This window comes from Acidocella sp. KAb 2-4, assembly GCF_020567705.1.
Lineage (GTDB): Bacteria > Pseudomonadota > Alphaproteobacteria > Acetobacterales > Acetobacteraceae > Acidocella.
This window is the reverse complement of record NZ_JAJDJU010000007.1, coordinates 1-113,764: the sequence shown is the minus strand read 5'-3', so window position 1 is coordinate 113,764 and position 113,764 is coordinate 1. Positions and strand designations below refer to the sequence as shown.

General features: G+C 66.5%; 104 protein-coding genes, 2 tRNA genes and 1 other annotated feature (1 of these 107 cut by a window edge). Of the genes, 53 read left to right on the top strand and 53 right to left on the bottom strand.

Annotated elements, in window-relative coordinates:
- Positions 1-937, top strand: partial view of a recombinase RecA gene (recA, locus tag LI953_RS06960; protein WP_227075344.1) — the 3' portion only. It extends 101 nt beyond the left edge of the window; only the last 937 of its 1,038 coding nucleotides appear in the window; its start codon lies off the left edge, out of view; the stop codon is at positions 935-937.
- A 116-nt stretch (positions 938-1,053) separates the two neighbouring features.
- Entirely contained in the window at positions 1,054-3,690 is a 2,637-nt protein-coding gene (gene alaS / locus LI953_RS06955) for an alanine--tRNA ligase (RefSeq protein ID WP_227075321.1), read from the top strand.
- Here alaS and LI953_RS06950 read toward each other — a convergent pair.
- The 4 genes from LI953_RS06950 to LI953_RS06935 form a co-directional block, all read right to left on the bottom strand.
- Positions 3,687-4,628 (bottom strand): glycosyltransferase, encoded by a 942-nt coding sequence (locus tag LI953_RS06950; protein ID WP_227075320.1) that lies wholly within the window; start codon positions 4,626-4,628, stop codon positions 3,687-3,689. The genes alaS and LI953_RS06950 overlap by 4 nt on opposite strands.
- 10 nt (positions 4,629-4,638) lie before the next feature.
- Entirely contained in the window at positions 4,639-6,042 is a 1,404-nt protein-coding gene (locus tag LI953_RS06945; RefSeq protein WP_227075319.1) for a DUF2142 domain-containing protein, read from the bottom strand.
- 133 nt (positions 6,043-6,175) lie between these two features.
- Complete coding sequence (serA, locus tag LI953_RS06940) at positions 6,176-7,762, bottom strand: phosphoglycerate dehydrogenase (RefSeq protein WP_227075318.1); 1,587 nt, start codon at positions 7,760-7,762, stop codon at positions 6,176-6,178.
- Between the two features lie 145 nt (positions 7,763-7,907).
- Positions 7,908-9,080, bottom strand: coding sequence for a phosphoserine transaminase (locus LI953_RS06935; RefSeq protein WP_227075317.1), 1,173 nt, complete (start codon positions 9,078-9,080; stop codon positions 7,908-7,910).
- A 116-nt stretch (positions 9,081-9,196) separates the two neighbouring features.
- On the opposite strand from LI953_RS06935, the gene LI953_RS06930 reads away from it, so the two are divergent.
- Both LI953_RS06930 and LI953_RS06925 read left to right on the top strand, forming a co-directional pair.
- Positions 9,197-9,652, top strand: coding sequence for an Lrp/AsnC family transcriptional regulator (locus LI953_RS06930; protein ID WP_227075316.1), 456 nt, complete (start codon positions 9,197-9,199; stop codon positions 9,650-9,652).
- Between the two features lie 130 nt (positions 9,653-9,782).
- Positions 9,783-10,187, top strand: a complete 405-nt coding sequence (locus tag LI953_RS06925) for a hypothetical protein (RefSeq protein WP_227075315.1) — start codon at positions 9,783-9,785, stop codon at positions 10,185-10,187.
- A 74-nt stretch (positions 10,188-10,261) separates the two neighbouring features.
- Here LI953_RS06925 and LI953_RS06920 read toward each other — a convergent pair whose 3' ends face one another.
- The gene (locus LI953_RS06920; RefSeq protein ID WP_227075314.1) at positions 10,262-11,272 is read right to left on the bottom strand and encodes an NAD(P)/FAD-dependent oxidoreductase; all 1,011 of its coding nucleotides are present in this window, start codon (positions 11,270-11,272) and stop codon (positions 10,262-10,264) included.
- A gap of 58 nt (positions 11,273-11,330) precedes the next feature.
- Between LI953_RS06920 and tsaE the strand changes: the two genes are divergently transcribed.
- The 5 genes from tsaE to LI953_RS06895 are packed head-to-tail and all read left to right on the top strand — an operon-like array spanning position 11,331 to position 18,859.
- Positions 11,331-11,768 (top strand): tRNA (adenosine(37)-N6)-threonylcarbamoyltransferase complex ATPase subunit type 1 TsaE, encoded by a 438-nt coding sequence (tsaE, locus tag LI953_RS06915; RefSeq protein ID WP_227075313.1) that lies wholly within the window; start codon positions 11,331-11,333, stop codon positions 11,766-11,768.
- A gap of 24 nt (positions 11,769-11,792) precedes the next feature.
- Positions 11,793-14,681 (top strand): double-strand break repair protein AddB, encoded by a 2,889-nt coding sequence (gene addB / locus LI953_RS06910; protein WP_227075312.1) that lies wholly within the window; start codon positions 11,793-11,795, stop codon positions 14,679-14,681.
- Positions 14,678-18,088 (top strand): double-strand break repair helicase AddA, encoded by a 3,411-nt coding sequence (addA, locus tag LI953_RS06905; protein ID WP_227075311.1) that lies wholly within the window; start codon positions 14,678-14,680, stop codon positions 18,086-18,088. The genes addB and addA overlap by 4 nt, the downstream gene beginning before the upstream one ends.
- A gap of 55 nt (positions 18,089-18,143) precedes the next feature.
- Entirely contained in the window at positions 18,144-18,461 is a 318-nt protein-coding gene (gene trxA, locus LI953_RS06900) for a thioredoxin (protein WP_227075310.1), read from the top strand.
- Between the two features lie 2 nt (positions 18,462-18,463).
- Positions 18,464-18,859, top strand: a complete 396-nt coding sequence (locus LI953_RS06895) for an acyl-CoA thioesterase (RefSeq protein ID WP_227075309.1) — start codon at positions 18,464-18,466, stop codon at positions 18,857-18,859.
- Here LI953_RS06895 and LI953_RS06890 read toward each other — a convergent pair.
- A complete protein-coding gene (locus tag LI953_RS06890) occupies positions 18,856-19,869 on the bottom strand; it encodes an alpha/beta fold hydrolase (protein WP_227075308.1) in 1,014 nt (337 codons plus the stop codon). The two genes, LI953_RS06895 and LI953_RS06890, sit on opposite strands and share 4 nt — an antisense overlap.
- A 15-nt stretch (positions 19,870-19,884) precedes the next feature.
- Here LI953_RS06890 and LI953_RS06885 point away from each other — a divergent pair, with 15 nt between their 5' ends.
- The 5 genes from LI953_RS06885 to trpA all read left to right on the top strand — a co-directional run bounded on the left by LI953_RS06885 (position 19,885) and on the right by trpA (position 26,484).
- Positions 19,885-20,079: a zinc-finger domain-containing protein gene (locus tag LI953_RS06885; RefSeq protein ID WP_227075307.1), complete on the top strand. Its 195-nt coding sequence runs from the start codon at positions 19,885-19,887 to the stop codon at positions 20,077-20,079.
- The gene (gene polA / locus LI953_RS06880; protein ID WP_227075306.1) at positions 20,076-22,778 is read left to right on the top strand and encodes a DNA polymerase I; all 2,703 of its coding nucleotides are present in this window, start codon (positions 20,076-20,078) and stop codon (positions 22,776-22,778) included. Before LI953_RS06885 ends, polA begins: the two co-directional genes overlap by 4 nt.
- Positions 22,779-22,896: 118 nt before the next feature.
- The gene (locus LI953_RS06875; RefSeq protein ID WP_227075305.1) at positions 22,897-24,375 is read left to right on the top strand and encodes an NADP-dependent isocitrate dehydrogenase; all 1,479 of its coding nucleotides are present in this window, start codon (positions 22,897-22,899) and stop codon (positions 24,373-24,375) included.
- A 94-nt stretch (positions 24,376-24,469) separates the two neighbouring features.
- The gene (gene trpB, locus LI953_RS06870; RefSeq protein WP_227075304.1) at positions 24,470-25,687 is read left to right on the top strand and encodes a tryptophan synthase subunit beta; all 1,218 of its coding nucleotides are present in this window, start codon (positions 24,470-24,472) and stop codon (positions 25,685-25,687) included.
- Positions 25,684-26,484: a tryptophan synthase subunit alpha gene (gene trpA, locus LI953_RS06865; protein ID WP_227075303.1), complete on the top strand. Its 801-nt coding sequence runs from the start codon at positions 25,684-25,686 to the stop codon at positions 26,482-26,484. Before trpB ends, trpA begins: the two co-directional genes overlap by 4 nt.
- 51 nt (positions 26,485-26,535) lie before the next feature.
- On the opposite strand, the gene LI953_RS06860 is transcribed toward trpA, so the two are convergent.
- Positions 26,536-27,006 carry a hypothetical protein gene (locus LI953_RS06860; RefSeq protein WP_227075302.1) on the bottom strand — a complete coding sequence of 157 codons (471 nt, stop codon included), beginning with the start codon at positions 27,004-27,006 and terminating at the stop codon, positions 26,536-26,538.
- A 42-nt stretch (positions 27,007-27,048) separates the two neighbouring features.
- Complete coding sequence (gene cysQ, locus LI953_RS06855) at positions 27,049-27,804, bottom strand: 3'(2'),5'-bisphosphate nucleotidase CysQ (protein ID WP_227075301.1); 756 nt, start codon at positions 27,802-27,804, stop codon at positions 27,049-27,051.
- An 85-nt stretch (positions 27,805-27,889) separates the two neighbouring features.
- Between cysQ and LI953_RS06850 the strand changes: the two genes are divergently transcribed.
- Positions 27,890-29,386: a leucyl aminopeptidase gene (locus LI953_RS06850; protein WP_227075300.1), complete on the top strand. Its 1,497-nt coding sequence runs from the start codon at positions 27,890-27,892 to the stop codon at positions 29,384-29,386.
- Positions 29,387-29,419: 33 nt separating this feature from the next.
- Here LI953_RS06850 and LI953_RS06845 read toward each other — a convergent pair whose 3' ends face one another.
- On the bottom strand, positions 29,420-29,653 hold the full coding sequence (locus LI953_RS06845) for a hypothetical protein (RefSeq protein ID WP_227075299.1): 234 nt from the start codon (positions 29,651-29,653) through the stop codon (positions 29,420-29,422).
- A gap of 194 nt (positions 29,654-29,847) precedes the next feature.
- On the opposite strand from LI953_RS06845, the gene LI953_RS06840 reads away from it, so the two are divergent.
- Together LI953_RS06840 and LI953_RS06835 are read left to right on the top strand one after the other, a co-directional pair.
- Positions 29,848-30,489: a helix-turn-helix transcriptional regulator gene (locus LI953_RS06840; protein ID WP_227075298.1), complete on the top strand. Its 642-nt coding sequence runs from the start codon at positions 29,848-29,850 to the stop codon at positions 30,487-30,489.
- A gap of 126 nt (positions 30,490-30,615) precedes the next feature.
- Complete coding sequence (locus tag LI953_RS06835; RefSeq protein WP_227075297.1) at positions 30,616-31,533, top strand: protoglobin domain-containing protein; 918 nt, start codon at positions 30,616-30,618, stop codon at positions 31,531-31,533.
- Positions 31,534-31,592: 59 nt separating this feature from the next.
- Here LI953_RS06835 and LI953_RS06830 read toward each other — a convergent pair.
- Positions 31,593-31,667, bottom strand: a tRNA-Val gene (locus LI953_RS06830).
- Positions 31,668-31,714: 47 nt separating this feature from the next.
- Here LI953_RS06830 and LI953_RS06825 point away from each other — a divergent pair.
- From LI953_RS06825 to LI953_RS06820, 3 genes are all read left to right on the top strand, one after another.
- The gene (locus LI953_RS06825) at positions 31,715-33,055 is read left to right on the top strand and encodes a chloride channel protein (RefSeq protein WP_227075296.1); all 1,341 of its coding nucleotides are present in this window, start codon (positions 31,715-31,717) and stop codon (positions 33,053-33,055) included.
- Positions 33,056-33,128: 73 nt separating this feature from the next.
- Positions 33,129-33,257 carry a hypothetical protein gene (locus LI953_RS15420; protein WP_255643089.1) on the top strand — a complete coding sequence of 43 codons (129 nt, stop codon included), beginning with the start codon at positions 33,129-33,131 and terminating at the stop codon, positions 33,255-33,257.
- 112 nt (positions 33,258-33,369) lie between these two features.
- Entirely contained in the window at positions 33,370-34,563 is a 1,194-nt protein-coding gene (locus LI953_RS06820) for a rhamnan synthesis F family protein (RefSeq protein WP_227075295.1), read from the top strand.
- Between the two features lie 161 nt (positions 34,564-34,724).
- On the opposite strand, the gene LI953_RS06815 is transcribed toward LI953_RS06820, so the two are convergent.
- The 6 genes from LI953_RS06815 to def are packed head-to-tail and all read right to left on the bottom strand — an operon-like array spanning position 34,725 to position 43,195.
- Positions 34,725-35,336, bottom strand: coding sequence for a CatB-related O-acetyltransferase (locus tag LI953_RS06815; protein WP_227075294.1), 612 nt, complete (start codon positions 35,334-35,336; stop codon positions 34,725-34,727).
- A 1-nt stretch (position 35,337) separates the two neighbouring features.
- Entirely contained in the window at positions 35,338-37,557 is a 2,220-nt protein-coding gene (locus tag LI953_RS06810) for a prolyl oligopeptidase family serine peptidase (protein WP_227075293.1), read from the bottom strand.
- Between the two features lie 9 nt (positions 37,558-37,566).
- Complete coding sequence (gene dnaE, locus LI953_RS06805; RefSeq protein ID WP_227075292.1) at positions 37,567-40,977, bottom strand: DNA polymerase III subunit alpha; 3,411 nt, start codon at positions 40,975-40,977, stop codon at positions 37,567-37,569.
- A 24-nt stretch (positions 40,978-41,001) separates the two neighbouring features.
- Positions 41,002-41,763 carry a tRNA pseudouridine(38-40) synthase TruA gene (truA, locus tag LI953_RS06800; protein WP_227075291.1) on the bottom strand — a complete coding sequence of 254 codons (762 nt, stop codon included), beginning with the start codon at positions 41,761-41,763 and terminating at the stop codon, positions 41,002-41,004.
- On the bottom strand, positions 41,760-42,665 hold the full coding sequence (gene fmt / locus LI953_RS06795) for a methionyl-tRNA formyltransferase (RefSeq protein WP_227075290.1): 906 nt from the start codon (positions 42,663-42,665) through the stop codon (positions 41,760-41,762). Before fmt ends, truA begins: the two co-directional genes overlap by 4 nt.
- Entirely contained in the window at positions 42,662-43,195 is a 534-nt protein-coding gene (gene def / locus LI953_RS06790) for a peptide deformylase (RefSeq protein WP_227075289.1), read from the bottom strand. Before def ends, fmt begins: the two co-directional genes overlap by 4 nt.
- 135 nt (positions 43,196-43,330) lie before the next feature.
- Here def and LI953_RS06785 point away from each other — a divergent pair, with 135 nt between their 5' ends.
- From LI953_RS06785 to LI953_RS06745, 9 genes are all read left to right on the top strand, one after another.
- Positions 43,331-43,801: an Hsp20 family protein gene (locus LI953_RS06785; RefSeq protein ID WP_227075288.1), complete on the top strand. Its 471-nt coding sequence runs from the start codon at positions 43,331-43,333 to the stop codon at positions 43,799-43,801.
- Between the two features lie 78 nt (positions 43,802-43,879).
- Positions 43,880-44,134, top strand: a complete 255-nt coding sequence (locus LI953_RS06780; RefSeq protein ID WP_227075287.1) for a DUF1150 family protein — start codon at positions 43,880-43,882, stop codon at positions 44,132-44,134.
- A 61-nt stretch (positions 44,135-44,195) separates the two neighbouring features.
- Complete coding sequence (locus LI953_RS06775; protein ID WP_227075286.1) at positions 44,196-44,948, top strand: Stf0 family sulfotransferase; 753 nt, start codon at positions 44,196-44,198, stop codon at positions 44,946-44,948.
- Between the two features lie 50 nt (positions 44,949-44,998).
- Positions 44,999-45,646 carry an ATP phosphoribosyltransferase gene (gene hisG / locus LI953_RS06770; RefSeq protein ID WP_227075285.1) on the top strand — a complete coding sequence of 216 codons (648 nt, stop codon included), beginning with the start codon at positions 44,999-45,001 and terminating at the stop codon, positions 45,644-45,646.
- Entirely contained in the window at positions 45,643-46,932 is a 1,290-nt protein-coding gene (gene hisD / locus LI953_RS06765; RefSeq protein WP_227075284.1) for a histidinol dehydrogenase, read from the top strand. The genes hisG and hisD overlap by 4 nt, the downstream gene beginning before the upstream one ends.
- 73 nt (positions 46,933-47,005) lie before the next feature.
- The gene (gene infA / locus LI953_RS06760; protein WP_370635769.1) at positions 47,006-47,209 is read left to right on the top strand and encodes a translation initiation factor IF-1; all 204 of its coding nucleotides are present in this window, start codon (positions 47,006-47,008) and stop codon (positions 47,207-47,209) included.
- 26 nt (positions 47,210-47,235) lie between these two features.
- The gene (locus LI953_RS06755) at positions 47,236-47,760 is read left to right on the top strand and encodes a nucleoside triphosphate pyrophosphatase (protein ID WP_255643095.1); all 525 of its coding nucleotides are present in this window, start codon (positions 47,236-47,238) and stop codon (positions 47,758-47,760) included.
- The gene (locus tag LI953_RS06750) at positions 47,757-48,608 is read left to right on the top strand and encodes a ribonuclease E/G (protein ID WP_227075283.1); all 852 of its coding nucleotides are present in this window, start codon (positions 47,757-47,759) and stop codon (positions 48,606-48,608) included. Before LI953_RS06755 ends, LI953_RS06750 begins: the two co-directional genes overlap by 4 nt.
- Entirely contained in the window at positions 48,605-48,775 is a 171-nt protein-coding gene (locus LI953_RS06745) for a DNA gyrase inhibitor YacG (protein ID WP_227075282.1), read from the top strand. Before LI953_RS06750 ends, LI953_RS06745 begins: the two co-directional genes overlap by 4 nt.
- On the opposite strand, the gene LI953_RS06740 is transcribed toward LI953_RS06745, so the two are convergent.
- The 6 genes from LI953_RS06740 to LI953_RS06715 form a co-directional block, all read right to left on the bottom strand.
- Positions 48,772-49,653 (bottom strand): DMT family transporter, encoded by an 882-nt coding sequence (locus tag LI953_RS06740; protein WP_227075281.1) that lies wholly within the window; start codon positions 49,651-49,653, stop codon positions 48,772-48,774. The genes LI953_RS06745 and LI953_RS06740 overlap by 4 nt on opposite strands.
- 94 nt (positions 49,654-49,747) lie before the next feature.
- Positions 49,748-50,953, bottom strand: coding sequence for a phosphoglycerate kinase (locus LI953_RS06735; protein ID WP_227075280.1), 1,206 nt, complete (start codon positions 50,951-50,953; stop codon positions 49,748-49,750).
- A complete protein-coding gene (gap, locus tag LI953_RS06730; RefSeq protein WP_227075279.1) occupies positions 50,950-51,963 on the bottom strand; it encodes a type I glyceraldehyde-3-phosphate dehydrogenase in 1,014 nt (337 codons plus the stop codon). The genes LI953_RS06735 and gap overlap by 4 nt, the downstream gene beginning before the upstream one ends.
- A 37-nt stretch (positions 51,964-52,000) precedes the next feature.
- A complete protein-coding gene (tkt, locus tag LI953_RS06725; RefSeq protein ID WP_227075278.1) occupies positions 52,001-54,043 on the bottom strand; it encodes a transketolase in 2,043 nt (680 codons plus the stop codon).
- Positions 54,044-54,162: 119 nt separating this feature from the next.
- Positions 54,163-54,573 carry a group II truncated hemoglobin gene (locus LI953_RS06720; protein WP_227075277.1) on the bottom strand — a complete coding sequence of 137 codons (411 nt, stop codon included), beginning with the start codon at positions 54,571-54,573 and terminating at the stop codon, positions 54,163-54,165.
- A 140-nt stretch (positions 54,574-54,713) separates the two neighbouring features.
- Positions 54,714-56,033 (bottom strand): ammonium transporter, encoded by a 1,320-nt coding sequence (locus LI953_RS06715; RefSeq protein WP_227075276.1) that lies wholly within the window; start codon positions 56,031-56,033, stop codon positions 54,714-54,716.
- A gap of 279 nt (positions 56,034-56,312) precedes the next feature.
- On the opposite strand from LI953_RS06715, the gene LI953_RS06710 reads away from it, so the two are divergent.
- Positions 56,313-57,497 carry a UbiH/UbiF/VisC/COQ6 family ubiquinone biosynthesis hydroxylase gene (locus LI953_RS06710; protein WP_227075275.1) on the top strand — a complete coding sequence of 395 codons (1,185 nt, stop codon included), beginning with the start codon at positions 56,313-56,315 and terminating at the stop codon, positions 57,495-57,497.
- Position 57,498: 1 nt separating this feature from the next.
- On the opposite strand, the gene LI953_RS06705 is transcribed toward LI953_RS06710, so the two are convergent.
- Complete coding sequence (locus LI953_RS06705) at positions 57,499-59,295, bottom strand: transglycosylase domain-containing protein (RefSeq protein ID WP_227075274.1); 1,797 nt, start codon at positions 59,293-59,295, stop codon at positions 57,499-57,501.
- An 82-nt stretch (positions 59,296-59,377) separates the two neighbouring features.
- Between LI953_RS06705 and LI953_RS06700 the strand changes: the two genes are divergently transcribed.
- Positions 59,378-59,464: transfer RNA gene (locus LI953_RS06700), tRNA-Leu, on the top strand.
- 59 nt (positions 59,465-59,523) lie between these two features.
- Here LI953_RS06700 and LI953_RS06695 read toward each other — a convergent pair.
- Together LI953_RS06695 and LI953_RS06690 are read right to left on the bottom strand one after the other, a co-directional pair.
- Complete coding sequence (locus LI953_RS06695; protein WP_227075273.1) at positions 59,524-60,102, bottom strand: HutD family protein; 579 nt, start codon at positions 60,100-60,102, stop codon at positions 59,524-59,526.
- Positions 60,103-60,250: 148 nt separating this feature from the next.
- Complete coding sequence (locus LI953_RS06690) at positions 60,251-61,075, bottom strand: formate/nitrite transporter family protein (protein WP_227075272.1); 825 nt, start codon at positions 61,073-61,075, stop codon at positions 60,251-60,253.
- Positions 61,076-61,357: 282 nt separating this feature from the next.
- Here LI953_RS06690 and LI953_RS06685 point away from each other — a divergent pair, with 282 nt between their 5' ends.
- The 11 genes from LI953_RS06685 (at position 61,358) to LI953_RS06635 (ending at position 72,247) form a co-directional block, all read left to right on the top strand.
- On the top strand, positions 61,358-61,840 hold the full coding sequence (locus LI953_RS06685) for a formate dehydrogenase subunit gamma (protein WP_227075271.1): 483 nt from the start codon (positions 61,358-61,360) through the stop codon (positions 61,838-61,840).
- On the top strand, positions 61,840-63,357 hold the full coding sequence (locus LI953_RS06680; protein WP_227075342.1) for an NADH-ubiquinone oxidoreductase-F iron-sulfur binding region domain-containing protein: 1,518 nt from the start codon (positions 61,840-61,842) through the stop codon (positions 63,355-63,357). Before LI953_RS06685 ends, LI953_RS06680 begins: the two co-directional genes overlap by 1 nt.
- 10 nt (positions 63,358-63,367) lie before the next feature.
- Complete coding sequence (gene fdhF, locus LI953_RS06675; RefSeq protein WP_227075270.1) at positions 63,368-66,202, top strand: formate dehydrogenase subunit alpha; 2,835 nt, start codon at positions 63,368-63,370, stop codon at positions 66,200-66,202.
- On the top strand, positions 66,199-67,026 hold the full coding sequence (gene fdhD / locus LI953_RS06670; protein ID WP_227075269.1) for a formate dehydrogenase accessory sulfurtransferase FdhD: 828 nt from the start codon (positions 66,199-66,201) through the stop codon (positions 67,024-67,026). The genes fdhF and fdhD overlap by 4 nt, the downstream gene beginning before the upstream one ends.
- A complete protein-coding gene (locus tag LI953_RS06665; protein ID WP_227075268.1) occupies positions 67,016-67,249 on the top strand; it encodes a formate dehydrogenase subunit delta in 234 nt (77 codons plus the stop codon). The genes fdhD and LI953_RS06665 overlap by 11 nt, the downstream gene beginning before the upstream one ends.
- A gap of 79 nt (positions 67,250-67,328) precedes the next feature.
- Positions 67,329-68,156 carry an NAD-dependent protein deacetylase gene (locus tag LI953_RS06660; RefSeq protein ID WP_227075267.1) on the top strand — a complete coding sequence of 276 codons (828 nt, stop codon included), beginning with the start codon at positions 67,329-67,331 and terminating at the stop codon, positions 68,154-68,156.
- A 65-nt stretch (positions 68,157-68,221) separates the two neighbouring features.
- Complete coding sequence (locus tag LI953_RS06655; protein ID WP_227075266.1) at positions 68,222-69,091, top strand: NAD(P)-dependent oxidoreductase; 870 nt, start codon at positions 68,222-68,224, stop codon at positions 69,089-69,091.
- Positions 69,092-69,147: 56 nt separating this feature from the next.
- Positions 69,148-69,723, top strand: coding sequence for a class I SAM-dependent methyltransferase (locus tag LI953_RS06650; RefSeq protein WP_227075265.1), 576 nt, complete (start codon positions 69,148-69,150; stop codon positions 69,721-69,723).
- Between the two features lie 17 nt (positions 69,724-69,740).
- A complete protein-coding gene (locus LI953_RS06645) occupies positions 69,741-70,475 on the top strand; it encodes an SDR family NAD(P)-dependent oxidoreductase (protein ID WP_227075264.1) in 735 nt (244 codons plus the stop codon).
- A gap of 1 nt (position 70,476) precedes the next feature.
- Positions 70,477-71,565: an FAD-dependent oxidoreductase gene (locus LI953_RS06640; protein ID WP_227075263.1), complete on the top strand. Its 1,089-nt coding sequence runs from the start codon at positions 70,477-70,479 to the stop codon at positions 71,563-71,565.
- 1 nt (position 71,566) lies between these two features.
- On the top strand, positions 71,567-72,247 hold the full coding sequence (locus LI953_RS06635; RefSeq protein WP_227075262.1) for a cupin domain-containing protein: 681 nt from the start codon (positions 71,567-71,569) through the stop codon (positions 72,245-72,247).
- Positions 72,248-72,282: 35 nt separating this feature from the next.
- Here the strand turns inward: LI953_RS06635 and LI953_RS06630 are convergent, their stop codons facing one another.
- The 7 genes from LI953_RS06630 to LI953_RS06600 all read right to left on the bottom strand — a co-directional run bounded on the left by LI953_RS06630 (position 72,283) and on the right by LI953_RS06600 (position 78,096).
- Complete coding sequence (locus LI953_RS06630; RefSeq protein ID WP_227075261.1) at positions 72,283-72,864, bottom strand: DUF2202 domain-containing protein; 582 nt, start codon at positions 72,862-72,864, stop codon at positions 72,283-72,285.
- Between the two features lie 263 nt (positions 72,865-73,127).
- Positions 73,128-73,778, bottom strand: coding sequence for a peroxiredoxin (locus LI953_RS06625; protein ID WP_227075260.1), 651 nt, complete (start codon positions 73,776-73,778; stop codon positions 73,128-73,130).
- A gap of 121 nt (positions 73,779-73,899) precedes the next feature.
- Entirely contained in the window at positions 73,900-74,640 is a 741-nt protein-coding gene (locus LI953_RS06620; protein WP_227075259.1) for an SDR family NAD(P)-dependent oxidoreductase, read from the bottom strand.
- Positions 74,641-74,642: 2 nt separating this feature from the next.
- The gene (locus LI953_RS06615) at positions 74,643-75,311 is read right to left on the bottom strand and encodes a GntR family transcriptional regulator (protein WP_227075258.1); all 669 of its coding nucleotides are present in this window, start codon (positions 75,309-75,311) and stop codon (positions 74,643-74,645) included.
- Positions 75,304-76,500, bottom strand: a complete 1,197-nt coding sequence (locus tag LI953_RS06610; RefSeq protein WP_227075257.1) for an aspartate aminotransferase family protein — start codon at positions 76,498-76,500, stop codon at positions 75,304-75,306. The genes LI953_RS06615 and LI953_RS06610 overlap by 8 nt, the downstream gene beginning before the upstream one ends.
- The gene (locus LI953_RS06605) at positions 76,485-77,456 is read right to left on the bottom strand and encodes a phosphotransferase (RefSeq protein ID WP_227075256.1); all 972 of its coding nucleotides are present in this window, start codon (positions 77,454-77,456) and stop codon (positions 76,485-76,487) included. Before LI953_RS06605 ends, LI953_RS06610 begins: the two co-directional genes overlap by 16 nt.
- A 79-nt stretch (positions 77,457-77,535) precedes the next feature.
- Positions 77,536-78,096: a HyaD/HybD family hydrogenase maturation endopeptidase gene (locus tag LI953_RS06600; protein ID WP_227075255.1), complete on the bottom strand. Its 561-nt coding sequence runs from the start codon at positions 78,094-78,096 to the stop codon at positions 77,536-77,538.
- A 483-nt stretch (positions 78,097-78,579) separates the two neighbouring features.
- Here LI953_RS06600 and LI953_RS06595 point away from each other — a divergent pair, with 483 nt between their 5' ends.
- Positions 78,580-80,097, top strand: a complete 1,518-nt coding sequence (locus LI953_RS06595; protein WP_227075254.1) for an acetyl-CoA hydrolase/transferase family protein — start codon at positions 78,580-78,582, stop codon at positions 80,095-80,097.
- Here the strand turns inward: LI953_RS06595 and LI953_RS06590 are convergent.
- From LI953_RS06590 to adh, 6 genes are all read right to left on the bottom strand, one after another.
- Complete coding sequence (locus LI953_RS06590) at positions 80,061-81,536, bottom strand: AAA family ATPase (protein WP_227075253.1); 1,476 nt, start codon at positions 81,534-81,536, stop codon at positions 80,061-80,063. The genes LI953_RS06595 and LI953_RS06590 overlap by 37 nt on opposite strands.
- On the bottom strand, positions 81,529-83,367 hold the full coding sequence (gene ftsH, locus LI953_RS06585; RefSeq protein ID WP_227075252.1) for an ATP-dependent zinc metalloprotease FtsH: 1,839 nt from the start codon (positions 83,365-83,367) through the stop codon (positions 81,529-81,531). Before ftsH ends, LI953_RS06590 begins: the two co-directional genes overlap by 8 nt.
- Positions 83,368-83,402: 35 nt before the next feature.
- Entirely contained in the window at positions 83,403-83,885 is a 483-nt protein-coding gene (locus LI953_RS06580) for a CBS domain-containing protein (protein WP_227075251.1), read from the bottom strand.
- 99 nt (positions 83,886-83,984) lie between these two features.
- The gene (locus LI953_RS06575) at positions 83,985-84,401 is read right to left on the bottom strand and encodes a c-type cytochrome (RefSeq protein WP_227075250.1); all 417 of its coding nucleotides are present in this window, start codon (positions 84,399-84,401) and stop codon (positions 83,985-83,987) included.
- A 110-nt stretch (positions 84,402-84,511) separates the two neighbouring features.
- The gene (locus LI953_RS06570) at positions 84,512-84,898 is read right to left on the bottom strand and encodes a DUF779 domain-containing protein (protein WP_227075249.1); all 387 of its coding nucleotides are present in this window, start codon (positions 84,896-84,898) and stop codon (positions 84,512-84,514) included.
- Positions 84,879-86,411: an aldehyde dehydrogenase gene (gene adh / locus LI953_RS06565; protein WP_227075248.1), complete on the bottom strand. Its 1,533-nt coding sequence runs from the start codon at positions 86,409-86,411 to the stop codon at positions 84,879-84,881. Before adh ends, LI953_RS06570 begins: the two co-directional genes overlap by 20 nt.
- Positions 86,412-86,717: 306 nt before the next feature.
- Between adh and LI953_RS06560 the strand changes: the two genes are divergently transcribed.
- A complete protein-coding gene (locus tag LI953_RS06560) occupies positions 86,718-88,616 on the top strand; it encodes a sigma-54-dependent Fis family transcriptional regulator (RefSeq protein WP_227075247.1) in 1,899 nt (632 codons plus the stop codon).
- 232 nt (positions 88,617-88,848) lie between these two features.
- On the opposite strand, the gene hemN is transcribed toward LI953_RS06560, so the two are convergent.
- From hemN to LI953_RS06540, 4 genes are all read right to left on the bottom strand, one after another.
- Entirely contained in the window at positions 88,849-90,225 is a 1,377-nt protein-coding gene (gene hemN, locus LI953_RS06555; RefSeq protein ID WP_227075246.1) for an oxygen-independent coproporphyrinogen III oxidase, read from the bottom strand.
- A 33-nt stretch (positions 90,226-90,258) separates the two neighbouring features.
- Positions 90,259-91,173 carry a cysteine synthase A gene (gene cysK / locus LI953_RS06550; protein ID WP_227075245.1) on the bottom strand — a complete coding sequence of 305 codons (915 nt, stop codon included), beginning with the start codon at positions 91,171-91,173 and terminating at the stop codon, positions 90,259-90,261.
- A gap of 73 nt (positions 91,174-91,246) precedes the next feature.
- Positions 91,247-91,651, bottom strand: a complete 405-nt coding sequence (locus LI953_RS06545) for a DUF934 domain-containing protein (RefSeq protein ID WP_227075244.1) — start codon at positions 91,649-91,651, stop codon at positions 91,247-91,249.
- Positions 91,638-93,632: a DUF2849 domain-containing protein gene (locus LI953_RS06540; RefSeq protein ID WP_227075243.1), complete on the bottom strand. Its 1,995-nt coding sequence runs from the start codon at positions 93,630-93,632 to the stop codon at positions 91,638-91,640. Before LI953_RS06540 ends, LI953_RS06545 begins: the two co-directional genes overlap by 14 nt.
- Before the next feature lie 282 nt (positions 93,633-93,914).
- Between LI953_RS06540 and LI953_RS06535 the strand changes: the two genes are divergently transcribed.
- Genes LI953_RS06535 through epsC form a run of 3 tightly spaced genes read left to right on the top strand, consistent with a single transcriptional unit; the run spans position 93,915 to position 95,770 of the window.
- Entirely contained in the window at positions 93,915-94,340 is a 426-nt protein-coding gene (locus LI953_RS06535) for a YeeE/YedE family protein (protein ID WP_227075242.1), read from the top strand.
- The gene (locus tag LI953_RS06530) at positions 94,337-94,798 is read left to right on the top strand and encodes a DUF6691 family protein (protein ID WP_227075241.1); all 462 of its coding nucleotides are present in this window, start codon (positions 94,337-94,339) and stop codon (positions 94,796-94,798) included. The genes LI953_RS06535 and LI953_RS06530 overlap by 4 nt, the downstream gene beginning before the upstream one ends.
- A gap of 36 nt (positions 94,799-94,834) precedes the next feature.
- A complete protein-coding gene (gene epsC, locus LI953_RS06525) occupies positions 94,835-95,770 on the top strand; it encodes a serine O-acetyltransferase EpsC (protein ID WP_227075240.1) in 936 nt (311 codons plus the stop codon).
- Between the two features lie 6 nt (positions 95,771-95,776).
- Here epsC and LI953_RS06520 read toward each other — a convergent pair whose 3' ends face one another.
- Positions 95,777-96,124, bottom strand: coding sequence for a DUF3592 domain-containing protein (locus LI953_RS06520; RefSeq protein WP_227075239.1), 348 nt, complete (start codon positions 96,122-96,124; stop codon positions 95,777-95,779).
- Between the two features lie 276 nt (positions 96,125-96,400).
- On the opposite strand from LI953_RS06520, the gene LI953_RS06515 reads away from it, so the two are divergent.
- Positions 96,401-98,398: an elongation factor G gene (locus LI953_RS06515; protein WP_227075238.1), complete on the top strand. Its 1,998-nt coding sequence runs from the start codon at positions 96,401-96,403 to the stop codon at positions 98,396-98,398.
- Between the two features lie 13 nt (positions 98,399-98,411).
- Here LI953_RS06515 and LI953_RS06510 read toward each other — a convergent pair whose 3' ends face one another.
- A complete protein-coding gene (locus tag LI953_RS06510; RefSeq protein WP_227075237.1) occupies positions 98,412-99,521 on the bottom strand; it encodes a TDT family transporter in 1,110 nt (369 codons plus the stop codon).
- Positions 99,522-99,620: 99 nt separating this feature from the next.
- Here LI953_RS06510 and LI953_RS06505 point away from each other — a divergent pair, with 99 nt between their 5' ends.
- The 3 genes from LI953_RS06505 (at position 99,621) to LI953_RS06495 (ending at position 102,827) form a co-directional block, all read left to right on the top strand.
- Entirely contained in the window at positions 99,621-100,520 is a 900-nt protein-coding gene (locus LI953_RS06505; protein ID WP_227075236.1) for a LysR substrate-binding domain-containing protein, read from the top strand.
- Positions 100,521-100,559: 39 nt separating this feature from the next.
- Entirely contained in the window at positions 100,560-101,483 is a 924-nt protein-coding gene (locus tag LI953_RS06500; protein WP_227075235.1) for a LysR family transcriptional regulator, read from the top strand.
- A 129-nt stretch (positions 101,484-101,612) separates the two neighbouring features.
- The gene (locus tag LI953_RS06495; RefSeq protein ID WP_227075234.1) at positions 101,613-102,827 is read left to right on the top strand and encodes an FAD-dependent monooxygenase; all 1,215 of its coding nucleotides are present in this window, start codon (positions 101,613-101,615) and stop codon (positions 102,825-102,827) included.
- Between the two features lie 471 nt (positions 102,828-103,298).
- Positions 103,299-103,377, top strand: a sequence feature (AL1L pseudoknot).
- Positions 103,378-103,409: 32 nt separating this feature from the next.
- On the opposite strand, the gene LI953_RS06490 is transcribed toward LI953_RS06495, so the two are convergent.
- Both LI953_RS06490 and LI953_RS06485 read right to left on the bottom strand, forming a co-directional pair.
- Positions 103,410-104,558: an acyl-CoA dehydrogenase family protein gene (locus LI953_RS06490; RefSeq protein WP_227075233.1), complete on the bottom strand. Its 1,149-nt coding sequence runs from the start codon at positions 104,556-104,558 to the stop codon at positions 103,410-103,412.
- Complete coding sequence (locus tag LI953_RS06485; protein WP_227075232.1) at positions 104,555-105,769, bottom strand: CaiB/BaiF CoA-transferase family protein; 1,215 nt, start codon at positions 105,767-105,769, stop codon at positions 104,555-104,557. The genes LI953_RS06490 and LI953_RS06485 overlap by 4 nt, the downstream gene beginning before the upstream one ends.
- A 117-nt stretch (positions 105,770-105,886) precedes the next feature.
- Here LI953_RS06485 and LI953_RS06480 point away from each other — a divergent pair, with 117 nt between their 5' ends.
- Complete coding sequence (locus LI953_RS06480; protein ID WP_227075231.1) at positions 105,887-106,786, top strand: LysR family transcriptional regulator; 900 nt, start codon at positions 105,887-105,889, stop codon at positions 106,784-106,786.
- A 429-nt stretch (positions 106,787-107,215) separates the two neighbouring features.
- On the opposite strand, the gene LI953_RS06475 is transcribed toward LI953_RS06480, so the two are convergent.
- The 6 genes from LI953_RS06475 to LI953_RS06450 all read right to left on the bottom strand — a co-directional run bounded on the left by LI953_RS06475 (position 107,216) and on the right by LI953_RS06450 (position 112,454).
- Positions 107,216-107,992, bottom strand: coding sequence for a creatininase (locus tag LI953_RS06475; protein WP_227075230.1), 777 nt, complete (start codon positions 107,990-107,992; stop codon positions 107,216-107,218).
- 31 nt (positions 107,993-108,023) lie between these two features.
- Positions 108,024-108,782 (bottom strand): SDR family NAD(P)-dependent oxidoreductase, encoded by a 759-nt coding sequence (locus LI953_RS06470; protein ID WP_227075229.1) that lies wholly within the window; start codon positions 108,780-108,782, stop codon positions 108,024-108,026.
- Positions 108,779-110,227 carry an APC family permease gene (locus LI953_RS06465; RefSeq protein WP_227075228.1) on the bottom strand — a complete coding sequence of 483 codons (1,449 nt, stop codon included), beginning with the start codon at positions 110,225-110,227 and terminating at the stop codon, positions 108,779-108,781. Before LI953_RS06465 ends, LI953_RS06470 begins: the two co-directional genes overlap by 4 nt.
- Before the next feature lie 42 nt (positions 110,228-110,269).
- A complete protein-coding gene (locus LI953_RS06460) occupies positions 110,270-111,106 on the bottom strand; it encodes an SDR family NAD(P)-dependent oxidoreductase (protein WP_227075227.1) in 837 nt (278 codons plus the stop codon).
- Positions 111,093-112,067 carry an agmatinase gene (gene speB / locus LI953_RS06455; protein ID WP_227075226.1) on the bottom strand — a complete coding sequence of 325 codons (975 nt, stop codon included), beginning with the start codon at positions 112,065-112,067 and terminating at the stop codon, positions 111,093-111,095. Before speB ends, LI953_RS06460 begins: the two co-directional genes overlap by 14 nt.
- A 195-nt stretch (positions 112,068-112,262) precedes the next feature.
- Positions 112,263-112,454: a hypothetical protein gene (locus tag LI953_RS06450; RefSeq protein WP_227075225.1), complete on the bottom strand. Its 192-nt coding sequence runs from the start codon at positions 112,452-112,454 to the stop codon at positions 112,263-112,265.
- 114 nt (positions 112,455-112,568) lie between these two features.
- On the opposite strand from LI953_RS06450, the gene LI953_RS06445 reads away from it, so the two are divergent.
- Positions 112,569-113,504, top strand: a complete 936-nt coding sequence (locus LI953_RS06445) for a LysR family transcriptional regulator (RefSeq protein ID WP_227075224.1) — start codon at positions 112,569-112,571, stop codon at positions 113,502-113,504.
- Here the strand turns inward: LI953_RS06445 and LI953_RS06440 are convergent.
- Positions 113,460-113,764 (bottom strand): hypothetical protein (locus tag LI953_RS06440; protein WP_227075223.1); only part of this gene is annotated, 305 nt, incomplete at its 5' end. The two genes, LI953_RS06445 and LI953_RS06440, sit on opposite strands and share 45 nt — an antisense overlap.

The window sequence follows — 113,764 nt, the reverse complement described above, 5'->3', positions numbered from 1 at the left end:
CATTGAGGTCATCCCCTCCGGCTCGCTCGGGCTCGACCTCGCGCTCGGCATTGGCGGCCTGCCCCGCGGGCGCGTGGTCGAGATTTACGGCCCCGAATCGTCGGGCAAGACCACCCTCGCCTTGCATGCCATCGCCGAGGCGCAGAAGCGCGGCGGCGTCTGCGCCTTCATCGACGCCGAGCACGCGCTCGACCCCGTCTATGCCAAGAAGCTCGGGGTGGATATCGACAATCTGCTGATCTCCCAGCCCGACACTGGCGAGCAGGGGCTGGAGATTGCCGACACCCTGGTCCGTTCCGGCTCCATCGACGTACTGGTGATCGACTCCGTCGCCGCCCTGGTGCCCCGCGCCGAACTGGAAGGCGAGATGGGCGATTCCCATGTCGGCCTGCATGCCCGCCTAATGAGCCAGGCCCTGCGCAAGATCACCGGCTCGGTGGCTCGCTCCAACACCATGCTGATCTTCCTCAACCAGATCCGCCTGAAGATCGGCGTGATGTTCGGCAACCCCGAGACCACCACCGGCGGCAACGCGCTCAAATTCTACGCCTCCGTGCGCATGGAAATCCGCCGCACCGGCTCCATCAAGGAGCGTGACGAGGTCACCGGCAACCATACCCGCATCAAGGTGGTGAAAAACAAGCTGGCCCCGCCCTTCCGCCAAGTCGAGTTCGACATCATGTTCGGCGAGGGCATCTCCAAGGCCGGCGAGCTGATCGATCTCGGCGTCAAGGCCGGGGTGGTGGAGAAATCCGGCGCCTGGTTCTCTTACGACAGCCAGCGCATCGGCCAGGGGCGCGAGAACGCCAAGCAGTTCCTGCGCGACAACCCGAAAGTGGCCGATTCCATCGAGAAGAAGATCCGCGAGCAATCCGCCGCCATCGCCGAGGCGCTCATGGCCGATGACAGCGGCGACGACAGCGGCAGCGACGACTAAGCCCCGAACCGCCCCGGCCCCCGTGCCGGGGTTTTTCGTTTTTTCTCCCCGCCGCGCGCGAATCGCCGTCCAGCCCGGACTTGGCGAAAACCCTGCGGCCTTGTAATCCAGGCCCCATGGTCACCAGCAACGATATCCGCGCCACCTTCCTCAATTATTTCGCCCGCAACGGGCACCAGATCGTGCCGAGCGCGCCCCTCGTGCCGCGCAACGACCCGACCCTGCTGTTCACCAATGCCGGCATGGTCCCGTTCAAGAGCGTGTTCACCGGCCAGGAGAAGCGCCCCTATGTGCGCGCCACCTCGGCCCAGAAATGCGTGCGCGCCGGCGGCAAGCATAACGATCTCGACAATGTGGGCTACACCGCCCGCCACCACACCTTCTTCGAGATGCTGGGGAATTTCTCCTTCGGCGATTATTTCAAGGAACAGGCGATCCTCCACGCCTGGACGCTGCTGACCAAGGATTTCGGCCTGCCGCCGGAGAAGCTGCTGGTCACGGTGTACCACACCGACGACGAGGCCGCTGGGCTGTGGCAGAAGATCGCGGGCCTGCCCGAACAGAAGATCATCCACATCCCCACCGACGATAATTTCTGGCGTATGGGCGATACCGGCCCCTGCGGCCCCTGCTCCGAGATTTTCTACGACCATGGCGAGCGCATCCCCGGCGGCCCGCCCGGCAGCCCGGACGAAGACGGCGACCGCTTCATCGAGATCTGGAACCTCGTGTTCATGCAATACGAGGAAGGCCCACCCGGCACGCGCACCCCGCTGCCGCGCCCCTCGATCGACACCGGCATGGGGCTGGAGCGTTTCGCCGCCATCCTGCAAGGCAAGCACGATAATTACGATACCGACACGCTACGCGCCCTGATCCTGGCCTCCGCCGAGGCCACCGGCCAGGACCCGGACGGCGCCTTCCGCGTCAGCCACCGCGTGGTGGCCGACCATCTGCGCTCCTCCGCCTTCCTGATGGCCGATGGCGTGCTGCCCTCCAATGAGGGCCGCGGCTACGTGCTGCGCCGCATCATGCGCCGCGCCATGCGCCACGCGCACATGATGGGCGCCAAGGAGCCGCTGATGCACCGCCTGGTGCCCGCCCTCACCCGCCAGATGGGCCAGGCCTATCCCGAGCTGAACCAGGCCGAGGCGCTCATCATCGAGACGCTGAACCTCGAGGAAAACCGCTTCCGCTCGCTGCTTGACCGCGGCATTTCGCTGCTGCGCGACGAGTCCGAGGGCATCCCCGCGGGCGGCGCCCTGCCGGGTGAAGTCGCCTTCAAGCTCTACGACACCTATGGCTTCCCGCTCGACCTCACCCAGGACGCGCTGCGCGAACAGGGCAAGACCGTGGACGTGGCCGGGTTCGACGCCGCGATGGCCGAGCAGAAAGCCCGCGCCCGCGCCGCCTGGGCCGGCTCCGGCGAGGCCGCGACCGAGGCCGTGTGGTTCGAGCTGGAGCAGAAGCTCGGGCCGACCGAGTTCCTCGGCTACTCCACCGAAGCCGCCGAGGGCACCATCACCGCCCTGGTCGTCGATGGCCAGCCCGCCGATGAGGCGCTGCTGGAAAAAGACGTCTACCTGCTGCTGAATCAGACGCCGTTCTACGCCGAAAGCGGCGGCCAGGTGGGCGATACCGGCTACATCACCGGGCCCGATAACCTACGCATTCGCATCACCGACACGCAGAAAAAACTCGGCGGGCTGTTCGTGCATGTCGGCGTGGTCGAGGCCGGCACCGCCCGCGTCGGCCAGCCCGTGCTGGCCGAAATCGATCACGGGCGCCGCACCCGCATCCGCGCGCACCACTCGGCCACGCATCTGCTGCACGAGGCGCTGCGCCGCACCCTGGGCGGCCATGTCACCCAGAAGGGCTCGCTAAATAGCCCGGACCGGCTGCGCTTCGACATCTCCCAGCCCCGCCCGGTCACGGCCGATGAACTGGCGGCGGTGGAGCGCGACGTGAACGCCCGCATCCGCGAAAACACCGAAGTCACCACGCGGCTGATGACGCCCGAGGAGGCCGTGAAACTCGGCGCCATGGCCCTGTTCGGCGAGAAATACGGCGATGAGGTGCGCGTCGTCTCCATGGGCTATCCACAGGAGGACAAAGCCGCCTGGACCATCGAGCTGTGCGGCGGCACCCATGTCTCCCGCACCGGCGATATCGGGCTGTTCCGCATCGTCTCCGAGGGCGCGGTCGCGGCCGGGGTGCGCCGGATCGAGGCCCTCGCCGGCGCCGCCGCCGTCGCCGCCATCGAGGATGAATCCCGCCTGCTGGCCGAAGCCGCCGCCGCGCTGAAAGCCCAGCCCGCCGAGCTGCCCGCGCGCATCACGGCGCTGCAGGAAGACAAGAAGCGCCTGGAGCGCCAGGTGGCCGAGCTGCAAAAGAAGCTGGTGCTGGCCACCGCCACCGAATTCGAGGACGTGGCCGGGGTCAGGGCGATCCTGCGCAATGTCGGCGAGGTGTCCGCCAAGGAGCTGCGCCCCATCGCCACCGATCTGCTCAAGGGGCTGGGCACGGGCGTGGTCACGCTTGTCTCCACCGCCGAGGGCAAGGCCGCCATCGTCGTCGCGGTGTCCGACGATCTGCCGCACAGCGCGGTGGAGCTGGTGCGCGCCGCGGCGGCGGCCGTGGGCGGCCAGGGCGGCGGCGGCAATAAGGCCGTGGCCCAGGCCGGCGGCCCCAACGCCGCGCAGGCGGCCGAGGCGCTGAGAGCGGTCCGCGCCGGAATCGAGGCCGGGGCTTAACCCCCCGGCCAGCGCGGAATGACGAGATAGGCCAGACGCTTGGCCTCTTTGCGCCCGCGCGCCACGGAGTCGAGGATCAACCCGCAGGTGAAGCTGAGCATGGCGATCAGGATGATCCCCGTGGCCAGCACGGCAGTCGGCAGGCGCGGCACCAGTCCCGTATGCAGATACGTCGCCACCACCGGCACGCCGAGCCCAATGCCGAGCGCAAGCAGCAGCATGCCCGCCGCCGTGAAGAATTGCAGCGGCCGCTCCTCCTTCACCAGCGCCACGATGGTGCGCAGGATGCGCAAACCGTCTGAATAGGTGCGCAGCTTCGAGGCGGAGCCCGGCGGCCGCTCGCGATACGCCACCGGAATTTCGGCCAGCGGCATCATCAGGTCCAGCGCGTGGATGGTGAATTCGGTCTCGGTCTCAAAGCCGGAGGCCAGAGCCGGGAAGGTCTTCACGAACCGGCGCGAGAATACCCGGTAGCCGGAGAGCATATCCTGCACACGGTCGCCAAATACGGCATGCACCAGCCCGGAGAGCACGCGGTTGCCCAGCCGATGGCCACGGCGATAAGCGCCAATCGCCCCCTGCCCGGCCTGCTCCACGCGCCGCCCATTCACCATGTCGAGCTGCTCATCCAGCAGGCGCCGCACCATCTCCGGCGCCACCGCGGCGTCATAGGTGCCATCGCCATCCACCAGCACATAGGCGTCAGCTTCGATATCGGCGAACATCCGCCGCACGACATGCCCCTTGCCTTGCAAAATCTCGCGCCGCACCGCCGCCCCGGCCGCCGCCGCCGCCGCCGCCGTGCCATCGCGTGAATTATTGTCGTAAACAAAAATCTCCGCCCCCGGCAGCGCGGCGCGGAAATCCCGCACCACCGCGCCGATGGCAACTTCCTCATTGAAACAGGGGATCAGAACGGCAATGCGCGGGGGGATCATAGCGCTCGGCTCAATGCATGTAGTAGGTTTGGAGCAGGCGCATCGGGATATAGCCGATGTCAAACAGCCCGAGCAGCACCACCGGCACGGCCGGCAGCAGCGGCGCCAGACGCAGGCGCGGCATCAGGCTCGGCACCGCCACGGCGAGAAACGGGATGAAGGGGAGCAGATACCGCCCCTGAATGCCATCGATGTAATCGATCCCGACATTGCTCCAGTCGAGATAAAAGGTCAGCATGATCAGCCAGGCATTCACGGCAATCAGCCCGACGACCCAGAGCAGGCGCGCCGCCTGCTGCCGGGCGGCATAAGCCACCGGGCGGCCGCTACACAGCAGCCCCGCCACCGCCCCCCCAATGGCCACGGACCAAAGCACGTAATATCCAACCGGCATGGAGATTTGCAGCAAGCCGAGAACCCCCACCATTTCTCCCAGCCACACCACCCCCCAAAGCCCCAGCGTATGCCACGGCAGGGTGAACAGGCGCTGGGGCTGCGCCAGCAGGATCTGTAGATTCGCCGCCGCATCGGTGTGGTCGAGCAGAGTCGAATGATCCCCGGCGAAGAGCGGGCCGGCGTAATATGGCGGCTTGTAAAACGGCACCACGATGAAGGCCGAAATCAGCGCGGCCCAGAGCAGCACTGGCAGCGCCGCCAGTGCCACGTTGCGCAACCGCGTGAGCAGGCCGGGCGGCGAGAGCGGCAACAAAAATAGCGCCAGCAGCGGCAAATAAGGCGGCTTGGCCATCAGCGCCAGCGTCAGCGCCACCAAGCCGAGGGCGCGGTATCCCGCCGTCTCGCGGGTCAGCGCCGCGCCGGCGACCGCCGCCAGCGCGATCAGCACACCATCCTGATTCACCGTTCCGGCCAGAAACAGACTCATCGGCATGAGCAGCACGGCCAGCAGCAGCGCCTCGCCATAGGCGGCGACACGCAAGGCCAGCAGCCCCAGCGCCAGATACGCCGCCGCCATGCCAAACCGCGCCAGCATGATGCAGAAAAACGGCCTGCCCCCGGCAAACAGCTCTCCGGCCGCCAAGCCGAGCGCGGCGGGCACATAGGTTGCCGGAAAATAGGTGACAGTATTGGGGATATTGACAAAGACGCGCTGGGGCTGCGGCGGCTGGGCCAGCATGGCCTGAAAATCCTGCTCCGTCACCACCGGACGCCCGTCAACCGGCGTCGTCACGCCAAATGACGCGGCGATGAGGCTCTGATTGACGCGCACGCCGGCGAGCAATTTCGTGCCGCTTATATCCGGGTCTGGCTCCTGCGCGCGCGCGCCCAGCACGGCGCCGTGCAGCAGCCCTTCGGCGCGCGCCACATGCGTCGGCTCGTCCGGACTCTGCCCCGGCGGGGTCAGCAGAGCCGTCAACACCAAAACCGGCAAGGCGCACAAAACAAACAGCGCCATAACGGCGGATTTGCCGCTATAGCGCTGCAGGCTTCCAACCAAATTAAACATTAACTCACCGATCCCGCAGCCTCTTGCCGCTGGCTCTAGCCCGTGCGCGGCAGTCGCAGCAAGACCGGAGAATTACGAAACCTCAGAACGCCAGCGTCGTCGCCTGCATCACCAGCGGCAGGCCGCGCACCTGGTTCAGCACCTCGTCCGGCGTCGGGCCATCGGTGGAGACGAGGCAGATCGCATCCTCGCCCTCGGCGGCGCGGCCGAGGTGGAAGGTGGCGATGTTCACGCCCGCCTCGGCCAGCAGCATGCCAAAGCGGCCGATGAAGCCCGGTTTGTCCTTATTGGTCACATACAGCATGTGCGGAGCGAAATCCGCCTCCACCTTGATGCCCTTGATCTCAACCAGGCGCGGGCGGCCATTGCCGATCAGCGAGCCGGCCACGGCGCGGGTCGATTTCTCGGTGGTCACGGTGATCCGCACCAGCGTCTGGTAGTCGCCGATATGGTCGTTCGAGCCTTCCGCCACCTCGATGCCATGATCGCGCGCCAGCATCGGGGCGTTGACCATGTTCACGCCCTCCATCACCGGGCCGAGCAGCCCGGCCAAGGCGGCGGCGTTCAGCGGCCGGTGGTTGAGCGGCGCGGCCACGCCCTCATACTCGATCAGCACCTGCTTGATTACGCCATCCTGCGCGCGGGTGAGCTGCCCGGCAAAGGCGCCCAGCAGGCGGCACAGTTCCATATAGGGGCGCAGGCGCGGCGCCTCCTCGGCCGACACGCTCGGCATGTTGAGCGCGTTCACCACCGAGCCGGTGAGCAGGAAGTCGGAGATCTGCTCGGCCACCTGCAGCGCCACGTTCTCCTGCGCCTCGTTGGTGGAGGCGCCGAGATGCGGCGTGCACACCACGTTCTCCAGCTCGAAAAGCGGGTTCTCCTTGGCCGGCTCGACCTCGAACACGTCCAGCGCCGCCCCGGCGACATGGCCGGCTTTCAGCGCGTCATACAGCGCCGCCTCGTCCACCAGCCCGCCGCGCGCGCAGTTGATGATGCGCACGCCCTTCTTCGTCTTGGCGATCGCCTCGCGCGAGATGATGTTGCGGGTGGCCTCGATCAGCGGCGTGTGCAGGGTGATGAAATCGGCCTTGGCCAGCACCGTGTCCAGCTCCGCCTTCTCCACGCCGAGCTGCACGGCGCGGCCCTCGGTGAGATACGGGTCATAGGCCAGCACCTTCATCTTCAGCCCCACCGCGCGGTCGGCCACGATGGAGCCGATATTGCCGCAGCCGATCAGGCCGAGGGTCTTGCCGGTGACCTCCACGCCCATGAAGCGGTTCTTCTCCCACTTGCCGGCCTTGGTCGAGGCGGTGGCCTCCGGCAGCTGGCGGGCGAGCGCGAACATCATGGCGATGGCGTGCTCGGCGGTGGTGATGGCGTTGCCATTCGGGGTGTTCATCACCACCACGCCGCGCGAGGTGGCCGATTTCACATCCACATTGTCCACGCCGATACCGGCGCGGCCGACCACTTTGAGGTTGGTGGCCACATCCAGCACTTCCTTCGTCACCTTGGTGGCGGAACGGATGGCGAGGCCGTCATACTGCCCGATGATCTCGCGCAGCTCGGCCGGGGTGAGGCCGGTCTTCACGTCCACCTCGACACCGCGCTCCTTGAAAATTTCAATCGCGGCCGGGGACAGCTTATCGGAAATGAGAACTTTGACCATGTGAGGAATTTCCCTGGGTTTCACGCCGCTTTTGCAAATAGCGGCACCAAAAACGTGGCTCGGGCGGGGCCTGGGGCGTTTGCGCGCAAAAACCCCAGGCGAAAGGCACGAAAGTCTTCGCTTTTTTTCTACGAAAAAGAAGCGATCAGAACTCGTTCGCCACCGTGTCGATGGCGTAGTCGATCCAGGGCAGCAGCGCCGTGATATTCGCGGTCTCCACGGTGGCGCCGCCCCAAATGCGCAGGCCCGGCGGCGCGTCGCGATACGCCCCGGCATCCAGCGCCACATTCTCTTTCTCCAGCAGGCTGGCGACGGCCTTGGCCGCCTTGGCCTGCGCCTCGGCATCCAGCTTGGTGAACCACGGCGCGGCAATAGCCAGGCAGATCGAGGTGTTGGAGCGCGTCTGCGGCGTCTCGGCCAGGAAGCGCACGCGCTCATTGCCCTCAACCCAATCGGCCACGGCCTTGAGGTTGGCGTTGGAGCGCGCGATCAGCCCCTTGAGCCCGCCCACCGACTCCGCCCAGCGCAGCCCGTCCAGCGCGTCTTCCACGCAAAGCATCGACGGCGTGTTGATCGTCTCGCCGACGAAAATGCCTTCGCTCAGCTTGCCGCCCGAGGTCAGGCGGAAAATCTTCGGCAGCGGCCAGGCCGGCTTGTAGGTGAGCAGCCGCTCCACCGCGCGCGGGCTGAGCGCCAGCATGCCATGCGCGCCCTCGCCGCCCAGCACCTTCTGCCAGGACCACGTGACCACATCCAGCTTCTCCCATGGCAGCTCCATGGCGAAGGCGGCGGAGGTGCTGTCCGCGATCACCAGCCCCTCGCGTTCGGCGGGGATGAAATCGCCATTGGGGAAGCGCACGCCCGAGGTGGTGCCGTTCCAGGCCAGCACCACGTCGTGGCTGAAATCGATCTGGGTGACATCGGGGAGCTGCCCGTAAGCGACCTTGATGACGCGGGCATCGGCCAGCTTGAGCTGCTTGACCACATCGGTCGCCCAGGCTTCGGAGAAGGATTCATGCGCCAGCACGTCCACCGGGCGCGCGCCCAGCAGCGACCACAGCGCCATCTCCACCGCCCCGGTGTCGGAGGCCGGCACGATGCCCAGCCGCCAATCGGCGGGCATGCCCAAGATCTCCTTGGAGCGGGTGATAACCTCGGCCAGCTTCGCCTTCGGCCCCTTGGCGCGGTGGCTGCGGCCCAGCATCGCGCATTCGAGCGCGGCCAGGGTGAAGCCTGGGCGCTTGGCGCACGGGCCGGACGAGAAATTCGGATTTTGGGGACGAACCGCAGGCTTGGCGGTTGAAGAAAATTCTGCCATGAAACCTCTCCCTTGCAGAAGAAAAGCGCCCCGGTGGGGGGGCGTGACCCAGGAAGCCGTCTAGCCCAGTTCCGCCGCCGCCGCAATACTCATTCCGCAGCCAAGCCGAGACAATCATGCCCGACCTCGACAATATCGACCGCGCCATCCTCCGCCTGCTGGCGGCCGACGCCTCGCTCTCGCTCAACGACATCGCCGACAAGGTGGGGCTGACCGCCACCCCCTGCTGGAAGCGCATCAAGCGCATGGAGGAGCTCGGCATCATCAAGGGCCGCATCGCGGTGCTGGATGCCGACAAGCTCGGCCTGCCGGTCTCGGTCTTCGTGTCGGTGGAAACCTCCGACCATTCCGCCGAATGGCTGGCCCGCTTCGCCCAGGCCATCGCGCAGACGCCCGAAATCGTCGGCGCCTGGCGGATGAGCGGCGATGTCGATTATCTGCTGCATGTGGTGGTGCCCGACATCGCGGCCTATGATTCGTTCTACCGCAAGCTCATCGCGGCGGTGCCGCTGCGCAATGTTTCCTCGCGCTTCGCCATGGAGCGGATGAAGGACGGCGCCCTGCCGATCTGATCCGGGCGGCGCCGTCCATGATCCAGATCAAAACTTTCGGCGCCTGATTGTTCTCCCGCCCGTGGCTGTGTAACGTTTCCCAAATCGCCGCCGCGGCGGCGTCCCTTGTTCCGTCAGGAGTGTTTCGACCATGACCGATCTCGCCGCCGTGATCAGCAAAGCCGTCACGACCGTCCCCGAGTGCCTGGCCGCCGGCGTCGTCGATGTCGCATCGGGCCTGCTGCTCGACATCAAGACGGTAGATTCCCACCCCAGCGCGGTGATCGACCTGCTGGCCGCCGCCACCTCCGATCTGTTCCAGGGCCCCAACGTCACCGCCATCGAGACCATGTTCAAGAAATCCCGCGGGGTGGACAGTGTGGAGCATTATTTCGAAGAGATCTTCATCACCAGCAAAAACCTGCTGCACGTCTTCCTGCGCGGGCGGCGCAACGCCGATTACGTGATCTGCTTCGTCTGCCGCAAAACGGTGAATCTCGGCATGGCGCTGACCAAGGCGCGAGCCTGCGCGCCAGAAATCGAAATGGCGATCTGAACCCGCCAGCCCGCAAAAAAGCCGCTCAGTGAGCGGCTTTTTTTCATATTAACCAGATTGCGGTTAATGCCCGCTCAGCCGGGCACGCCCTTGGTGGTGGAATACTCGAAATGCAGCGCCTTGTCCGGGTTCACGAGCCCGTAAATGGCGTGCGCCGCCATCGCGCCCTCGGCGAAGCCCTGCAAAATCAGCTTCAGCTTGCCCGGATAGGTGGCGATATCGCCCACCGCGAACACGCCGGGCAGCGAGGTCTGCATGGTCGCCGGGGTCACGCTCACATGGTGCTGGGTCAGCTCCAGCCCCCATTCCGCGATCGGCCCCAGCTCCATCGCCAGCCCGAAGAAGGGCAGCAGCACATCGGCCGCCAGCTTGCGGGTGTTGCCGTCGAGATCCGCGACCTCCACCGCCGCCAGCGCCCCGCTTTGCCCGTGCAGCGCATGCAGCTGATAGGGGATCACCATCTCCACCTTGCCCTCGGCGGCGAACTGGTCGAGCTGCGCGGTGCTCTCGGGCGCGGCGCGGAATTTCGGGCGCCGGTGCACCACGGCGATATGCGCGGCCACGCCCTGCAACGCCAGCGCCCAATCCACCGCCGAGTCGCCGCCGCCGGCGATGACCACGCGCTTGCCGCGCAGATCCTCACGCCGCTTCACATAATAGCGCACCGCGCCGCTGGCCTCGAAGGCCGAGAGCCCCTCCAGTGGCGGCCGGTTCGGCCCGAACGCCCCGGCTCCCGCGGCCAGGATCACCGCCTTGGCCCGCACAATATCCCCGGCGCTGGTGGTGAGCGTGAAAGCGCCCGGCCCGCCGCTTAAGCCGGTTACTTGCCGCCCGAGCAGCTTGGCGCAGTCAAACGGCGCGATCTGCCGCTCCAGCTGCGCGATCAGCGCCGCGCCCTCGATGCTGGGATGCGCCGGAATGTCGTAGATCGGCTTCTCGGGATACAGTGCCACGCACTGCCCGCCGAGCTCGTCCAGCGCGTCGATCAGCACGCAGGACATTTTCAGCATCCCGCATTCAAACACCGAGAACATGCCGGCCGGGCCGGCGCCTATGATCGCGACATCGGTAGAAATCTGTTCCATGCGGCTGCTTTGGCGCAGCGCCCTTCCACAATCAAGCGCGGGCGGGCAAAACAGGGGCATGCGACTCCGCCTGCCCGATGATGACGCGACCCAGGATCTCGGCCGCCGGCTGGCGGCGAAGGCCCAGCCCGGCGACGTTTTGCTGCTCGAAGGCCCGCTCGGCGCCGGCAAATCGACGCTGGCGCGCGCCTTCATCCGCGCCCTGCTGCACGCCCCGCGCCTAACCGTGCCGAGCCCCACCTTCACCCTGGTGCAGAGCTACACCGCGCCTTCGGGGGTGGAGATCTGGCATTACGATCTGTGGCGGCTGGACGGCCCGGCCGGGCTGGAGGAGCTGGGCTGGGACGAGGCGCAGGACGGCATCGTGCTGGTGGAATGGCCGGACCGGCTGGGTGACCTCACCCCGCCCCACGCGCTGCATCTGCGCCTGAGCCATGACGGCGCGGGGCGGCTGGCGGAATTGCGCGGAGAGGCACGGTGGCTCGATGGTCTCTAGCGCGCCATGGCCCGGAGGCCGCGTATGAAGCTCGGCGCCTTCGCCCCACAGGCGCCCTTCCTGCCCGCGCTCGCCCGGCTGTGGCTGGAGTCGGACAAGGCCGCGCATGAGGGGCTGATCATCCTGCCCAGCCGCCGCGCCGCCCAGGCTCTGGCCGGGGCGTTTCTCGAGGCCAATGGCGGCCAGGCGCTGCTGCTGCCGCGCATCATCGCGCTCGGCAATATCGACGAGGCCGGGCTGCTGCTGACCACCGGCTTCAGCCTGCCCCCGGCGATTCCGGCGGCGCAGCGCCAGGCGCATCTGGCCCGGCTGATCCTGGCCATGAACGGCGAGGCCGGAGCGCCGCAACGGCTCGGCGCCGCCTGGGCGCTGGCGGCGGAGCTGGCCGCGCTGCTCGACGAAGCCGACCATGCCGAGACCGACCTCGCCGCCACCCTGCCCAATGTGGTGGCCGCGGAACTGGCCGAGCATTGGCAGAAGACGCTGCAATTCCTGAGCATCGTCACCCATGCCTGGCCCGCGCATCTGGCCGCGAACGGGCTGCTCAACCCCGCCGCGCGGCTGGTGAAGCTGATCGACGCCCAGGCCGCCGCCTGGCGCGCCGCGCCGCCCGCGCACCGGGTCTGGATGGTCGCCGCCGAAGGCACCCCGGCCATTGCCCGCATGGCCGGGGTGGTCGCCAGCCTGCCGCAAGGGCTGCTAATCCTGCCCGGCTTCGACCCGGGCCTGGACGACAAAGCCTGGGACGCCCTGGATGACAGCCACGCCCAAGGCGGCATCGCCCGGCTGCTGGCGCAGATCGGCGCCCGGCGCGAGGAAGTGCGCCCCCTGCCCGCCCCGCGAGGCGTTGTGCCCGCAGGGCGCGGCGCCGTGCTCTCCCGCGCCCTGCTGCCCGCCGCCGCGCTATCCGCCTGGCAGGATGACGCGGCCCTCGACATCACCGGGCTGGCGCGGCTGGAAACGCCGGACGAGGCGCAGAACGCCACCGCCATCGCCATGATCCTTCGCGGGGCGCTGGATACGCCCGGCACCACGGCGGCGCTCATCACCCCGGATCGTGGGCTGGCGGCGCGGGTGGCGGCGGCGCTGCACCGCTTCGGCATCACCGCCGATGACAGCGCGGGCGAGCCGCTCGCCCAAACCCCGCCCGCCGCCTTCCTGCGCCTGCTCGCCCGCGCCGCCGCCGCCGAATACGCGCCGCTGCCGCTGCTCGCCTTGCTCAAGCATCCGCTCGCCGCCGGGGGGCTGGCGCCGCAGGAGTTCCGCGCCCAGGCGCGCCGGCTGGAGCTGCGCGCCTTGCGCGGGCCGCGTCCGGGGCCGGGCTTCGACGGGCTGAAATTCCGGCTGAAGGAGTCGCGGCAGGCGGAGCGGGATTTCCTCGACCGGCTGGAGTTGCGGCTGGCGCCCCTGGCCCTGCCCGCGGCGCTGCCCCCCGCCGAGGCGCTGCGCCGGCTGCTCGCCGCCGCCGAGGCCCTGGCCGCCACCAACGAGGCCGAGGGCGCGGCGGCGCTGTGGTCGGGCGAGGCCGGGCTGGCGCTCTCCGAGCGGCTGCTGGAGGTGCTGGGCGCGCTGGAGGGCCTGCCGGACATCCATCCCGCCGAACTGGCCGAATTGCTAGACGAGCTGCTGCACGGCCCGGTGGTGCGCCGCCCCCGCGCCAAGGACGGGCATCCGCGCATCGCCATCTGGGGTATTCAGGAGGCCGCGCTGCAACAGGTGGACGTGGCGGTGCTGGGCGGGCTGGTGGAGGGCGTCTGGCCCGCCCCGGCCGAGCCCGGCCCCTGGCTCTCGCGCCCCATGCGCAAGCTGGCCGGGCTGCCCTCGCCGGAGCAGAAAATCGGCCAGGCGGCGCATCAATTCTTCGCGCTGGCCAGCGCCTGCCGCGAGGTGGTGCTGGCCGCGCCGCTGCGGCGCGAACGCGCTCCGGCCGTGCCCGCGCGCTGGCTCACCCGGCTGGAGGCGATGCTGTCCGGGGCGAAGCTGGCCCTGCCCCGGCACGGCGCCGCCTCCTGGGCCGCGCAGCTCGACCTGCCCGCGCGCCGCGAGCGCCGCCCCAAGCCGCGCCCCGCCCCGCCCGCCGCGGCGCGACCAAAACGGCTCTCGGTCACCGAGATCGCCACGCTGATGGCCGACCCCTACGCGATTTATTGCCGCAAGGTGCTGGGCATCGCGGAGCTGGACGCGCTGGACGAGGAAAGCGACCAGAGCCTGTTCGGCGAGATCGTGCATGCCGGGCTGGCGGAATTTTTCGCCGACAAGCACGCCGCCAACCGCCCTGACGCAACCGCCACGCTGACCACGGCGCTGCTCACCGCCATGCGCCAGCAGCGCCCGCGCGCGGCGCTGGAGCAATGGTGGGCGGCGCGGCTGGAGCGGATCGCGGAGTGGGTGATCCGGGAGGAACAGCGCCGCCGCAAGGAGCACGGCACGCCGCTGGCCCTGGCGCATGAGGTGAAGGGCGAGCTGGCCCTGCCGGGCGGCTTCACCCTGGTTGGCCGCGCCGACCGCATCGAGCGCGCCGCCGGTGGCGGGGTGAGCCTGATCGATTACAAGACCGGCACCGTGCCCAGCGCCAAGGCGGTGAAATCCGGCGCCGCGCCGCAATTGCCGCTGGAGGCGGTGATGGCCGAGGCCGGGGCGTTCGGCGCTGAGTTCCATGGCGACGTGGCCGAAATGAGCTATCTCAAACTCTCCGGCCGGGCCGCGCCGGGCGAGGAGACGCGGCCGTTCAGGAGCAAGGCCGAGCTGGACGAGGCGGTGGACCAGGCCGCCGCGGCGCTGCCCGAGCTGTTCGCCCGCTATGCGCGGGCCGAGATGCCGTATCTCGCCGCGCCGCACCCGGCGCGGGAGACCCCCTATGACGCCTATGCCGGCATCTCCCGCCGCGCGGAATGGGAGGGCGAGCCGGAATGAGCGCCATTGTCATCGCCAACGCCCAGCAGCTTCAGGCCTCCGACCCGGCGGTATCGGCCTTCGTCGCCGCCTCGGCGGGCTCGGGCAAGACCAAGCTGCTCACCGACCGGCTGTTGCGCCTGATGCTGGCCGGCACCGCGCCGGAGAAGATTTTGTGCCTCACCTACACCAAGGCGGCGGCGGCGGAGATGCGCATCCGCCTGAACAAGCGCCTGGGCGAATGGGTGGTGAAGGAGGACGCGGCGTTGCGCGCCGATCTCGCCGCGCTCAACGTGCCCGCCAGCGCCGCCACGCTGGCCCTGGCGCGCCAGCTTTTCGCCCAGGTGCTGGACCTGCCGGGCGGGATGCGGATCGAGACGATCCACGCCTTCTGCCAGTCGCTGCTGCGGCGCTTTCCGCTGGAGGCCGGGCTGTCGCCGCATTTCGAGGTGGCGGATGACGAGCAGGCGACGCGGCGGCTGCGCGAGGCGCGCGAGGCGGCGCTGGCCGACCCCGGCGCGCGCGAGGCGGTGCGGGCGCTGGCGGCCCAAACCAATGAGCAGGATTTCGCGGAACTGACGCAGCAATTCGTGCTGGAAGCGCCGGTGGCCCTGCTCAATGGCGGCATCGGCCTGGACCAGTTGGCGGCGCAGCAGCGCGGCGCGCTGGGGGCGGGCGAGCTGAGCGAGGCGGAACTGCTGGCGGCGGCGGTGAATATCCCGCGCGAGGCCGAATTACGCGAGATCCTCCAGGCCATCGCCGAACGCGGCAACGCGACCGGGGTGAAAAACGCCTATCCGCTGCTGGATTGGCTGGCCCTGCCCCCCGAAGCCCGCGCCGCGCACTGGGATGACTGGGCGCACGGGTTTCTCACCGAGGGCAAGCCGCGTACCTTCAAGGGCTATTGCGGCGCGAAGCTGAAAACCGAGGAGGACGACTACAAGGCCGCGCTGCTGCGCGAGGCCTCCCGCATCCTGGCCGCGCTGGAGGCGCTGAAGGCGGCGCGGCTGGCGGCGCTCAACGCGCATCTGGCGCGGCTGCTGCTGCCGATCGCGGCCAGCGAGCGCGGGGAGAAGCTGCTCGCCTCGCAGCTCAGCTATGGCGACTTGATCAGCCACACCGAAAAACTGCTGATCGACCCCGGCGCCGCCTGGGTGCTGTATAAGCTCGATGGCGGGCTGGAGCATCTGTTGCTCGACGAGGTGCAGGACACCGCGCCCGAGCAATGGGAAATCGCCACCGCCCTGGCCGGGGAGTTCTTCGCGGGGGAGGGCGCGCGCGAGGCCAGCCGCAGCATCTTCGCGGTGGGCGACGCCAAGCAGTCGATCTTCTCCTTCCAGGGCGCCGATCTGCGCAGCTTCGGCAAATACCGGGAGCGCTTCAAAGCCAAGGCGGTCGGCGCCGGGCGCCGCTGGCTCGATGGCGAACTCTCCGTCTCGTTCCGCTCCACCGCGCCGGTGCTGGCGCTCACCGACGCCGTGTTCGCCGCCGGGCCGGCGCGCGCTGGCGTGGTGGCGCCGGGCGAGACGCTGAAACATGAGGTGAGCCGCGCCGGCCAGGCCGGGCGGGTGCTGCTCTGGCCGCTGGCGCAAGCGCGCGAGGCGGGGGAACTGCCCGCCTGGGGCCTGGCCGAGGATTACGCCAGCGCCGATTCGGCCCGCGCGGTGCTGGCGCGCGACATCGCCGCCTGGGTGGCCGAGCGGCTGCGCCAGCCCCTGCCCTCGCGCCACCGCCGCGCGCGGCCCGGCGATTTTCTGATCCTGGTGCGCCGGCGCGACGCGCTGGTCGGGGCGGTGACGGCGGCGCTGAAAGCGCGGGGCATTCCCGTCGCCGGGCTGGACCGCATGGTGCTGACGGCGCAGCAGCCGGTGAGCGACCTGCTGGCGCTGTGCGACGCGCTGCTGCTGCCCGATGACGACCTCGCCTTCGGGCAATTCCTGGCCTCGCCGCTGGGTGGGCTGAGCGACGCGGCGCTGATGGAGCTCGCCCTGGGCCGGGGCGCCAAGAAGCTGGTGGAGGCGCTCTATTCCCGCGCCGGAGAACGCGAGGATTGGGCGGCGGCGAAGAGCTTCTTCGAGGCGCTGCGGGCCAAGGCCGATTTCCTGCCGCCTTACGCGCTGCTGGCCGAGGCGCTGGGGCCACTCGGCGGACGGGCGAAGCTGCTGCGGCGGCTGGGGGCGGAGGCGGCGGAGCCGATCGACGAATTCCTGGCCGAGGCCCTGGCCTTCGCTGGGCGCGAGCCGGGCTCGCTGCAAATGTTCACCGCCGCGCTGCGCCAGACCAGCGCCACCATCAAGCGCGAGACCGAGGCCGGGGGCGACGAGGTGCGGATCATGACCGTGCATGGCGCCAAGGGGTTGCAGGCGCCGATCGTGATCCTGCCCGACACGGCGGCGATGCCGGACCATGACCGCACGCTGTTCTGGCTGGATGTGCCGCAGGAAAACGCGCAGGTGCCGGTATTCTGCCCGCGCAGCGACGCGCGCTCAGAGGCGGTGGCGCGCGCGGCGGAGGCGAATAAGGAGGCGGCGCGGCAGGAATATAACCGCCTGCTCTATGTCGCCCTCACCCGCGCCGAGGATGAGCTGCTGGTCTGCGGCGCCGAGGGCAAGAAGGGCCTGCCGGAGCATTGCTGGTATGAGGCGGTGCGCGAGGGCTTCGCCCGGCTGCCCGCGCGCGATGAAAACGGCGTGCAGGTTTATGATTGCGAGCAGAGCGCCCCGCCGGACCGCGCCGAGCTTCATGTGGCCGCGCAGCCCGCCGCCCTGCCCGGCTGGCTCTCCGGCGCGCCAGGCTGGCAGGCCGCGCCCCCGCCCAAGGAGGCGGCGAAACCCGAGCGCATCGTGCCCAGCCGCGGCGTGGACGAGGCGGCAAAACGCGCCATCGCCGCCAGCCCGCTCGGCACCGGGCTCGCCGCCGCGCGGGCGGCGCGGATGGTGGCGATGGAACGCGGCACGGCGATCCACGCGCTATTGCAGCATTTGCCCGATCTGCCCGCCGCCCAACGCCCGGAAACGGCGGCGGCGTATCTGGCCGCGCAGCCGGGCCTGGCGGATGAATCGGAGAAGATCTCCGCCGCGGTGCTGGCGATCCTGTCCAACCCCACCCTGGCGCCGCTCTTCGGGCCGGAATCGCGAGCCGAGGTGCCGCTGGCGGGGGTGGTGAATGGCCGCGAGATCGGCGGCATGGTGGACCGGCTGGCGCTGACGCCGGGGGAGATCTGGCTGGCCGATTACAAGACCGACCGCGCCCCGCCCGCCAGCCCGGCCGGGATTCCGCCCCAATACCTCACCCAGCTCGCCGCCTACCGCGCCATCCTGCGCGACATCCATCCCGGCCGGGCGGTGCGGGCCGTGTTGATCTGGACGCAGAGCGCGACCGCGATGGATGTGCCCGGCGCGACGCTGGATGGCGCCGCCCCGGCTTGATCGGCGGGCGGTTCGCCGCCATGTTACCGGCCATCGCAGTTTTATTGGGTGAACCATGAGCAAAGCCGTTACCGACGCGACCTTCGAAACCGATGTGCTGAAATCCGGCACCCCCGTGCTGGTCGATTTCTGGGCCGAGTGGTGCGGGCCGTGCCGGTCCATCGCGCCGTCGCTGGAGGATTTGTCCAAGGAGTTCGAGGGCAAGCTCGAAGTGGTGAAGGTGAATATCGACGAAAACCCGATGACGCCGAGCGCCTTCGGCGTGCGCGGCATCCCGACGCTGATCATCTTCAAGGACGGCAAGCCCGCCGCCACCCAGGTTGGCGCCGCGCCGAAATCGGTGCTCAAGGCGTTCATCGAAAAGCACCTCTGAGCATGACGGAAACCGTAGCGGAACGCCCGCCTGAGGGCATTCCGATGGTGCGCGTCATCGCCATGCCCGCCGACACCAATGTCAATGGCGACATTTTTGGCGGTTGGCTGATGAGTCAGATGGACCTCGCCGCCGGGAATCTCGCCTCGCGCGTCTCCGGCGGGCGCTGTGTCACCGTGTCGGCGGACGCGATGAGCTTCATCCGCCCGGTGAAGGTGGGCGACGAGGTGAGCGTGTATTGCGAGCTGCTCGCCACCGGCCGCACCTCGATGAAGATCGCCGTGGAGGCCTGGCGCCGCGCCCGCGTGGGCGGCGAGGAATACCGCGTGACCAAGGCGACCTTCACCTTCGTCGCCATCGACGAGCAGGGCAAGCCGCGCCCAGTGCACGCGCCTTAATCGGCCAGAAACACCGTGGCGGCGCTTGGCGCCGATGATGGCAGGCCGCGCCCCTCGATATAGGCCAGGATATCGGCGCTCGGGGTGGCGCGCTCCAGGTCGCGCGGGAGCAGGTGGTAATCCGGCGGGTAGTAGGCGAGCGTCACCGGCGCGGCGGGCGGAATCGCCTGCCAGCAGCGCCGCATCGCCGCTTTCGGGATCAGCTCGTCATGCCCGCCATAGAGGATGAGCGCGGGCTGGCGGAAGGCGGCGCAGGCATCCTGCGCCCACCCCATCAGCCGCACCAGCCCGGCGATATTGTCGAGCCGTGAGGCATGGATGGTGAGCGGGTCTTCGCCAAAGGCGATCAGCGCGGCCATGTTGTCCGAGGCGCGCACCCGCACCGCCTGCCCGGTGAGGCGCTTGCCTGGCGCGACATACGCCGCCACGCGCAGCACCTCGCGGTAAAACGGGTTCATCGCCGGGCCGCCCCACACCGCCGGGGCGGAGAGGATATAGCCATCCACCGGCGGCGGGTTGGGTTCCGCCCCCAGCAGCAGCCCGACCGCGCCGCCCATGCTCTCGCCCATGACGAACAATTTCACCCCCGGATATTGCGCGCGCAGCTGCACGGCCTCGGCCCGCGCCTCATCCACCAGAGTTTCCGTGCCGGGCCAATGGCCGCGATTGGGGGCGGCACCGAAGCCGGATTGGTCGGGCGCGTAAAGCGCGATGCCGTGCGGCGCCAGATAGGCCGCGAGCATCGCCCAACCGTCGCGGCTGTCGGTATAGCCATGCAATGCGAGAATAACGGCCTTGACCTGCCCCGACGCTGGGTAGAGCCGGTACGGCAGGCGCGCGCCGTCGGGCAGGGCGAAAACACCGCTGGTGACGATGGGATGGCCGGGCGTGGCCCGGGGCACGCCAAAGGGCGGCGAGGCGCAGGCCACGAGCAGGGCCAGCAGCGGCAGCGCCCGCGCCGGTTTGGGCAATGCGCGGAATGCCGTTATGATGCGCGCGAGTTTGACCAAACGAGGCAAGAGACGATGAGCGTGCAGACAGACGCGGTGAACGCGACCGAGATCATTCATGTGAAAACCCCCGCGATCTCCTGCGATGGCGGCGGCGGGCCGCTTGGTCATCCGCGTATTTACCTGCGAATCACCGGCAAGCAAATCGCCTGCCCGTATTGCTCGCGCATTTACGTGCTGGATGAGGGCGCGGCGGACGACAGCCATTGAGGCTCGTTCTCGTCGACGGCTCGGGCTTCATCTTCCGGGCCTTCCACGCCCTGCCGGACATGACGCGCCCCGATGGCGTGCATGTGAACGCGGTGTTCGGCTTCTGCAACATGCTGGCGCGGTTGCTCAAGGAGCATTCCGGCACGCATATCGCCGTGGTGTTCGATGCCGGACGGCACACCTTCCGCAACCGGATTTATGGCGAGTACAAGGCCCACCGGCCGCCGCCGCCGCCCGAGCTGGTGCCGCAATTCGCGCTGATCCGCGAGGCGACACGCGCCTTTGGCGTACCGGCGGTGGAGCTGGCCGATTGGGAAGCGGATGATCTGATCGCCGCCTATGCCAAGGCCGCCACCGAGGCCGGGGGCGAGGCGGTGATCGTGTCCTCCGATAAGGACCTGATGCAGCTGCTGCGCCCGGGGGTGAGCATGCTCGACCCGATGAAGAACACACCGATCGGCCTGGCCGAGGTGGAGGCAAAATTCGGCGTGGCGCCGGAGAAGGTGGTCGAGGTGCAGGCCCTGATCGGCGATCCGGTGGATAACGTGCCGGGCGTGCCGGGCATCGGGCCGAAGGGCGCGGCGGCGCTGATCAACGAATATGGCTCGCTGGAGCAGGTGCTGGACGCCGCCCCCGCGATGAAGCCGAGCAAGCGGCGCGAGGCGCTGCTGGAACACGCCGCAGCGGCGCGGCTCTCGCGTGAGTTGGTGGTGCTGCGCGACGACGCCCCCCTGCCCGCGCCGGTGGAGAGCTTCGCGGTACAGCCCTGGGACCCGGCGGTGCTGCGCGAATTCCTGGTGCAGAATAATTTCCGCAGCCTGCGCCACCGGCTGGGGCTGGAGGGCGAGGCGCAGGAAGAAGCGCCGCCGCCGGTGAGCGCCGCCGCCTTCGGGCCCTATGCCGCCATCACCACCCGCGCGGCGCTGGAGGCGCTGGTGGCGCAGGCACGGGCCTCCGGGCTGCTGGCGCTGGCGGTGCAAACGGCCACGCCCGGCGCGCTGCATGGCGATCTGGTCGGGCTGGGCCTCGCCACCGGGGCCGGCGAGGCGGCCTATCTGCCGCTGGCGCATGAGCTGATTCTGGGCGACGCGCCGCATCTATCGCTGGACGAGGCCAAGGCGCTGCTGGCGCCGCTGCTGGCCGAGCCGGGCGTGCTGAAGATTTTCCACGACGCCAAGCAGGGGCTGGAGGTGCTGCGCGGCGCCGGGCTGGCCGAGGTGGCGCCGCTGGATGACGTGATGCTCGTCTCCTACGCCCAGGATGCCGGGAATTTCGCGCATGACGCCGCCACGCTGGCGCGCGTGCATCTCAACCACACCGCCACCGAGGCCGAGTCGGCCACGGGCAGCGGGCGGGCGCGCGTGTCCTTCGCTGCGGCGAAGCTGGACCAGGCCACCGCCTACGCGGCGGAAGCGGCGGATGTGGCGCTGCGGCTATGGCAGGCGCTGAAGCCGATGCTGCGCGCTCATAAATCGCTGGCGCTGTATGAGCTGGTGGAGAAAAAGCTGATCGCCGTGCTGGCCGATATGGAGGCGCATGGCGTGATGGTGGACCGGGCCGATCTCGCCGCCATGTCCACCGAGTTCGAGGGCCGCATGGCGCAGATCGAGGCGGAGATCCACCGCCTCGCCGGGCAGGATTTCAATGTCGGCAGCCCCAAGCAGCTGGGTGAGATCCTGTTCGAGACGATGGGCCTGCCCGGCGGCAAAAAGGGCAAGACCGGCGCCTGGGGCACGGATTCCTCGGTGCTGGAGGGACTGGCCGAGCAGGGCGTGGAGATCGCGCAGCGTGTGATGGATTGGCGCCAGCTCGCCAAGCTCAAGAGCACCTATGCCGACGCGCTGATCGGGCAGATCGACCCGCGCACCGGGCGCGTGCATACCAGCTTCCAGATGGCGGCGACGACCACCGGGCGGCTCTCCTCCACCGACCCGAATCTGCAGAACATCCCGATCCGCACGCAAGAGGGGGCGCGGATCCGCAAGGCCTTCATCGCCGCGCCGGGGCACAGCCTGATCTCGGCCGATTACTCGCAGATCGAGCTGCGCCTGCTCGCGCATGTGGCCGATATCCCGGCGCTGAAGGAGAGCTTCGCCAAGGGCGAGGACATCCATGCCCGCACCGCCTCCGAGGTGTTCGGCGTGCCGATGGAGGGGATGGACGCGCTCACCCGGCGCCGCGCCAAGGCGATCAATTTCGGCATCATCTACGGCATTTCCGCCTTCGGGCTGGGACGCCAGCTCGGCATCGCGCCCGGGGAGGCGCGCGCCTATATCGACGCCTATTTCCAGCGCTACCCGGAAATCCGCGCCTATATGGAGGCAGCGAAGGAGCAGGCGCGCACGCATGGCTATGTGCTCACCCCGTTCGGGCGGCGTTGCTGGGTGCCCAAGATCAAGGACAAAATCCCGAGCCTGCGCGCCTATGCCGAGCGCCAGGCGATCAACGCGCCGCTGCAAGGCGGGGGCGCGGATATCATCAAACGCGCGATGGTGAAGCTGCCCAGCGCGCTGCGCGCGGCAGGGCTGAAGGCAAGGCTGATCTTGCAGGTGCATGACGAATTGCTGTTCGAGGCGCCGGATGACGAGGCCGAGGCGGCGGCGGCGCTGGCGCGCCAAGTGATGCAAAACGCGGCGGAACTCTCGGTGCCGCTGGTGGTGGAGACGGGGACCGGCAAGAACTGGGGCAAGGCGCATTGAGCCGCGCCGCCCGCGCAAGGGGCGCTGAAAACCCATGGCCGGTTTGAGCATGCCGTATATCCGGTAACGCAACCGCGGGTTATAAGGCCGCGGTTTTAACAGAGCAGGACATCACACCATGAATGCCAGCGCCGCGCATACCCCGAAAACCAAAGTCACAGCTTTGCCGGGGGACGGCATCGGCCCCGAGGTGATGGCCGCCACCATCCGCATCCTGGACGCCGCGGGCGCGCCGATCGAGTGGGAATATGCCGAGGCTGGCGGCAAGGCGTTTGAGCGCGGCGTGGTCACCGGCGTGCCGCGCGAGACGCTGGACAGCATCGCCCGCAACAAGCTGGCGCTGAAATCGCCGCTGGAAACCCCGATCGGCTATGGCGGCAAATCCGCCAACGTCACGCTGCGCAAATATTTCGAGCTTTACGCCAATATCCGCCCGGTGCGCGAACTGCCGGGCATCCAGACCCCGTTCTCGGGCCGCGGCATCGACATGGTGATCGTGCGCGAGAACGTGGAGGACGTGTATGCCGGCATCGAGCATATGCAGACCACCACCGTCGCCCAGTGCCTGAAGCTGATGACGGCGCCGGGCTGCGAGCGCATCATCCGCGCCGCCTACGCCCTGGCCGAGGCCGAGGGGCGCAAGGGCGTAACCGTGGCGCACAAGGCGAACATCATGAAGCTCACCGAGGGCATGATGAAGCGCATGGGCGAAAAGGTGGCGCCCGAGTTCCCGAGCGTCAAGCCGGGCAACATCATCATCGATAACTGCGCGCATCAGCTGGTGATCAAGCCGGAGGCGTTCGATGTGATCGTGACCTCCAACATGAACGGCGACATCATCTCCGACCTCGCGGCGGGCCTCGTCGGCGGGCTGGGCATCGCGCCCTCCTCCAACCTCGGCGACAATGCCGCCATGTTCGAGGCCGTGCATGGCTCCGCCCCGGACATCGCGGGCAAGGGCCTCGCCAACCCGACCGCGCTGCTCAGCGCCGCCATCATGCTGCTGCGCCATATCGGCGCGTTCGACGTGGCGGCGAAGGTGGAGCAGGCGCTGTTCGTGACCCTGGCGGAGGGCCGCAACCTGACCGGCGACCTCGCCCCGCGCGGCCATGGCGTGGGCACCGACGCCTTCACCGACCAGGTGATCGCCAATCTGGGCCGCATTTCGCACATGCCCTCGCGCGACTACAAGAAGCTGGAGCTGAAGACCTGGCCGAAGCTGACCGCGCATCTGGAGCCGAACACCCGCGAGCTGGTCGGCATCGATGTGTTCATCGAGACCGGCCTCTCGTCCGAGGAGCTGGGCAAGCAGCTGGAAGAGCTGTCGCAATACAGCATGTTCACGCTCACCGGCATCGCTAATCGCGGCGTGACCGTGTACCCGGCGACCGGCGGCGAGACCTTCCTGGTCGACCATTTCTCCTGCCGCTTCATGTTCAAGACGCCTATCCCGCTGACCGGCAACACCTCCGAGGGGCAGCCCGAGATCAGCTATCTGGTGCAGCGCATCGGCGCCAAGTTCCCGTGGATGCATATCGAGAAGCTGCAGCGCTTCGACGGCAAGGACGCCTTTGAACGCCCGCAAGGCGAAGGCTAACGCCAGACACCACCCGGGACGGCCCCGCCGCCCCGGGTTTTTTCTGCCCCTCACCGGCCTTTATCCGGCGCGGCGCTTGGGCTAAAGCCGGACAATGAACACGGCACTCCCCAACACATTGCGCAACGGCCCGGATGGGCGCGGACGATTTGGCGAATTCGGCGGGCGGTTCGTCGCGGAAACGCTGATGCCGCTGATCCTGGAACTGGAAGCGGCGTATGAGGCCGCGAAGGCCGATCCGTCCTTCCAGGCCGAACTCGACTATTACCTCAAGCATTACGTGGGGCGGCCGAGCGCGATGTGGCACGCCGAGCGGCTGAGCCGCGAGCTGGGCGGCGCCAAAATCTATTTCAAGCGCGACGAGCTGAACCATACCGGCGCGCACAAGATCAATAATTGCCTGGGCCAGATCCTGCTGGCCAAGCGCATGGGCAAGACCCGCATCATCGCCGAGACCGGCGCCGGCCAGCATGGCGTGGCCACCGCTACGGTGTGCGCTTTGTTTGGCCTGCCCTGCACGGTTTACATGGGCGCGGTGGATGTGGAGCGGCAGAAGCCCAACGTGTTCCGCATGAAGCTGCTGGGCGCCGAGGTGGTGCCGGTGAGCAGCGGCGCGGCCACGCTGAAGGACGCGATGAACGACGCCATGCGCGATTGGGTGGCGAATGTGCGTGACACCTTCTACATCATCGGCACCGCCGCCGGCCCGCACCCCTACCCGGCGATGGTCCGCGATTTCCAATGCGTGATCGGCGAGGAGGCCAAGGCGCAGATGCTGGAGGCCGAGGGCCGGCTGCCGGATGTGGCGGTGGCGGCGATCGGCGGCGGCTCCAACGCGATCGGCCTGTTCCACCCGTTCCTCGACGACAAATCCGTGCGCCTGATCGGCGTGGAAGCCGCCGGCAAGGGGCTGGAGACCAGCGAGCACGCGGCCAGCCTGAGCAAGGGCCGCCCCGGCGTGCTGCATGGCAACCGCACCTATCTGCTGCAGGATGATGACGGCCAGATCCTGGAGGCGCACTCGATCTCCGCCGGGCTGGATTATCCGGGCATCGGGCCGGAGCATTCCTGGCTGCACGAGATCGGCCGCGTGGAATATGTGGCCGCGACCGATAAGGAGGCGCTGGACGCCTTCCAGCTCTGCACGCGCACCGAGGGCATCATTCCGGCGCTGGAGCCGAGCCACGCGCTCGCCCATGTCAGCAAGATCGCGCCGCAAATGGGCAAGGATGAGATCATCCTGATGAATCTCTGCGGGCGTGGGGACAAGGACATTTTCGCCGTGGCGAAGCATCTGGGGGTGGAGCTGTGAGCCGCATTGCGACCGTGTTCGCCGCGCTGAAGGCCGAAGGCCGGGCGGCGCTAATCCCCTTCGTCGAGGCCTATGACCCGAGCCGCGAAACCTCGCTGACGCTGCTGCACGGCATGGCCGCGAACGGGGCGGACATCATCGAGATCGGCATGCCCTTCACCGACCCGATGGCGGATGGCCCCACCATCCAGGCCGCCGGGCGGCGCGGGCTGCTGGCCGGGGCGACGCTGCGCGGCACGCTCGGGCTAGTCGAGGAATTCCGCCGCGAGAACAACCATACGCCGCTGGTGCTGATGGGGTATCTCAACCCGATCCTCTCCTATGGCGTGGCGGCGTTCTGCGCCGATGCGGCGCGGCTGGGGGTGGATGGGCTGATCGTGGTCGATCTGCCGACCGAGGAGGCTGACCTGCTGCTGCCCGACGCCAGCAAGAACGGGCTGGACGTGATCCGCCTGGTGGCGCCGACCACCAGCGACGCGCGCCTGCCGCTGGTGCTCGCCGGCTCCTCGGGCTTTGTTTATTACGTCAGCATTACCGGCATCACTGGTACGCGCACGGCCTCCGCCGCCGATCTGGCGCGCGACATTCCGCGCATCCGCGCCGCCACCGATCTGCCGATCGCCGTGGGGTTTGGCGTGCGCACGCCTGAGCAAGCGGCGGTGGTTGCCCAGCACGCGGATGGCGCGATCGTCGCCTCGGCGCTGATCGAGACGCTGGTGCGCGAGAATGTGGACGCCGTGCTGCGCGACGTGAAGGCGCTGGCTGAGGGTGTGCACGGGGCGCGGCAGGCGGCGTAACGCCCATAAAAAACCACCGCCCCTTAGAGTGGGGCGGTGGCTATTTGCGGCTTAGAAGCTGTGCTGCCAGGGCTGCTGGCCGTTATCGTTGCCGTTATTGCCATCATGCGGCGGCGGGGGCTGGTTATCCTGCTGCGGATGCCAGCCGCCGCCCTGTTGCTGCTGCTGCTGACGCTGCCAGCCGCCATCTTGCTGCTGCTGACGCTGCCAGTTGCCGTCCTGCGGCCGGGGCGGCGGCGGCTCGCCGCCATAACCTTGCCCCTGGTGTTGCCAACCACCCTCTTGCTGTGGCGGGGGCGGCGGGGGCTGATGATCGTGCCAGCCGCCCGGGCCGTGATCACCGTCCTCATCGTGGTGATCGCCGTCACCACCGCCAATGAACACACCGCCGCCATAAACCGGCGGCGGCGGGGCGTAATAACCGCCATCGCCATAATAACCACTACCGTAATAACCGCCTTCGTAGGTGCATCCCGCGAGGGCCAAGCCAAAAACAAAGGGAACAGCCAGGAGCTTTTTCATAGCGTTACGTTCCTCCCCCACCATGGCGGCATTACGGCGAGATTAGCGCAATCCCCAGGCAAAGAAATCAGGATTCTTCCAGCCTGGCTTGCCGTAGCGCAGGGGCTGCCCGGCGCGCGTGAGCACGGCACCGCCCGCGGCCTCCAGCACGGCCTGGGGGGCGGCGGTGTCCCACTCCATGGTGCGGCCCAGGCGGGGGTAGAAATCGGCCACGCCCTCGGCCAGGCGCAGGAATTTGAGCGCCGAGCCGATATTGGTGAGATGCGCGACCTGGTATTGCGCCAGGAATTCCGCGAGGCGGGGGTCGTCGGCATAATGGCGCGAGGCGAACACGGTCAGCCCCTCGGGCGGGGCGCGGCGGGCGGCGATGCGCGCCTCCGCCCCGGCGCGGCGGCGCCAGGCCCCCTGCCCCACCAGCCCGAAATGCACCTCGCCCAGCGCCGGCGAGGCGACCGCGCCCAGCACCGGCGCGCCCCCATCGATCAGCCCGATATTCACCGCGAACTCATCCCGCCCGGCGGCGAATTCGCGGGTGCCGTCCAGCGGGTCCACCAACCAATAACGGGCGCTCGGGGCGGTGACGCGCCCGGCGGCTACCTCCTCCTCCGCGATCACCGGGATCTCGGGCGCGGCCGCGCGCAGCCCGGCCACGATCAGCGCTTCGGCGCGGGTGTCGGCCACCGTCACCGGCGTCGCATCGGCCTTGGCATCCACGGCGAAGCCCGCCGCCCGCACCGCCATGATCACGGCGGCCGCTTCTTCCACCAGCCGCACGGCCAGATTCATCAATTCGCGCATGGCTCACCTGTAGCCCCGCCCCCGGCTCTGGCCAAGCCGCGCCGGTTTGTTATGGTCGGCGCAGATCACCACAGAGGGACACGCAATGCTGGAAATCTCGTTCGCGAAGCCGGAACTGCCGAAATCGGGCGTGCTGGTGCTGCCGCTGGCCGAGGGCGCGGCCCCCGCCGGCCATGCCGCGGCGCTGGACAAGGCGCTGGATGGCGGGCTGGCGCGCGCGCTGGAGGCGGCGGAGTTCAAGGGCAAAAAGGGCAGCCAGGCGGCGCTGCTCGCGCCCAAGGGCTATAAGCGCGTGCTGGTGCTGGGCACCGGCAAGCCGGGCGCGGCGCGCATGGCCGAGGCGCTGGGCGGGGCGATCGCCGCGGCGCTGACGCGCGAGAGCGAGGCGGCGGTGCTGGCCGAGGATTTCACGCCGGACCAGGCGGCGCAGATCGGCTTCGGCGCCCGGCTGCGCGCGTACCGGTTCGACAAATACCGCACCACGCAGAAGGAAGACGAAAAGCTCAAGCTGCGCCATCTCACCATCCTCACCCCCGAGCCGCGCAAGGCCGAAGCCGCGTATAAGCAGCTCGCCGCCGTGGCGCAGGGCGTGGAGCTGACCCGCGATCTGGTGAGCGAACCGGCCAACACGCTGTATCCGGCGGAATTCGCCGAGCGCATCGAGGAACTGAAGAAGCTGGGCCTGAAGGTGGAGGTGTTCGACGAGGACGAGCTGAAGAAGCTCGGCTTCGGCTCCATGCTGGCCGTGGCCCAGGGCAGCGCCCGCCCGGCGCGCATGGCGGTGCTGCAATGGCTCGGCGCCCCTGGCCATGAGGACAGCAAGAAGACACGCAAGCCCAAGGAGCCGCTGGTGTTCGTCGGCAAGGGCGTGACCTTCGACACGGGCGGTATCTCGCTGAAGCCCGCCGCGGGGATGGAGGACATGAAATGGGACATGGCCGGGGCGGGCGCCGTGGTCGGGCTGATGGCCGCGCTGGCCGCGCGCAAGGCGAAGCTGGACGTGGTCGGGCTGGTCGGGCTGGTGGAGAATATGCCCTCGGGCAGCGCCACCCGGCCGGGCGATGTGGTGAAGAGCTATTCCGGCCAAACCATCGAGATCATCAACACCGACGCCGAGGGGCGGCTGGTGCTGGCGGATGTGCTGCATTACGCGCAGTCGCGCTTCGCGCCCAAGGCGATGATCGACCTCGCCACGCTGACCGGGGCGATCATCGTCGGGCTCGGGCATGAATATGCCGGGCTGTTCAGTAATGACGACGATCTGGCCGCCAAGCTGGCCGCCGCCGGGGCGGCGGTGGACGAGAAGCTCTGGCGCATGCCGCTGGCCGCCCCCGGCGAGAGCTACGACAAGGAGCTGGCCTCGGCGATCGCGGATGTGAAGAATGTCGGCGGCGGGCGCGCGGGCGGCTCGATCACCGCCGCGCAATTCCTGCAACGCTTCGTCAATGGCAAACCCTGGGCGCATCTGGATATCGCGGGCATGGCCTGGGCCAGCAAGGACTCCGCCGTGGCCCCGAAGGGCGCCACCGGCTTCGGCGTGCGCCTGCTCGACCGCTTCGTGCACGACAATTTCGAGGCCTGAGCGCCCACCGGGCAGGCCCGCGCGGCCTGCCCCCTACGCCAAGGGTACCAGGGCGATCCGCCGCCCCTGCCCGGCGACGCTGACGATGCGCCCGCCGTCGCTGCCGGTAAGCATCACCATATCGCCCTCGCACAACAAATCCGCCGCATCGGCGAAATAACCCGCCTCGGCCGTGCGGCTGAAATTGTCATTCCCGGCCTTGTAATGCCACAGCGTGAAGCCGTTGGCATAAGCAAGCACCGAGAGGTTACGCAGCGAGAAGGCCATGCAGTCTTTCCTTTTCAGAAAACTTAAGGTTGTGTTAATGCGAGGCTTATATTCCTATAGCCGGAACGAAACAAGAACTTTTTGCCCGCCAATCCCATTTTTCGGGTAAAATTTCGGACAAGATTCCTATTTCGCCTTTAACGCCTTAACCAAACCCGTTAAGGGTTTGAGCTTACGGCATTGGCGGCAAAGGCATGCGGCACGACGATATCTGGCGCGCGATCGATACGCTGGCGGCGGAGCATGGGCTCTCGCCTTCGGGCCTCGCGCGCAAGGCCGGGCTGGACCCGACCAGCTTCAACCTCTCCAAGCGGCGCACCGCCGACGGCAAGCTGCGCTGGCCCTCGACCGAGAGCCTGGCCAAGATCCTGGCCGCCACCGGGGCGCGGCTGGAGGAATTCACCGCCCTGGTGAGCGGCGCCCGCGCGGTGCCCGAAACCCGGCGCGGACGCAGCACGATTCCACTGATCGGCATGGCCCAGGCCGGGGCGGAAGGATTCTTCGACGATGGCGGCTATCCCGCCGGGGCGGGATGGGATCAGGTGGACATGCCCGCCACCAGCGACGCCAACGCCTATGCGCTGACAATCAGCGGCGACTCGATGGAACCAGCGTATCGCGAGGGCGACACCATCATCGTCTCCCCCGCCGCCCCGGTTCGCGCGGGAGACCGCGTGGTCGCCCGCACTGCCGATGGCGCGGTGATGGCCAAGCAGCTGATCCGCCGCACCGCCACGCGCGTCCAACTCGCGAGTCTCAACCCCGCTCATCCCGAGTTGCGCTTCAGCGCGGCCGAAATTCTGTGGATGCACCGAATCATCTGGGCCAGCCAGTAACCAATAAGTGTTAGGCGCGGCAGCGGAATAATTATTGCGGGTTCAGCCGGATGAACGTATATTAAAAATTCGTTAATGCAAAAATAGTCCGGAAACAGGACCTAATCTAATTTTTTAGAGGGTGCGATGCTACGTGACGTCCGGGTCTGCGACGTTTTGGAAGCCTTGGTCGGCAACACCCCGCATGTGGATGGCGCGGCGGTGCTCTGCACCGACGGCCGGGTGATCGCCGCGCAACTGCCGACAGGGTGTGACGAGACGCAGATCAGCGCCACCGTCGCCGCCATGATGCCGCCCGCGACGGCGCTCTCTGCCGGATTTGGCCGTGGACGGCTGGAGCAAATGCTGCTCACCGGCGAGGCGGGCCACATGCTGCTGCGCGAGGCCGGACCGGAGGCGGTGTTGTGCGCGCTCGGCAGCCCGGCGGTAAAGCTGGGCACGTTGCTGCTCGCCACCGCCAATGCCGCCGCCAGCATCGCCAGCCGTTTTGAGGACGTGCCGGTGGAGCCCGCCCCCGTCACCGCCGCCGAACAGGCCGACCGGATGGTGAAGATGCTGCACAACGCGGCCGGCTTCACCCGCGCCGACCAGGAGCTGCTGACCCGGCTCTGGCCGGATGTGCGCGCCGCCCTGCCCGGGCTGACCGAGAGGTTTTATGCCGTGCTCAAGGCCGAGCCGCATATGGCGGCGCTAATCGCCGGGCGGGAGGCGCGGCTGCGGCAGATGCATGCCGAATGGCTGGAGAGCCTGTTCGCGGGCGAATACGGCCAGGATTTTTTCCGCCGCCAGGAGGAAATCGCCGAGGATTATGTCTGCGCCGGCATCCGGCCAGTGTATTTCGCCGCCAACATGGCCTTCCTGCGCACGGTGTTTCCGCCGACTCTGCGCGCGTGCGTGCCGGATCTGCGCGATGCCGAGGCGGCCAGCGCGGCGCTGCTGCGCCTGCTCACCTTCTGCCAACAGATCATCGACGCGAAATACGCCCAAGCCTTTATAAGGCCGGACGAAGCGGCCAGCTCTGACCCGAGCCCAGCGCAGGGCTGAGTCCGGGCTGCGGTATTGCCCGAGGAAAATTCAGCAAGTTTCTGATTTTCTGGTGGATATGGTGGGCGCTACAGGGATTGAACCTGTGACCCCCACCATGTCAAGGTGATGCTCTACCGCTGAGCTAAGCGCCCATATCCACGTGGGCTTACTAGCGGCGATGAGACAAAGAGGCAAGGGCTTGGCTGAGAAAGAAAAGCGATGGCGGCGCCGTTTGTGGCGGGCGTGGCGCCAATGGTCGCGCCGGTTGGCGTTTTGGCTGGGGGCGCTCGTGGTGGGCGGGGTCAGCATCGTGTTCGCCCAGATGGCCAACTGGGCGCAGGCGGTGTTTGGCGCGGCCAGCCATGCCTATTGGGCGCTGCCGGCGCTGCTCACCCCGGCGGGCTTCGTGTTCTGCGCCTGGGCGGCGCGGGAATTCTTCCCCGGCTCGCAGGGCAGCGGCATCCCGCAGGCGATCGCGGCACGCCAGCTGCCGCGCGGGCAGGCGCTGCAACGGCTGCTGTCGCTGCGCATCGGCTTCGGCAAGATCGGGCTGACCGTGATCGGGCTGCTCTGCGGCGCCTCGGTGGGGCGCGAGGGGCCGACCGTGCAGGTGGGCGCGGCGCTGATGCTGCAAGTGGCGCGCATCGAGTCGCTGGCCAATGAAGGCGGGCTGATCCTGGCCGGGTCGGCCGCGGGCATCGCCGCCGCGTTTAACGCGCCGCTCGCGGGCATCGTCTTCGCCATCGAGGAGATGAGCCGCTCCTTTGAGGTGCGCACCAATGGCCTGGTGCTGACCACGGTGATCATCTCCGGCCTCGTCTCGCTCGGCCTGGCCGGGAATTACACCTATTTCGGCATCACCCATGCCGCGGTCACGCAGCCGCGCGACTGGCTGCTCACCATCGGCTGCGGCGCGCTGGGCGGGCTGGCCGGGGGCGCGTTTTCGCGGCTGATGCTGGAGGGCGGGCGGCTGGCTAGTGGCTGGATCGCGGCGCATGAGGCGCGGCGGCGCTATTTGTTTCCGCTGGGCTGCGGCATCGCCGTGGCGCTGCTCGGGCTGGCCACGCACGGCGCCACCTTCGGCACCGGCTACGGCGTGGCCCGCGCCGCCGTGGAGGGGCACGCCCCGCCCTGGTATTTCTGGCTGGCCAAGCTGGCGGCGACGCTGATCACCGCCATCTCCGGCCTGCCGGGCGGGATTTTCGCGCCGTCGCTGGCGGTGGGCGCGGGTTTGGGCGCTTGGCTGGGCGGCGCCAGCGGCGCCAGCCTGGGCGCGGTGCTCGGCATGGCCGGGTATTTCGCCGGGGTGGTGCAGGCGCCGATGACCGCCTTCGTCATCATTCTGGAGATGACCGGCAACGACGCCAATGTGATCCCGCTGATGCTGGCGGCGATGATCGGGCTCGGCGCCTCGCGGTTGGTCTCGCGCGAGCCGCTCTATCACGCGCTCTCGCGGAATTTTCTCAGGGCTTCGGCTGATAGCGCGGATCGCCCTCCTGCCGACAGCGCTGAACAACCTACTCATAGGACCACAAAATAAATCATTTTTATTTGTGTGGCCTATGCCTGAACAGGTATTGTAAACGCTGCTTAGGACGTGCGGGGGCGAATGATTGCGGCAGACCAAATGGTCATGGCTTGGCTCGCTGCGCCTGGATGCGGTCTATGCCAAGCGCTCGGAGGGCGGCGTTGATGCCGCCTTCCTCGCATCTGCTGCCGCGCGAGCTTGTCTCGGCTTTTGAAAACGGTGCAACTTGGCAGCGCTAGATACAATGACGCCTCGATCCATTGACAAACGAGCACAGCCATACACACAGACCACAGTCAACTAACCAATGCCGAAAGTATCCCCCGATGCGCCAAAGCACCTACATCCTGCATCCAGGAGATTCAGCTAAGGCGCGCGGGTATCTGCAAATCCAGATCGAGGAAGCGGGGCTCCAGCCACGCACCTGTCTACTCCCCGTGGACAGAGGCTTCAGTTTTTTCGTGACCACCGGGCGAGAGGTGAAGCTCACATTCACCCAGGATCAGGCCGTGCTAAAACCCGCGGGCTGGGCCACGGCTGCTCTTGCGCGGCTGCCCTGGTACTTAAAGAAACCTCTGCGTCACGGCGTGCTTAATTTTGGTAATGTCACAATTTTTCCAGCTGGAGGAAAGCAGCAGTACAAAACCTATTGCAGGCATGTGATCCACGCCCGCAACTTCCGCATACCGCCCGACGGACAAATTATGCGCGATCACCCGGAGTTGATCACCGGATGGCCGCTGGCTCCGGCGGTTGAAACTCCAAAAGTTGTGGGCGGTCCGCGCATCGCCGTGGCACTGCATCTGTATTACACCGACCTATGGCCGGAAATTGAAACCCTGCTTGGGCGCTGGCAGCTTCCTTTCACGTTGTTCCTAACCCTGACACAGGAAGACCAAGAGCTGGCGAGGCGCGTGAACGCTGCTTTCCCCGGCAGCATAATCCGCATTGTCGAGAATTCCGGCCGCGATGTGCGGCCATTCCTGTTGCTGCTCGAGGATGGCGCCTTCAACGGGTTCGATTTTGTCTGCAAAATTCACGGCAAGAAATCCCTCGGCCATGGCCGTTTGCCAATTTTTGGCGACATCTTCCGCCGCGCAACATTTTTGGACCTGATCGCCACAAACGAGAAAGTCCAAAGCATCATCAATATTTTTCAGCGCGACCCACAAATTGGCATCGTTGGCCCGGGCCGTTACCGCATAGCGTCCACACACTTGGAGCCGCGCGATGTGTTCGGCAACAACCGCGCGGCCGTAGAGGCAATCGCCACGCGGATGGGCCGTCCAATCCAAGATGGTGATTTTGATTTTTTTGCGGGCACTATGTTCTGGGTGCGGCCAGCCGCCCTTGCCCCCTTGAAAGATTTGGGTCTCTCGGCAGAATTTGACCCCGCACAATCAGGTTACTTGGATGGCGCAGTAGAGCATGCCCTGGAACGGCTCTTCACTCACACCGCCCGTGTGGCGGGCTTTCGCGCTCAGCAAGTAAGCGACGAAAACCATTACGACCAGGCATAACAGCCCTCGCCGTAAGAGCGCGCCAAGTTTATGCCGTTAGGTTGAGCGTCCCAAACCCACCTTTCATCGCTGTGAGCCAGGCTCTCCCACACTATGCTGCATACGGGGTTCCGCGCGCCTCCAATCTTGGCCTGCATCAGTTCGCGGCGGTTCTTGCGCCGTTACCCGTCAATCTCGGCGCGGCGGGCCCGCACAGCGCGGATAAGCGCCTCAATGTCGGTGGACATGATGAGAGGCAAAAGCTCATCAATGGCAGCGTCTGGCAAATCCCACCAGCGCACCTCTTCAAGGTCTGCGATCAAAGCGGGGGAAAACCGAAAGCGGATGAGCCGGGCGGGTACACCGGCGACGACCGCATAGGCTGGCACGTCTTTGGTCACCACACTCTTGGCACCGATGACGGCGCCATTGCCGATGGTAATGCCTGGCGTGATAAGGGCATCAGTGCCGATCCACACATCATTGCCTATGACAATATCGCCCTTGCCGACATGGTCGTCGCACAACGCCGCTGCGGACTGCCAGCGATGCCGGAGCGCGGTGAAGGGATAAGTTGTCACGAGATCGGTCCGGTGATTTTGGAACACAATCTTGACACCCACGGCAATAGACGTGAAGCGTCCGATTTTCAGTTTAGTTTCTGGGGCGGCGTCGATAAGTTCGGGGACACCATAGCTATGGTCGCCGATTTCCCAGCCTTGTGTAGCGGCATGGGCTTTGAAGCGTGCATGCGCATCAACCTTGATTTTTCGCTTTCCAAACAACCATCGCAACTCAACCGTCCTCCGCCAATGCCGATGTAGCGTGCGGCTGGTAACGCGGATCGCCCGTCCGCCACAGCACAAACGCCATGATGTCCGCGGTCTCCTGATCGCGCTGGTCGCGGGTGGCGCCGATGCCGTGCCCGGCATCGGCCTCGACCCTGAGCAGCACCGGATTGCCCGAGGCCGTGGCCGCCTGTAGCCGCGCCGCCATCTTCGAGGGCTCCCAGGGCGCCACGCGCGGGTCGTTGAGCCCGGTGGTGAGCAGCACGGCTGGGTATTTCACCCCGTCATGCACATGTTGATAGGCGTCCATCGCCAGCAGATCGTGAAAGCCCTGCTCGGTCTTCACAGAGCCGAATTCGGGGATGTTGGGCGGGCCGTTGGGCGAGAACTCGCTGCGCAGCGCATCGGAGACGCCGACCATGTCGATCACCACCGCGACCAGATCGGGCCGCTCGGTGAGCAGCCGCCCAACCGTGATGCCGCCCGCCGAGCCGCCGATCACCGCCGCGCGCCGGTGCGAGGTATAGCCCGCCTCGATGAGGTGCTGCATGCAATCCTCGGCATCCTGCCAGGTGTGATATTTGGTCGCCTTCTGGCCGGCCAGATGCCACTCCTCGCCCAACTCGCCGCCGCCGCGCACATGCGCCACCGCGAACACCCCGCCCGCATCGAGAAAGGGCAGCCAGCGCCCCATGAATACCGGGTCCAGCGTGATGCCGTAGGCGCCATAGGCCTCCATCAGCAGCGGCGCGGAGCCGTCATGCGCCAGCCCCTTGCGGTAAATCAGCGAGAGCGGCACGCGCACGCCATCGCGCGCGGTGGCGAACATCTCCTCCGACATATAAGGCGAGACGTCGATGGCGGGTGGCGCGGCGATGTCGGTCTGGGTCACGCTGCCATCCGGGGTGGCGTGGCAGATCACCTGCGGGTGGACCCAGGATTCCAGGCTGAACCAAGCGCCGTCATGCAGCGTGTCGGCATAGAAGCTGTCATCGTCGATGGCACCGGAGAAGGGCAGCGCGATGCGCGTGATCGCGCCATCCGGCCCCAGACGCCGCAGCCCGGCCAGCCCGGACTCCAGCTCATGGATGTAGAGCCCGTCGCGCGCGGCCTCGATGGCGCGCAGCACCGCCGGGCTTTGCGGCACGACCTCGGCGGCATGGGCGATCTGCGGCGCCTGGGCCGTGACCTTCAGCACCCGGTAATGCGAGGCGTGTTTGTGGCTGAGCAGGAAGATCTCGTCGCCGCGCAGGGCGTAATCGGTGACATCATCCTCCGGTCCGCAGATTTTCACCCAGGCCGGGTGCCCGGCCAGCACAGCGTCGAGCCGCGCCGCGTAGAGCGTCAGCTCGTTCTGCACGCCGGTTTCCAGCGTGCCGATGGCAAGGCCGGAGCCGGGCGCCACGGTGACGCCCGGCGCGTCGATGTCACGCACCGGCACAGCCGCCGCCAGGCCGTGGCCGAAGATCTTCACATCCTGGGCCGGGTCGGTGTTCAGCCGGTGCAGCCAGCACAGGCTGTTCTTCTCGTAATCCAGGCTGTCGGGGGGCACATCCTGCAGCCGGTTGTAGAAGAAGCCGGAGCCATCGGGCAGCCAGCTCGGGCTGGCCCAGTTGGTGCGGTCGATGCTCTCGGGCAGCAGCGTGGCGGTGGCGATGGCCAGGATATGCAGCACCGAGCGCTCGGAACCGCCGGTGGAGATGCCGAACACCACATGCGCGCCCTCGGGCGAGGCGGCCCACCAATCCAGCGCCGCATGCGCGCCGGGCGGGGCGAAGCTGTCAGGGTCGATCAGCAGCGTCTCGGTCGCCGCCTCGGTGGGGCGCAGGAATAGCTTGGTGGTGTTGGCGCCGGGTGGGCGGCGCTCGATGAACAAGGCTTGGCCGGCGCTCTGCACCGAAACCACCGCAGCCGTGGCGGCGGAGTTTTTGCTGATCGCCGCGGCGAGGGCGTCGCGCCCTGGAATCGCGCCCAGCACCTTGGCGGCATAGGCGCCCTGGGCGCGCATATAGGCCTGCCACTCCGGCCCCTCGGCCTCCATCCAGCGGTAGCGATCGGTGATCTTGTGGCCCCAGAGCGTCTCTGTCACCGGGCGCACCGGCGCCACGGGCGGGCCGCCAGCCGGGGTGTAAGCCACCGGATTCACATAATCTTCCGCCGCCCAGGCCGGGGCCGCCAGGGCCAGGCTGGCGGTGGTGGCGAGAAACCGGCGGCGCGATACCCTCATGCGATCCCCTTATACGTCTTCGACGAGTTCAACCCCGGGCACCAGCTTCATCGCCTGCGCCAGCCGGGGCGAGACATTGAAGCCTCCAGGCAGGCGGATATCGAGCCGCTGCTCCACCCCGGTTTTGGGCGCGAGCACCACGCGGCCCTTGCCCCGCCCTTCCCGCTCCAGCAGCGATTTGATCGGCCCCAGCGCCTCGGTGCGGTCGAGCCAGATTTTCATGCCCGCCCCGGCCTCGGCGGCGGCCTTGTCGAGCAGGCTGACATCGCTGGCGGTGATGCGCAGCGATTCGCCCTCCATCTTCACATCGGCGGTGACCAGCAGGGCGGCGCCGTCTTCCAGCAACTCGCGCGAGCGGTTGAGCACCTCGGAGAACAGCGTGACCTCGAAACTGCCCTGCATGTCGGAGAGTGTCGCCCACATCATGCGGCTGCCGGTGCGGGTGATGCGTTCCTTCTTGGCGCCGAGCGTGCCGGCGAGCTTGATGCGGCAGGCCCCGGCCTCGGCCCGGCGCTGGATCGCGCCCGAGGGCACCACATCGAGCCGCTTGAGCGCCTGGGCATACATGTCCAGCGGATGCGCGGAGACGTGGAAGCCGATCGCCTCCGCCTCATTGGCCAGGCGTTCCAATTCCGGCCAGTCGGGCATCTCGGGCAGGCGGATCGGCTCCGGCTCGCCGCCGCCAAACAGCCCGATCTGGCCGGAGGAGCGTTCCTCGGCCCCGGCATGGGCGGCGCGCATGATCGTCTCCGCCGCCGCGAAAACGCGCGCGCGATTGCGCTCCAACATGTCGAACGCCCCCGCCTTGGCCAGGATCTCGATTTGCGCGCGGGTCAGCGTCTTGGCGTCGATGCGGCTGGAGAAATCGGAAAGATCGCGGAACGGCCTGTCACCGCGCGCCCTCGCCAGCTCTTCCATGGCGCCAACGCCGACGCGCTTGATCGCGCCCAGCGCGTAGCGGATGCCGTAGCCGCCATCCTCCAACATTTCGGGCATGAAATCGGCGCCGGATTTGTTCACATCCGGCGGCAGCACCTTGATGCCCGAGCGCATCGCGTCGCCGCGCAGCACGGCCAGCTTGTCGGTGTTGGTGATGGCCAGCGACATGCAGGCGGCGAGGAAGGCGACGGGATGATTGGCGCGCAGATAGGCGGTCTGGTAGGAGACCAGCGCATAGGCCGCGGCGTGTGATTTGTTGAAGCCGTAATCGGCGAACTTCGCCATCAGGTCGAATATCTCGTTGGCCTTCTGCGCGGTGAAGCCCTGCTTGGCCGCGCCCTCGCAGAAGATCTCGCGCTGCTTGTCCATCTCCGCGCGGATTTTCTTGCCCATGGCGCGGCGTAGCAAATCGGCCCCGGCGAGGGTGTAGCCCGCCATCACCTGGGCGATCTGCATCACCTGTTCCTGATACACGATGATGCCGTAGGTTTCGGCCAGGATGTGGTGAATGGCCGGGTCCGGGGCTTCCCACGGCTCGCCGCGCTTGCGCGCGCAGTAATCGGGGATGTTGGCCATCGGGCCGGGGCGGTTGAGCGCCTGGATGGCGACGAGATCCTCGAAGCGGTCCGGGCGCATCTGCTGCAAGGCGGCGCGGTAGCCCGCGGTTTCAAAGGTGAACACGCCCGCAGTGTCGCCGCGCCCGATCATCTCGTAAGTCTTCTTGTCGTCGAGCGGGATTTTCGAGATGTCGAGATCCACGCCCTGCTGGCGCAGGAAGCTCAGCGCACGGTCGATGATGGTGAGCGTGGTCAGGCCGAGGAAGTCGAACTTCACCAGCCCCGCCTGTTCCACGTATTTCATGGAATATTGCGTGACCAACAGATCGGAGCGCGGGTCTTTATACAGCGGCACCAGCTCGACGAGCGGGCGGTCGCCGATCACCACGCCCGCGGCATGGGTGGAGGCGTGGCGGTACAGACCCTCGATCTGCATCGCGATTTCCATCAGCCGGGCCAGGCCCTCATCGGAATCGCGCAGCTCGCGCAGCTTGATCTCGCCGTCGATAGCCTCGCGCAACGTCACCGGCTTGGCCGGGTTGTTGGGGATCAGCTCGGCCACCTTGTTCACCTGGCCATAGGGCAGGCCGAGCACGCGGCCGACATCGCGCACCGCCGCGCGGGCCTGGAGCTTACCGAAGGTGATGATCTGCGCCACGCGCTCGGCGCCGTATTCGCGCGTCACGTAGCTGATCACCTCGTCGCGCCGCTCCTGGCAGAAATCGATGTCGAAATCCGGCATCGAGACGCGCTCGGGGTTGAGGAAGCGCTCGAACAGCAAGGCGTAGCGCAGCGGGTTGAGGTCGGTGATGCGTAGCGCCCAGGCGACCAACGAGCCCGCGCCCGAGCCGCGCCCCGGCCCCACCGGAATGCGGTGATCCTTGGCCCATTGGATGAAGTCCGACACGATCAGGAAGTAGCCGGGAAAGCCCATCTGGATGATGATGCCCAGCTCGAATTCCAGGCGCTCCCAATATTCCTTCTCGGCCTCGCCGGAGATGCCCTCGAAGGCGAGGCGCGCGCGCAGCCCTTCCTCGGCCATGGCGCGCAGCGTTTCTGTTTCGGTCGCGCCGTCGCGCACTTTCGGGCAGGTGGGCAGCAGCGGCTTGCGGCTTTGCGCCATCACCGCGCAGCTTTGGGCGATGGCGAGGGTATTGTCGCAGGCATCGGGCAGATCGGCGAAGAGTTCGCGCATCAGCCGGGCGGGCTTGAACCAATGCTCGGGGGTAACACGGCGGCGGTCCTTCTCGGCCAGCACGCGCCCCTCGGCGATGCAGAGCAGCGCGTCATGCGCCTCATACATCTCGGGCTTGGCGAAGAAGCACTCATTGGTGGCGACGATGGGCAGCGCGAACCGCTCGGCCAGTTGCAGGAAGCCCGGCTCTACCGCCGCCTCCAGCGCCTCGCCATGGCGCTGCAACTCCACCGCGATGCGCCCGGCGAAGGCCTCGGCCAGCACGGCGAGATAGGAGGCGGCCTCCTCCATCTGCCCCTCGGCCAGCAGCCGCCCGATGGGCCCCTGCACGCCGCCGGTGAGCAGGAACAGCCCCTCGGCATGGGCGAGCAGCGCCTCGCGGCTGATCTGCGGCTTCACCCCATCGCCATCGAGGAAGCTGACCGAGCTCAGGCGTTGCAGATTGGCGTAGCCCGCCTCGTTCTGCGCCAGCAGCACGACATGGTCGGGCGGCAGGTTGTGCCCCTCGCGCTTCAGCCCGAGCTGGCAGCCGATGATGGGCTGCACCCCGGCGCCGGTGCAGTATTGAGAGAATTCCAGCGCGCCGAACATGTTGGAGGTGTCGGCGATCGCCACCGCCGGCATCGCGTCATCCCTGGCCAGCGCGGCGATCTTGTCCGGCTTGATCGCGCCCTCGGACAGCGAGAAGGCGGAGTGGACGCGAAGATGCACGAAATCGGCGTGTGGCATGGCGACTCCCGGTGTGCGGGGAGGTTAGACCAGATTCAGCCCCGGCTCATAGGCCACGCCGGTGAAATACAGCCCTTCGGCAGGCGCGGTCATCGCCGCGGCGGCGCGCGACTTGGCGCCCAGCACGGCGGCCAGCTTCGCCTCGGGCCAGCTGCCATCGCCCACTTTCGCCAGGCTGCCGACCATGTTGCGGACCTGATGGTGCAAAAAGCTGCGCGCCCGCGCCTCGACGATGATCTTCTCGCCCTCGCGCCACACGGCCAGATGGTCGAGCGTGCGCATCGGCGATTTCGCCTGGCAGGCGGCGGCGCGGAACGAGGAGAAATCGTGATGCCCGAGCAGATGCTGCGCGGCGCGGTGCATCAGCGCCGCATCCAGCGTCTGACGCACATGCCAGACCCGCCCGGCCTCCAGCGCCGGCGGCACGGCGCGGTTGGAGATGATGTAGCGATAGGAGCGCCAGAGCGCGGAGAAGCGGGCATTCCACCCCTCGGGCGCGGGGCAGCAGCGCCGCACCACGATCGGGTGCGGCTTGAGGTGGAAATTCATCGCCTCGCGGATGCGGAAGGGGGTGAGGCCGGGCAGTTCGATCTGCACGATCATCGCCAGCGCATGCACCCCGGCATCGGTGCGCCCGGCGGAGACGGCCTCGGTCACCTCCGCGCCGCCGCGCAGGCGCGCAGCCGCCTCCTCCACCACCTGCTGGATGGCGAGGCCGTGTTTCTGCCGCTGCCAGCCCATGAAGGGCCGGCCGTCATACTCGATCTCTAAAGCCCAGAGGCTCAATAAAACCGCGCTCCCTCGGGCAGGGTGAAGCCGCGCAGGAAATCGGCCGTGGCCATCGCCGCCTTGCCGGCGCGTTGCAGCCGCGTAGGGCGCAGCGCCCCCTCGCCGCAGGCGATGGTGAGCTGATCATCCAGGATCGTGCCGGGGATACCCTCGCCCGCCACCACCTCGGCGGCCAGGATCTTGATCACCATGTCGCCCAGCAGGCCGAGCGCGCCGGGCCAGGGGGTGAAGGCGCGGATGCGCCGCTCCAGCACCACGGCGGGCTGGGTGAAATCCAGCCGCGCATCCTCGCGCGTGAGCTTGGGCGCGTAATTGGCCAGGGCCTCGTTTTGCGCCACCGGGGCGCTGGGGGCGGCCAGCTCGGCCAGGATCAGCTTGGCGCCGATTTCGGCCAGGCTGTCATGCAGGTCGGCGGCGGTGTCGTGCGCGCCGATGGGCAGGGCCTCACGCCGCAGCATCGGGCCGGTATCCAGCCCAGCCTCCATCTGCATGATGGTGATGCCCGTCTCGGCATCGCCCGCGGCGATGGCGGCCTGGATCGGCGCCGCGCCGCGCCAGCGCGGCAGCAGGCTGGCATGAATGTTGAGGCAGCCGCGCTTGGGGGCATCGAGAAAGACCTGCGGCAGGATCAGCCCGTAAGCGGCGACCACCGCGGCCTCCAGCCCGAGCGACTGGAAAACCGCCAGCTCCTCGTCATTGCCGCGCAGCTTGCGTGGGGTGCGTACCGGCAGGCCGAGCGCCTCGGCGGCCTGATGCACCGGGCATTTCTGCTCCTTCTGCCCGCGCCCGGCGGGCTTGGGCGGCTGCGCGTAGACCGCCGCCACCTCGTGCCCCGCCGCCACCAGGGCTTGCAGCGCCGGAACCGAGAAATCCGGCGAGCCCATGAAGGCCAGCTTCATTTCTTGTCCTTCTGCGCCTTGGCCAGCTTGCGGAGCAGAATATTGCGCTTGAGCGGGGTGAGGTAATCGACGAACAGCACGCCGTTGAGATGGTCGATCTCGTGCTGCAAGCAGGCGGAGAGCAGGCCATCCGCCTCAATCTCGCGCTTGGTCCAGTTCTCATCCAGGTAACGCACGGCCACGCGCGCCGGGCGCGTTACCTCGGCATATTGGTCGGGCACCGAGAGGCAGCCCTCCTGATGCACCGCCGTCTCCTCGGATTTGGCGATGATCTCCGGGTTGATCAGCGCGATCGGGGCCGGCTCGTCATTGGGCGCGACATCGACGGTGATGACCCTGAGCAGCCGCCCCACCTGCGGCGCGGCCAGCCCGATGCCCGGCGCCTTATACATGGTGGCGAACATATCGGGGATCAGCTCGCGCAGCTCCTCGGCGTCGTCAGGCGTGACCGCGCGCGCGGCCTTGCGCAGCTTGGGGTCGGGGCAGATCAGGATGGGCAGCAACTCGGCTTCGCTATGTGTCTCTAACATGCCACAGGATGTAGTCTGCCGGCCCCGCGCCTGCAACGCGCCTCTTGCATCCCGCCCCAGTTATGACAACATGGTTATCGGACGCCTTCGGGGTCCATCAACCTGCTTCGCTCAACTCGGGGGAGCCCTTACGTTATGAATACACGCGTATTCACCTCGCCTTTATTTCTCGGCTTCGACCACCTGGAGCAGATGATCGAACGCGCCGCCAAAACTTCGTCGGACGGCTATCCGCCCTACAATATCGAGCAGCTCAGCCCGGTCTCGCTGCGCATCACCCTGGCGGTGGCCGGTTTTACCATGGACGACCTGCAAATCACGCTCGAGGATAACCAATTAGTCATTCGCGGGCGGCAGACTGACGACGCGCAGGGGCGGATCTTCCTGCACCGAGGCATCGCGGCCCGGCAATTCCAGCGCGCCTTCGTGCTGGCCGAAGGGATCGAGGTGAAGGGCGCATGGCTTGATAACGGCTTGCTGCATGTGGACCTCGTGCGCCCCGTGCCGCAGCCGGTGGTGAAGACGATCCCCATCTCGCGTGGTCAGGGCAAGGCCGTGGCCCCGGCGCGGGTGGTGGACAGGGATGTGGAAAACGCCGGGGGCTAAGGCCGCGGCGGGCATAAAAGAGACATATTGCCGCTGTGTGATCGTTCTGCGGCCCCAGCGGCCAGAAAGGATATCACGATGAACATCAAAAACCATGACGGCACGGCCAATTTCGTCCCCGGCACGGTGCTGGACATTCATCATATTTCCCCGTCCCAGCTCGCTATGCTGGGCATGGAGGAAATCGCCTTCGTGAAGCCGGTGATGACCGAGCAGGGCCCGGCCTTCGCCATCCACGCGGCGGACGGCACGCCGATCGCGATCGCCCCGGATGCGAAGCTGGCGGCGGCTGCGATCATCCAGCAGGAGATGGTGCCCAGCTTCGTCCACTAATCCCCCTTGCCGCCGCGCGGGCGTTGCGTCTAATCGCGGCGAGGTTGCAAACGGGGCGGTAATGGGGCTGGAGGCGGTCTTTCCGGATTTCGAGGCGCTGCGGGCGCGGGATTTCGCGGGCATCACCTGCCCCAAGCCAGTGGTAATGCTGGCGATTACCCCGCGCACCGGCAGCACGCATCTCTGCGCCGCGCTGCACGCGGCCGGGCAAAGCGTGGAGCCCACGGAAATCCTCAGCCCGCGCGGCCCGGCGGCGCAGGAGCGGGCGCGGCGCGGGGTTGAGGGTTTCGCCGCTTATCTGGCCGCGCTGTTCGCCGACCCCGACCCGGCCTTCATCTTCAAGACCACCTGGCACGACCTCGCCCCGCTGGCCCCCGCCGTGCCGCATCTGTTTCCGCGGCTGCGCGTGGTGTTCATCGAGCGGCGCAATGCCATCGCGCAGGCGGTGTCGCTGCTGCGCGGCGAGGTGCTGAACATCTGGCACGCCCGCCCCGGCCAGCCGCATCGGCGCCTCACCGCGGCCGAGGCGGCGGCGGCATTCGACCTGCCGCGCCTCCGCCAGATCATGCGCAACATCGCCGCCGAAAACCGACTGTGGGAGGATTGGTTCTCCTGCCAGGGCATCACCCCGCTGCGGCTGCGCTACGAGGCGTTCGAGGCGGATATCAACATCGCCCTGCGCGCGATCGCCGAGGCGGCCGGGCTGCCCCTGCGCTGCGACCTGCCCCCCGGCGCCGGGCTGGAGAAGCTGGCGGACGAAGCCAGCGCGGACTGGATTTTGCGGGTGCAGAAGCATGAATTCAACATGAGTTGAACCGCCCGCCACCCTAGCTTCCCCCTGCCCCGGATGGTAAGGCCAGCGCCATGTCGATCGTTCTTGCTTTGCCCAAAGGGCGCATTCTGAAGGACGCCGGTCCGCTGCTGGCCCGCGCCGGGATTTTTCCGGAAGCGGATTACGCCGATGAATCCTCGCGCCGCATGCGCTTCCCCACCAACCATCCGGGGCTGGACGTGATCCGCGTCCGCTCCTTCGATGTCGCCACCTTCGTCGCCTTCGGCGCGGCGCAGATCGGCATTTGCGGGTCCGATGTGCTGATGGAGTTCGACTATCCGGAGGTGTACGCGCCACTGGATCTCGGCATCGGGCAGTGCCGCATCTCGGTGGCCGAGCCCAAGGACGATGCCGGGCAGACCGATTTCACCCGCGCCTCGCGCATCCGGGTGGCCAGCAAATACCCGAACATGGCCAAGAAGCATTTCGCCGCCAAGGGCATCCAGGCCGAGATCGTGCCGCTGAACGGCGCCATGGAACTGGCGCCGGGGCTGGGGCTGTCGCGGCTGATCGTCGATCTGGTGCAGACCGGCAGCACGCTCAAGGCCAATGGCCTTGTCGAAACCGACGTGATCGCGCAGGTTTCCTCGCGGCTGATCGTGAACCGCATCGCGCTGAAAACCCGGCCCGACGAGATCGGCGCCTGGATCGAGGCATTCCGGAAGGCCCTGACGCCATGAAGCTGCTATCGACCAAGAGCCCGGTTTTCGAGCCCGCCTTCCAGGCGCTGCTGGCCCGCGCCGTCACCCAGCCCGAGGTGAGCGCCGCCGTGGCCGCGATCATCGAGCGCGTGCGCGCCGAGGGCGATGCCGCGCTGTTCGACTACACAAAACGCTTCGACCGCGTGGAATTGAGCGCCGAGCGCCTGCGCGTCTCGCGTGATGAGATTCAGGCCGCGTTTTCCGCCACGCCCAAGGCGCTGCGCGAGGCGCTGGCCCTGGCGGCGCGGCGAATCGAGACCTTCCACCGCATGCAGTTGCCGCGCGATTTCGAGTTCACCGACGATGCCGGGGCGCGGCTGGGCATGCGCTGGACGCCGCTGGACGCCGCCGGGCTGTATGTGCCGGGGGGCAAGGCGTCTTATCCGTCCTCGGTGCTGATGAACGCGATTCCGGCCAAGGTGGCCGGGGTGCGGCGGCTGGCCATGTGCGTGCCCGCGCCCGATGGCGAGCTCAACCCGCTGGTGCTGGCCGCGGCCTCGCTGGCCGGGGTGACCGAGATTTACCGCATCGGCGGGGCGCAGGCGGTGGCGGCGATGGCCTATGGCACGCAGAGCATCCGCCCGGTGGACCGCATCGTCGGCCCCGGCAACGCCTATGTGGCCGAGGCCAAGCGGCAGGTATTCGGGCGGGTCGGCATCGACTCCATCGCCGGGCCGTCGGAAGTGCTGATCCTGGCCGAGGATGGCTGCGACCCCGCGCATATCGCCATCGACCTGCTGGCCCAGGCCGAGCACGACGAGGACGCGCAATCCATCCTCATCACCAATAGCGGCGCCCTGGCCGCGGCGGTGGAGAGCGCGGTGGAAGAGGCGCTGGCCACCCTGCCCCGCGCCGCCATCGCGCGCGAAAGCTGGTCGCGCCACGGCGCCATCATCCTGGTGCGCGAGTGGGACGAGGCGGTGGAGCTGGCCAACCGCATCGCGCCCGAGCATCTGCAGCTGATGCTGGCCGAGCCGGACCGTGTGTTCAACCAGATCCGCCACGCGGGCGCGATCTTCCTGGGGCGCAGCACGCCCGAGGCGGTGGGCGATTATGTGGCTGGGCCGAACCATGTGCTGCCAACCTCGGGCACGGCGCGCTTCGCCTCCGGGCTGTCGGTGTACGATTTCATGAAGCGCACCACCCATCTCAGCGTGCCGCCCTCGGCCTTGGCCGAGATCGGCCCCGCCGCCGTGGCCCTGGCCGAGGCCGAGGGGCTGGGCGCGCATGCCCGCTCCGTGGCCATCCGCCTGGGGACAACTTGACCGGAACAAAAACCCGGCCCATGTGAACGCAGGCGCTCCAACAGTATCAGAGGTATATTTGTCTAAAGAAGATATGATCGAATTCAGCGGCATGGTGACCGAGCTGCTGCCCAATGCGATGTTCCGCGTGAAGCTGGACAACGACCACGTGATCCTTGCCCATACCAGCGGCAAGATGCGCAAGAACCGCATCCGCGTGCTGGCCGGGGACCGGGTGAATGTCGAGATGACCCCGTATGACCTGACCAAGGGCCGGATCACATTCCGCTTCAAGTAAGTCTGGCCTCCGCCAGCCCGCGGCGGCTGGAATTGCTGCGGCAGATCGGCATTACGCCGGACCGGATTTTCGCCCCCGAGATCGACGAGACGCCCGCCCCGGGGGAGCTGCCGCGCGCCTATGCGGCGCGCATGGCGCTCGCCAAATTATCAGCGCAGGACGATGCCTATGTGATCGCCGCCGATACGGTGGTGGCGGCCGGCCGGCGGATTTTGCACAAGACCGAGGCGCGGGACGAGGCCGAGGCCTATCTGCGCCTGCTCTCCGGGCGGCGGCACAAAGTGTTCACTGGCGTGGCGGTGCGCGCCCCCGATGGCCGCGTGGCGCGCCGGGTGGTGGAGAGCGTGGTCGGCTTCGCGCGGCTGGATGAGCCGCAATTGCGCGATTATCTCGACAGCGGCGAGTGGCGGGGCAAGGCCGGGGGCTATGCCATCCAGGGCCGCGCCGCGACCTTCATCGATTTCATCGCCGGGTCTTATTCCGGCGTGGTCGGCCTGCCGCTGCATGAAACCGCGGCGCTGCTGCGCGGGCTGGGCTGGCAGCGGGCATGATCGCCGCCTCCCGGCGCGGCGAATTTGTGCGCGTCGCTCTGCTGCGCGGGGATATGCTGGCCGGATACTGGCTCTGGAACTTGGCCGCGCCGGATGGCGTGGGCGATGTCTATACCGGCCGGGTGGAGGCGGTGATGCCGGCTTTGGCCGGGCGCTTTCTCAACCTGGGCGCGGAAACCGGGTTTCTGCCGGACAGCGCCGGAGGCAAGAGCCTCACCATCGGCGATTATGTGGCCGTGCGCGTCACCCGCGCGCCGCAGGGCGGCAAGGGGCCGCGGCTGGCGGTGGCGGACGAACCGCCCGGCGACGCGCCCAGCCTGAAGCGGCGCGGCCCCGGCCCGCTGCTGGAGCTGGCGGCAAGCCTGCCGGGCGAGGAGATCCTGCTCGACGATTACGCGCTGATCGCCGAGCTGCGCCCGGCGCTGGAGGGGCGGATACGCCACAGCCCCCAGGCCTTCGACGCGGTGCTGGAAGATGAGATCGCCACCCTGGCCGAGCCGGAGGCCGCCTTGCCGCAGGGCGCGCGCCTGCACATCACCCCCGCCCCGGCCGCCACGCTGCTCGATATCGACGCCGGGCCCGCCAGTGCGGCCAACCCGCTGGCGCTGAACCTCGCCGTCATCCCCGAACTCTGCCGCCAGATCGTGCTGCGCAACCTCTCGGGTGGGATCCTGATCGATTTCGCCGGGCTGAAACCGGCGCAGCGGCAGAAGCTGGCCGAGCCCCTGCGCGCGGCGCTGGGCGCTGATCCGCTGCGCCCGAGCCTGCTCGGCTTCTCCCATCTCGGCTTCGCCGAGATCAACCGGCGGCGCGTCCGGCCGCCTTTGCATGAGCTGTTGTCCCGATGAAATGCCCGATTTGCGGCAAGCCCGCTGCGCCCGGCCACAAGCCATTCTGCTCCAAGCGCTGCGCCGATATCGATCTCGGCCGCTGGCTGACCGACAGCTACAAGATCCCGCAGCAGGTGGATGAGGATGACGAGGAAGAACGCGCGCCGGAGCCGCCGCCGCGCTAAACCCGAGCCGGGGCGCGCTGGCTGAGGAACACAGAAAGCAGGATCAGCACGCCGCCCGCGAGTTCCATGAGGGTGAGCTTCTCGCCCAGCAACAGCGCCCCGCCCCCCAGCGCCACCAACGGCAACAGATAGAGGAACCAGCCCGAGGCCTCGGGCCCGAGGGCGCTGGTGCCTTTGTTCCACGCCACCATCGCCAGCACCGACGGTCCAAATACCAGCCCCAGCACGATCGCCCAGCGCGGCGGGTCCATCTGCGTCAGCAGATGTGGCATTTGCCGCGCCCCGGCAAGGAGCAGGGGCACCCCTCCGCCCGTCATCGTCACCGCCGACACCTCAACGGCCGGCCGCCCGGCTAGCAGCGGCGGTGTGAGCACGCAATACCAGGCCCAGGTGAAAGCGGCGAACAGCACCAGCGCCATGCCCAGCCAATCGCCCTGGGCCGGGCCGGCGCTGCCCGCCAGCAGGGCGATGCCGGCAAAGCCGGTCAGCCCGGCCAGCACCGTCCACCCGCCGGGCAGGCGGCGGTTGCGCAGGCTGATCAGCAGCACGATGAGCAGCGGCTCGGTGGCGGTGATCAGCCCGACCATCCCGGCCGAGACGGTGCGGCTGCCGAACGCATAGGCGAGATTATACGACGTCACACCGGTCAGGCCGCAAAACGCGGCGAACATTAATTCACGCCGGGGCCAGCGGCGCAGCGCCCGCAATAGCCAGGGCAGGAAGCAAAAAGCGGCCAGCCCGTAGCGCAAACCCGTAAAGGCGGCCCAGGGCAGCGCCGCATGGTCGTTGCCCAGCATGTAGCGGGTGCCGACCGGCGCCCAGCCCCAGAGCATGACGGCCAGAAAAATCAGCGCAAAGGCTTGCAGCCGCGAAATCATCGAAACTCTCTTTTGCCCATGGCCGCAAAAAAGGGGTCCGCTACGGGACCCCTCTCATGCCTTCGGCTGGATTTGCACGCCAAGGTTCGGGGTCTCAGCCCATGTTCGACAGATCCTTGCTCAGCGCGATCACGCCGGGCAGGACCTTGCCTTCCATCCACTCCAGGAAGGCGCCGCCCGCGCTGGAGAGATAGGTCATGTGCTGATGGTAACCGGCCAGCTTCAGCGCCGACACGGTGTCGCCACCACCGCCGACGGAGACGATCTTGCCCTCCTTGGTGGCCAGCGCGATGGCCTCGGCCAGCACGTTGGTCGAGGCGTCGAACGGCTTGGTCTCGAAGGCGCCGAGCGGGCCGTTCCAGATGATCGTCTTGATCTCCGGCAGGCGGTGGATGAAGGCGGCCACGGTGGCCGGGCCGACATCGAGCGCCATGGCGTTGTGCGGAATGGCGTCGACCTTCACCACCTGGGTCGGGGCGTTGGCCTCAAATTTCTCGGCCACCACCACGTCCTGCGGCAGGATGATCTCGCAGCCCTTGGCGGCGGCGGTCTGCATGATCTTGCGCGCGGTCTCGTGCAGGTCAGGCTCCTGCAGCGACTTGCCGACATTGACGCCCTGGGCCGCCAGGAAGGTATTGGCCATGGCGCCGCCGATCACCAGGATATCGACCTTGGCGACCAGGTTGTTCAGCAGGTCGAGCTTGGTCGAGACCTTGGAGCCGGCGACGATCGCCGCCACCGGGCGCTGCGGGTGGCCCAGGGCCTGCTCCAGCGCATGCAGCTCGGCCTGCATCAGCCGCCCGGCGAAGGCCGGCAGGTGATGCGCCACGCCCTCGGTGGAGGCATGGGCGCGGTGCGCGGCGGAGAAGGCGTCGTTGACGAAAATATCGCCCAGCTTGGCCAGGGCGGCGGCGAATTCGGGGGAATTCTCCTCCTCGCCGGGGTGGAAGCGGGTGTTCTCCAGCACCAGCACGTCGCCGTCATGCAGCTTGGCGACGGCGGCTTCCGCCACCGGGCCGACGCAATCCTCGGCGAAGGCGACCGGCTTGCCCAGCACCTGGGCCAGCGCCTCGGCGATCGGCTTGAGCGACATGCTCTCGACGCGCTTGCCCTTCGGGCGGTCGAAATGGGAGAGCACGATCACCTTCGCGCCCTTCTCCGACAGCTCGCGGATGGTGGGGGCGAGACGCTCCAGCCGGGTGAGGTCGCTCACCTTGCCCTCATGCACCGGCACGTTGAGGTCGGCGCGGAGCAGCACGCGCCGCCCCTGCACCTTCACATCATCGAGCGTGTTGCTCACAGCGCACCGAAATAGGCGGCGGTGTCGGACATACGGTTGGAGAAGCCCCACTCATTGTCGTACCAGGACAGCACGCGGGTCAGGCCGCCATCGACGATGGTGGTCTGCGGCGCGTCGAAAGTGGAGGAGGCCGGGCAGTGGTTGAAGTCCTGGCTCACCAGCTTGTCAGTGGAGTAGCCGAGAATGCCCTTCAGCTCGCCTTCGGAAGCCGTCTTCATGGCGGCGTTGATCTCTTCCACGGTGCCCTGCTTCTTCAGCACCACGTCGAGCGAGATCAGCGACACGTTGGGGGTCGGTACGCGGATGGCGGTGCCGTCCAGCTTGCCCTTCAGCTCCGGCAGCACCAGACCAACGGCCTTGGCGGCGCCGGTGGAGGTCGGGATCATGGAGAGCGCGGCGGCACGGGCGCGGTGCAGGTCCTTGTGCAGGGTGTCCACGGTCTTCTGGTCGCCGGTGTAGGAGTGGATGGTGACCATGTAGCCGCGCTCGATGCCGAAGTTTTCGTGCAGCACCTTGGCGACCGGGGCCAGACAGTTGGTGGTGCAGGAGGCGTTGGAGATCACCTGCATGTCCTTGGTCAGGGTCTTGTGGTTCACGCCGAACACGATGGTGGCGTCCACGCCGTCAGCCGGGGCGGAGACGACGACCTTGCGCGCGCCCGCAGCGAGGAGCTGGGCCGCGGCCTCGCGCTTGGTGAACAGGCCGGTGCATTCCATCGCCACGTCCACGCCCTGCAGGGGCACCTTGGACGGGTCACGCTCAGCGCTCACCTTGATCGGGCCATAGGTGCGGCCGTTATGGGTGATGACCAGGCTGTCGCCCTTGACCTCGACGGTGCCGGGGAAGCGGCCATGCACCGAGTCGTAACGGAACATATGGGCGTTGTCCTCGACCGAGCCGAGATCGTTGATCAGTACCGGCTCCACGTCGGTGCGGCCGGACTCGATGAGCGCGCGCAGGACCAGACGGCCAATGCGGCCAAACCCGTTGATTGCAATTTTCACAGCCATTTTTATTCTCGCTCCGTTACTTGGATATGGTTTTGGTTTAGCCGTTGAGAAGCCCGGTGACGGCTTGGCAGATCGCCGCCTCGGTAATGCCGAAATGCTGATACAGCACCTCCGCCGGGGCCGAAGCGCCGAAGCCGGTCATGCCGATGAACACCCCGCCTTGGCCCAGCCAACGCTCCCAGCCGAAGCCGCAGGCGGCCTCGACGCCGACACGCGGGGCGCTGCCCAGCACTTCGGCTTGGTATTCGGCGCTCTGCTGCGCGAACAGCTCGAAGCTCGGCGCGGAGACCACGGCGACCTGCACGCCCTGCGCCGCCAGCGCCTTGCGCGCGGCCATGGCCAGCGACACCTCGGTGCCGGTGGCGATGATGGTGGCGGCGCGCTGGCCGCCCTCGGCCTCGGCCAGCACATAGGCGCCGCGGGCGGTCTTGTTGCCGTTGGCGACATCGCGCAGCGCCGGCACGCCCTGGCGCGAGAGCACCAGCAGGCTGGGCCCGGTGGTGTTGCGGATCGCCACCTCCCAGGCCTCGGCGGTCTCGATGGCGTCGGCCGGGCGCAAAGTGAGCACGTTCGGCATCGCGCGGAAGGAGGCGAGATGCTCGATCGGCTGGTGGGTCGGGCCGTCTTCGCCCAGGCCGATGGAATCATGCGTCAGCACATGGATGGCGCGCACGCGCATCAGCGCCGCAAGGCGGATGGCCGGGCGCATATAGTCGGAGAACACGAAGAACGTGCCGCCATAGGGGATCAGCCCGCCATGCAGGGCGAGGCCGTTCATCGCCGCGGCCATGCCGAACTCGCGCACGCCGTAATAGATGTAGCGCCCGGCGTAATTGCCCGGCTCGACCCCGGCCATGCCCTTGACCAGGGTGAGGTTGGAGCCGGTGAGATCGGCGGAGCCGCCGACCAGCTCGGGGATGGCGGGCACCAGCACCTCCAGCGCCTTCTGGCTGGACTGGCGGGTGGCGAGTTTCGGCTTGCTCTCGGCCAGCTGCGCCTTGTAGGCGGACATCGCCTCGGCCCAGCCCTCGGGCAGCTTGCCCTGCATCACCCGCTCGAACTCGGCGCGCATCGGGTGCTTGGCTAGGCGCTTGAGCCAAGCGCGGCGCGGCGCGGCGCCGCGCGCCCCGGCCTCGTGCCAGTTGTGATAGACCTCATTGGGCACCACGAAGGGCAAATGCGGCCAGTGCAGGGCGCGCTTGGCGGCCTCGGCCTCGGCCCCGCCCAGCGGCGCGCCATGCACCCCCGCGGTGCCCGCCTTGGACGGCGCGCCCAGCCCGATCACGGTGCGGCAGGCGATGATGGTGGGCTTCGAGGATTTCTGCGCGAAAGCCAGCGCGGCCTGGAGCTGCGCGAAATCATGCCCGTCCACGCGCTTGGTGGCCCAGCCATAGGCGGCGAAGCGTTTCAGCGGGTCCTCGGAGGTGGCCATGCCGGTGGCGCCGTCGATGGAGATCGAGTTGTCGTCCCACAGCACGGTCAGCTTGTTCAGCTTCAGATGCCCGGCCAGGGCGGCGGCCTCGTGGCTCACGCCCTCCATCAGGCAGCCATCGCCGGCGACCACCCAGGTGCGGTGATCGACCAGGCTCTTGCCGAATTTGGCGGCGAGCATGCGCTCAGCCAGCGCCATGCCAACGGCGGTGGCGAGGCCCTGGCCCAGCGGGCCGGTGGTCATCTCGATGGCCGGATGCTCGCCATATTCCGGGTGCCCGGCGGCGGCGGCGTGCAGTTGGCGGAAATTCTTGATCTGGTCGATGCCCATGCCCTCATGCCCGGTGAGGTGCAGCAGCGCGTAGAGCAGCATGGAGCCATGCCCGGCGGAGAGCACGAAACGGTCGCGGTCCCACCAGCCGGGATCGGCGGCGTCGAATTTCATCGCCCGCGTCCATAGCGCGGTGGCGGCGTCGGCCATGCCCATCGGCATGCCGGGATGGCCGGATTTGGCGGCTTCCACGGCGTCGATGGCGAGGGCGCGGATGGCGTTGGCCATCATGCGCTCCTCGGTCAGGGGCTGGGCCAGGATCTCCGCCTGCCGCGCCAGCGCCGCCTCGTTGCCTGAAAGATCGCCAATGCTTGCCATGTCTCGCCTGTTCCGTCCTGAATGGCGCGTGCATAATGCCAGCCGCCCCGGGCTTCAACCCAGGGCGTGCAAATGTCAGCCTTGTTTTCTCTGGCTTAAAGCCCCGCCGGGCCGGGTGGTTAGCGCGTTTCGCCGCGCCAGGACATCGCCATCGCCAGCTGGCTCAGCGCATCGTCCATTTTTTCAGCAAGTTCGGTCTCGGCCCCGATCTCGCGCAGGGCGTCGCGCATCGCGTCCATCCATTGCCGAGCGGTGGCCTTAGTCACGTTCATCTTGGCGTGGCGGGACATGATGCAGAAGCCGCCGCGCTTCTCGATCCAGTCGCGCGGGCCGCCGAGCCAGACCGAGAAGAACCCAGCCAACGATTCGCGCATCGGGCCGAGATCGGCCTCGTGCATGGCGCGCAACTCGGTATAAGCGGGGTTGCGCTCCATGACGTCGTAAAACGCGTCCGCCAGCCGGCGCACGCCCTCGGCCCCGCCGAGACGCTGATAGGGAGTCGCTTTGTCTTCGATAACCGTGCCGTCCATTGCCCTGCCTGATGTCAACCGGGCAGGCACCAAAGCAAAAATTTTCGCAAAAAACTTTGATCTGGATCATGGCGGCGGCGCGGACAGCAAAAAGGCGGGGGGCGCATGGCCCCCCGCCCCGATGCCCGCCGCCGCGCGGCTCAGGCGAAGTGCTGGAGCTTCTCGCCGTGCTGGGCGATGTCCAGACCCTCGACCTCGTCCTCCTTGCTCACGCGCAGGCCCATGGTCAGGTCGATGAGCTTGAGCACGATGAAGGAGACGATGCCGCTGTACAGGATGGTGACGACGATGCCCTCGGCCTGCAGCAGCACTTGGTGGGCGTTGCCCTCGATCAGCCCGGCATGGCCGCCGACCTCGTTGAGCGCGAACACGCCGGTGAGCAGCGCGCCGAGGATGCCGCCCAGGCCATGCACGCCCCAGACGTCCAACGCGTCGTCATACTTGAACATGCCCTTGAAGCCGGTGACGCCCCAGTAGCACACCGCGCCCGCGGCTAGGCCAATGACCAGCGCGCCCGGCACGCCGACGAAGCCGCAAGCCGGGGTGATGGCGACGAGGCCCGCCACCGCGCCGGAGACCGCGCCCAGCAGGCTCGGCTTGCCCTTCACCAGCCACTCCACCAGCGTCCAGGAGACAACGGCGGCCGAGGTGGCGAGGTGGGTGTTGATCATGGCCATGCCCGCGAGGCCGCCCGAGGTGAGCGCGGAGCCGGCGTTGAAGCCGAACCAGCCGACCCACAGCAGGGCGCCACCGGTCATGGTGTAGGCGAGGTCGCCAGGGGCCATGTTGTCACGCCCATAGCCGGTGCGCTTGCCGACCATGATGGCCGCGATCAGCCCGGCCACGGCGGAGTTGATGTGCACGACGGTGCCGCCGGCGAAGTCGAGCACGCCCGCCGCGCCGAGGAAGCCGCCCGGGCCCCAGACCATGTGCGCGATGGGCGCGTACACGGCGATCAGCCAGATGCCCAGGAACACCATGGCGGAGGAGAATTTCAGCCGGTCAGCCGGGCCGCCCAGGATGAGCACCGGGGTGATGATGGCGAAAGTGCACTGGAACATGGCGAACACCGTCTCGGGGATGGTGCCCGAGAGGCCGTTGAGCCCGGCGCCGCTGAGCATGACGCGCGAGAACCCGCCAATGAACGGCGCCAACGGGCCGGACCCGGCGGTGAAGGCGAGGCTGTAGCCGACGATCACCCACAGCACCGAGATCAGCCCGGTGGCGAAGAAGCACTGCATGAGCATGGCCAGGATGTTTTTCCGGCGCAGCAGGCCGCCATAATACAGGGCGAGGCCCGGCACGGTCATCATCAGCACCAGCACCGAGGAGGTCAGCATCCAGGCGGTGTCACCGGGATTCAGGGTGGGCGTGGTGCTCTGCGCCAGCGCGGGCGCGGCCCCCGCGGCGAGCATCCCCAGACCTGCCGTGACCGCCGTCAATATCGATCGCTTGCTCATCGAATCTATGTTCCTCATGCTTCTCCGCTTTTGATGGTCTGGAGCCTGACAGACCGGCGGAGCACTTTGTGGAGGGCTCGTTGACGTGACACCAACCAACAAAGCAAGGACCATGCCGAAGCCTAGAGCCGCACGAAAAATATGCGGGACCAGATGACATCGCGCCGCAACGGCGGGCAAAGCGCAATTTATAGGCAGAAGAAGCGCGCAAATTGCCCAAAACCAGCTCAGCTGGGGCTGGGGCTTGGCGCGCTGCCACCGCGCGATTAGATTACCGGCATGACAACCACCCATGACATCGCGATTATTGGCGCCGGCCCGGTGGGCGGCACGCTGGCTTTGGCCCTGGCCGCGCGCGGCCAGCGCGTCCTCCTGGTCGACCGGGCGGATCTGACGCCGATGGAGGACGAGGCCTTTGACGGCCGCGCCTATGCCATCGCCGCGGGCAGCAAGGTGGTGATGGAGTGGGCCGGGATCTGGGACGAGCTGCCCTACGCCCCCTGCCCGATCCTGGATATCGACGTGACCGACGGCAAGCTCGGCCGCGCGCCCTCGCCGCTGAAACTGCATTTCGACCATCGCGACGTGGGCGAGGACCCGTTCGGCTGGATCATCGAGGCGCGCTCGATCCGCATCGCGCTGAACCAGGCGCTGCACACCGCGCCCAACCTGACCCTGCGCGCCCCGGCCGAGGCCCTGGTGGAGCGCAGCGACGCGCAGGTGCGCCTGCGCGTCGGCGAGGAGGAATTCACCGCCAAGCTGGTGGTGGCCGCCGAGGGCCGCAAATCGGCGCTGCGCGAGCAGGCGCGGATCGGGCTGACTCGCCTGCCCTATCATCAGACCGGGGTCATCTTCGCCATCGCGCATGAGCGCCCGCATAATAACGTGGCGCTGGAGCATTTCCTGCCGGGTGGGCCGTTCGCCGTGCTGCCGATGACCGGCACGGCGGAGCACCCCAACGTCTCCGCCATCGTGTTCACCGAGCGCGATGCGGCGGCGCAGAAACTCTACGCCATGCCGGATGAGCCTTTCCTGGCCGAGGTGGAAAAGCGCCTCGGCAACCGGCTAGGGCGCATCGCGCTGGCCGGGCGGCGCTGGCTGTATCCGCTCTCGGCGCAATATGCGGCGCGGTATTACGACACGCGGCTGGTGCTGGTGGGCGACGCCGCGCATGGCGTGCACCCGATCGCCGGGCAAGGCTTGAACCTGGGCTTCCAGGATGCCGAGGCGCTGGTGCGGATATTGGACGGCGCCGAAGACCCCGGCGCGCCCGCGCTGCTGGCCCGCTATCAGGCCGCGCGGCGGCCGATCAACTTGGCCATGCTGATGGGCATGGACACGCTGGACCGGCTGTTCTCGACCAATTTCCCGCCGATCCGGCTGGCGCGCGACCTGGGCCTCGCCGCCGTGGAGCGCCTGCCGGGGCTGAAGAAGCGCTTCATGCGCGCGGCGATGGGGCGGTAATCTAGCCGCCCAGCGCCAGGGCGACCTGTTTGAAAATCTGCGCCGGGAGGGTGCCGCCGAGCATCTTGTTGGTGGGGCTGTTATCGTCATTGCCCAGCCAGACGGCGATGATGTCGCCCCCGGTATAGCCGATGAACCAGGCGTCGCGGTAATCCTGGGTCGTGCCGGTCTTGCCCGCGGTGTAGAGGCTGGGGATGAACGCGGCCTTGCCCGTGCCGCCGGTGACCACGGCGCGCATCATCCCAGCCACGGCCTGCGCCTGGGCGGGATCGACCACCGGCACCGACGGCGCGTGCGGGGCGGGCGCGCCGTTGATGGCGGTGACGCCGTAGGGGGTGACCCGCTCGCCGCCATTGAAAAACGTGGCATAGGCCGCCGCCATTTGCAGCACGCCGACCGCGCCGGTGCCCAGCGCCATGGTCGCATCGTCGGGGAAATTGTCGTTCAGCCCCAACAGGCGGGCCACCGCGATCACCCGCCGGGGCCCGCCCGCGCGCAGCAGGATACGGATGGCGGCGGTGTTCATCGAATCCGCCAGCGCCTCGGTCATCGAAACCTCGCCGTGATAGCCCGCCTCATAGTCGTGCGGGTGGTAGCCGTGCAGGTAGAGCGGGGCGTCGAGCACGGTGTCGGAGGGCGACATGCCCGCGCGCAGGCCGGCCAGCCAGACGATGGGCTTGATCGCCGAGCCGGTCTGGCGGCGGGCCAGGGTGGCGCGGTTATAGCCCTCGCGGTTGCCGACGCCGCCGATCAGCGCCCGCACCGCGCCGCTATGCGCGTCCACCACCACCACCGCGCCCTGGGAGACGCGCAGCGCCGGGCCCTGGGTGGCGATCGCGCCATCCAGCGCGGCCTGGGCGGTGGCTTGCAGGGCCGGGTTCAGGGTAGTGGCGAAGGTGATGTCCTCGCCTTCGGGAATCTGCGCGCTCTCCTGCTGCATCACCCAGAGCGCGAACCAGGAGGTGCGCGAGACCGGCTGTGCGGCATCGGCGAGCTGGGCCGCGGCGGCGTTTTCCTGCTCGGGGCTGATCGCCCCGGTGGCGACCATCGCGTCCAGCACCTCGGTGGCGCGGGCGGCGGCGGCCTGGGCATTGGTGAGCGGGTTGAGGCTGGAGGGCGCCTTGGGCAGCCCCGCCAGGATCGCCGCCTGCGCCAGGGAGAGCTGGCGCGCCGGCACACCGAAATAGAGCCTGGCGGCGGCATCCACCCCATAGGCGCCCTCGCCCAGGTAAACCCGGTTGAGATAGATGCCGAGAATTTCGTCGCGGCTGTAATGGCGGGCGAGCCAGAGGGAGAGCACGGCCTCCTGCACCTTGCGGCGCAGCGTGCGCTGGTTGGTGAGGAACAGCGTCTTGGCCACTTGCTGGGTGAGGGTGGAGCCGCCCTGCACGACGCGCCGGTGCATGAGGTCGGAGGCCAGAGCGCGGGCGATGCCCTCGAGGTCGAACGGGCCGTGCTGGTAAAAGCGGCGGTCTTCGATGGCGATGAAGGCGGCGGGGACATAGGGCGGCAGGGTCGAGGGCAGCACCACCCGGCCCGAGGCGTCGCCAAACCGGGCGGCGAGCTGGCCCGCGGGGTCGAGCAGCAAAATGGCCGGGCGGCGCGGCGTGGTGACGGCCGTGGCGGGGTTCGGCATGTCCCAGGTGAACCAGAGATCGGCCAGGAACAGCGCCAGCCCGCCCCAGATGGCGCCGATGATGAGCAGCCGCGCCACCGCCCAGGCGCGGCGCAGATGAAGCGCGAGCGGCGGCTTGGCCTTGGGGGTGGGTTTCGAGGGAGTCGGCTTGGCGCGGGGCATGGCGTGTTGCTGCCAAGTACCGCCGTGGCTGGTCAACGGGTTATTGCCCGGCGCGGCGGCTCCGGGTTAGGGGAGAAGCGGCGCGGGTGTGGCGGAATGGTAGACGCACCGGACTTAAAATCCGTTGGGCCTTTGGCCTGTGGGGGTTCGAGTCCCCCCACCCGCACCATAATACGGCAGACGCGCAGTTTGCGCCGCCCCGTCAGCCAGACGCACCCCTGACCGCGATCAGCCGCTGCACGCGGAATAGGCGATGGAGAGTAGGCGCGCGCTTGCCGGGCTTTCCAGCGTTATGGCGAGCGGCGTGTCGGCGAGCAGCGCGTCCATCGGGGTGAGTGTTTCACGCTGGCCGGATATAATCAGGGTGCAGGCGGTTTCCGCCAGCAGGAGATGCGCGTCCGCCGTGGTCCGCAATGTCTCGCCGGCGGCGAGGTTGACGCGCCGGGCCTCATGCCGCCAGGCGCCGCGGCGGGTCATGGCGTTGAAGTCGAAGGAGACGCCGCCCACCGGCCGGCCATGCACGGGGAGTTCCCCCGGGAAGGAGAACGGGGCGCTGCTGGCGTCGAGACGCAGCCGCGCCTCGGGCGTCTCCAATTCGAGCGCCGCGCCATCGAGCGTGGTCAAAGTGCGGTCGATGCCCGTGAAACTGGAAAACGGCCCCTCGGCGCGGATTTCGGCGCGGCTGGCCCGCCAGGCGAAATCCTCGAAGCCCGCGCCGGGCGGGTGGACGGCGTATTCCCAGGTGCGGCCGCCGCCATTGCGCCAGGGGACCGGGGTGAGAGACGCGAAGCGGATCAATCTGAACATCAATTTTCCCCTGGCGGATATCACGAGGTTTACGCGCGCATGGCGTGCGAGGATAGGCAATCCGCCCCGTTGCGCAAATCTTTCTCGTCCGCCCCCGCTGGCCGCACAAAAACCCGAGGCAGCCAGATGGCCGCCTCGGACGGCCCGCTCATTCGGCCGGAACGGCGTCGGGGATGTCCTCGCGCGCGGTGCGCCCGAAGGCGAAATACAGCCCCGCGGCGGTGAACAGCCCGGCGCCGACGATATTGCCCAGTGTCACCGGAATTTCGTTCCAGATCCACCATTGCGAGATGGAAACGGGCGCGCCGAGCAGCATGCCGCAGGGGATGACGAACATATTCACCACGCAGTGCTCGAAGCCCTGGGCCACGAAGGCCATGATCGGCAGGAACATCGCCACGATCTTGCCAATGGTGGAGCGCGTCACCATCGCCATCACCGCGCCCAGACTCACCATCCAATTGCACAAAATCCCCTTGAGGAAGGCGGTGCCCCACCCGGCCGCGCCAAGCTTCGCATAAGCCAGTGTTTTCAGCCCGGCGATGGCGGCGATCTTGGCTCCCACGGCGTCAGGCGCGTCAGCGAACAGATGCGTGTTGGCGGCGGCGAAAATCACCGCGTAAAGCAGGCTGCCGAGCAGGTTGCCGATATACACCGTGATCAGGGCGCTCAGGACCTCCCCGAAGCTCAGCCGTTTTGCCAGCATGGCATAAGGCAGCAGCGCGGCATTGCCGGTGAACAGCTCCAGCCCCAGCAGCACCAGCATGATGAAGCCGACCGGGAAGAACAGCGCCGCGACAACGGAATTATCGGTCGCGACCAGGGCGGACACGAACAAGGTGGTGGTGAAGCCGAGCATCATGCCAGAGAGCCCGCCCGTCAGTAAAATCACGCCCTTGTTGAGCCGGGCCTTCTTGGTCCCAGCCTCCATCATCGCCGCCGCCAGGGCGGAGGGTTGCAGCCAATCGTTCATTAAACACTCCTCCAATGAATTATGTTTTTATCCGAGCAAGCTCTAACGATTAGTTGGTCGGCCCAGCCGGGCGCGTCACCAGCCCGGCTGGGCATGGCATGGCATGGCATGGCATGGCATGGCATGGCATGGCATGGCATGGGGGAGTTAGTGTCCGCGCTTTTGATTGCAATGGGCGGGTTCGCCGCCATTGCGGCGGGGTGCATTTTTGCTGTTGTCTTTCCCCGCCGCATCCCCAAATGTGGTAAGGTGTAATGGCATAAACAGAGTGTCCGCACGTCCATGAACCAAAGCACCCCGCCCCAAGACTGGGATCCCAGTCTGGTTGACGATATTGTTGCCCGCCACAAGGGAACGGAAGGCCCGCTCCTGCCCATTCTGCATGATTTGCAGGCGGCGCTTGGCTTTATCTCCGAAGACGCGATGCACTTGGTCGCGCAGGCGCTGAACGTCACCCGCGCCGATGTCTATGGCGTGGTCTCTTTCTACCATGATTTCCGCACCGCGCCCCCGGCGCGGCATGTGCTGAAAATCTGCCGGGCCGAGGCCTGCCAGGCGATGGGCGGCGAGGCGCATGCGGAGGCGCTGCTAGCCCGGCTGGGTCTGGGCTGGGGCGAGGCCACGGCGGATGGAAGGCTGACGGTCGAGCCGGTGTATTGCCTGGGGCTGTGCGCCTGCGGACCGAACGCGATGCTGGACGGCGCGCCCCGCGCCCGGCTGAGCGAGGCCGGGCTCGACGCGCTGGTGCGGGAGGCGCTGGCATGATGCGCATTTATTTGCCCCGCGACGCCACCACCCTGGCCCTGGGCGGTGAGGCTCTGGCCGCCGCCATCCAGGCCGAAGCCGCCAAGCGCGGCGTGGCGGTCACGCTCATCCGCAACGGCTCGCGCGGCTTGTTCTGGCTGGAACCGCTGGTGGAGATCGAGACCCCGCAAGGCCGACTCGGCTTCGGCCCGACGCAGGTGGAGGATGTGCCGGGGCTGTTCGGCCCGGATTTGGCGCGCCACCCCAAGGCGCTCGGGCTTGTGGACCAGATCCCCTTCCTCGCCCGGCAGACGCGCCTGACCTTCGCCCGCTGCGGCCTCACCGACCCGCTCTCGCTGGCTGATTATGAGGCGCATGGCGGCTTCAAAGGGCTGGCCCGCGCGCGCGAGATCGGCCCCGCCGCGGTGTGTGCGCAGATCACCGCCTCTGGCCTGCGCGGGCGCGGCGGCGCGGGCTTTCCGACCGGGGTGAAGCTGGAGACGGTGCGCAAGGCCGAGGCTGACCACAAATATATCGTCTGCAACGCCGATGAGGGCGATTCCGGCACCTTCGCCGACCGGCTGCTGATCGAGGCCGATCCGTTCTGCCTGATCGAAGGCATGGCGATCGCGGGGCAGGCCGTGGGCGCCGCGCGCGGCTATGTGTATCTGCGCTCCGAATATCCGCAAGCGATCGAAACCCTCCGCGCCGCCATCGCGCTGGCTGAGCGGGCGGGCCAGCTACCCGGCTTCAGCCTGGAGGTGCGGGTGGGGGCTGGCGCCTATGTCTGCGGCGAGGAGACCGCGCTGCTCGACAGCCTGGAGGGCAAGCGTGGCATGGTGCGGGCCAAGCCGCCGATCCCGGCGCTGCACGGCCTGTTCGGGCGGCCGACGGTGGTGAATAACGTGCTCTCGCTGGCCACCCTGCCCTTTATCATGGCCGAGGGCGCGGAGGCCTATGCCAGCTTCGGCACGGGTCGCTCGCGCGGCACCATGCCGGTGCAGCTCGCTGGCAATGTCCGCCATGGCGGGCTGTTCGAGACGGCCTTCGGCATCACGCTGGGCGAGTTGGTCGAGGAGATCGGTGGTGGCACCGCCTCGGGCCGGGCGCTGCGCGCGGTGCAGGCGGGCGGGCCTCTCGGCGCCTATTTCGCCCCGCACCAATTCGGCACGGTTTATGATTACGAAGCCTTCGCCGCCCAGGGCGGGCTGATCGGCCATGGCGGGCTGGTGCTGTTCGACGACCGCGTGAACATGGCCCGGATGGCGCGCTTCGCCATGGCCTTCTGCGCGCATGAATCCTGCGGCAAATGCACGCCCTGCCGCCTCGGCTCCATCCGCGGCGCCGAGGTGCTGGACAAGATCATCCGCGGCGAGCGCCGCGCCGAAAACGCGGCCTTGCTCGAGGATCTGTGCGAGACGATGAAATTCGGCTCGCTCTGCGCGCTGGGCGGCTTCACGCCCTATCCGGTGATGAGCGCGCTGAAACTCTTCCCCGAGGATTTCGGCCTGACCCCGCACGCGGCGGCGCTGGCCTGAGGAGCGGAACATGGGTCTGATCAAGGAAACCGATTACGGCACCAAGGCCAGCGCCGCTACCACGGCGGTGACGCTGAGCATCGATGGCGTGAGCGTGACCGTGCCCGAAGGCACCTCCGTGATGCGCGCGGCGATGCTGCTGGGCACGCAAATCCCCAAGCTCTGCGCTACCGACTCGCTGGAGAGTTTCGGCTCTTGCCGGCTATGCCTTGTGGAAATCGAAGGCCGCGCGGGGACGCCGGCCTCTTGCACCACGCCGGTGGCGCCGGGCATGGTGGTGCATACGCAAAATGAGCGGCTGGCCAAGCTGCGCCGGGGGGTGATGGAGCTGTATATCTCCGACCACCCGCTCGACTGCCTGACTTGCGCCGCCAATGGCGATTGCGAGTTGCAGGACATGGCCGGGGCAGTGGGGCTGCGCGAGGTGCGCTACGGCACCGACATCGCCACGCATCTTGACGCCAAGAAAGATCTTTCCAACCCGTATTTCCAATTCGACCCGTCGAAATGCATTGTCTGCTCGCGCTGCGTGCGCGCCTGCGAGGAAATCCAGGGCACATTTGCGCTCACCATCGCGGGGTCGGGCTTTGGCTCCAAGGTCTCGGCCGGGATGGATGAGGCGTTCCTCGGCTCCGAATGCGTCTCCTGCGGCGCCTGCGTGCAGGCCTGCCCCACCGCGACGCTGATCGAGACCTCGGTTGTGGAAGCCGGCCAGCCGGAACATTCCGCCGTGACCACCTGCGCCTATTGCGGCGTGGGCTGCGCGTTTAAGGCCGAGATGCGCGGCGAGGAGCTGGTCCGCATGGTGCCGTATAAGGACGGCCTCGCCAATCATGGCCATTCCTGCGTCAAGGGACGCTTCGCCTGGGGCTATGCCACGCATAAGGACCGCATCACCAAGCCGATGCTGCGCGCCTCCATCACTGAGCCCTGGCGCGAGGTGAGCTGGGAGGAGGCGATCGCGCATGTCGCCACCGAGTTCAGGCGCATCCAAGCGAAATACGGCGTGGATTCCGTCGGTGGCATCACCTCCTCGCGCTGCACCAATGAGGAAACCTATCTGGTGCAGAAACTCGTCCGCGCCGGCTTCCACAACAACAATGTCGATACCTGCGCGCGCGTCTGCCACTCGCCCACCGGCTACGGGCTGAAGATGACCCTCGGCACCTCCGCCGGGACGCAGGATTTCGACAGCGTGATGGATGCCGATGTGATCATGCTGATCGGCGCCAACCCCACCGACGCGCATCCGGTGTTCGGCTCGCGCCTGAAGGCGCGGCTGCGGCAGGGGGCGAAGCTGATCGTCGTCGATCCGCGCCGCATCGATCTGGTGCGCACCCCGCATGTCGAAGCCGCGTATCATTTGCCGCTGCGGCCAGGCACCAATGTCGCCGTCGTCAACGCCATCTCGCATGTCATCGTCACCGAGGGGCTGGCCGATGAGGCCTATATCCGCGAACGCTGCGAGTGGGATGAATACGCCGAGTGGGCGGCGTTCATTTCCGCGCCCAGCCATAGCCCGGAGGCGGTGGAGGCCGTGACCGGCGTGCCCGCGGCCACGGTGCGCGCCGCCGCCCGGCTCTATGCCCAGGCGCGCAATGGCGCGATCTATTACGGGCTGGGCGTGACCGAGCACAGCCAGGGCTCCACCACGGTGATCGCCATCGCCAACCTCGCCATGGCTACCGGCAATGTCGGGCGGCCGGGCGTGGGCATCAACCCGCTGCGCGGGCAAAACAACGTGCAGGGCAGTTGCGATATGGGCAGCTTCCCGCACGAATTTCCCGGCTACCGGCATGTCGCGGATGATACCACGCGCGGCATCTTCGAGCGCGAATGGGGTGTCACGCTCTCGCCCGATCCGGGCCTGCGCATCCCTAACATGCTCGACGCCGCGATCGATGGCAGCTTCAAGGCAATCTACATCCAGGGCGAGGATATCGCGCAATCCGACCCCGACACGCAGCACATCACCAAGGGGCTGTCGGTAATGGAATGCGTGGTGGTGCAGGATTTGTTCCTGAACGAGACCGCGAATTTCGCGCATGTGTTCCTGCCCGGCTCGACGTTTTTGGAAAAGGACGGCACCTTCACCAACGCCGAGCGGCGCATCCAGCGCGTGCGCAAGGTGATGAGCCCGCGCAACGGCTATCAGGATTGGGAAATCACCCAGATGCTCGCCAACGCGCTGGGGTTTGCGATGAACTACGCGCACCCGGGCGAGATCATGGACGAGATCGCCCGCACCACGCCATCCTTCGCGCATGTCTCCTACGCTCTGCTGGAAGAAAAAGGCTCGGTGCAATGGCCGTGCAACGATAAGGCGCCCGAGGGCACGCCGATCATGCATATTGGCGGTTTCGTGCGCGGCAAGGGCAAGTTCGTCGTCACCGACTATATCGCCACCGACGAGAAGACCGGCCCGCGCTATCCGCTGCTGCTCACCACTGGGCGCATCCTCAGCCAGTATAACGTGGGCGCGCAGACCCGGCGCACCGAGAATGTGATGTGGCACGAGGAGGATCTGCTGGAAATCCACCCGCATGACGCCGAGGATCGTGGCATCCGCGACGGCGATTGGGTGCGCCTCGCCTCACGTGCGGGCGAGACGAGCCTGCGCGCCAAGGTGACGGACCGCGTGGCGCCGGGCGTGGTGTACACCACCTTCCACCACCCGCTCACCCAGGCCAATGTCGTCACCACCGATAATTCCGATTGGGCGACGAATTGTCCGGAATACAAGGTGACGGCGGTGCAGGTCGCGCGTTCCAACGGCCCCTCGGACTGGCAGGTGAAACACCAGGCCCATGGCGACAAGGCGCGGCGCATTGAGGCGGCTGAATGAGCGATCTGCCGGAACCGGCGGCGCGGGTTTCCGCTCTCGCGGTGCGGGCCGGGCGGGCCACGCCCCTCACCCGCGCCGTGCCCGAGGAAACGCCTGTGGCCTTCAGTTTCGACTTCACCGGCTTCGGCGTGATGATGGCGACGCCAAGCGATCTTGAGGATTTCGCCATCGGCTTCGCGCTGTCAGAAGGCATCGTAGCGCATGCCGATGAAATCTCCGCGCTTGAGATCGCGCCACTGGGCGAGGGCATAGAATGCCGGATGATGCTGAAAGCGGGACTGCCCGAAGCCGTGCGCAACCGCCACCGTTTCGGTGCCGGGCCGGTGGGGTGCGGGCTGTGCGGCATCGCGCAACTCGATGAGGCGTTGCGCCCGCTGCCCAAGGTGGCATCGCCTTACACGATCAATGCCGCCGCGCTGTCCGCCATGGTGGCGGCGCTCAACGACTATCAGCCGCTCAACCGCGAGACCCGCGCGGTGCATGCCGCCGCGTTTTTCCGCGATCCGGCGTTACCGCCCCTGGTGCGCGAGGATGTCGGCCGCCACAACGCGCTCGACAAACTCGCAGGCGCACTGGCGCGCGCGGGCGAGAGTGCCGAGAATGGCGTGGTGGTGATGAGTTCGCGCCTGTCGATCGAGCTCGTGCAAAAAGCCGCGCGCATGGGCGTGCCGGTTCTGGCCGCCATCTCGGTGCCCTCGGCGCTCGCCATCCGCGCCGCCGAAGCCGCGGGCATCACGCTCATCGCCATCGCCCGCGCCGACGGGTTTGAGGTTTTCACCCATCCTCACCGCATTCTTTACGAGGTCGCCAGTCATGTCGCCTGAAAAGCTGGTCCGCATGGCCAATCAGATCGCCCAGTTCTTCGCCAACCGCCCTGATGACGAGGCCGAGGCGGCGATCGCCGATCACCTCAAAAGCTTTTGGGAAAAGCGGATGCTGGCGCAGATTTTCGCGTATCTCGACGCCGGGGGCGAAGGATTGCAGCCGCGCGTGCGCGCCGCCCTCACCCAGCTGCGCCAAGCCACGCCGAAGGCGCAAACGCACTGACCGGAATGCTCCGCCGCCGCGGTTTGAAGCCCGCGCCCGGCCTCTGGGCGGGCGGGGCGGGCGGCGTTAAGCTACGCCCATGACCCCATTCAGCGGGCTGGAAACCTTTATCGAACGCCACCAGCGGTTATTCGTGCTCACCGGGGCGGGGTGCAGCACGGTCTCGGGGATACCGGATTACCGCGACACCGACGGCAACTGGAAGCGCGTACCGCCGGTCACCTACCAGGCCTTCATGGGCACGCACGCCACCCGCCAGCGCTATTGGGCGCGCAGCCTGGTCGGCTGGCCGCGCTTCGGCCGCGCCCGCCCCAACGCGGCGCATCAGGCGCTTGCCCGGCTGGAGCAACGCGGCAAGGTGGAGGTGCTGCTGACTCAGAATGTCGACCGGCTGCACCAGGCGGCAGGCAGCGCGCGGGTGATCGACCTGCACGGGCGGCTCGATGTCGTGCGCTGCACCGGCTGTGCCCATGAGCTGCGGCGCGCCGTCTTCCAGCATGAGCTGGAGCGGCTCAACCCGGCCTGGGCCGGGCTGGAGGCGCCCGCCGCACCGGACGGCGACGCCGACCTCGACGCCGCCGATCTCTCCGCCTTCGCCGTGCCGCCCTGCCCGCGCTGCGGCGGCGTGCTGAAACCTGATGTCGTGTTCTTCGGTGAAAACGTGCCGCCGGCGCGGGTCGAGGCCGCGCAAACGCATCTGGCGCAGGCTGACGCGGTGCTGGTCGTCGGTTCCTCGCTCATGGTCTATTCGGGTTTCCGTTTCGTGCGCGCGGCGGCGCAGGCGGGCAAGCCGATCGCCGCCATCAATCTCGGCCGCACCCGCGCCGACCCGCTGCTCTGCGGCAAGGTCGAGCAGCCCTGCGCCGAGGCACTCGGCTTTTTATTGCCGGACGCCCCGCGCGCCTGACTTGCGCAACCCGGTCCGGCTCCCCACCATTGCGTCACGTTTTCATCGGGTTGGAGTCACGCAGCATGAAGATCGGTTTTCTCGGCCTGGGGCAGATGGGCCATGGCATGGCCGCCAATCTCATCCGGGCCGGGCATGAGGTGACGTTGTATAACCGCACGCCGGGCAAGGCGGCGGGGCTGGGCGCGCCGCTGGCCGCCACGCCGGGCGCGGCCGCCGCGGGCCAGGAGGTGGTGTTCACCATGCTCGCCAACGACGCCGCGCTGGAGGCCGTGCTGCACGGGCCGGACGGGGTGCTGGCGCATCTGCCGCGCGGGGCCATCCATGTCTCCTGCAGCACGATCAGCGTCGCCCTGGCCGAGGCGCTCACCGCCGCGCATGAAGCCGCCGGGCAGCGCTTCGTCTCCGCCCCGGTATTTGGCCGGCCCGATGCCGCCGCCGCGGCCAAGCTGTTCATCGCCGCCGCCGGGGCCGAGGCCGATCTCGCCCGGCTGCAACCGCTGTTCGATGTGCTCGGCCAGCGCAGCTTCGTGATGAGCGACACCCCGGCGCGGGCCAATCTGGTGAAGCTGAGCGGCAATTTCCTCATCGCCTCGGTCATCGAGGCGCTGGGCGAGGCGCTCGCCCTGGTCGGCAAGGGCGGCGTCGATCAGCGCGCCTATCTCGACCTGCTCACCTCCAGCCTGTTCAACGCCCCCGTCTACAAGACCTATGGCAATCTGCTGGTCGAGCGGAACTTCGAGCCGCCCGGCTTCGCCGCGCCGCTGGGGCAGAAGGATATCCGCCTCGTGCTCACCGCGGCCGAGGCGCTGAACGTGCCGCTGCCGCTCGCCAGCCTAGTCCGCGACCGTTTCCTCACCCTGCTGGCCAATGGCGGCGAGGCGCTGGACTGGTCGGCCTTCGGCGCGCTGGCCGCCAAAGATTCGGGCCAATGACAGCCCCCCATAGCCCAAACGGCAGTCGCAAATCGCAAGAGCAAAGGGACAACACGATGGAATTGCAAAGCGCGGTGACGCATCTCGGCGCGGTGTTCGAACATATCGCGGCGGACGGCCAGATGGTGCTGGACGAATTGCACCTGCCCGCCGGCGCCGAGGTGCTCGATGTCGGCACCGGGGTTGGTAATTTCGCCATCTTCCTGGCGATGCGCGGCTTCGAGGTACTGACCGGCGAGCCGGACACCGACACCACGCAATATGCGCGCAAGGATTGGGCGGCCAACGCCGCCGCCGTGGGTGTGGCCACACGCATCCGGTTCCAGGCCTTCAACGCCAGCGCGATGCCGTTTGCTGACGAACGCTTCGCCGCGGTGTTCTTCTTCGGTGTGCTGCACCATGTGGACGAGGCCGAGCGCGCGCGCGTGTTCAGCGAGGCGTTGCGCGTGGTGCGCGCGGGCGGCGCGGTGGTGTTTTTCGAGCCCAACGCGACGACGCTCAAGGAAATCTGGGGGAATGATCCGGGCCACCCGCTCGCCGCCCATCCCGGCGATTATGTCGGCGGCGCCAAGCTGGTGGAAACCCGGCTGCGCGGGCGCCGGATGGATATCTTCATGTACCGCGCGGCGTGACGAACACGGAGCCATTCATGCTGACAGGAAAAATCGTGCTGATCACCGGCGCCACGGCGGGAATCGGGATGGCCACGGCGCGGATTTTCGCGGCGCGGGGGGCGCAGGTATTGCTCACCGGGCGCAACGCGGCGGCGGGCGAGGCGCTGGCGGCGGAACTCGGCGGCGCCTTTTTAGCCGCCGATATCGCGGCGCCCGAGACGCCCGCGCGGCTGATCGGCTGGGCCCGCGAGCTTCATGGGCGGCTGGACATTCTCGTCAACAACGCGGGCATCTTGTTCAAGGGCGACGCCACGCACTGCACCGATGAGCAATGGGAGCAGACCATGCGCGTCAATGTCACCGCCGTGTTCCGCCTCTCGCGCGCGGCGCTGGGGCTGATGACCGCGCACGGGGGCGGCGCCATCGTCAACGTCGCCTCCGATTGGGGGCTGGTCGCGGCGGAGCAGGCTTTGGCCTATGGCACCAGCAAGGGCGCCATCGTGCAGCTCACCCGCTCGATGGCGAAAGACCATGCGCGCCAGGGCGTGCGGGTGAATGCGGTCTGCCCCGGCGACACCGACACCGCGATGCTGCGCGCCGAGGCGTCGGGCAGCGCGGCGCGGCTGGCCGAGATGGCGGAGGCGATCCCGCTCGGGCGGCTCGGGCGGCCGGAGGATGTGGCGGCGGCCATCGCATTCCTGGCCTCCGACGAGGCATCGTTCATCACCGGCGTGGCTTTGCCGGTCGATGGCGGCAATTCGGCGGTTTGAAATGAATCATCCTGTTCTCATCATCGGCGGCGGCCTCGCCGGGCTGACGGCGGCGCATCTGCTGCACCAATCCGGCCACAGCTTCGCGCTATTCGAGGCGCGGGACCGGCTGGGCGGGCGCATCCTCACCGCCGAGGGCATCGATCTCGGCCCCTCCTGGTTCTGGCCACAGACGCAGCCGCGCCTCGGCGCGTTCATCGCGGGGCTGGGGCTGCCGAGTTTCGCGCAGCACGGCGCGGGCGATGTGATCTTCCACCGCATGTCGCGCGAGGCGCCGCAGCGCTACCAGGGCTATCCCCAGGAGCCGCAATCGATGCGCCTGGCGGGCGGCACCGGGGCGCTGATCGCGGCGCTGGCCGGGGCGGTGCCGGGGCCATGCCTGCATCTGGGCGCGCGGGTGACGGCGCTGCGCCTGCACGAGCAGGGGGTGGAGGCAACGGTCTCCGGGCCGGAGGGGACGACGCGGCGCGTGGCCGGCGCGCACGCCCTGCTGGCGCTGCCACCACGGCTGCTGGAGGAGACGGTGGCGTTCTCCCCCGCGCTGCCCGCCGCCACCACCCGACTCTGGCGCGACACCCCCACCTGGATGGCCCCGCACGCGAAATTCCTCGCGCTTTATGACCGCCCCTTCTGGCGCGCGGCGGGGCTCTCGGGCACCGCGCAAAGCATGGCCGGGCCGATGGTGGAGATCCACGACGCAACCAGCAGTTCCGGCCAGGCGGCGCTGTTTGGGTTTCTCGGCGTGCCCCCGGCAGGGCGGGCGGCCGCGGGCGAGGCCGCGCTCACCGCCGCCTGCGTGCAGCAGCTGGCGCTGCTGTTCGGGCCCGAGGCCGGCGCGCCGCGCGCCACGCTGTTCAAGGACTGGGCCGCCGACCCGCTCACGGCGACCACCGCCGACCAGATCGCCGGCGGCCACCCCGCCGGCGGCACGCGCAACTGGGTGGAGGGCGCGTGGGCCGCGCGCCTGCTCATGGCGGGCAGCGAGACCAGCCCGGTCGAGCCCGGCTATCTGGCCGGCGCGGTGGAGGCGGCGATGCGCGCCGTGGCCGAACTCCAGCGACGCGCCGGTAACGCCAAGGGAGATCCGTGAGATGCGCCTGAACGACGATTTTTCGCAGCCCGTGATCGTGCATGCGGCGGCGCTCGGCTGGGTACCGAGCCCGGCCCCGGGGGTGGAGCGGCGCATGCTGTTCCGCATCGGCGGCGAGGTGGCGCGGGCCACCTCGATCGTGCGCTACGCGCCGGGCAGCGTGTTTCCGCGCCATGTGCATGGCGGGGGCGAGGAGATCCTGGTGGTCGACGGCGTGTTTCAAGACGAGCATGGCGATTATCCGGCCGGGAGCTATTTCCGCAACCCGCCAGGCACCTCGCATATTCCCGCCTCGCGCGCGGGCTGCACGATTTTCGTCCGGCTCTGGCAATTCCGCGCCCTTGATCAGGCGCCGATCGTGCGCCAGCCCGGCGAGGGCGAGGCGCTACCCGCCCGGCCCGGCGTGACCCGCGCCACACGGCTATTCGCCGATGGGCATGAGGAGGTGCGGATGGAGACGCTCGCCCCCGGCGCGGCGGTGACGCTCGGCGATGCGCGCGGGCTGGAATTGCTGGTGCTGTCCGGGGCGCTGCGCATCGGCGGCGAGACTCTGGAGCGGCTAAGCTGGGGGCGGTTTCCGCCCGGTCAGCCGGTGATCGCCCTGGCCGGGCCAGACGGCGCCACGCTCTGGAGCAAGCAAGCGCCGCCGCTGCACCCGGATGCCTGCCCCCTGCCCGGCTGAGCGCAGCTCAGCCCAGGCTGAGGCAACGGGGCGCATCAGGCGCAGCTTTCATGCTCTGAGAGGGCGATGCGCTCCAGCTCCGCTTGCGGCAGATGCGCGGCCTGGTAGCCAATGCCCAAATGCTGCTTCCAGCGATAAAAGGCGCGCATATGGTTGCGCGAGCCGCGCTCCAGCTCCTCATACACCGCGCGAATTTCAGGCTTCTCCACCCGGCTCTTGGCTTTTTGCAAATCGGCGATGTCGAGTTCCTCGATCAGCAGCCCGACCTGCACCGCGTCTTCGCGGCTTCGCAGCCCTTTTTCCAGAAATTCGTCGTGAAGTTGCCGCAAGGCGGGAGCGTGAAATTCTCCAGCCCCAAGGTTTTTCACCGGATCAGGCAGGCCGAAATGCTCAAGCAGGGCCAGCATCATATCCATGTGCGCCTGCTCGGAGCCGCTGATATTGGCGAAGGGCCGCAAGCCCCAGCGTTCATTCAAACGGACATAGACATCGCGGGCGATCTTCTCCTCCTCGCGCATCAGCAGCAGATCCTCGCGCTCGGCGGGGGTCAGCGCCCCCGGCACATTACGGACCATCGCCGCGCGCATCCGTGCGACATGCGCCGCCCGGTGGGACATGCGCGCCGCGTCCGTGAAAGCGGATGCGCCACCCCCGTGCCGGCCAGGGCGCGGAAGAACGGTGTTGAAATCATGCATAAGGGGATTCTCCATAAACAGAAATGGGCCGGGGCGGATAACCCGCGAGGGTTCGCACCAAATGAACGGTTCTTACCGACACATTTTCGATATATCTAAAATATGCCAAAAAAACTCCATGTCAAGCCAAAAAAGCGGCGGCACGGACTTTCCCCGCGCCGCCGCAGCCCCGTGCGGTCCCGCTGTTACAGAGCCTTCTTCGAGAAATACCAGTCGGTGTAGTCATACCCCTCGCCCTTGCGGGCTTCGGCGGCGGCCTGCGTTTGCGGCGGCGGCACGATCACCTTCTCGCCGGCTTTCCAGGCCTCGGGCGTGGCCACGCCGTGCTTGTCGCTGGTTTGCAGCGCTTCGAGCAGGCGGAGGAACTCCTCGATGCTTCGGCCATTGCTCATCGGGTAATACACCATTGCCCGCAGCTTGCTGTCGGGGTCGATGAAGAAGGTCGCGCGCACGGCGGAGGTGTCGCTCGCCCCCGGCTGGATCATGCCATAGGCATGCGCCACTTTCATCGAGAGATCCTCGATGATCGGGAACGGCACCTTGACGCCGAAATTCTGCTCAATGCTCCGCGCCCAGGCGATATGCGCGAAATTGCTGTCGATCGAGAGGCCCAGCAACTCGCAATTCATCGCCTGGAAGCGCGGATGAGCTTTGGAGAAGGCGACAAACTCGGTGGTGCAAACCGGGGTGAAATCGGCCGGGTGCGAAAACAGGACCAGCCATTTGCCCTTATAGTCGGAGAGCTTCCGCGGGCCATGTGTCGTCTTGGTGTCGAATTCGGGCGCCGGCTCGTTCAGCCGGGGCATCGCGCTCCGTTGGGCTTGGGCTTCGCTCATGGTCAACGCTCCTCATTGTTGATCACCTCGCGCCAGGGGCGGCGGGAGACGAGCAACGCCAATACCCCGGCCCGGCGGCGGGATCATTGATTTCGCGCAACCAGGGCGGCGGCGCGCAGGCTCACACGTGCTGGCCGCCATTGATGTGAATCTCCGCGCCGTTCACATAAGACGATGCCGGGGTGCAGAGGTAATAGATGGTCTCCGCCACCTCGCGCGGCGTGCCCAGCCGCTTCATCGGCACCTCGGCGGCGACCAGCGCATCGGTGCCCGCCGAGAGAATGGCGGTGTCGATCTCGCCCGGCGCGATGGCGTTGGTGCGCACACCGCGGCCGCCGAATTCATGCGCCATCTCGCGCGTCAGCGCCGCCAGCGCCGCCTTGGAGGCCGCATAAGCCACCCCGGCGAAGGGATGCACGCGCGACCCGGCGATGGAGGTGACATTCACGATCGAGCCGCCCGCGCGCTCCAGCTCCGGCATCAGCTCACGCACCAGCAGCGCGGTGGAGATGAGATTCACGTTCAGCACCTGCGTCCAGAGCGCGGCATCCGACGCCATCACCCCCAGGCGCTGGCCGTTCGGCCCCTTGGGCGAGATGCCGGCATTGTTGACCAGGGCATGCAGCTTGCCATCGGCGAGGCGCCCGCGCACCTCGGCGGCCAGCGCCGGGATCGAGGCGAGATCGCCGAGATCGGCCTGGACATGGCTTTCCCGCGCGTTCTGCCAACGGCAGAGCGGCGAGAAGGGCTGGCGCGACACGGTGAGCAGCCGCCAACCGCGCTCCTGGAACAGCTTCACCGTGGCGTGGCCGATGCCCCGGCTGGCGCCGGTGAGCAGCATCACGGGTTGGGTTTCGGACATGTCTATTCCTCCTCCGCGCGGGCCAGCGCATGAGCCATGATGCCCGCGCCGCCCTGTATGATATCGTCTTGGATAGCCTTCGCCGCCGCCACCGGATCATGCGCCTTGATCGCCGACAGCACCGGGTAATGATGGTCGATCATCGCCCGCCCGCTCTCGATATAGGCTTCCGCGATCAGCGGCCCCATTTGCAGCCAGAGTTTTTGCAACACAGCACCCAGCACAGGCATACGCCCGATTTCGGCGAGGCGGAAATGAAATGCCTGGTTGGCGCGCATGCCCTCCAGCCAGTCGCCCGCGCGCATCGCCGCCTCGTGGCGCGCCAGCAGCGCCGCCAGCCCGTCAATATCCGCCGCATTGGCGTGGTTCGCCGCTTCCTCGGCGGCCAGCCCCTCCAGCCGCAGCCTGATCGCGCGGATTTCCATATACCGCGCCCCGGCCACGCGCGGAATGCGGATGTCGCGCGGCGAGCGGAACACCAGCGCCTCATCCTGCGCCAGGCGCAGAATGGCGTCGCGCACCGGGGTCACGCTGGTGTGCAGCTGCGCGGCCAGCGCGCGGATCTTCAGCCGCTCGCCGGGCTTGAAGCGCCCCTGCATCAGCGCCGCGCAGAGCGTGGCGTAGGCGGTCTCGCTCAGCGTCTCGCGCGCCAGCGGCGCCAGCTCATCCATCGGCCAGCGACTCCTGGAGCGCGGCCAGCAGCAGATCGGCCTCGGTCCGGCCAAACACCAGCGGCGGCCTGATCTTCAGCACGTTATTCCCCGGCCCGGAGGCGCTGATCAGCACGCAGCGCCGGCGCATGCCGTTCACCACCCGCGCGGCGAGGGCAGCGCCGGGCAGTTCCAGCCCGATGAACAGCCCCGCCCCGCGCACCCGGCCATGAGCCGCCAGCCCGGCGGCCAGATACGCGCCCGTGGCGGCGGCGTTCTCCATCAGCCTTTCGTCCTGAATCACCGCCAGCGTCGCCCGCGCCGCCGCCATCGCCACCGGATTGCCGCCGAAGGTGTTGAAATAGCGGATCTTGGCGCCGAACTCGGCGATCACCTCGGGCCGCGCCACCAGCCCCGCCACCGGGTAGCCATTGCCCATCGGCTTGCCCAGCGAGACCAGATCTGGCGCCACGCCATGGCGCATGAAGCCCCACATCGCCGCCCCGGTGCGGCCGAAGCCCGGCTGCACCTCATCGGCCAGGAACAGCCCGCCCGCCTCGTGCATCGCCGCCACCGCGGGCGCCAGGAAGCCCGGCGGATCGGCCGCCACGCCATCGGAGGAGAAGATCGTGTCCACCACCAGCAGCGCGGGCTTGATGCCGTGGCGCAGCAGGTCGGCGATGGCCGCGCGCACCCCGGCGGCGAAATCCACCCCCACACCCGGCGCGGGCACGGTGCGCACATGCGGCCCCAGTGGCATGCTCGGCCCCAGCGAGGGTGAGATCTCGGCCACCGTGGCGGTGACGCCGTGATAGGCGTTTTCGGTGACGATGATGCCGGTGCCGCCCGTCACATAGCGCGCGATGCGGATGGCGAGATCATTCGCCTCGGAGCCGGTGCAGGTGAACGTCACCTGCCCGAGCGGCTTGGGGAAGGTCGCGAGCAGCGCCTCGGCGTAGTCCAGGATCCCCTCGTGCAGATAGCGCGTATGGGTGTTCAGCGTCGCCGTCTGCCTCGCTACCGCCTCGACGATGCGCGGATGGCAATGCCCTGCCGGGACCACGTTGTTATAGGCGTCGAGATAGCGCTTGCCATCCGCGCCAAAGAGATACGCCCCCTCGCCGCGCACCGGATGCACCGGGTCGTCGTAAAACAGCCGGTAGGAGGGGGCGAGCAGCGCCTTGCGCTTGGCGATCAGGTCACTGTCCATCGGGTCATCTCCTCGAAACTGGGCGCCGGGGCCGCCAGGGCCGCGCGCGCGGGATGGTGGAAGCGCAGCAGATAGGCGGCGTTTTCGGGGTGCAGCCTGGCCCGCCAGGCGGAGAAGGTCACCGTCATCGCCATGCGCGCGCGGATGAGATGCGGCAGCAGATCGCGCTCGGCGGCGGAGAGCGGCCAAGCCTCGTCATATGCCGCCAGCCAGGGGCCGATGGTGGGACGCAGCGCCGCATGCGGCAGGCGGTAGGAGAGCGCGATGGCCAGATCATTCACCCGCGCCGTGACCGCGATATCGCCGAAATCGATCACCCCCGTGATCCGCGCCGGATCGGCGGCGTCCACGAAGATGTTGTAGGGATTGAAATCATTATGCAGCACCTGCCGGGGCAGCGCCGCCAAAGCCGGGCCGGTATGCGCGGCGAATTCGGCCAGCACGGGCTCCACCGCCGCCCGCACCTCGGCATCCAGCACCGCCAAACGCGGGCGGATATCCGGCAGGTTGGCGATATCCCAAAACTGATAGGGGGCGGGTTCCGGCGCGGGCATCGCGCGCAGCGCCAGCCCGATGCGCGCCATCAGCGCCCCTAGCGCCCGCGCCTGCGCCGCCCCGCCCTGATGCGCGTGCAGGGGCGCGCCGTCGAGCCAGGAGAGCAGCGCGGTGAGCCGCGTGGTGCCGTCATGGTAGTGCAGCGGCGCCGCCCCATGCACCTGCGGCACCGGCAGGCCCGGCGCCACGGCGGCGAGATGCCGCATGGCGCCGAGCTGAAAGCCGATCATCGCCGGGTCTTCGTCAGGATGGCAGATCTTCAGCACGAGGCGCTGGCCGGCGGGCGTGTCCAGCCGGAAGGTCTGGTCCCGCTCGCTCGCCAGCACGCTGGCCGTGCCGCCATGCCCCAGCCGCCCGGCGGCGTGCGCGGCTTCGTCCGTGGAGATGAATTGGCTCGTCATTATGATGCATCATACATCATGTTTCCGCCCCGCGTCAAAAAGCCTGAGCGGCGCGGGGCGTCGCGCCGGGGATCCTAGCTCACGCGAAGCATCCGGCCTCGTAATTATCAAGCGCGGCGGAGGCCGGGGCCAGCTTCGGGGCTTTCTCATGCGCCGCGCGAGGCCGCGCCGCCACACCGAACCGCGTGAGATAGGCGAGCACTTCCGCCATCGCCGCGTTGATCTGCGCGCGCACGGGGCCGGTCACGGGGCCGCCGTAATTCTCCAGATCCAGCGGCTGCATGCCAATGAGTCGCACATGCAGGGGCATCGTGCCGTGCAGTTTGGCCAAGCCCAGCGCATCCACGACGCCCGTCTGGTGCAGGCTCATCGGCTTGGCCGCAAGGCAGTGCGGCACGTCGTCGTCATCGGCGAGCACCAGCGCGCCCGGTTCCTGGCCGAACTCCACCGCATCGACGAGGATCAGCACATCGGCCTCCTCGACGACCGGCAGCAGCGCAAGATCTTGGGCGCCGCCATCGATCAGCCGCACATTTGGCGGAAACACGTAGCGCGTATGCAGGGCTTGCACGGCGCGCACGCCGAAGCCCTCATCCGCCCACAGAGTATTGCCGACACCGAGAATGGTAATGTGTTTCATGGCCTGTTGTCTTTGAGGTTATGCGAGGCGTTGAGCATGGCGCCGATCACGGCTTGGCGAGACATGGCGCCCTGCGCACGCATCAATTCGTCGAAAGTCTCGAACTCTGGCGCCATGCTGATTTTCCCTCCGGTTTTGGGAGCGGCGCGTTATCAGGCATCTCGCGATCAGCGGCGCGCCAAATTTGAGCGGCACCATCGGCACAGGCGCGCGGCTGCGCATTGATCCAGGTCAAAGATCGTCAAGCCCGCGCCCGCAAAGGCGCGCCAAAACCGAATAATCGGCAAAGTTGAAGGCCGCGACCGGAACAAACACAACATGCTGCGTTGCAACATGTCCTGCGCCCGGCGCAAGGCTGGCAGGGTGGATTTTCGGGCGCGGGCTTATGTCCAACTCTTGCCGGATCGTCTATCAGGCGCGGCGTAAAGTTGCCTGGCGACAGGCCGCTTTAGAAGAATATTGTTTGACGCAGGAGATTACAGGATGAGCCAAGACAGCCGCATCAAATCCACCGCATTACGGCAGAAGATCATGCCGGCCGAAGCCGCCGCCGAGCTGATCACGCCGGGCAGCACGGTGGGGATGAGCGGCTTCACCGGCTCGGGCTACCCCAAGGTGGTGCCGCAGGCGCTGGCCCAGCGCATGGAGGCCGCGCGCGCGGCGGGCGACTCCTTCCGCCTGCGGGTGTGGACCGGCGCCTCCACCGGCCCGGAGCTGGACGGGGCGCTGGCCAAGGCCGACGGCATCGAGTTCCGCCTGCCCTATAACTCCGACCCCATCGCCCGCGAGAAGATCAATAGCGGCAAGATGGAATATTTCGACATGCACCTCTCCCAGGTGGCGCCGATGGCGTGGCAGGGCTTTCTCGGCCCGCTGGACACCGCGCTGATCGAGATCGTCGGCATCACCGAGGATGGCGCGCTGATCCCCTCCTCCTCGGTCGGCAACAACAAGACCTGGCTCGACCGCGCCGACAAGATCATCCTGGAGGTGAATTCCTGGCAGAACGAAGCGCTGGCCGGGATGCACGACATCTATTACGGCACCGCCCTGCCGCCCAACCGCGTGCCCATCCCGCTGGTGCGCCCGGATGACCGCATCGGCCAGACCACCTTCCGCGTCGACCCGGCCAAGATCGCCGCCATCGTGGAGACCAATGCGCCGGACCGCAACCTGCCCTTCTCCGCGCCGGACGCAACCGCGCTGAGCATCGCGCGCCACCTCATCGAATTCTTCGAGCATGAGGTGAAGAAGGGCCGCCTGCCGCCGCACCTGCTGCCGCTGCAATCGGGCGTGGGCAACATCGCCAACGCCGTGCTCACCGGGCTCAACGAGTCGCGCTTCGAGAACCTCACCGCCTATACCGAGGTGATTCAGGACGGCATGCTGGACATGCTGACCTCTGGCAAGATGCGCATCGCCTCCGCCACCTCGTTCTCGCTCTCGCCCGAGGCGGCGGCGGCGCTGAACGCCAACATGGCCGCCTATCGCGACAAGATGATCCTGCGCCCGCAGGAGATCTCCAACCACCCTGAGCTGGTGCGCCGGCTGGGCTGCATCGCCATGAACGGGCTGATCGAGGCCGATATCTACGGCAATGTGAATTCGACCCATGTGATGGGCTCGCGCATCCAGAACGGCATCGGCGGCTCGGGCGATTTCGCGCGCAACGCCTATGTCTCGATCTTCATGACCCCCTCCACCGCCAAGGGCGGCAAGATCTCCGCGATCGTGCCGATGGCCTCGCATGTCGACCACATCACCCAGGACGTGCAGGTGATCGTGACCGAGCAGGGGCTGGCCGATCTGCGCGGGCTTTCGCCCAAGCAGCGCGCGCAGGTGATCATCGAAAACTGCGCCCACCCGGACTACAAGCCGATGCTGCGCGACTACTTCAACCGCGCGCGCCAGCATTCTTATGGCCAGCAATCGCCCTGCCTGCCGAACGAGGCGCTATCCTGGCATCAGCGCTTCATCGACACCGGCTCGATGCGGGCCTGAGCCAGCACCGCCGCGCGCAGCGCCTCAACCGGCGCGGCGCGCAGGCGAGCCCAGGTGATCGCGCCGGTTTCCAGCGCCTGCTGGCGGCGCAGCACCTCCACCCCGGCATCCGAGGCATCGCCGCGCCGCGCTTCCAGCCGCGCGGCGAGCACCTCATCCGGCGCCTCCAGCCAGACGCCGTGAAACGCCACCCCCAGCCGGGCGGCGAGGGCTTCGGCCGCCGCCCGCTCCTCGCCGCGCAGGAAGGCGGCATCCAGAATCACGCTGGCCCCCGCCTGGAGCGCGGCCTCGGCCTCTTCATAGAGCCGCGCATAGACCTTGGCATTCATCGCGCGCGTATAGGCGCTCTCGGGCAGCCGGGTTTCCGGGGTTACGCCGTGGAGCGTCTTGCGCAGCACATCGCTGCGCAGCACCCGCGCGCCGGGCATGGGCGCCAGCTCGGGCGCCAGCGCCGCCGCCAGGGTGGATTTACCCGCGCCGCTGAAGCCGCCAATGGCGAGCAGACGTGGCGTGGCCGGGGCCAGCGCCGCCACCGCAAGGGCCAGATACCCCGCCCCCTCGCCCGCTTTGCCCTGCGCCGCCCGCACATGCGCGCGGATGGCGGCGCGCACGGCGATGAACAAAGGCAGTGCCGCCAGCCCCCCGGCCTCCGCCGTACGGTCGAGATAGCGATTGGCGACCAGCGCCGCGAACCCGCCCTCGCCCCGGCGCAGCAAATCCATGAGCAGGAAAGCGAGGTCGTAGAGCGGGTCGATGCAGGCGAAATCATCCGAGAACTCAATGCAATCGAAGATCAGCGGCCGGCCTTGCCACAGCACAATGTTGCCCAGATGCAGATCGCCATGGCAGCGGCGGATTTTCGCGCCGCGCGCGGTGAGCAGTTTCGCCTGCGCGGCCAGGGCGGCGCGGCAGGAGGCATTCACCGCCGCCACCAGCGCGGGGTCGAACCCGCATTGCGCCAGCCGCTCCGCATTGCCCGCGATCACGCCGCGCAGCAGCGCCGCGCCGTCGCGCAAGGCGGGCTCGGCGGCGGCATGGAACGCGGCGATGGCGTCGGTGAGGTCGCGCAGCAGCGGTGCGGTGAGCCGCCCGGCCTTGGCCAGCGATTCCAGCAGATCAGCCTCGGCGAAGCGGCGCATCGCCACCACATACTCCACCGGCGCGCCCGGCCCGTCGAACTCCAGCCCGCCCGCGGCGGCCCGGGTGATCGCGCGCACCCCCAGATATAACGCCGGGGCGGTGCGCCGGTTGAGCGCCAGCTCCGCCTCGCAAAACGCCTGGCGCCGCGCCAGGGTGGAATAATCGAGATAGGGCAGCCGCACCGCGCGCTTGAGCTTATAGGCGATGCCGGGATGCAGGAAGACGATGGAGATATGGGTCTCGGCCCGGGCATCTTCCCCCTGGGCGAGGAAGGCGATCACCTCGTCCTGGTCAGGCACGATCCGTCCAGGGGGGGATCTTGGCGGCGAGCTCGTCGAGCTTGTCGCCCGAGATCGTCTCCTCCTTCAGCAACTCGCGCGCCGCCTCGCGCAGCACCGGCATATTGGCCTGCAAAATCGCGCGCGAGCGGTTGAAGGCGCTCTCCACCAAATCATGCACCGCGGCATCGATGGCGGCGGCGGTCTGCTCGCTATACTGGCGCGGGCGCCAATCCGGCACGCCGGTATTGCCGAGCAGATGCGGCGTCTCCGGTTCATAGGTCATCTGGCCGAGCTTGTCGTCCATGCCGAAGCGCACCACCATCGAGCGCGCGATGTCGGTGGCGCGCATCAGATCATCCGCCGCGCCGGTGGAGACATCGGGGAAGATCAGCGACTCCGCCGCCCGCCCGCCGAGCAGCACGGTCATGCGGTCCAGCATCTCCTGACGGCCCATGATGAAGCGGTCCGCCCCGGGGCGCTGGATGGTATAGCCCAGCGCCGCCAACCCGTGCGGGATGATCGAAATCTTCTGCACCTTGTCACTGTCAGGCAGGGCCATGGCGGTGATCGCGTGGCCCAGCTCGTGATGCGCTACCACCTCGCGCTCCTTGGGCACGAGCAGGCGGGTGCGTTTCTCCAGCCCGGCGATGATGCGCTCCACCGCCTCCGTGAAATCCTCCAGCGTCACCGCCTCGGCTTGGCGGCGGGTGGCGAGCAGCGCCGCCTCATTCACCAGATTGGCGAGATCGGCTCCAGTGAAGCCGGGCGTGAGCGCCGCGATCTCCTCGGACGAAACGCCCGGAGCGAGCTTGATCTTGCGCATATGCACGCCAAGGATCTGCACGCGCCCGGCCTTGTCCGGCCGGTCCACCAAAATCTGCCGGTCAAAGCGCCCGGCGCGCAGCAGCGCGGGGTCGAGGATCTCGGGCCGGTTGGTGGCGGCCAGCAGCACCACGCCGGAGGACGGGTCGAACCCGTCCATCTCGGCCAGGAGCTGGTTCAGAGTCTGCTCTTTCTCATCATTGCCGCCGCCGGGGATGGCGGCGTTGCGGGCGCGGCCCAGGCTGTCCAGTTCGTCGATGAAGATGATGGCCGGGGCGGAGCGCCGCGCCTGCTCGAACAGATCACGCACCCGCGCGGCGCCGACGCCGACGAACATCTCCACGAATTCGGAGCCGGAGATGGAGAAGAACGGCACTTTCGCCTCGCCGGCCACGGCGCGGGCCAGCAACGTCTTGCCCGTGCCGGGCGGGCCGACCAGCAGCACGCCTTTGGGGATATGCGCCCCGAGCCGGCCATAGGCGCCGGGGTTTTTGAGGAAATCCACCACTTCCTTGAGTTCGGCCTTGGCCTCTTCGACCCCGGCGACATCCTTGAAGCGCACCGGCACGTCGTTTTCGGCATAGACCCGGGCGCGACTCTTGCCGACGGAGAGCACACCGCCCGCCCCGCCCATGCGCCCGCCGAGCAGCATATACCACAGCCCGCCGAACAGGATGAGCGGCGCCAGCCAGCCAAACAGCGTGGCCCAGGCGCCGGGCGCCGGCTGACCCGAGAAAGTGATCTTCTGCTTCGCCAAATCCTGCGCCAGGGCCGGGTCCACGCGGTCAGTCTCGAATTGCGTGGGCTGCCCGGCTGGGGCGTTCTTCAGCGTGCCGGTGATCTGCGTGTCGCCAACGGTAAGGTTGTCTACCTGCCCCGCCTGCAACAGGCTCTGGAACTGGCTGTAGGGGATGGTTTTGACCTGTTGCTGCGATTGGCGGCTGAGCACCGAAAACAGCAGCAGCGAGAGCAGCACTGAGGCGAGGATGAACCCGAAACGTGAAACCTCGTCGCCTTTTTTTGCCACTTTACCCCCTGCCCGCGCGGCGGCGCGCCTCTGTCTCAGCCGTTAGGCTGGCCGTAGGTGAGGCGCCCGGCGGCGATCGCACGGATGATGTCGGCGCGGCTGACGATGCCGACCACCTTGCCCTCCTGCACCACCGGCACGCGCTTGATGCGGTGTTTGGCGAAGAGATCGACGATCTCGCTCACCGGCGCGTCGGGCGCCACGGTCACCACCTCGCGCGACATCACATCGGCGGCGGTGCGTTTTTCCTGCTTGAGGTATTCGAGAAAATCAGGGGCGAGATCCTCGCCCTCGGCCAGCATCTGCAGCCACCAGGCGCGGCGGCTCTCATGCTCGGCGCCAAGCTGGCGCATCAAATCTTCCTCGCTGACCATGCCGAGCAGCTTGCCCTCGGCATCCACCACCGGCGCGGCGCTGATGCCACGCCCCGCCAACACCCCGGCAACCTTGGAGACGTTGTCCAGCTGGCGCACCATCACGAGGTCGCGGGTCATGAGATCAGCAGCGGTCACGGTCATATCTATCCACCATTACGGTTCATCCGGACCGGAGACTGGCATGTTCCGTCCGTAGCGCATTGATATCTATCAACCACCACGGACGGATACCAGGGGGTATTACTTAACCTGCGACACCAGCGGCGTCTTGGAGCTGAGGCTGGCGGTGTAGTCGAGCGCCGTGCTCCCGGCGGGGTAGCCGTTCTTGCTCAGAATATAGGCCATCAGGTCGGCGTATTGGTCGTGCGACAGGCTGCCCGGCTGCCCGGCGGGCATCTGTTGCGCCAGCACGGTGAACACCGAGCCGATAGTGGCGGCGCTGCCCGCGGCGGGGAAGCTCGGCCCGATCAGCGCCGGCCCGGCGACGCCCTTGAGGTCCGCGCCATGGCACATCGCGCAGTTCTGGGTGTAGACGGGGGCGCCCGCATTGGCCTGGGCGGTGGTGTAGAGTGCCGGCGGGGTGCCGGCCTGCGCCGCCACGGCAACCGCCGAGAGCGCGGCGCCCAGCATCACGCCCGTGAATTTGCTCAATTTCATCCTTAGTGCTCCATGTCTTGTGGCGCGGCTCCCGGAGCGGGCGCGCCGCCCGGACAGCGTGGCATATTTTCCCACGCCGCCACAACCATGCGCCGCGATAATATTCCGTGTCAGAGGCCGAGTTGCGTGGTCTCGGCCTCGGTAAACACGCGCGAGCGGGTGAGGAAGCGCTTGCCCGTGCCGTTCTCCAGGCTGAACATCCCGCCCATGCCGGGCACCACGTCGATGATCAGCTGGGTGTACTTCCAATATTCGAACTGCGAGGGGCTCATATAAAACCCCACGCCGCCGATCTCGCCGAGCTTCACATCGTCCGGGCTGAGCAGATAGTCGCCGATAGGGTAGCACATCGGCGCCGATCCGTCGCAACAGCCGCCCGATTGGTGAAACAGGATCTCTCCATATTTCGCCTTCAGCTCGGCAATCAGCGCCAGCGCGGAGTCTGTCGCCAAAACCCGCGCCGGCGCCTGTTGCGCCTCAGAAGAAGCCGAGGGCATTCGGGCTGTAGCTCACCAGCAGGTTCTTAGTCTGCTGGTAATGGTCGAGCATCATCTTGTGCGTCTCGCGCCCGATGCCGGACTGCTTGTACCCGCCGAACGCGGCATGCGCCGGGTACAGGTGGTAGCAGTTCGTCCACACGCGCCCGGCCTTGATGCCGCGGCCCATGCGATAGGCGCGCCCGCCGTCGCGCGACCACACGCCCGCCCCCAGGCCATACAGCGTGTCATTGGCCTGCTGCAGCACCTCGTCCTCGGTCTTGAAGGTCGTCACCGACAGCACCGGCCCGAAGATCTCCTCCTGGAAGATGCGCATCTTGTTGTGGCCCTTGAACACCGTCGGCTGGATGTAATAGCCCTCGGACAGCGCGCCGCCGAGATCGGCCCGCGCGCCGCCGGTGAGCAGTTGCGCGCCTTCCTGCTTGCCGATGTCGATATAGGACAGGATCTTCTGCACCTGCTCCGAGGAGGCCTGGGCGCCGATCATCGTGTTCATATCCAGCGGGCTGCCCTGCTTGATGGCGGTCACGCGCTTGAGCACCTTCTCCATGAAGCGGTCATAGATGCTCTCCTGGATGAAGGCGCGCGACGGGCAGGTGCAGACCTCGCCCTGGTTGAGCGCGAACAGCACCAGACCCTCGATCGCCTTGTCGAGGAAGGCGTCGTCATCGGCCATCACGTCGTCGAAGAAGATGTTCGGCGACTTGCCGCCCAGTTCCAGCGTCACGGGGATGAGGTTGTGGCTGGCATACTGCATGATCAGCCGGCCCGTGGTGGTCTCGCCGGTGAAGGCGATCTTGGCGATGCGGTTGGAGGAGGCGAGCGGCTTGCCCGCTTCCAGGCCGAAGCCATTCACCACATTGATCACGCCCGGCGGCAGCAGATCACCGATCAGCTCCATCAGCACCATGATCGAGACCGGGGTCTGCTCGGCCGGCTTCAGCACCACGGCATTGCCCGCGGCCAGCGCCGGCGCCAGCTTCCACACCGCCATCAGCAGCGGGAAGTTCCAGGGGATGATCTGCCCGACCACGCCCAGCGGCTCGTGGAAATGATAGGCCACGGTGGTCTCGTCGATCTCGGCCAGCGAGCCTTCCTGCGCGCGGATGCAGCTGGCGAAATAGCGCATATGGTCGATGGCCAGCGGCACGTCGGCAAAGGTGGTCTCGCGGATCGGCTTGCCGTTATCCACCGTCTCCACATAGGCGAGCAGGTCGAGATTCTGCTCCATGCGGTCGGCGATGCGGTTCAAAATCAGCGCGCGCTGGGCAACCGACGTCTTGCCCCAGGCCTCGGCGGCGGCATGGGCGGCGTCCAGCGCCAGGTTGATGTCCGCCTCATTGGAGCGCGCCGCCTGGGTGAAGGGGCGGCCGGTGATGGGGGAGATATTGTCGAAATACTGCCCGCTCAGCGGGGCGGTGAACTTGCCGTTGATGAAATTGTCATAACGCGGCTTGAAGGAGAACCCGGCCACGGAACTGCCGGCGGCGGGGGAAATGGCGGCGTCGAGCATTCTATTTGTTTCCTCTGTTATGTTTCGTTCGTGCGGTACGTTCCCGGCCCGCCAGATGTGTGGCGGGCCTCGGCGGTCTTCAAGGCAAGCACCGTGCCAAACGGCACGGGCGCGGAAAACCTGGGTCTTTGGTAGCATGCTGCGCAAGAGTCCGCGCGCCGGAACGGGACGCTGTACCAAAACAGGACATGATGATACGATATTTGCGTCGTCAGTGCCGTCTCCCCTAGTAAAATTTCAACGGCACGGCATAGCGAAGAAAGATCGTGTCCGCGAAATCGACTGGGACAGGAATCCACGAAGGTCATGCAGCCATTCAGTCTCTCCGCCAGAGCAGAACCTTTGCAGCATTTTCCCACCGCGGCGGGCGCCGTCGATCCGGGTGATATCAGCCGCTCCTGGCAGCGCTGCCGGATGGCGGGGCTGGCCCCGGAGCAAAACCGGCGCGACGCCCCACACCTCACCCAGGCCGAGCGGCGCATGGCGGCGGAGCGCCGCGCCACGCTGGTCACCCAGGCGCGCCCGGTGATGGAGTATTTCTTCAGCCAGATCAAAGACTCCGGCTGCATCATGCTGCTCTCCGACGAAAACGGCTACCTGCTCGACGCCGCCGGCGACACCGATTTCTGCACCCGCGCCGCGCAAGTCGCGCTCAGCCCCGGCGCCTCCTGGGCCGAGGAGGCGCGCGGCACCAACGCCATCGGCACCGCGCTGGTCGAGCGCAAGCCGATCGTGGTCAATGGCGCCGAGCATTACCTGCGCCACAACAATTTCCTCGCCTGCGCCGCCGCGCCGCTCACCGAGCCGGGCGGCACGCTGCTCGGGGTGATCGACATCTCTTGCGACGCCCGCCGCTACCACCCGCACACGTTCGGCCTGGTGCGCGCTGCCGCGCAGATGATCGAGAACCGCATCTTCGAGCTGAGCTTCGTCAACCACACCAAGCTGCGCTTCCACCTCTCCAGCAACTGCCTGGGCAGCCTGATGGAGGGCGCGGTGGCGATGGCCGAGGATGGGCGCATCCTGGGCGCCAACCGCGCGGGCTTCGCCATGCTCGGCCTGCGGCATGAGGATATCGGCGCGCGCGACATCGCCAGCGTGTTCGACCTCAGCCTACAGGAGCTGATGGCGCTGGCCCGCATGCCCGATCAACCCGCCGGCGTGCGGCTGCATAATGGCGAGCTGCTGTATCTGAGCGTCGAGCAGATGCGCGCGCCGCTGCTGCGCCGTCCGGCCCTGCCGGAGGCCCCGAAGGCCGACGCGCTCGCCACGCTGGATACGGGCGACAGCCGGGTGAGCAAGGCGATCAGCCAGCTGCGCCGAGTGCTGGGGCGCAAGCTGCCGATCCTGCTGCAAGGCGAGACCGGGGTGGGCAAGGACATGTTCTCCCGCGCCATCCATGCCGCCGGGCCGCGGGCGAGCGGACCGTTCGTGGCGGTGAACTGCGCCGCCCTGCCGGAGACGCTGATCGAGTCCGAATTATTCGGCTACGCCCCCGGCGCCTTCACCGGAGCGCGCAAGGATGGCGCACCGGGGCGCATCCGCGAAGCGCATGGCGGCACGCTGTTCCTCGATGAAATCGGCGACATGCCGCTGGCCATGCAAACCCGCCTGCTGCGGGTGCTGGAGGAAGGCACGGTAACGCCGATCGGGGGCAAGCCGGTGCCGGTCGATTTCCTGCTGATCTCCGCCACCCATGCCGACTTCTCGGCCCGCATCGCCGACAAGACCTTCCGCTCCGACCTGTATTACCGGCTCAACGGGCTCGCCGTCTCGCTGCCGCCGCTGCGCGAGCGCACCGATCTGCCCGCCCTGGTCGAGCGCATCCTGGCGCGGGAAGCGGCATCGCGCGGCGGCCGCGCCCCCACCCTCTCGCCCGACCTCGCCGCCGCCTGCGCCCGCTATTCCTGGCCCGGCAATTTGCGCCAGCTCGCGGGCATGCTGCGCACCGCCTGCCTGATGCTGGAGGACGACGAGGACATGCTGCAGATGCACCATCTCAGCGAGGACGCGCTGCGCGAGCTCACCTCGAAGCGGACGGTGCCAGTGGTGGAAGCCGCTGGCGCCACGCTGCGCGCGCAATCCGATGCGATGATCGCCGCCGCCGTGGCCGAGGCGGGCGGCAATATCGCCGCCGCCGCGCGCCATCTGGGCATCAGCCGCAACACGCTGTACCGCCGGCTGGGCAATATCCGCGCGAATTGATCGCATTCGCGCCCACACGCGGGCGTGATTAAAAAATTCCAGGCTGAGCCGCAAATTTTGATTTGTATCAAGGAACATCCCGGCCAGAAGCGGCACATATTGGTCATCCCAAAGCGGATACACTCCCCAGACTTGGCCCTGCCATGGTTACCATGGCAGGGTTTTTTCTTGTCCCGCGCGCGGGCACAACAAAACCCCCGCGGCGGCGCCACGGGGGTTGCGAGCGCAGACGTTAAACGGCGGCGGCGTGGCGGGGCGCGGCGGCGGTGGCGCGTTGCAGATAAACGTCGAACAGCGCGGCGACGTTGCGCACGAAGGGACGGCCCCGCTCGGTCACGCGCAGCCTCGCGCCATCCCATGTCACCAGCCCGTCCACGGCGAAATCCTCCAACTTGCGGGCATCGCGCAACAGCGGCGCGGCGTCTTCGCCCAGCGCGGCGGCCAGGGCCGGAATGTCCAGCTCCAGATCGCACATGATGCGCTCGATCACGGCGCGGCGCAGCCGGTCATCGGGGCTGAGCGCGACACCGCGCACCACCGGCAACCGCCCCTGCGCGATGGCGGCCTCGTAAGCGGGCACGCCCGGCGCGTTTTGCACATAACCCTGTGGCAGCGCGCCGATCGATGAAGCGCCGACCCCGAGCAGCACGGGCGTCGCATCGGTGGTGTAGCCCTGGAAATTGCGGTGCAAGGCATTGGCGCGCACCGCCACGGCCATGGAATCACCGGGCAGCGCGTAATGGTCGAGCCCAACTGGCAGATAGCCGCCCTCGCGCTCCAGCACCTGGCGGATCATCCGCTCCTGGTTCAGCCGCGCCTCCGCCCCCGGCAGCGCCGCCTCGGGGATCAGCTTCTGGTGTTTCTTCATCCAGGGCACATGCGCGTAGCCAAACACGGCGACACGGTCGGCCCCCAGCGCCAGGACCTGGCGCGCGGTGCGGGCCACTGATTCGGTGGTCTGGTGCGGCAGGCCGTAGATCAAATCGAGGTTGAGCGAACTCACGCCCAGCCCGCGCAGCGCCCGGGCAGCCTGCGCCGTCTCCGCAAAACTCTGGTGGCGGCCAATCGCCTCCTGCACCGCCTCGTCGAAATCCTGCACGCCGAGGCTGGCCCGGTTCACCCCCATCAGGCGCAGCGCGTCCAGGCTCTCCGGCGTCAGCGTCGTGGGGTCGATCTCGATGGCGATCTCGGCATCGGGGCGCAGGGCGAAGCGGCGGCGCACATGGTCCATGATGCCGACGAGGCAATCCTCGGGCATCGCGGTGGGGGTGCCGCCGCCCCAATGCACCTGGGTGACGCTGGCCCGACGGCCGATCGAATCGGCCAGCAGATCGAGCTCGCGCGAGAGCTGCGCGGCATAGGCGCGCTTGGGCCGGTCGTTGCGCACGACGCTGGTGTTGCAGCCGCAATACAGGCAGAGCCGGTCGCAGAACGGGACATGGATATAGAGCGAGATCGCGGCCTCGGCGGGCAGTTCGGCCAGCCATTGCGCGTAGGTCTCGGCGCCGATGCCGGGGTGGAAATGCGGCGCCGTGGGGTAGCTGGTGTAGCGCGGAACGCGCCCGTCATAGCGGGCGATAAGCTCGGCATCGGTCATGGGCTGGTCCATGAACCGCTGCCGGGCAGATGACATTGATTCACATCAAGCCGGGAGGAAATCCGGCACCGAGAGGTAACGCTCGCCGGTATCGTAGTTGAAGCCGAGCACGCGGCTGCCGGGGGGCAGTTCGGGCAGCTTCTTGGCGATCGCGGCCAGGGTGGCGCCGGAGGAAATGCCGACCAGCAGCCCCTCGGTGGTGGCGGAGCGGCGGGCATACTCCTTAGCCTCCTCGCCCTCCACCTGGATCGCGCCGTCAATCGCGGCCAGATGCAGGTTGACGGGGATGAACCCGGCGCCGATGCCCTGGATCGGGTGCGGCGCGGGCGCGCCGCCCGAGATGACCGGCGAAGCAGTCGGCTCCACGGCGAATACCTTGAGGGTCGGCCAGTGCTTTTTCAGAACCTCGGCGCAGCCGGTGATATGTCCGCCCGTGCCGACGCCGGTGATCAGATAATCCAGCCCCTCGGGGAAATCGGCCAGGATCTCCAGCGCGGTGGTGCGGGCATGAATGTCGATATTGGCCGGGTTCTCGAATTGCTGCGGCACGAAGGCACCGGGATTCTGCTCGGCCAGTTCGGCGGCGCGGGCGATGGCGCCCTTCATGCCCTTCTCGCGCGGGGTGAGATCGAAAGTTGCGCCGTAAGCCTGCATCAGGCGGCGGCGCTCGATGGACATGCTCTCCGGCATCACCAGGATCAGCTTGTAGCCCTTCACCGCCGCCACCAGCGCCAGCCCGACGCCGGTATTACCCGAAGTCGGCTCGATGATCAGCCCGCCCGGCTTAAGCGCGCCCGAAGCCTCCGCCGCCTCGACCATGGCCAGCGCGATACGGTCCTTGATCGAGCCTCCGGGGTTGGCGCGCTCGGATTTCACCCACACATTGGCGGCGGGAAACAGCCGGCCCAGGCGGATATGCGGCGTCTTGCCAATGGTTTCGAGAACGCTGTTGACCGGCATGTCATCTCTCCAAATGTCTTATCCGTTGGGCTCGTGCCCCCCTGGTCAATCTAGGCACAAAACCCGGCGCCTGTCAGGCCGCCGCCTGCTGCTCCAGCTGCGCCTCGCGCGCGCGGTTGAGGCTGCGGCGCAGCAACTGCCCGGGCTGGCGGCCAGGGCGCAGCGCCGCGGCATATTGCGCGGCGTCATGCTCGGGCGGGGTGAGGAAGCTGGTGAAGCCGCAGCCGATCAGGGCGCGGAACTGGTCCGGCAGGAAATGCCCGACGGCGCGCAGATCGCCCGCATAGCCGTAACGTTCGCGCAGCGTGCGCGCCAGGGTGAAGCCCCGGCCATCGCGGAATTTGGGGAATTCGATCTCCACCAGCGCATAGGCACCGAGCTGCGCGGCCACCGCGTCGGGCTTGGCATCGGGGGCGACGCGCAGCGCCGGGATGGTGGTTTCGGCGATCAGTTCGCCCTTGGTGTTAACGAGCGGCATTGAAAGCCTCCTTGAACGGCGCCGCGCCCAGGCGGCGGTAAGTGTCGATGAAACGCTCGCCCGGCTCCCGCCGCGCGATATAGGCGTTGACGATGGCCTCGATGGCATCCGGCACTTTCTCGGTGGAGACGGCCGGGCCGACGATGCTGCCGATCGCCGCCTTCTCATCCGCCGCGCCGCCGAGCGTGATCTGATAAACCTCCTCGCCATTCTTATCGGCGCCGAGCAGCCCGATATGGCCGACATGATGATGCCCGCAGGCATTGATGCAGCCCGAGATATTCACATGCAGCGTGCCGATCTCGCGCTCGCGCCCGGCGAAACGCTCGGCCAGGCGCTGCCCGACCGGGATGGAGCGGGCCGAGGCCAGGGCGCAGTAATCCATGCCGGGGCAGGAGATGAGGTCGGAGACCAGGCCGAGATTGGCGGTGGCCAGCCCGGCGCGCTTAAGCCCCTGATACAGCGCGTACAGATCATCCTTGGCGACATGCGGCAGCACCAGATTCTGCACATGGCTGACCCGGATCTCGCCCAGCGAATACTGATCGGCCAGATCCGCCACCGCGTCCATCTCGTCGGCGCTGGCATCGCCCGGAATCCCACCCGCCGGCTTCAGCGAGATCGCCACCGAGATATAGCCCGGCGCGCGGTGCGGGTTGGTGTTGCGCTCCACCCAGGCGGCGAAGTCCGCATCCCCGGCCAGCGCCTTGGCCAGCGCGCCGGTATCCTGGCGCGGAAACTCCGGCACCACGAAGCGCGCCGCCACCTCCTCCACCAGATCGGGCGTGAGCACGCAGTAATCCGGCGGCAGCGCGGCGTATTCATCCTCGACCATCTGGATGAAGGCTTCCGGCTTCATCTCGCGGATCAGGATCTTGATGCGCGACTTGAACAGATTATCGCGCCGCCCCAGCGCGTTATAGGTGCGCAGGATCGCCTCGTTATACCGCAGCAACTCGGCGACCGGCACCTCGTCGCGCAGCTTGATGGCGACATAAGGGGTGCGCCCCAGCCCGCCGCCCGCGAAGATGCGGAACACCGGCTCACCGGCGGCGTTGCGATGCGCCTCGATGCCGATGTCATGCACGCGCACGGCGGCGCGGTCATGCGCGGCGCCGGTGATGGCGATTTTGAACTTGCGCGGCAGATAGGTGAATTCCGGGTGATCGGTGGACCATTGGCGCATGATCTCGGCATAGAGGCGCGGATCGATGATTTCATCCGCAGCCGCCCCGGCATATTCGTCGGTCGTCACATTGCGGATGCAATTGCCGCTGGTCTGGATGCCGTGCAGATCGGCCTCGGCCAGCACCGCCAGCGCGGCGGGCACATCCTCCAGCCGCAGCCAGTTGAACTGGATGTTTTGCCGCGTGGTGAAATGGCCGTAGCCGCGGTCGAAATGCCGGGCGACATAGGCGAACTGGCGCAGCTGCGTGGCGCTGAGCACGCCATAGGGGATGGCGATGCGCAGCATATAGGCGTGCAATTGCAGATACACGCCGTTCATCAGCCGCAGCGGCTTGAATTCATCCTCGCTCAGCGCGCCCACGCGGCGGCGCGCCACCTGGTCGCCGAATTCGCGCGCGCGCTGGCGCAGGAAGTCGCGGTCATATTCGTCGTAACGGTAGATGCCCGCATGCGGCGAGGTGGAGCTGGCCGAGGGCAGCGGCGGCAGCGGCGCCGCGCCATCGCGCCACGGCCCGGCCGGCAGATCGGCCCGCACCGAGGGGCCGCGCGCCCGGATCTGCTCGCGATGCGCCACCGGCACCAGATGCGCACCCTCACGCGTTACCGGCACGGCCCGCACATCCACCACATGCGCCGCCACATCCGCGGGCTGTGCGGCGGCGAGCGCGGTCTCCAGCGCCGCGTCGTCATAGGTGGCGGCGGCGTCCACATGCTCGGCCCAGCCCCGCGCCCCGGCAAACCAGACGGAAACGCCATCGTGCAGGCGGTTGGCGGTGATCACATGCAAAGACATCTCAAAGCTTTCCCAAACTCTCTTAATGGCAGATAGCGTTTTTCCCGGCGCAGTCCAGACCAAATTTAGCCGAAAAACGGAAAGATTTTTTTCCATATTAAATATTTTACGACATAAAGAAATATTATTATCGATCAAAGTTTGTTTTGTGGAAATTTTTACCTGATCAGCGCGCGCCGGGAGAGCGCGCTTGCCCCGTGGGGCGGGCATGGTTTTGGCGCAGAGCTTGCACGCGGCGCATGGGTCTCGGCAGAGGCGGCGTAATCGCCTATATCCCTCGGCATGACAATCATTCTCGATCCCACCCAGCTGGCGGACTCCCTCGCGGGTGGCGTGATCATCGGCGCCGCCGCCAGCGGATTGCTGTTCTTCAATGGCCGCATCGCGGGCATCAGCGGCATCCTCGCCAGCGCCACACGGCGCGGGGCGGCGGCATGGCAATGGGCATTCCTGGCCGGGCTGCTCGCCGCGGGGGCCATTGCCGGGCTGGCGGGGCAGCACCTGCCGCAGGGCCTCACAGGGCAGAGCCTGCCGCTGCTGGCCGGGGCGGGGCTGCTCAGCGGGCTGGGCGCAAGGATCGGCGGGGGCTGCACGAGCGGCCATGGCGTCTGCGGGCTGGCACGGCTCTCGCCGCGCTCGCTGGTCGCTGTGCTGGTGTTCATGGCGGTGGCGGCCGCCACCGTGTTCGTCAGGAGGCATGTGCTGTGATCCGCCGTCTCACCGCCTTCGGTTTCGGCCTGCTGTTCGGGCTCGGCCTGCTGCTTTCGGGCATGACCGACCCTGACCGGGTGAAAGCCTTCCTCGATTTCACCGGCGACTGGAATCCAGCCCTGGCGCTGGTGATGGGCGGCGCGACCGCCACCGCCATGCCGCTTTTCGCCTGGATCAAGCGGCGCAACCGCAGCATCATGGGTGACCCGCTCGCCATGCCCAGCCAGCGCGTGATCGACGCCCGGCTGGTGGTTGGTTCCGCCATCTTCGGCCTTGGCTGGGGGATGGCGGGCATCTGCCCTGGCCCCGGGCTGGTGATGGCCGGGCATCTCGCCCCGGGCGCGCTGGTGTTCGTGGGCACCGCCATCCTGGGCGCGCGGCTGGCCGAGTGCCTGCCCCGCCGCCGCGCCGAGGTGACGCCCGTTTACAGCGGGACGCAGCGCGTATTACCCTGAGCCGCGGCCAAGCAGGGCCGCGCCAGGGCACGCAACATGGGCATAGACAAGCAGAAACCGGGGCTGCAACAGGCGGCCCAAAGCACGGCGCCGGACCTCGCCGGCGTGGTCGCGGGGCTGCGCCTCTCGCGCGAGGTGACGCACAAGATCCGCCATCGCGGCCAGATCCGCGAACTGCCCTCGCGCGCCGCGCTGGAGAAGATCCGTGACGGGCTGCTCGCGGTGCTGTTCCCCAGCCATTATGGCTGCCCGGACCTCACCGATGAGACTATCGATTACTTCGTCGGCCATACGCTGGCGCAGGCGCTGGCGGCGCTGACCGAGCAGGTGCGGCGCGACCTGATGTTCCGCCCACCCGCCGATACCGCCGCCTCCGCCGAGGCCCATGCCGCCGCCATCGTGCGCGATTTCGCCGCCCAGCTCCCCGCCCTGCGCGGCATGCTGGCCGAGGATCTGATCGCCGCTTATCGCGGCGACCCGGCGGCCAGCTCCATGGCCGAGGTGCTGCTGGCTTACCCTGGCATGCGCGCCATCATCCATCACCGCCTGGCACATGTGCTGCACCAGCTCGGCGCGCCTCTGGTGGCGCGGCTGCTGGCCGGCATCTCGCAGGCTGAAACGGGCATCGACATCCACCCGCAGGCGCAGATCGGCCCGCGCTTCTTCATCGACCACGGCACCGGCGTGGTGATCGGGCAAACCGCGATCCTGGGCGAGAATGTGCGGCTATACCAGCATGTCACCCTCGGAGCGAAGCGCTTCACCGAGGACGAGACCGGTGCGCTGGTGAAGGGCGAGCCGCGCCATCCGATCATCGAGGATAATGTGGTGATCTACGCGGGCGCCACCATTCTGGGACGCATCACGGTCGGGCGTGGCTCCACCATCGGCGGCAATGTCTGGCTCACCCAGAGCGTGCCGCCGGGCAGCATCATCACCCAGGCGCAGAACCGGCTCGCCGACGAGGCGTGAGCGGCGTCAGCCCTCAGGCGGCACGATCACCGTCTCGGCCCGGTTTTCGGGGTTGAAGCGCACCCACACCACCTGCCCTGGCGCCAGCATCAGGGCGTTGCGGCGCGTCACCTCCTGCTTCACCACCACCTCGTAATTGGCGCCATCGGGGGGCAGCACATCCAGGCGCACCAGCGCCACCGGGTTGCCATGGGCACGGGTCTTGGTGTCCTGCACGCTCAGCACGGTGGCGCGCGCCTCCACGCCATCCGCCAGCACGGAACCTTGCCCGCGCCCGGGGCGGATGACCAGCAGCAGCGCCACGCACACCAGCACCGCGGCGACCGCCGCGATCAGGATGGCCTCGTTTGACATCACCAGTCCCCCTTTGAGCGCGCCGCCGCGCCGGCCATCGATATTGCAGGAAGATCGCCGCCATCGACCAAGATGAGCGTTTTGTAATGTTTACCCGTGTCGCGGAAAAACGCAACGCCGTGCGGGGATCACCCGAACCGGTGCATTTGCACGGGGCCACGCGCGGGCGTAGGCTCGCCTCGGAACAGGGCATCGGCGGCCCGCATGGCGTGCGGCCCACGGGCACCCTTGCCGGACGCCAATCAATAATCCCGGCTCAACCAGGGAGACGCAGCCATGCCCGACAACCAACCGCAAGCCCCCCGCCATGCGCCCCGCGCCGTGGCGCTGCTCGGCCCCTATGCCAGTGGCAAGACCACGCTATGCGAGGCCCTGCTCGCCGCCGCCGGGGCCAAGCCAAAGCGCGAGGGCGAAACTCGCACGCGCGACGCGGGCACCGAAACCGCCATCGCGCAATGCCGCTTCCTGGGCGATGGCTGGACGCTGTTGGACTGTCCCGGCTCGGTGGAATTCCTGCACGACGCCGCCATGGCCCTCGCCCTGGCCGATATCGCGGTGGTGGTGGCCGAGCCCGACCCGGCCCGCGCCCTGGCGCTGCGCCCGGTCTTCGCGCAGGTCGAGGCCTCGGGCCGCCCCTGCATCGTGTTCGTCAACAAGGTGGATACGCTGAGCGTGCCGCCGCAGGACTTGGTCGCGGCCCTGCAGGCGCAGACCCGGCTGCCGCTGGTGCCCCGGCAGATGCCGGTGATCGAGGCGGGCAAGGTGGCGGGCTATGTCGATCTGGTCTCCGAACACGCCTATCGCTACCGCGCGCATCTGCCCTCCGAAGTGGTGCGCCTGCCCGCAACCCTGGAAGCCGCCGAGCACGCCGCTCATGACGCGCTGGTGGACACGCTGGCCGACCGCGACGACGCGCTGCTGGAGCAGGTGATCTCGGGCGCGGCGCCGACGCCGGGCGAGCTGTTCGCGCATCTGCGCCAGGATCTGGCGGCGCGGAACCTGGCCGAGGTGATGTTTGGCGCGGCGGAGCTGGCGCATGGCGTGCTGCGACTGTGGAAGTCGCTGCGCCACGACACGCCGGAGCCAAGCGAGACCGCCGCGCGGCTGGGCATTGGGCCCGAGGGTCCGGCGCTGGCGCAGATCGGGCGCGTCAGCTACGCCGGGCAGGCGGGCAAGCTCTGCCATGCCCGCGTCTGGCGCGGCCCGCTGCGCGACGGCGCCAGCGATGACGGGATACGCATCGGCGGCATCTTCACCTTTCCCGGCGCCGAGGCGGCGAAGCTGGCGCAGGCGCAAACCGGCGATCTGGTGGCGCTCGGCCGGCTGGAGGGCGCGATACCCGGCACCGTGTTCGGCGAGGCCGCGCCCGCCCTGCCCTTTCCCGCGCCGCCACCGCCGGTTTACGCCCTGGCCATCGCCGCCACCGAGCGCAAGGACGATGTGCGCCTCTCCACCGCGCTGCAAAAATTGCTGGAGGAAGACCCGGCGCTCAGCCTGACCCGCGACGCCGAGACCGGGGACACGCTGCTCGCCGGGCAGGGCGAGACGCATCTGGCCCGCGCGCTGGAACGGCTGGCCAAAGGCTGGGGGCTGACGGTGAACACGGCGCGGCCCAAGCTGCGGCTGAAGGAGACCATCCGGCAGCCCGTGCATGAGCATTCGCGGCTGAAACGCCAGACCGGCGGGCATGGGCAATTCGCGGATGTGAAGCTGGAGATCGCGCCCCGCGCCCGCGGCGAGGGCTTCCTGTTCACCGACCGCATCACCGGCGGCGCGGTGCCGCGCCAATACATCCCCGCCGTGGCCGCCGCCGCCGAGGAGGCGATGCAGAAAGGCCCGTATGGCTATCCGGTGGTGGACGTGGCGGTGACGCTCGTGGATGGCGGCTTCCACGCCGTGGACAGCTCCGACATGGCCTTCCGCACCGCCACCCGCACCGGCATCGCCGAGGCGCTGAACAAGGCCGGGCCGGTACTGCTGGAGCCGATCCACCACGTCACCATCACCGCGCCCAACAGCTTCACCGCCAATGTGCAGCGCCTGCTCACGGCGCGGCACGGGCAGATCCTGGGCTATGGCGAAACCCCGGACCAGCCCGGCTGGGACGATACCGAGGCGCTGCTGCCCGAGGCGGAGACGCACCGGCTGATCCTGGATCTGCGCGCGCAAACCGCCGGGCTGGGGCGGTTCGTGCACCGCTTCGACCACTTGGCCGAAGCCCCGCCGCAGCTCGCCGAGCGCATCGCGCGTGAGAGCGCCGGGGCGAAGGGGTGAGCGCGGGGGCCGGCTAGGCTTCACGCGCCTTGGCGCGGGCCGCGAGCAGGCAAGGCGAGACGAATAAATGCCCACTATAGGCGCCCGCCAATGTCCGCCCCGCGACCATCAGCCATAGCAGGGTGAACAGCGCCGTGAGGCCATGCGTGGCGAGGGCGAAGCCGGCGAGGTGCGTCTGCGCCGCGAGCGCACGGGTAGCCAGGATGAACACGCCGAATGGGAAGGTGAAGCCCCACCAGCCCATGTTGAAGGGCAGGCCACGGGGGATATGCGTCAGCGTCATGCCCATCGCCAGCAGCAGCCACCAGGCGCCATAGGCCCAGATGATCAGCCCGCCGATCAGCCCGCCTCCCTGCGCCACCGTGGCGGCGGATTCCAGCCCCGCCGGGGCCAAAGCGGCGGGCGCCGCCTGGCCGAGCAGCAGCAGCGCCAGCGCCCCGGTGCCCAGCGGCCCCACCGCCAGCCAGGAGGTCACGCCCATCTCAGGCGCGGGCAGCTTGTGCAGCACCAGGCGCATGAACAGGATCGCGAGAATGCCGAAGGCCAGCGGCACCGAGAGCGCCCACAGCGCGTACCCCTCGACGACCAGCGCCAAGGCCTGCGCCGCCGGCATATAAGGCGCCAACCCGCCGGCGCTGGCGGCGGCCACCTCGCAGGCCACCACCGGCAGCAGCCAGACCGCCGTCATTGTCTCCAGCGCATGGCGCTGGCGCGTGAACATGGCAAAGGGCACGCCCAGCCCGACCAGCACGGCCAGCGCGGCGTCGATATTCCACAGCGTCAGCGCCAAATTGTAAGCATGCGCGAACACCACGGTGCCGTTGATCAGCGTCGCGAAGCCCATCGGGATGGCGCCCAGGAACATCGGCATCACCGGATGGGCGAAAATGAGCGCCGCCTCACGCGGGAACAGCGCCCAGCGCGCGGCATAAAGCAGCGTGAACAGGGCGAACAGGCCGATATTGGCAACCCAGACTCCCTCGGCCACCAGACGCAGCGCCGGGTAGGGCGCCAGCAGCAGCGCCAGCACCCCGGTGCCCATGGTGACGGTGAACCAGTTGGGGGTGAAATGCCGGACCACGTCCAGCTTGCGGGAATGATGCATGAGCGGTGCGGAGCACATGAGAAATCTGCCTTTCGGTGCCGTGAATTAAATGAGCCCCATTCAAATTAAAAACTAATTATTCTTTTTGATCTAATAAAATTGCGTTATTACTTCCATATGACCTTGGAACAGCTGCGTATTTTTGCCGCGGTAGCCGAGCGTGAGCACATGACCCGCGCCGCCGCCGCCCTCAACCTGACGCAGGCGGCGGTGTCGGCCGCCATCGCGGCGCTGGAGCAGCAGAGCGGCACGCGGCTGTTCGACCGGGTGGGCCGCAACATCGCGCTCACCCCGGCGGGGCGGCTGTTTCTGCCCCAGGCGCGGGCGGTGCTGGCCAGCGCGCAGGCGGCCAAGGCGGTGCTGGATGACATTGCCGGGCTGCGCCGGGGCGTATTGCGGCTGCATGCCAGCCAGACCATCGCCAGCTATTTCCTGCCCGCGATCATGGCCGAATTCCGTTTGCAGCACCCCAATATCGCCTTGGAACTCGCCATCGGCAACACCGCGCAGGTCGAGCGGGCGGTGCGCGAGGGGGCGGCCGAGCTGGGCTTTGTCGAGGGGCCGCTGAGCGCGGCGGACCTCGCGGTGGAGCCGGTGGCGGTGGAGGAGATGGGGATTTTCGTTTCCCGCCTGCACCCCTGGGCCGATGGCCGCGCCCTCACCCCGGCCGACCTCGGGGGCGCAACCTGGGTGTTCCGCGAAAAAGGCTCGGGCACGCGCGAGGCGCTGATCTCGGCGCTGGCGGCGCTGGGGCTCGATGGCGCGGCGCTCAACATCGCGCTCACCCTGCCCTCCAACGAGGCGGTGCGCGAAGCGGTGATCGCCGGGGTGGGCGCGGCCTGTCTGTCGCCACTGGTCTGCGCGCGGGCGGAACATGCCGGGGCGCTGACACGCGCCACGTTCGCGCTGCCGGTGCGGCATTTCTTCGCGGTGCGGCACAAGGAGCGCTATTTCGCCCAGGCGGCGCAGGCCTTCCTCGCCGCGGTGAAGTTGGCGCCGGCGGATCACGGGGCGTAGCATCGGCCCGGCGCGGATGGTGGCATGGCGGGAGCGCGCATGGATCTTCAGGATTTCGACCTCAACCTGCTGCTGGTATTCGACCAGATGTTGAAGACCCGCAAGGTCTCCCGCGCCGCCGAAGCGCTGGGGGTGACACAGCCCGCCATCAGCCGCGCGCTCAAGCGGCTGCGCGCCCTGCTGGGCGACGAACTGTTCCACCGCACCGCCCATGGCATGGAACCCACCGCCTATGCCGAGCATCTGGCCGGGCCGGTGAGCGCCGCGCTGCAAACGCTGCAAAACGCGCTCAGCCAGGAATTGCCCTTCGACCCACGCACCAGCCAGCGGCGCTTCACCATCCGCATGTCCGATATCGGCGAGCTGACCATCCTGCCGCGCCTGCTGCGCCATCTCGGCCAAGTGGCGCCGGGGGTTGCGCTCACCATCGTCCGCGGCAGCCACGACACGCTGAAGACCGAGATGGAGACCGGGCAGGTCGATCTCGCCATCGGGTTGATCGAGGATCTGGAGGCGGGGTTTTTCCGGCGGCGAATCTTCCGGCAGGGCTATGTCTGCGTATTCCGGCCCGACCACCCCTTGGCCGGCCGGGCGCTCACCCTGGAGGATTTCGCGGCGGCCGAGCATGTCGTGGTCACCGCCGCCGGCACCGGCCATGCGCGCATCGACGAGTTGATCGAGGCGCAAGGCATCGCCCGCAAGATCAAGCTACGCGTGCCGCAATATGCCAGCCTGGAGCCGCTGCTGCGAGCCTCCGACCTGATTGCCACCGTGCCCGAGGCGCTGGTGCAGCCGGGGCTGTACCCGCTGGCGCTGGGCGCCGCGCGGCATCCGGTGGCGCTGCCGATCCTGCCCATCGAGATGTTCTGGCACGCGCGCAGCCACCGCGACCCGGCCAATGCGTGGCTGCGCCAGACCATCGCGGTGGAATGCGCCCTGCCCGCCATTCAGCCGGGTGGCTGAGCGCGGCAAGGATTATGCGTTTTGGTTATAATGCTCTTTACCCCAGGTGCATTGAGCGCAAGGCGGCATCGGTCTTAACTCCCTCCCGCCCGGCGCCAACGCCCGGCCAAGCAAAGCAAGGGAGTGTGCATGAGCACCAATCATTTCAGAATCGCCATTGTCGGCGCCGGGATCGGCGGCCTCACTTTGGCGCTGGCGCTGCGCGAATACGGCATCGAGGCCGATCTGTATGAGCAGACGGCCGAGCTGCGCGAGATCGGCGCGGCGGTCGCGCTCTCGGCCAATGGCACGCGCTTCTACGACCGCATCGGCCTGCGCGCGGCCTTCGGCAAAGTCTGCTTCCCGATTTCGACGCTGATCTTCCGCGACGGGCGCGATGGCCGGGTGATCGGGCGGCATCACGGCGAGCCCTCGTATGAAGGCCAGTTCGGCGCCTGTTACTGGGGTGTGCATCGGGCGCATCTGCAAGCAATTCTGTCCGGCGCCGTCGGGCCGGAGCGCATCCATCTGAAAAAACGCCTCGCCGATATCAAGGATGACGCGGGCGAGGCGGTGCTGTTCTTCGAGGATGGCGACAGCGCGCGGGCGGATCTGGTGATCGGCGCGGATGGCGCTCGCTCGCTCGTGCGGCGCTGGATGCTGGGCTATGACGACGCGCTCTATTCCGGCTGCTCCGGCTTTCGCGGCATCGTGCCGCCGGAGAAACTGAGCCTTCTGCCAGAGCGCGACGCCATCCAGTTCTGGATGGGGCCGGGCGGGCATCTGCTGCATTACCCGATCGGCGATGGTGACCATAATTTCCTGCTGGTCGAGCGTAATCCCTCGCCCTGGCCGGTGCGGGATTGGGTGACAAACGCCGAGCCCGGCGAGCAGCTGCGGCGCTTCGCCAACTGGCACCCGGCGGTGGTGGAGATGATCAGCGCCGTGCCAACCAGCCAGCGCTGGGCGCTGTTCCACCGCCCGCCGCTGGGGCGCTGGACGCGCGGGCGCGTGACCCTGATCGGCGATGCCGCGCATGCGCTGGTGCCGCATCACGGCCAGGGCGCCAATCAATCCATCGAGGACGCGGTGGTGCTGGCCGCCAGCCTCGGCCAGCACGGCACCGGGCGCGTCGCCGAGGCGCTGGAGCAGTATGAGCGCCTGCGCCGCGGGCGCACCCGCAAGGTGCAGTTCGCCTCGATCTCCGCCGCCGATGTGCTGCACCTGCCCGACGGCCCCGCCGCCAAGGCGCGCAACACCCGGCTGGCGCAGCGCGGCGAGGTGCTGCACCATCTCGGCTGGATCCATGAGTTCGACCCGGCCACGCAGGAGCCGAGCGAGCGCCAGGGCGGCACCTGGCTGTAATGCGGGACCAAATGGCGGCTGGCGGCGTTTTTCCTCCAGCCCCCAAGCGGCTCAGTCGGCCACTGGCCGACCGAGTTTGGCAGCTTACACCACGCCGGAGGGGCGACCGCACCAAAACCGGGTACCCTGCCAGGCACCACCAAGCCGCCGCAATTCACTCCCATGCGCCTCAAGCCGCGTCGCAAGTGTTGGCCTGGGTGTATGCCAAACAAATCGAAACTATTTTTTATTGATGTTTTCTGCGGGCTTCAGGAAGGTCTGTGGCGGTACTGTCAGTCCAATGCGAATTGGTCTCCGTTTGGCGTGATGGGCCGGGGCGGCGGCTTCGAGGAACGGGACATATCCCGATCTACCCCGCGCCGCCGGCAACGGCCAGTTTTTGCGCCGTCCGCTAGGGCCAGTTTGCTTTGACAGCGCCTCCTTGGCTGAACCTACTCGAAGTCAAGCCAACGAGATACTGCGCAGGGCCCGTGCGTATTTTGCTCAGGCGGAGCTCGACCGCCGGTTCAAGCCATGATTGCGTTCATTGACGATCATCGCGGTGTCCAGCGTAAAATTTTATGGCCTAGTGCGATCGACAATTCATTGATTGATCAAATGCCGAGCAATGATTGTCCGTTGCACCTCCGAAGAGCCTTCATAGATGCGCATTATCCGTAGATCACGCATATGCCGCTCCAACGGGAGATCTCGGACGAAGCCGTAACCTCCGTGTATTTGCAGGGCGACATCGGCAATACGCCCTGCCGCTTCGGCGGCGAAGAGTTTCGCCATGGAGGCCTCTTGAGAAAAACGCATGCCCTGGGCGCGTTTGGCGGCGGCATCTTCGGTTAGCAGCCGCGCGGCGCGCAGCTGCGTAGCCATATCGGCCAGCATCCATTGTATACCTTGGTAACCAGCCAATGGTTGCCCCCCGATCATGCGCTGTTTTACCCAGCCCAACGCTGCATCCAACGCAACCTGGGCAATGCCAAGGCACATGCTGGCTACTTCTACCCGGCCATTATCCAGAACTTTCATCGCGGTACGGAAACCTGAGCCTTCGGGGCCGACGAGGTTCTCCGCCGCAATGTCACATTCGAAAGACAACTCGAACACATGGCCACCGCGCAGCCCCATCGTCTTTTCTGGCTGACTAGCCGTAAAACCAAGTGTGCCTTTTTCCACCAAAAAAGCGCTGATCCCCTTATGGCCGGCCGCTGGATCGGTGACGGCAAAAACAATGATGAAATCCGCCAGGCCCCCATTGGAGATGAAATGCTTCACGCCGGATAGATGATAACCAGATGTGGTTTTCAGGGCTGTGCAGCGCATATCGGCAGGATTCGAGCCGGCGCGCGGCTCCGTAAGCGCAAAGGCGCCAAGCATGTCCCCCGTCGCAGCTTTGGGCAGGATGCGCGCTCGCATCCTGTCATCACCGCCGATCAGCACCGCATCCGTCGCCAAAAAATGCGCGGTGAGGGCGGAGGCTGTTGAGGCGCAGCCGGCCGCAATTGCTTCAACGCAGACGGAAAGGGCAAGAGCGGAAAGTCCGGGTCCGCCCCATTGTTCAGGTAGATTCATACCAAGCGCCCCAATCTCCGCGAGACTCCGCAACTGGTCACTCGGAAAGCTGGCGTTTTCATCCACAGACGCGGCCAGGGGCGCCAAGGTTTTTTCGGCCAAGCGGCGCACGGTTTCTATGGCGGCCAAATCCGTATCGCTGAGGCCGGACGGTAAGGAAGCGCTCATGAAAACTCCTTTTTAGAAATCACGTTGGTTTGCGCAAGGGCGTCAATGTCTGAATCGCTTAACGCCAGCCATTCTCTTAAAATCTGAACATTATGCTCGCCCAGAGCCGGGGCCGGGCGCTGTGCGCCTCGCGTGAGCCCCGAAAAATGCACGGGCTGTTCCATGGTGCGGATGGCGCCAAGTTTAGGGTGTATGGTTTCCGGAAGCAGCCCTCGGTCGGCTACTTGCGGGCCAGCAAACACGTCTGCGGCCTCGGAGATGGCGGAGGTCGGCACACCTTCTTGCGTCAGCCGCACGACCGCCTCGTCGATGGTCAAGCCCGCAAGCCAGCTTTCAATGAGGGCGCGCAGTTCCGGCTCATGCATTGTGCGCAGCTCATCTGTGGCAAAGCGGGGATCGGCGGCGAGTTCGGGGAGGCCCATGCAAGTGGCCAGGCGGGTGAATTGCGGCGCATTGAGTACGCAGATGACGAGATGCCCATCTGACGCGCGGTAGGTGCCGAATGGCGTGGAGAGCGGATGCCGATTGCCGACACGACTGGGCGGGGCAGCGCCGAACATCCATTGCGCGGCCGCGGTGGGCAACAGGGCGATTAGACTGTCTATCATCGCCACATCCAGTCTGCGCCCCTGGCCAGTACGGTTGCGCTCCACCAAGGCTGCGAGGATGGCCCAGGAGGCGAACAGCCCGGCGGCGAGATCGCCGATGGATTCGCCGATCTTTGTCGGCGGTCGGTCTGGCTCGCCGGTGATGGCCATGAAGCCGGACATGGCCTGGGCCACGAGATCGAAGGCGGGGAGCCCCGCCTGCGGGCCGCTTTGGCCGAAGCCGGAGATGCTGGCATAGATTAGCTTTGGGTTCGTCGCCATCAGTGCTTCTGCGCCAAGCCCCAGCCGCTCCGCCACGCCAGGACGGAAATTTTCCACCACCACATCAGCTTGCAAGGCTAGGCGTCTGGCGATCTCCCGGGCTGCAGGTTGTTTCATATCCAGCGCCAGCCCCTGCTTGTTGCGGTTGACGAGCTGGAAGAGCGCGCTTTCGCCGTCTCGGAACGGGCCGACATGCCGGTATTCATCGCCCTGCGGCGCTTCGACCTTAACGATCGCAGCTCCCAGATCAGCGAGCAGAGCGGTGCAATAGGGGCCTGAGAGGACCCGAGTGAAATCGAGGATCTTAATGCCGGTTAAGGGGCCGTGCGGTGCGAACTGCATATTTGCCTCCGGAAGGGAATTCCCATTGCATAAAGGCAGACCAGTCTATAGAAAAATACTAAGATTAAATTCTAACTATAGGGTGAAACTATAAGCATTACCACACGCCATATTCGGGTGTTTCTGGCCGTCGCCGAATATGGCAGCACGGCGGCAGCAGCGCGGGCGCTAAATCTGTCCCAACCTTCCGTCTCAGTGGCTTTGAAGGAACTTGAGGGGAGTTTCGGCCAGAAATTGTTCCAACGGCTCTCCGCAAAGGGCATGGCGCCCACCGTCTTTGGACTGCGCAAGCTGGATCAGGCCCGGCAGATCGCGGCGCGGCTTGCATCCTTTCAGCAGGGCGAAACGACGGATGAAGATCCGTCGGGATCAGTCGCGTTTGGCTATTTCTCAACACTTGGGCCGCAATATGTGCCTGCGGCCCTGCGACTGATGGCAAAGCGCCATCCACGTATAGAAGTTTCGTTACAAGAAGCGGATCTGGCGGAACTGAACAAGCTGACTGAAAGCGGGAGAGTCGAGTTGGCTTTGTCCTACGCGGTAGAGGCGCCGCCGCGTGCGGCGCTTGATGTGATCGGAGAGCTGACGCCTTACGCATTGTTGCCGACGGATCATCCGCTGGCACGGGAGGAAGCCATATCTGTCGCGGCGCTCGCTCAACAGAAATTCGTGCTGATCGACCTGCCGCTGAGCCGCGACTTTCTACTTTCGGTGTTTCGGGCAGAAGGGGTTGAGCCGCAGGTCGCGTACAGGACGACGTCACTCGAAATGGCTTTTGGCATGGTTGCCAACGGGCTGGGCGTTTCTGTTCTGGTCACGCGGCAAGCCGGGGGCTTGGCTTATGATGGCCGGGGCGTCGTGCGGCGCAAGCTACAAGACACCCGGATTCGCCAAAGATTGATCCTCCAGCGGCCCGCCTGGGCAGTTCCAACGATGCCCGTACTTGCGCTTGCACGCTGCATCAAGGAGATCGCCCAATCCGGTGGGGAAGTATCCATTACGAGCATCGATGGATAGCTGCCTCGATCCGGGTGACCGAGAGGTTTTTGTTTGGCATTGCTTGGCCTCACCGTAAAACTGCGGCACAACTGGTGACGTGCTCCCCTCTTTGTATCCAGTCAGGCGTAAAGTCTTGCCCTTCATGCTTCATAGTTGAGATGGTTTCAATGTGCCCTGGGGCAAGCCCCAGGGCACAAAAAGGCAAAAGCCCGTGCTGTTGGGGGCACAGGCTTGCTTTGTTCCGGCAATACGAAATCGCTGGTTGTGGGGGTCAGAGACCAACTTGATTTGCTGCTTTCTGGTTAAGCGCGGCCATCCGTCATGTAATCATTTGCATCATGGCCACGACAAAACCAAGCAGCATAATAAAATTTGATATCAGCTATCCGGGATCATTCCAGGAAAAATTTTGCCCATTATATATTTCAAATCGTTTGATTGTTGAGTTCAACCAACAGGAAAAATCCCCCGCAACGTAGCAACAATCCGCTCGACATGTTCATCAAACAACAAGCGGCCATTTTCTACACTGGCACCTTGCGCTACAGCCAACACACCCGAGGCCGGCACAAAATTCTCAGGAACCGGGGAAATATCATAAGGCGGAAAACAAGCCGGACCGTCCGAAGGGATTTTCTCCATCATCACGAGCTCAGGCTTAAGCAAAAGCATCAGCGACGTTTCCATCAAACTAGCATGTTCAAGCTCAATACCAGGGCAGCCATTAGGAAACACGAGATCAAGTGTCTCCTTCGTAATAAAATCCCAATAGGCAAGACGGACGATCTTGACATCTACGATACTGTCACGTCGCAATTCACGCAGGGCGAGATCTACACCTTCGGTGGCTGGTGCGTAATTTTCAAAATGCCCGTTTACCAACACCAGACGCCTCACCCCAGATAGAACAAGCTGGCGCACAACATCGCGAACCACTAGTGAGAATGTATGTGCATCCAGGCTCGTGGTTCCAGGAAAACTCTCGCCACCACCCGTTTTTGGTTGCGAACGGCATCCATAAGGTATCGCCGGCGCGACAATACCATTTACCTCATGGGCAACTCGCTCACACACGCCGGTTGGCAGCACCACATCCACACTAAGCGGCAAATGAGGACCGTGTTGCTCAGTGGCACCTAAAGGCAAAAAAACAATGACATTCTCACTTATTTTTTGCTTGAATTCCTGCCAACTTAGGTCCGACATGAAAACGCTATCGACCATCATCCGCCTCCTAATTGATACAAATTTCGCATTACCAGGGCACTTCGCCGCGATCGACGCAAAACGATTGTCCGGTCACATTGCTGGCAAGGTTTGATGCCAGAAAAATATAGGCACCCGTAATATCATCCGGCTCCATCAATCCAGGCAAGGCCTGAGCATTGAGGATATTTTGAAGAAGAATTTCTTCTTGCAAACCCGACCTTTCCGCCAAGCGCGCAAGAGAACGAAGCGAATTTTCTGTTCGTACCCAACCAGGGCAGACCGCGTTGGCGGTAATTCCCCGCGGTCCCAACTCCTTCGCCCACGCCTTGGTCATGCCAATGATCGCATGCTTGGATGCGACATAGGCGCTGAACAGAGGCTCTCCGATGCGGCCCCAGATAGAAGACGTACTGATAATCCGTCCCCCTGAAGACATCCTCGACAATGCCGCTCTGGTGACCATAAAGGTTCCCGTGACATTCACATCGATAATTCGTCGGAATGTCGCCTCATTATCTGCACTGAGATCCGCGAGGGGCGTTAATCTTTCAAACCCCGCATTATTCACCAATATGTCTATATGCGGAATAGAAGCCATGAAAGATTGGATGTCCGCCTCCACCGCGATATCGGCATTGTGCCCTGTTGCGCCCAGCCCGCGCGCGACCTCGCCAATTGAATCATCGTTAGCGACGATATGCAGGTCCGCTCCAGCATCGCGAAATGCACGGGCAAGACCAAGTCCAATACCCATACTGCCACCGGTGATAACGGTCACCCGTCCGCTGAGATCAACTGAAATCATTCTACATCTCCCGGTACGGCGTTGCTGGATAGAGCCTCGTGGCTAACACTAGCTCCCGGCTTACGCTTCATGAATGCCAATACGGTACCAATCGCGACAACGGCTACGCCGATATACCACGCATCGTACATGTCGCCTGGATCACCTGGAGACATTCCCGCGCTATAGCCAACATACAAGATCACGAGTATCGAAAACACCGGGAGAATAGACAGCATAGAAGCCACACCCGCGCTATGCTTCATCCAGAACAACCTGACGGCAGCAGCCAGCATTGCCGCATAACTCAAAACCAGCGTGATCGTTACTGCATCATAGTAAAAAATGATTTTCGCAAGCGGCTTGAGCCAGACCAACACGATGCCAAATGCAACGACGCTCGCGATAGATATGAACGGAACTTTGAATTGGTTGGTTTTACCGAACATTCCCGGCAGATGCCCCTCGGCGCTCATCCTGTACATCGTTCGGGCACCCGAATTTATGGAAATCTGCATGCCTGCGCAGGAAGACGTAATGACAACAAATATAGCAATCCAGGCAAGAGAATGTGGCAGATAAACATTTGCAATCGCCGCGATAGGTCCGCCGTTGCCGTCTTCAACAATCTGGGCAAGCTTATCAACCGGCACAGCATATTGCCAGCCAACAGCTGCCAGACTATAGATAACGAAGGCCAAAGATAGAACCAACAACAATGACCTTTGGACAGTGCGGATGGGAACTTTCGCCTCTTCGATATAATTGATTGCCGAATCAAAATTCGCGAGCATCCATAACCCAAACAGCAAGCCACCGCCCAGAGCACCCCACCCACCAGCCGCTTTCACCGAGTAAAGATCACCAAATGACAGGTTATGAACTTGTGGATCAAAAATTCCGCAAAGCCCCAAGCCAGAAACCACAAGTATCTCGAAAACCAAGAAAATTCCCGCGACCTTTGCCGTCAATTCAATACCGCGCAAACTTACGGCGAAGAATATCAGCATCAAAACGGTACCGATGACACGCGCCTGAATATCGCCACCCAGGGCGGGAAATAGCGCCTGGATATATTCCGCGCCGATGACCGCAGTCATAGGCGCGACCGTCGCCGCCATCACGGTATAGGTCCAACCCAAAACTGTTCCCATACCAGGATGAAGAAAACGTTCGACATAAGTGAATACGCCGGCCGCTGATGGCGCCTCACGAACTAGTCGGACGAGGCAAAACGCCAAAATGAGCATCGGGAAAAAATACGCAACGAGGAGCGCAAGTGGCGCCGCGTGCCCTACCAACGAGTAAAGGACGGACATTGACGACGCGGCAACCCAGGCTGGCGCATTAAACCCCAGCGCCGCAAGGGTTACACCATAGGTGTTCAACCGCCCTTTATTCAACGTTGTCGCGACTTCAGTTACCTCACCATGCCGATCATAGCCGATTAGCTTTAAGAAACTCATTGTTCCCTCCGAAGAATATTTGTTTTAATTTTTAATTCTTCTTCAACCGTTCATCACGCCGCCGCCATTTACCCCAACAACCTGACCGGTCATGAATGTTGCTGCGTTGGAGGCAAGAAACAGCACAACCGCGGCAATTTCCGAAGGAAGACCAAGCCTATTCAATGGATAGAGTTTTGCTTCATTCTCTATATATTCATCGCCAAGCCGGCCGACCAAAGGCGTCAGAATGCCACCAGGTGCCACAGCATTTACCAAAATTCCTTGACCACCAAGTTCCCGCGCGAGACTCTTTGTCAAGGCGATAATGCCTCCTTTCGCGGCACTATAATGCGCGAGATTTTGGCAACCAATTTGACCAAGGTCGGAAGCAATGTTGATGATACGGCCAAAGCCTTGGCGACGCATCAACCCAACGGCTCCGCGAGCAAAATAGAACGAGCCATAGAGATGCACCTTGATCATCTGGTCCCATTGTGCATCCGTCATTTCGCTCAGAGGAACTTCCGCAAGATATCCGGCATTGTTTACCAGGACATCCAACGTCTCAATATCGGCAAAAATCTTAGCGGCTGTTTGCGGATCGGAAACATCACCCAACTTGAGAGTGCAAGTGCCGCCCCGCGCTTCAATGGTGCTTTTCAAGACCGCCAACTTATTCTGGGTTGGCAAATCATTCGCGATTATCTGAGCTCCCTCACGAGCTAAGGCTTCGCAAATTGCAAAACCTATCCCGCTCCCGGCACCTGTTACCAGGACCGTTTTTCCACAAAAACGGCCACCTTCTTGCGTCTGCTCAGCCTGCAAGGCAGCCAAATGCTGCTCGCCCGTTAACCAACCTAGAGTAGCGGCCAATTTATTTTCCTCAGTCATCGCCATATCCCTCATTGGCTTCATGCCGACTGGCGAGCAAGCAGAGAATCTCAAACATAAGCGTAGCCCCAACAAGTGCTGTCATGCCTGACGTGTCGAAAGACGGCGATATTTCGACAACATCCGCCCCGATAATATCCATCCCCTGCAGGCGCCGTAGCATCAACTGCGCTTCACGCGTAGTTAAACCGCCGATCTCCGGTGTTCCCGTACCAGGTGCCATTGATGGGTCAATTGCATCAATATCGAAGGACAGGTAAACCGGTCCTGCGCCAGCGACCGCTATCGCTTCGTCCATGATTGCATCTATCCCTTTCGCCAGCACATCTTCGATGTAACGGATCGTCACCCCCTGGTCGCGGGCCCATTGATGTTCGTTAGCGTCATAAGACGAGCCGCGAATGCCGATTTGAATGACTCTTTCGGGATCCAGAAGACCTTCCTCAATCGCCCTCCTAAAGGGCGTACCGTGGGTGTAGCGACTTCCGCCGAAGTATGTATCGTTGGTATCTGAATGCGCATCGAAATGAATTAGACCGACGGGCGCTTCTGCTGCCAGAGCACGCAAAATGGGCAGCGTGATCAAATGATCCCCTCCCACAGCAAGAGGCACTGCGCCAGCTGCCTTGATACCTTTAAAAAAATCTTCGATGAGTTGCAGCGAATTCTCGATCGAAAACGGATTTGTCGGCGCGTCACCAATGTCCGCGACAGCAATCAAATCGTAGGGTGAGATTCCCGTGGCATGATGAGTACGCCGGATCAGGGTTGATTGGTTGCGAACTTCGCGCGGCCCCTGGCGCGCACCAGCCCGATTGGTTGTCCCACCATCAAAGGGAACGCCCGTAAGCGCCACGTCGAGCCCGATGGGAGAAGACCGCAGGGGAAGCCGCATGAACGTCGCCGGACCGACGAAACGGGGCGTCACGGCGGCATCAATGGGCTGCGGTCTATCAACATAATTCATGGTTTATGCGACCTTTCAATTCGTTAACGTCGTATTGAAATCTTGACAACGTCCACCCCACGCCATCTAGCAACCCAGAGTGGTTCGCCGTCAAAATGTGTAGGCTCTGGCTGGTTCCTCTCCCTAAAAGAGGTAGAATTTTTTGCGACTTTATCTCTGAGGACTGACGGTATTTGGTCGGTCGGCTTCCAAGAATTATAAACTTACAAAATTTAGTTTTAATTTTTCGAAAGTAATGCGGGTGTTTACCACGCGGATTACCCCGGCGACAACCGGATCAAACCGCATAACCACCCCGCTTCTATTAATTTTTTCGTTTATTGATTTGATAATATTTGTTTTTTTGTTTTGTCTTGGGCGGCCACGGCCAAAGAGTACACCGCCCAAATCAATCGCCTCCCCGGCAGGATCTCGCACAGAGGCAATTTTGCCCGTTGATAATTTTCGGCTATTTAGAAGGTTGCCTAGTTAAGAATATCGTGGGTTAGGACCTCCCGGCTTATGCTCCAACTATCTGGAATTGACATCAGACTCATTCGGTTGTTCGTCACAGTGGTCGAGTGTCACGGTTTTTCCGCCGCGCAAGTGGAGCTAAACCTCAGCGCTCCGACGATCAGCACGCATATGCGCTCTCTTGAAACGCGATTGGGCGTGAGATTATGCGAGCGTGGCCGCTCTGGTTTTTCTCTCACGCCACATGGTGAAAGCATCTACATTGCCGCAAAGCGGTTGCTGGGTGCACTAAACGATTTTTCGGTAGAGGCCGGCGTTGCACGACGTCAGCTCGTGGGTGAGCTTCGACTTGGCATGGTCGACGCCCTACTAACCAACAGAAACTTACACCTCGCGAATGCCATCTCGATCTTTCTAAAAATGTCTCCTGATTTACGAATTCATATCTCTACGTCTTCACCAAATGAAATTGAAAAACAAGTGATCGATGGCTATCTGCATGCCGGGCTTGGCTCCTTCCACAGGCAATTAAGCTTGCTCGCATACCATCCTGTCATACTCGAAAGTCAGGGGCTGTTTTGTGGTGTACACCATCCATTATTTACACGTGAGCCCCACAAAATATCTCTAAAAGATATTGAAAATTGTAATTACGTTGATCGAAGCTATATGACCGACACTCGCACGGAGCGCCCGTTCTTACCTTTGAAAACATATAGTAGTGTAGGAACAATGGAGGCAATCGCCACGCTGATTTTGTCCGGACACTTTATCGGACATTTGCCGGTCCACTATGCGCAATACTGGACCGACCGACTGGAAATGACAGAGATCAGACCAGATATATTTAGGTTTGATTCACAATTCCATATAGTATCCCGCGCGGGGAGAAGCCGCTCACTTCTACTAGATGCTTTTATTCAGGCATTACAAATCACATCAAAAAATCACACTGCTGCAGAAAACATGCCTATTAAACAATAAGTTATCTACAATTTCATACCACTCTTTCTCTGAGTTAGCAGGGGTCATGCCGCGAATGTTGATGATGACGACTGGCTGCGCGTTGACGCTGCGCTCCTTGCCGCGGCCGACCTTGTCCACGGCGTGCTCATATTGTCGTAAATGCCGCGCCGCAACACACCGCCAAGTGCCCGGAAGGCGTGGGTGTTGATTTCCAGTGAGAAGTGACCCGGGAATTCCACTGAGATTTGGCTCTGACTCACATTTGCTGTTGTTTAGGT

Excerpts from the sequence above, each read along its gene's own strand:
- alaS (WP_227075321.1), top strand. The coding sequence starts at position 1,054 with ATGGTCACCAGCAACGATATCCGCGCCACCTTCCTCAATTATTTCGCC.
- LI953_RS06950 (WP_227075320.1), bottom strand. The coding sequence starts at position 4,628 with ATGATCCCCCCGCGCATTGCCGTTCTGATCCCCTGTTTCAATGAGGAA.
- LI953_RS06945 (WP_227075319.1), bottom strand. The coding sequence starts at position 6,042 with ATGGCGCTGTTTGTTTTGTGCGCCTTGCCGGTTTTGGTGTTGACGGCT.
- serA (WP_227075318.1), bottom strand. The coding sequence starts at position 7,762 with ATGGTCAAAGTTCTCATTTCCGATAAGCTGTCCCCGGCCGCGATTGAA.
- LI953_RS06935 (WP_227075317.1), bottom strand. The coding sequence starts at position 9,080 with ATGGCAGAATTTTCTTCAACCGCCAAGCCTGCGGTTCGTCCCCAAAAT.
- LI953_RS06930 (WP_227075316.1), top strand. The coding sequence starts at position 9,197 with ATGCCCGACCTCGACAATATCGACCGCGCCATCCTCCGCCTGCTGGCG.
- LI953_RS06925 (WP_227075315.1), top strand. The coding sequence starts at position 9,783 with ATGACCGATCTCGCCGCCGTGATCAGCAAAGCCGTCACGACCGTCCCC.
- LI953_RS06920 (WP_227075314.1), bottom strand. The coding sequence starts at position 11,272 with ATGGAACAGATTTCTACCGATGTCGCGATCATAGGCGCCGGCCCGGCC.
- tsaE (WP_227075313.1), top strand. The coding sequence starts at position 11,331 with ATGCGACTCCGCCTGCCCGATGATGACGCGACCCAGGATCTCGGCCGC.
- addB (WP_227075312.1), top strand. The coding sequence starts at position 11,793 with ATGAAGCTCGGCGCCTTCGCCCCACAGGCGCCCTTCCTGCCCGCGCTC.
- addA (WP_227075311.1), top strand. The coding sequence starts at position 14,678 with ATGAGCGCCATTGTCATCGCCAACGCCCAGCAGCTTCAGGCCTCCGAC.
- trxA (WP_227075310.1), top strand. The coding sequence starts at position 18,144 with ATGAGCAAAGCCGTTACCGACGCGACCTTCGAAACCGATGTGCTGAAA.
- LI953_RS06895 (WP_227075309.1), top strand. The coding sequence starts at position 18,464 with ATGACGGAAACCGTAGCGGAACGCCCGCCTGAGGGCATTCCGATGGTG.
- LI953_RS06885 (WP_227075307.1), top strand. The coding sequence starts at position 19,885 with ATGAGCGTGCAGACAGACGCGGTGAACGCGACCGAGATCATTCATGTG.
- LI953_RS06875 (WP_227075305.1), top strand. The coding sequence starts at position 22,897 with ATGAATGCCAGCGCCGCGCATACCCCGAAAACCAAAGTCACAGCTTTG.
- trpB (WP_227075304.1), top strand. The coding sequence starts at position 24,470 with ATGAACACGGCACTCCCCAACACATTGCGCAACGGCCCGGATGGGCGC.
- LI953_RS06860 (WP_227075302.1), bottom strand. The coding sequence starts at position 27,006 with ATGAAAAAGCTCCTGGCTGTTCCCTTTGTTTTTGGCTTGGCCCTCGCG.
- cysQ (WP_227075301.1), bottom strand. The coding sequence starts at position 27,804 with ATGCGCGAATTGATGAATCTGGCCGTGCGGCTGGTGGAAGAAGCGGCC.
- LI953_RS06850 (WP_227075300.1), top strand. The coding sequence starts at position 27,890 with ATGCTGGAAATCTCGTTCGCGAAGCCGGAACTGCCGAAATCGGGCGTG.
- LI953_RS06845 (WP_227075299.1), bottom strand. The coding sequence starts at position 29,653 with ATGGCCTTCTCGCTGCGTAACCTCTCGGTGCTTGCTTATGCCAACGGC.
- LI953_RS06840 (WP_227075298.1), top strand. The coding sequence starts at position 29,848 with ATGCGGCACGACGATATCTGGCGCGCGATCGATACGCTGGCGGCGGAG.
- LI953_RS06835 (WP_227075297.1), top strand. The coding sequence starts at position 30,616 with ATGCTACGTGACGTCCGGGTCTGCGACGTTTTGGAAGCCTTGGTCGGC.
- LI953_RS06820 (WP_227075295.1), top strand. The coding sequence starts at position 33,370 with ATGCGCCAAAGCACCTACATCCTGCATCCAGGAGATTCAGCTAAGGCG.
- LI953_RS06810 (WP_227075293.1), bottom strand. The coding sequence starts at position 37,557 with ATGAGGGTATCGCGCCGCCGGTTTCTCGCCACCACCGCCAGCCTGGCC.
- dnaE (WP_227075292.1), bottom strand. The coding sequence starts at position 40,977 with ATGCCACACGCCGATTTCGTGCATCTTCGCGTCCACTCCGCCTTCTCG.
- fmt (WP_227075290.1), bottom strand. The coding sequence starts at position 42,665 with ATGAAGCTGGCCTTCATGGGCTCGCCGGATTTCTCGGTTCCGGCGCTG.
- def (WP_227075289.1), bottom strand. The coding sequence starts at position 43,195 with ATGTTAGAGACACATAGCGAAGCCGAGTTGCTGCCCATCCTGATCTGC.
- LI953_RS06785 (WP_227075288.1), top strand. The coding sequence starts at position 43,331 with ATGAATACACGCGTATTCACCTCGCCTTTATTTCTCGGCTTCGACCAC.
- LI953_RS06780 (WP_227075287.1), top strand. The coding sequence starts at position 43,880 with ATGAACATCAAAAACCATGACGGCACGGCCAATTTCGTCCCCGGCACG.
- LI953_RS06775 (WP_227075286.1), top strand. The coding sequence starts at position 44,196 with ATGGGGCTGGAGGCGGTCTTTCCGGATTTCGAGGCGCTGCGGGCGCGG.
- hisG (WP_227075285.1), top strand. The coding sequence starts at position 44,999 with ATGTCGATCGTTCTTGCTTTGCCCAAAGGGCGCATTCTGAAGGACGCC.
- hisD (WP_227075284.1), top strand. The coding sequence starts at position 45,643 with ATGAAGCTGCTATCGACCAAGAGCCCGGTTTTCGAGCCCGCCTTCCAG.
- infA (WP_370635769.1), top strand. The coding sequence starts at position 47,006 with ATGATCGAATTCAGCGGCATGGTGACCGAGCTGCTGCCCAATGCGATG.
- LI953_RS06750 (WP_227075283.1), top strand. The coding sequence starts at position 47,757 with ATGATCGCCGCCTCCCGGCGCGGCGAATTTGTGCGCGTCGCTCTGCTG.
- LI953_RS06745 (WP_227075282.1), top strand. The coding sequence starts at position 48,605 with ATGAAATGCCCGATTTGCGGCAAGCCCGCTGCGCCCGGCCACAAGCCA.
- LI953_RS06740 (WP_227075281.1), bottom strand. The coding sequence starts at position 49,653 with ATGATTTCGCGGCTGCAAGCCTTTGCGCTGATTTTTCTGGCCGTCATG.
- gap (WP_227075279.1), bottom strand. The coding sequence starts at position 51,963 with ATGGCTGTGAAAATTGCAATCAACGGGTTTGGCCGCATTGGCCGTCTG.
- tkt (WP_227075278.1), bottom strand. The coding sequence starts at position 54,043 with ATGGCAAGCATTGGCGATCTTTCAGGCAACGAGGCGGCGCTGGCGCGG.
- LI953_RS06720 (WP_227075277.1), bottom strand. The coding sequence starts at position 54,573 with ATGGACGGCACGGTTATCGAAGACAAAGCGACTCCCTATCAGCGTCTC.
- LI953_RS06715 (WP_227075276.1), bottom strand. The coding sequence starts at position 56,033 with ATGAGCAAGCGATCGATATTGACGGCGGTCACGGCAGGTCTGGGGATG.
- LI953_RS06710 (WP_227075275.1), top strand. The coding sequence starts at position 56,313 with ATGACAACCACCCATGACATCGCGATTATTGGCGCCGGCCCGGTGGGC.
- LI953_RS06705 (WP_227075274.1), bottom strand. The coding sequence starts at position 59,295 with ATGCCCCGCGCCAAGCCGACTCCCTCGAAACCCACCCCCAAGGCCAAG.
- LI953_RS06695 (WP_227075273.1), bottom strand. The coding sequence starts at position 60,102 with ATGTTCAGATTGATCCGCTTCGCGTCTCTCACCCCGGTCCCCTGGCGC.
- LI953_RS06690 (WP_227075272.1), bottom strand. The coding sequence starts at position 61,075 with ATGAACGATTGGCTGCAACCCTCCGCCCTGGCGGCGGCGATGATGGAG.
- LI953_RS06685 (WP_227075271.1), top strand. The coding sequence starts at position 61,358 with ATGAACCAAAGCACCCCGCCCCAAGACTGGGATCCCAGTCTGGTTGAC.
- LI953_RS06680 (WP_227075342.1), top strand. The coding sequence starts at position 61,840 with ATGCGCATTTATTTGCCCCGCGACGCCACCACCCTGGCCCTGGGCGGT.
- fdhF (WP_227075270.1), top strand. The coding sequence starts at position 63,368 with ATGGGTCTGATCAAGGAAACCGATTACGGCACCAAGGCCAGCGCCGCT.
- fdhD (WP_227075269.1), top strand. The coding sequence starts at position 66,199 with ATGAGCGATCTGCCGGAACCGGCGGCGCGGGTTTCCGCTCTCGCGGTG.
- LI953_RS06665 (WP_227075268.1), top strand. The coding sequence starts at position 67,016 with ATGTCGCCTGAAAAGCTGGTCCGCATGGCCAATCAGATCGCCCAGTTC.
- LI953_RS06660 (WP_227075267.1), top strand. The coding sequence starts at position 67,329 with ATGACCCCATTCAGCGGGCTGGAAACCTTTATCGAACGCCACCAGCGG.
- LI953_RS06655 (WP_227075266.1), top strand. The coding sequence starts at position 68,222 with ATGAAGATCGGTTTTCTCGGCCTGGGGCAGATGGGCCATGGCATGGCC.
- LI953_RS06650 (WP_227075265.1), top strand. The coding sequence starts at position 69,148 with ATGGAATTGCAAAGCGCGGTGACGCATCTCGGCGCGGTGTTCGAACAT.
- LI953_RS06645 (WP_227075264.1), top strand. The coding sequence starts at position 69,741 with ATGCTGACAGGAAAAATCGTGCTGATCACCGGCGCCACGGCGGGAATC.
- LI953_RS06640 (WP_227075263.1), top strand. The coding sequence starts at position 70,477 with ATGAATCATCCTGTTCTCATCATCGGCGGCGGCCTCGCCGGGCTGACG.
- LI953_RS06635 (WP_227075262.1), top strand. The coding sequence starts at position 71,567 with ATGCGCCTGAACGACGATTTTTCGCAGCCCGTGATCGTGCATGCGGCG.
- LI953_RS06630 (WP_227075261.1), bottom strand. The coding sequence starts at position 72,864 with ATGTCCCACCGGGCGGCGCATGTCGCACGGATGCGCGCGGCGATGGTC.
- LI953_RS06625 (WP_227075260.1), bottom strand. The coding sequence starts at position 73,778 with ATGAGCGAAGCCCAAGCCCAACGGAGCGCGATGCCCCGGCTGAACGAG.
- LI953_RS06620 (WP_227075259.1), bottom strand. The coding sequence starts at position 74,640 with ATGTCCGAAACCCAACCCGTGATGCTGCTCACCGGCGCCAGCCGGGGC.
- LI953_RS06615 (WP_227075258.1), bottom strand. The coding sequence starts at position 75,311 with ATGGATGAGCTGGCGCCGCTGGCGCGCGAGACGCTGAGCGAGACCGCC.
- LI953_RS06610 (WP_227075257.1), bottom strand. The coding sequence starts at position 76,500 with ATGGACAGTGACCTGATCGCCAAGCGCAAGGCGCTGCTCGCCCCCTCC.
- LI953_RS06605 (WP_227075256.1), bottom strand. The coding sequence starts at position 77,456 with ATGACGAGCCAATTCATCTCCACGGACGAAGCCGCGCACGCCGCCGGG.
- LI953_RS06600 (WP_227075255.1), bottom strand. The coding sequence starts at position 78,096 with ATGAAACACATTACCATTCTCGGTGTCGGCAATACTCTGTGGGCGGAT.
- LI953_RS06595 (WP_227075254.1), top strand. The coding sequence starts at position 78,580 with ATGAGCCAAGACAGCCGCATCAAATCCACCGCATTACGGCAGAAGATC.
- LI953_RS06580 (WP_227075251.1), bottom strand. The coding sequence starts at position 83,885 with ATGACCGTGACCGCTGCTGATCTCATGACCCGCGACCTCGTGATGGTG.
- LI953_RS06575 (WP_227075250.1), bottom strand. The coding sequence starts at position 84,401 with ATGAAATTGAGCAAATTCACGGGCGTGATGCTGGGCGCCGCGCTCTCG.
- LI953_RS06570 (WP_227075249.1), bottom strand. The coding sequence starts at position 84,898 with ATGCCCTCGGCTTCTTCTGAGGCGCAACAGGCGCCGGCGCGGGTTTTG.
- adh (WP_227075248.1), bottom strand. The coding sequence starts at position 86,411 with ATGCTCGACGCCGCCATTTCCCCCGCCGCCGGCAGTTCCGTGGCCGGG.
- LI953_RS06560 (WP_227075247.1), top strand. The coding sequence starts at position 86,718 with ATGCAGCCATTCAGTCTCTCCGCCAGAGCAGAACCTTTGCAGCATTTT.
- hemN (WP_227075246.1), bottom strand. The coding sequence starts at position 90,225 with ATGGACCAGCCCATGACCGATGCCGAGCTTATCGCCCGCTATGACGGG.
- cysK (WP_227075245.1), bottom strand. The coding sequence starts at position 91,173 with ATGCCGGTCAACAGCGTTCTCGAAACCATTGGCAAGACGCCGCATATC.
- LI953_RS06545 (WP_227075244.1), bottom strand. The coding sequence starts at position 91,651 with ATGCCGCTCGTTAACACCAAGGGCGAACTGATCGCCGAAACCACCATC.
- LI953_RS06540 (WP_227075243.1), bottom strand. The coding sequence starts at position 93,632 with ATGTCTTTGCATGTGATCACCGCCAACCGCCTGCACGATGGCGTTTCC.
- LI953_RS06535 (WP_227075242.1), top strand. The coding sequence starts at position 93,915 with ATGACAATCATTCTCGATCCCACCCAGCTGGCGGACTCCCTCGCGGGT.
- epsC (WP_227075240.1), top strand. The coding sequence starts at position 94,835 with ATGGGCATAGACAAGCAGAAACCGGGGCTGCAACAGGCGGCCCAAAGC.
- LI953_RS06520 (WP_227075239.1), bottom strand. The coding sequence starts at position 96,124 with ATGTCAAACGAGGCCATCCTGATCGCGGCGGTCGCCGCGGTGCTGGTG.
- LI953_RS06515 (WP_227075238.1), top strand. The coding sequence starts at position 96,401 with ATGCCCGACAACCAACCGCAAGCCCCCCGCCATGCGCCCCGCGCCGTG.
- LI953_RS06510 (WP_227075237.1), bottom strand. The coding sequence starts at position 99,521 with ATGTGCTCCGCACCGCTCATGCATCATTCCCGCAAGCTGGACGTGGTC.
- LI953_RS06505 (WP_227075236.1), top strand. The coding sequence starts at position 99,621 with ATGACCTTGGAACAGCTGCGTATTTTTGCCGCGGTAGCCGAGCGTGAG.
- LI953_RS06500 (WP_227075235.1), top strand. The coding sequence starts at position 100,560 with ATGGATCTTCAGGATTTCGACCTCAACCTGCTGCTGGTATTCGACCAG.
- LI953_RS06495 (WP_227075234.1), top strand. The coding sequence starts at position 101,613 with ATGAGCACCAATCATTTCAGAATCGCCATTGTCGGCGCCGGGATCGGC.
- LI953_RS06490 (WP_227075233.1), bottom strand. The coding sequence starts at position 104,558 with ATGAGCGCTTCCTTACCGTCCGGCCTCAGCGATACGGATTTGGCCGCC.
- LI953_RS06485 (WP_227075232.1), bottom strand. The coding sequence starts at position 105,769 with ATGCAGTTCGCACCGCACGGCCCCTTAACCGGCATTAAGATCCTCGAT.
- LI953_RS06475 (WP_227075230.1), bottom strand. The coding sequence starts at position 107,992 with ATGGTCGATAGCGTTTTCATGTCGGACCTAAGTTGGCAGGAATTCAAG.
- LI953_RS06470 (WP_227075229.1), bottom strand. The coding sequence starts at position 108,782 with ATGATTTCAGTTGATCTCAGCGGACGGGTGACCGTTATCACCGGTGGC.
- LI953_RS06465 (WP_227075228.1), bottom strand. The coding sequence starts at position 110,227 with ATGAGTTTCTTAAAGCTAATCGGCTATGATCGGCATGGTGAGGTAACT.
- LI953_RS06460 (WP_227075227.1), bottom strand. The coding sequence starts at position 111,106 with ATGGCGATGACTGAGGAAAATAAATTGGCCGCTACTCTAGGTTGGTTA.
- speB (WP_227075226.1), bottom strand. The coding sequence starts at position 112,067 with ATGAATTATGTTGATAGACCGCAGCCCATTGATGCCGCCGTGACGCCC.
- LI953_RS06445 (WP_227075224.1), top strand. The coding sequence starts at position 112,569 with ATGCTCCAACTATCTGGAATTGACATCAGACTCATTCGGTTGTTCGTC.